The sequence below is a fragment of the Weizmannia sp. FSL W8-0401 genome (genome assembly GCF_038009125.1).
Classification (GTDB): Bacteria; Bacillota; Bacilli; order Bacillales; family Bacillaceae_C; genus Weizmannia; species Weizmannia coagulans.
In genome coordinates, this window is the sequence record NZ_JBBPAG010000001.1 from 1,211,098 (window position 1) to 1,326,440 (window position 115,343).

Here is a 115,343-nt window from a genome sequence, read left to right on the forward strand (position 1 = left end):
ATAAAAAAGAAATGGCGAGTTTTGATTTCAATGGATTAATTCGCTTATTACCAACATCTAAATTTTTTAATTTCGGTCAGTTTTAGACTAGTTTTAATAGATTAGGCTACTCATTCCCATGGTAAATATTGTAAAACGGAAAAGAATGATTTTTTTTTGAAAAAAAAAGAGCCATGAAAGCCACTCCTTTGCTAAGATATAAGTACTACCAAATATCCAAGTATCCTAGGAGTGATTTCATGACTATTTCTAGTCTAACACAAACCAGAGATTTATCAATACAAAAAAATTTGATTCCCCACAATTGGCAAGACTACGCTGATATACCCTTTGTCATTCCAGCCGTGTGTTTTCCATGGGAGATTTTTAAACCGGTTGAACGAGATTACTATACCCTTTTATACTTGCACTTAAAAAATGAAAGAGCACATGATCATTCCGATGAAATCCAGCCAGCACTATTTTCAATACCCGAGGAAGAAGATAAGTCTGCGTCTCTATTATTTCATCCCTCTCCCGCAGGGAGAAAACCGCATCCTTTCATGCCCTTTTTTCGTGCTTTTGAACTGGCCCCTTTACAATATATTGAAGTGATGGTTGAGAGTGTCTATTTACAAGTGAAATCAAACCCGCTATTTGCCGCCATGTGTGGATTTACGGAGAAAATTCCGAGTTACCGTTCCTTTGCTCGCTTTGATCAAATCATGACAACAAATGATCTTTGGGAAAAAGCTCGACTATTGGTGGTTGAATATAATAAAGGGGAAGGCGTGGTTGAAACGGTTGAGGAAGCAGCCGCCGTGGATACATCACATATAGAGGCAGAAGCAACGTTGAATAAAACAATGAAAACGTGTTCTTGCGAAGGAGATTGTGATTGCCCTAGAATCCTTACGGATGATAACGCAGGGGTGATGCGTAAAAGTACTGCAGTCTCCTATATTGCGCATAAATTATCAATGGTATGCGGAGTGAAATCCGGCTTGCCTTTGACACGGGAAGTATTCAAAGGAAATACACCTGATGGGAAAACATTAGAAACGACATTGGAGACGTTTAAGGCGGAGAACCCCGAAATGGTTGAGCAGTTAGACTTTATCTTGGCAGATGGAATCTACCAAACGCCGGAAAATCAAAAAGTGACAAAGGACGTATTACAGGCGAAATTGGTGTCACCCATCAACCCACGGAGTCGTAAAGATAAACCAACTGCCGCCCGGGGAATTGAAAAAATCAATCGGTACGGCATCCCCGTCTGTATCAGTGAACATAAAATGGAACTTAGAGGATCTGATTTGGAAAAGGGGCAATATATTTACACTTGTCCTGTATTTCATCCAAATGCCAAGCAAAAAGGACTCACCTGCCCTCTGGCGAATCACGTGGAATGTTGTAATGGAGCAGCACAAGGAAGAGTATTTCGGATGGACTTTGATCAAACGCCTCAAGTAGACGTCGAGTTGCCCCAACATGGGCGGAAATTTAAAGTGTTATATAGTGCCAGAACGATCATCGAACGAATCTTTGGCATTCTAAAAGACGGATACAGTCTCCGTCGTGTTCACAAGCGTGGAAAACAGGCAGTTGAAGCGCATGTAGATCGATGTATGATATCTATGCATATCATGGCAAATATGGCGTACCATCAAACAGGAAAGGCCAATTGTGGATGGACACGCCATCGACTACAAAGAGCAAATTAAGTTATTCACAGGTGGATATGTGAATAAGTCCAATGAAGCGTCTCCTTTCCACAAAGGGCATTGAAAAACCCATTTTGTGAAGGCAGGATACGTATGCCCTTTTTTGGAGAAAAAAATGCCCATTTTATTTCTGCTGAATTTGAAAACCTGGAAGAAAAGAAAAAAACAGGATCATTAATTCTCTAGAGCCTCGTTCAAGGGTAATTTTTTATTTTGGCAGAGGCTCATAGGGTAAATTTATTTATTATAAGTGTCTAAATTTTTCCATTTTGGGCGGGTTTCAATAGATTAAGCTACTCATTCCTGTGGTAAATATTGTAAAACGGAAAAGGATGATTTTTTTGAAAAAAAAAAGAGCCATGAAAGCCACTCCTTTGTTAAGATATAAGTACGACCAAATATCCAGGGAGTGATTTCATGACTATTTCTATTCTAACACAAACCAGAGACTTTTCAATACAACAAAATTTGATTCCCCACAATTGGCAAGACTATGCCGATATACCATTTGTCATTCCAGCCATGTGTTTCCCATGGGAGATTTTTAAGCCGATTGAACGAGAATACTACACCCTTTTATATTTGCACCTAAAAAATGAAAGAGCACATGATCCTTCTAATGAAATACAACCGGCACTATTTTCAATAACGGAGGAAGAAGACAAGTCTGCGTCTTCATTATTTCATCTCCCTTCCACTGGGAGAAAACCGCATCCTTTCATGCCCTTTTTTCGTGCTTTTGAACTGGCCTCTTTACAGTATATTGAAGTGATGGTGGAGAGTGTCTATTTGCAAGTGAAATCAAACCCGCTATTTGCCACCATGTGTGGATTTACGGAGAAAATTCCGAGCTACCGTTCCTTTGCTCGTTTTGATCAAATCATGACAACAAATGGTCTTTGGGAAAAAGCCCGGCTATTGGTTGTTGAATATAATAAAGGGGAAGGCGTGGTTGAAACGAATGAGGAAGCAGCCGCCGTGGATACATCGCATATAGAGGCAGAAGCAACCTTGAATAAAACAAGGAAGACGTGTTCTTGTGAGGGTAATTGCGATTGCCCCAGAGTCCTTACGGACGACAATGTAGGGGTAATGCGTAAAAGTAATGCAGTCTCCTATATTGCGCATAAATTATCAATGGTATGCGGGGTGAGATCCGGTTTGCCTTTGACGCGGGAAGTATTTAAAGGAAATACACCCGATGGGAAAACATTAGAACCGACATTGGAAACGTTTAAGGCAGAGCACCCCGAGATGGCTGAGCAGTTGAGCTTTATCCTGGCAGATGGAATCTACCAAACGCCGGAAAATCAAAAAGTGACAAAGGATGTATTACAGGCGAAATTGGTGGCACCGATCAATCCACGGAACCGTAAAGATAAACCAACTACCGCCCGAGGGATTGAAAAAATCAACCGGTACGGCACTCCCATCTGTATCAGTGGACATAAAATGGAACTTAGAGGATCTGATCGGGAAAAGGGGCAATATATTTACACTTGTCCTGTATTTCATCCAAATGCCAAGCAAGAAGGTCTCACCTGCCCGCTAGCGAATCACGCGGAATGTTGTAATGGGGCAGCACAAGGAAGAGTATTTAGGATAGACTTTGATCAAACGCCTCAAGTAGATGTCGAGTTGCCGCAACATGGTCGCACATTTGAAGTGTTATATAGTGCCAGGACGATCATCGAAAGAATCTTTGGCATTCTAAAAGACGGATACAGTCTCCGTCGTGTTCACAAGCGTGGGAAGCAGGCAGTTGAAGCTCATGTAGATCGATGCATGATATCTATGCATATCATGGCAAATATGGCGTACCATCAGACAGGAAAGGCCAATTGTGGATGGACACGCAATCGGCTGCAAAGAGCAAATTAAGTTATTCACAGGTGGATATGTGAATAACTCAAATGAACGTTTTCTTTCCACAAAGGGTAGTGAAAAAAACCATTTTGTGAAGGCGGGATACGTATGCCCTTTTTTTGAAGAAAAATGACCGTTTTACTTCTATTGAATTAAAAATCTGGATGTAAATTGAAAATCTGGATGAAAAGGCAAAAAAAATCGGGATAATTAATTTTCCAGAGCCTCGCTCAAGGGTATATTTTTATTTTGGCAGAGGCTCTAAGGAGCCCGTAGTTATTGGTTGCCCGGGCTTTTTGCATTTCTTTTTCTGCTCTATTTAAACCATCCACATAGCTTTGATGATGTTTATCATGATGCAGCCTCATTATTTCACGCGCGACATAGGGTTCCAATGCATCATAAGTGTACGGAAGCGGCGGAAGGGTGTGCCCGCCAATTGGTACCACATCCTGCAGGGCCGCTGCACCGCCATTTCCATCCGACTTAGCAGCACTGCTTTTTCCCCAAAAAGAATTGAATTGCGTATACAATTTGTTCGCCCGGTTGTAAATATCTGCATCCTGCAAAGGTTCTTTGGTTGAAAGAAATTTTTGGAATTCACGGAGATTTTCCTGCCATTCATCCAACCTTTCTTTCTGGACGTTTTCCCGCAATACATCTTCGGATTTATGAAAAGTCTTTTCGATCTCTTCACTCCACTGTTTTAATGACGCTCGATAATCTGACAATGAAGGCCCTCCCCAATATTAGTCGTTCATAATATATGCCGGATAACGGAAAGGTTGAATGCCTTTCAAACATTCAATCGTGCAAGAACAGGATGCTGATTGCACAAGGGCCAGCTCTGAGGAGTAAAAATTTTTCGTGATAATTTAACTATTCCCCTCCAAAAATGCGGCTAAATATGTAATAATTTAAATAATTAGAGCTTGCTGGACGAATATTTTCAGCTCTGAGGAGTAAAAATTTTTCGTGATAATTTAACTATTCCCCCCCAAAAATGCGGCTAAATATGTAATAATTTAAATAATTAGAGCTTGCTGGACGAATATTTTGGCATGGCTTAGTGACAAGTCGAATACAAGCTAAAATTTGATTCGTTCAGCAAGCCCTAATTAAACTTGGCTGTTTTGAGGGGGTTTTTATTTTGGTTACTAGAAAAGAAAAAAGAAATCGTGAAAAAGAAGCAAATTATTTTTTCGAGTTCCTTAAAATTCAGAAGCATTTTTTCAAAGACCTGATGAATAACCTAAAAAAGGTAGCAGACCACCGACATCAAAGCTATATCACTTATGGTCCAGAGGTCCTTTTATTTACGATGATGTTGAAAAATATGACCGGCCTAAAATCCATGAGAAACATGAGTGAGAGTTTTAATAAAGAAGAATGTATTAAAAATGTAGGGAAGGTGTTAGGCTTAGATTCTCTTGAAGAACTTCCACATTATGATACAATTAACGACTTTTTATCTGGCTTAGATGTAAATGAATTAGAAAAAATTAGAACGTATATGATTAAAGAATTATTGAAAAAAAGGTCTCTCGAGTCTTATCGAATTGAAGGAAAGTACTGGGGTGTCATCATTGATGGAACTGGATTACACACCTTTCATGAGAAACATTGTAAACACTGCCTGAGACGGGCATATACAAATAAAGAAACAGGAGAAACGAACGTACTTTATATGCACCATGTACTTGAAGCCAAGCTTGTCGTGGGGGATATGGTCTTCAGTATTGCCTCCGAATTTATCGAAAATGAATCAGAAAATGTTTCTAAGCAAGATTGTGAATTAAAAGCCTTCGACAGGCTGGCAAAGAAAATAAAAAAAATATTTAAAAGACTACCGATTTGTATCTTGGGAGATAGTCTCTATGCATGTGAAACGGTATTTAATCTGTGCAGGGCGCACAAATGGAAATATATATGCAGATTTAAGGAAGGGAGAATTAAAAGTATCTCGACGGAGTTTAAGGCAATAAAAGAGCTGGAACAAAGTAAGGATCAGAATTCATTAGTTTGGGTGAATGATATTGCCTACAAAGACAGAACGGTCAATCTGATGGAGGCCACAATGAAAACAGAGGATGGGAAATCGAAAGAGTATGTATTTATAACGGATATTAAAATCACGAAAAAGAACGTGGAACGACTCATCGCTGCAGGAAGAAGCCGCTGGAAGATTGAAAATCAAGGATTTAACGAACAAAAAAATAATCGTTACAATATAGAACATGCCAATAGCCAAAACTACACAGCCATGAAAAATCATTATTTATTAGTTCAAATAACAGATATTATTAGACAGCTGTTTGAAAAAGGTTCGTCAATCTTAAAAGCACTCAAAAAAACGGCAAAAGAAAAATCCTCAAATCTGTTGGAATCGTTTCGGACACGCATTTTAACAGACGAGGATTTCACCCATTTAAGTAAGCCAATACAAGTAAGGTTTACTTAATGGTTATATTATAGCAAAGGATGTGATGTAAAAAAAGGTTTTTTTGAAGTTATCCACAATTTTAAAAAAGAAATTTGCAAATTCGGCTCTTTTTGACTTTGAAAGCAGAAAAAATAGATGGAAAAATTTTCTAAATGTGGATAAGTCATTTTATCATAAAACATCTAAAAATTGATGAATTTACTCTTCAGAACTGCACAAGGGCGGAACCGCTTGATCTTTTCATCGAGATCGTTTTGATAAATGGAGCTTGTTTTTTTCATTAAATTGTAGAAAAGGAGAGCAGAAAGGATATTGCTATTTTTTTTTAAAAAATACCATTAGCCTTGGTATATGTTGGTAAGCGGGGAGTATTCATATAGAAAGAAGGTTCATCACATTTTGGACACACATTATGTTCCATCAAGATTTAACGTATTATCTTGTACGGATGATCATGGCATGATTTTATACAATAGTTATACAGGAGCTATTGTCAGTTTTTCAGAAGACGAAAAGCCCGAAGTCATGGCTTGTCTGAAAAGGGCCGGGATTACGGAATTGGATTCGGATGTTAAAAAGTCTTTATATGATCATGGTTTTATCGTTCCCGGCCATGTGGATCAAAAACGGAGGGCATTGTTCCTGCATGAATCCATGCACCGAACAGATATGATGCACCTGATTCTGTTGGTAACGGAAGCCTGCAATTTCCGCTGTACATACTGTTATGAAAAATTTGAGCGCGGGAAAATGAAACCCGGGATTGTTAATGGTGTAAAAGCACTCGTAAAAGACAGGGCCGGCACATTGTCAAACTTACATATCAGCTGGTTCGGCGGTGAACCGCTGTTGCAAATGCCTTTAATTGAGGACTTGTCCCATACGTTTTTATCCATTGCGCAGGAAAACCAGATTCAGTATTCTGCCGATGTTGTCACGAATGGCTATTTTTTAACAAAAGAAGCATTTGAAAAATTGCTTTCCTGGAATGTCCGGCAGTTCATGGTGACCATTGACGGTGTTGGTGAAATGCATGACCGGACCCGGCATCTGGCTGGCGGCGGCGGTACTTTTGATCAAATTATCGAAAACCTGAGGGCGGTAAAAGAATGTAGTGCGGATTTTGATTTCACGATCCGCGTGAATTTCGACCAGGAAAATATAAAGGAAGTCAGCAATCTGATTGCCTGCTTAAAAGCCTACTTTGCACATGATAAGCGCTTTGGCCTCTTTTTCCATCTGGATTTAAGTCAATATTTTGGACACCAATAAGTGAAATTTAATTTTGATCTCATGCCATATTTTTCATGACTGCTGGTCGCTTGACATGGAGCCTCTGCGGGCGTGGTGTTATGCGAAGGGCGAAAGGGGCAATGATTTCTTTCGCATGGCAAACAAGCCTACCACGCCCCGCCACTCCATGTAAAGCGGATGCTTGTAAAATTGTGAAGAGCACTACGCTGCCCCTTTGATACTGTCTTCTGTTTCTTGTGGCGTCATATAGCCCAGGCAGCTATGAATCCGTTTCCGATTGTACCAGCCTTCTATAAATTCGAATAAGGCTCTTCTGGCAGCTTGAAAGTTCAAATAGTTGATTCTATAGATCTCTTCCTTTTTCAGAATTGCATGGAAAGACTCAATGCAGGCGTTATCGTATGGGCAACCTTTTTTACTGAAGGAGTGTTTGAACTGCTTCTTTTCCATGTATTCTGCAAATTTCTCGCTTGTATACTGGGATCCCAAATCAGAATGCAAGATCAATCCCGGACCTGGACGTTGTGCCTGATAAGCGTTTTCTACTGCCTTTAAAGCCAGTTCAGTCGTCATGTGGCGGTCAAAAGCGTAACCGACAATCTTTCTGGAATGTAAATCCATTACGGAAGCCAGGTAGCACCAACCGTCTCTCAAAGTATGAATGTACGTAATATCCGTAACCCATTTCTCGTTGATGGTTGTCGTTGAGAAGTCCTGGTTCAGCAGGTTATCGTGTTCTTCCATCTTGCCCTTATTGGAATGGGGACGGTACTTTTTTCTGATAATGGAATAAATGCCTGCAGCCTTCATCAAACGCTGAACCCGTTTCAGGCTGACTTTGAGCCCTTCTTTTTCAAGCATATGGCGGATCTTCGGCGCTCCGTACCTCTGCTTGCTTTCCGTATGGATTTTTCGTATTCTGTCTGTCAACTCCCGGTTTTCCCGTTTTGTTTTTGACTCTTTTTTTTGTTTGGATTGATAGTAGGTACTTCTCGGCACGCCAAGGACCGTACACATGGTTTTAAGGTCATAATGGTGTTTGGCTCTTATCTCGTCAATCATGGATATAACAGTGGTTTGATCTACTTCTTTGCGAATATGGCCATAGCTTTTTTTAAGATTTCGTTTTCCTCTTTCAGCCGGTGCAATTCTTTTTGCAGGTTCAGAAATTCTTCCGGGGTAAAAGAGCTCCCGTCATCCAGCTTAACCGGTTTTTGTTTTCTGATCCATTTGTAGATTGTCGTTTCAGACAGGCCATATTCGCTGCAGATCTGTTTTACTGGTGTTCCAGTTTGATAAAGCTCAACCACCATTTCCTTAAATTCAGCATGATAACTTTTACGTTTTTCGCTTGTGTTACCCATATCAGGACACATCCCTTCGTTAATATTATATTTCACTAAAGGGTGTCCATGAAACTATACTAGCATCAATCCGGTGGGCAGATGGGGAGGGGAGCATGATGATGAACTTCCGATTTGCAACCACATTATTTCCAATCAAAAGATTTGGGAATTTACCGAAGAAGCTGTCGATGGAGGGCTTGGCATGAGTTCCCTTATATCAGGATCCATGATGCCAACTGCTTCCGTCTGCTATGCAGCCAAACCAAATTCATTTGTGATCGGTGCTGACGGACAATTATATAAATGTACGACCTGCCTTGATGAGGAGATCAATAAAGTGGGCAAACTCCATGAAGATGGCAGCTTAGCAATTGATTTTGACAAACTTGCCACGTGGGTAACATCAGGAGAAGAAACCGACTCCGGCTGTCAGTCATGCTTTTTCCGGCCGGCATGCCAGGGAAACCACTGCCCGTACTACCGGATGTTAACCGGAGAAAAACCTTGTCCATACGAAAAGAAAAATATTAGAAAAGTATTATCTCTGATTTGGAAGGATAGTTTACAAGAAACATCATACAGTGTTCCGGCAAGTTCCGTCTCATCTGAAGCGGTGAAAGGTGGTGAGAAAGAATGAAAGTGATTCGTCCTGCAAAATCTCCTGTTGAAAATGCTGCATCCGGCAGAATTATGAAATCCATACCGGGAAACTTAAAATAAGTTGGTTCCCGACCTCAATGGGTGCATTATCTGTATCATATTAATGCAGTAAATGTGTCCAATGTAAAAAAGAAACCTGTTACAGCAGAATCTATGTCTGACAGGTTTCTTTTTTATAGTTTCAACAGGAAGAAAATGAGTTTAAACACATAAGAGCGGATAGTGGGGTTTTGAGAGGGGGTATGCATGAAAGCCTACAGCGCGAATGATTTAATAATTTTTGTCCCACTCACCGATGTAAGGCATTTTTCAATAATTCTTGTTTTTCTGTCAGGTCAAAATTCATGGGCTCAGCCTCCTAAATCATTAGTTTTATGATCACTCGAATCAGCTAATCTATCCCCAGTGATGATCATCAGCCCGTACATCGCTTGGATGATAAAGTCATAGCCAGGCAAATCTTTGTACGGACCCGTTTCCCCAAACCCTGTGATTGAACAGTAAATGATTCCGGTTTACAGCCAAAGGCCCAGGAGAATGGGGAAAGATGCTCGGCGATCGCACTCACGACAGCAATATTGGGCCGTCTCCTGCATTGACGTGAGATTTTTCCCTTCAGCCTTTATTGCCAGCACTTAAAAAATCTCCGTTAGTTTCAAGTTCGGATAGCACAATATGCGTAACTGTTCCAGCATAAGTTGTTACTGCATTAATAAACTCCTCTGCATCAGACAAATGTTTTAATCGCAGTTTTACTATGTAACAAGCACTTCCTGCAATTCGATAGCAGAATTCTGCCGTAGGATAATCAGAGATGAACTCTTTAAATTTTTTGTAATCCCCATACCTTAAAGTTACTTCTACAAAACATTCAATTTCATATCCTAATTTCTTATAATCTAATTCAATAGTATAATTTTTAATAATACCGAAAGATTCTAATTTCTTTACTCGCTCAGCTACAGAAGGTGCAGAAAGGTGAATACGTTTTGAGATTTCTCGCATAGATAGTCTAGAATCGTTCTTTAGTACATTTAATATTTCTTTGTCAATTTCATCAATTTTCAAATGAAAAGAGCCTCCTATCTATTTTATGCTAAATGTTAAATATCATATGTAAATAGTTTAGTACACTTAATATTTATTTGTCAATTCCATCAATTTTCAAACGAAAAGCATTTCTTATTGACTTTATTTTAAATGTTAACTATCCTATGTAAATGGCTTACATATGAAATACCAAAGTTTAGATGTTTTATTTATAATTATATGTAAAGAATTTAATTAACATAGTATTTTGTTGTGTGCCAAGCTCCGGCACATTCATTAAGAAAAAGTCGCCATAGTGGTACTTTTATAATTCCTTTTCAACCAAGATAGGTTTTTGACAAGATGGGTTTACTCACTTCAAAAGGAGGAATTGAAGCATGAACGGACGAAAAATAGGGTTGATGATGCGTAAGGGATATAAGATCCAAGAAGATCACATTGAAACATTAGGACGTTTGGTAGAAGAAATTCACATATGGACTTCTATTCACAATGCTTTAGATGACCCCAGATTTCAATATGTGCATCTCATCGAAGAAGAGGATCAAGAAGTTTTATTAGAAGAAATATATAAAGTTGCAAAACAATATGGTGTAAGCAAATTTGTCACATTTCAAGAAACGGATATTGTTCTTACTGCACAACTCAATGAACGTTTTGGAAATCAATTTATCCCTGCTGATGCCGCTAAAATCTGCAGAGACAAATCAAAGCAAAGGGCATTCATGTCAAAGTACAATCTACCCACACCGTATTATTATAAAGTGGATACCTTAGAGGATGCTATATTAGTATCAAAAAAAATTAAATTTCCATTTATATTAAAGCCTACTTTGGCAGCATCTAGTTCAAACGTTTCTTTAATAAAAAGTGAACAACAATTAAAAGAGGCTTTTAAAGATCTAGAAAATCTTAGGCAAACTAAAAGAGGCTTTTATTATAACAAAAATTCAGAGTCACTCGCTTTAATTGAGGAATTTTTATCGGGAGATGAAGTCACAGTTGACGGAGTCGTGATAAATGGAGAATTCCATTTGGGAGGTATACACAATAAAAAGAGAATGGAAGGTCCATATTTCGAAGAAGACGAATATACACTTCCTTTTGCGGGGACCGCTGAAAGCGAAAAGGAAATTGTTACTATTCTAAAAAGGATAACAAAATTTCTGAACCTAAGGGAAACTTTATTAAATGTAGAATTGAGAAAAGACAATGAGGGTCGTTTTAAAATAGTAGAATTTAGCGTAAGAATTAGTGGGGGCCATGTATATCGGAATATCAGAGATGTATACAACATTGATTTAGTTGGATCACATATTTCAAGTATATTCGATGATAATCAAGGTATTCATCTATTCAGTAGACGCTTAAACTCTCCGAAAGCTAGTACCTGTATTAAATTTATTTATAAAAATGGGCTTGTTAAAAAGAACAATGTTGGGAAAGCTGGAGACTCTCCCTATTTTCGGGCTTATTATCCAACAGCCTCAGTCGGTCAAACCATTTCTTGTGCTCCGAATGGATTTGATATTACAGGTTTACTCTCAGTGAGATATAAGTACAGCTCTCCAGAGGATAGATTGAAAGTGATTGAAATAGCCAAAAATATGGAAAAAGAACTTGATTTAGAGGTGGTAGCTGAAAAGGAGGAAGGTGAGACATTTGTATATTAAAAATATTCCGTTTATCATTGTTTTAGCCCTTACTTTAAGTGGAGAAGGAATGCTGACCGTTACTCTTACTTGGACAATATTAGACAGAGGAGGATCTGTAACCCAACTTGGTATTATTTTAGCTCTAATGAGTATATTACCGTTTATTCTACAAAAATATTTCTCGAAATTGAGAAAGTTAATAGAGAACTCTCCACTTCTAATTTTTAGCATATGTAGGGGGATCGGTATTATTGTAGCTTTGTATAGTCTGTTTAACGCTAAACATATTGGCGTTAACAGTCTATATATATTTGCTGGCATTTTTTCCGTCATACTATTTTTATCTACTCAGAGCCTAGAAACATTCATGTCTCAATTAGTTTTAAAAGGAAAAATAACATCTAAAAAAGCATCCAATTTACTTCAAACTTCAATCCAATTTGGTGCTTTTGGAGGGAACGCTATTGCAGGGTTTTTGCTAAATATGGGTGGATTTACTTATATTCTTTGTGCATTAATTTTTTCTCTTGGCATCGGTATATTTGTTTCTTTCTTTACAAAGAGATTAGAGAACAATCAGAATGACAATGGTGAAAAACAACAATTACATATTGAGAGAACGCCAATAACTAATTTAAAAAGTAATACTCTAGTATTAACATTGACGATCGTTGCGATAGGGATACTCACTGTCCAGTTAGCCTCATTTAACTTTCTTATTCCAATTATTTATCACGATGTTCATAAGTGGGATCCCTCGGAATATGGTATGGTAAGTTCGGCAGCGGGGGTAGGAGCGTTGCTTGCCACTTTAATTGGAAAATACGAAAAGTATATTCCTACTTATATATTCTTATTACTTGCTCTTATTGACTTGTCTCTTGGTTTTGTTAACTCATGGTTTATATCTATCCTGTGTGCATTATGTCTTGGGTTTGTATTTAATCGTTCTCGAATATTTCAAAGACAAATTATGTTTGATCACATTTTTATAAAAGAAGAAACCGTCGTTTGGACTGGTCGGTCAACTCTTGTATTACAAATTACTAAAGCGGCCACTCCTTTAATTCTTGCTATTCCCCTTGAATGGATAGGAAATAATCATTCCGGCGCTTTGTTTGGGATTATGGGAATAAGCGTTGTCCTACTTTTAACAGTTGTATACTATTTTGAAAGTAAAAATGTGGAAAAAGTAAAATTAGATATAGAGTCTTTAAAAACGACGGTTTAAGGCTTACGCTAAAGAAACTGCGAAGGAAACAAACAGTCCAAAATGAGCAAGGTGGGTCTGCTTGGCACAAAGTATCCCATGGACGAAATTTTTTACACATCGAGAATAGAAGCGAATGACATTCAAATCTTGTTGCCGGATAAACTGGACCGTGCGGAAGTCAACCGAATCATTTATGAAGCGCTCTGTGTTGGTGAATTGCAGAAGACGAAAAAAGTGATTTAAAGCCCGCAAAATTAGGGGTGGAATGCATTATTTTGGGCTGTACGGAAATTGGGCTATTAGTCAAACAAGAGGACGCAGAGATTACGTTTCTTGATACAACTGTGATCCATGCATCAAGACCACAGTTGCTGCTACAATTAAGGCAACCTTTTTATTTAATTTCTGCAAAAGTTTGGTAACCGATGCAGTTGCGTGCTGCGATGGCTGTGTTTGCCCGGGCTCCACCGGTTTACCGCAACTCGGACAAAACTTGTCTACTTGCGTGCCCCAATAAAAGACCAACAAGATGAAGAATATACCGTTGTAATGAAACTGGAAGGAAGTTTTCCTATGTAGATGAAGATGGTGAACGCGCATATGACGTCATACATCTTGTAAAGACGGACAAGTAAACTGAACAGTTGCACAGAGGACTAAAACAATGCTCAAGAGGTTGCAAAAGCTTCTTGTGCATTGTTTTTTTAAGAAAGATTTTTTTCGCTTTCCGCTTTACCGCAGCCCAGGTTCCTACCGCCATAACAGCTACACCATTGGATGGTTGTTTGCCTGCATATATTAACTATTAACTTTCTCCGCAGCCAGTCTTTGTTCGTGCTTAAAAGGATTTCTCGTTGTATGGCATCTAATAAAATTCCTATTTTTGATTGTCTTCATTTAGATCCCTCTTATTTATTATGATGGTTAAAGTGGGCTTTTTCTTTGAAGCAACGAATGTAATGCTTTTTTCTATTTGAGCATTGTTACTTGATTTTCCAGCCAGCTTATCTTTATTCTGCAAATTCTTTCTATAATCCTTACGAGTCATATTGTCCGCAGCCACCTTCAATGTCGGTTGTATGGCCAGTGGCAGTGACGGGGCAACTGTCTATCGGCCACCCACAATGCCACTGGCATTTGGAAAAGACAAATGAATGTCGGAGATCTAAAACGGATGATCCCCGAGTAATTCCCTCAATTCCTTTTTAAGCAAGGCATTCAATTGATTTAAAGCATTTTTCATCTCTAATAATTCGCTTATTTCCTTTCTTAACCCTTCAATCGTAGCTTCCATCTCATCAATACCATTTCCCCACTGTTCATAATACTGGGTACACTCTTTACAGCTCATTGATCACCCGGTGAATATGAGATTCACCCACGACCTTATTTCCCTGTATAAAGGCATCCAGCAAGCTTTGGCTACAAAGTGTGTTTACCTTTCTCGGAACTCCCTGGCTGAAGTTATAGATTGCCTGAATCGCCTCTTCCGAAAAGACCTCATGCGGTGTTTCCACCACCCTCAATTGATGCCCGATATAATCGGCTGTTTCTCTTTCTGTCAGGCTACTCATTTGGCAGCGCATCTGGATCCGTTGGTCAATCGCTTCCAGATGCTTTACTTTCAATAGATTCCGCAGGCTGGGCTGTCCTGCCACAATCAGGGATAATGGAGACATGGAGTCTTCCCTAAAATTGAGGATGAAGCGCAATTCCTGCAACATAGAGTCAGAGAAGTGGTGAGCCTCATCCAAAACAATGACAATTTGCTTTTTTTCATTTTCATATATATCCAGCATCAAGGACTGATACTGCCGTTTCACATCATTTGACCGAAAAGCAGGCTGTATTCCGAAGTTCTGCAGCACTTCACGGTAAAAAAGCTTTGGTGTCAAAGAAGAGTCACATATATAAAGATAATGATAATGAATAGGGTCCAGGTGATGAACCAATGAGCGAATGGCCGTAGATTTCCCCATGCCAGCTTCCCCTGTCAGTAGGCAAAACTGGCGATTCTGGACAGCATATTCCAACCGTGCGGCAGCTTCCTTATGGCTGGAGGAAGCAAACAGGACATCAGGCGCAATTTCACGGGTGAAAGGAACTCCTTTCATTTCAAAAAAATCCAGCATCCGTTATTCTCCTCCTGTCTGTTTCTCTTTTAATCTCGCAAAACTGGTCGTGCCCACTTGTTTTCGTTTTTCTTCCTCCTGCTGTTTCTTTAACTGTTCCAAGAAACTGGAAACTCCCGCGGGAGTACGGTCATGGTCCGCATCGTCCGGCAATTTGGAATGGCTTTGATTGTGGAGTACCGCAGGCTTCGCATCATCAAAGCGCTCGTCGTCCTTCCATATTTGAATTGTGGATAAATCAAAAGGATTATAGCGTATCTGAATTCGTTTCCCTCGCAAGGAGGAGTCCACATCATATTGATTTCCTTCCAGTTCAATAATGGCCGTTTTTCGAACCGTTCTTTCTTCTTCCCAAAGGAAAATATTCTTTAACAATTCGGCGGGCAGGTGACGGGTATGATCTTCCTTCGCTTCATATCGCTTTTTAGGCGTTTGTTTCGTACTGCGATGGATGCGGTTATCATATGCCTCCAGCCAAGACCTTAAGTACTCATTTAACTGTTTCAATGTCGTGAGCTTCTCCTGGTTAATTAACAGGTTGGCCTCCTCGGTAAAGCTACTGTCTACAAATTGGAAAAACTTCTCAATTTTTCCTTTTGATTCTGGAGAGTAAGGTTTTGCATGAATGAGCTTCGTTCCCATTCTTGCGCACATAATCTGAAACTGCTTGGCACTATAAACGGATCCATTGTCACAGAAGAACAGATTCGGAACGCCAAACTTCAACACAGCTTTTTGAACACAGCGTTCCAGGCGCGGATATCTTTCCTCCAAGAAAAACTCGGCATGCATGATTCTCCGGCTATGGTCATCGATGATCGCGATAAGATAGACCTTTTTTCGCTTTTCCGGATTTTTAGGGTCGGGCAGATAGAGAGTGTGCTGTGTATCTGCCTGCCAGCAGTCATTGGGCAGATCATGTTCAAATTGTCGGAATTCCTTTCTAACTTTGGAGTAGATATCCCTTTTACTCCACCCCATCTCCTGAAAGTAACGCGACAGGGTCCTTGGTTTGATGGCCCCAATCGGGGCTCTCTTCTCCAGCTCAAGAATTCGGATCACCTGTTCCACACTTCGGCTGGGCAATTCCTTCCGCAGGTCAATCGCCCGCTTGAGCACTTCCGGATCCTGATTCCGAAGACTGCCCTGACTTTTCCGCTCCTGTGGCTTCAAGCCTTCAAATCCATTTTCTTCATAAGCTTGGAGATACCTCTCAAGGGATCGGATACTCACCGTTGTCCTTTCACTGCCCGGAATCGTGTACCGTTGGCCAGCAATTTCCCTCAAAAGGGCATACCTCTCCCCGGGCTTCAGCTGCCGTTGAACGATTGGGGCAATTAACCCAAATCGAAAGGCAGCCACTTCATTTCGCAGCGTCTCATTCATCTCATTTTCTCCTCTCATTCCATAAAATAGAAAACAACCTCCATTTTCCCCGACTTTTAACCTCGGGGATAGAGACAGATTTTGTGGAGCAAGAAAATGGAAAATAAGGAACTAATATGTAAATGGTCCGACATGGCCTTTGACCTTAATTGTGGTAGAAGGGCTGGCGGAGATTGATCGTAGAAAATAGCCTCCCCTTAGAGGGGACAGATCCAATTTCCGCAAAAAAGAAGGAAAGAAGAAGCTGAATTTCCTCATCAGAACGGATTCCTTCTCGGTAAAGGGATAGAAAACTTTCCCCTTCTTGAAATTCGGATGCCCATTTCTTCCGTTGATCAATCCACCATTTCCCCCAAAATTCCAGAAATCGGTGTTTCCAACGGTATAATGTTTTTAAAGAGACCTCTGAAACAGAAGGAGTCGTCAGCCTTTGGGCCAACTGGCCAATAGGCACACCTTCCATCAGCCACCTCCCCAAAAATTCATAAATATGATTCGCGAACCGTGCCCATGGGGAAGTAAAGCAAGGCATTAATGAAAAGGTTTTTCTACAATCCGGGCACCTTCTGCGCATGATGGGTATACGAAAGGACCGGTGTTTGAAGTGAATGGTCTTGTTATACTTACCGTGCTTTCTGAGTTTTCTTCCACAACACGGACAAAAGACCTCATCATTGAAGGTTTCAACAAATTTTATATATCTCTTGATAGAAAGGGGACATTCTAGTAAAATAGGCATTGTATTGGGAGGGTTATTTGTTCTCCGGCCGCCAAGCACAGGAGGAGCAAGTAACCTTTTCCTTTTCTAGTTTAAGAGCCGTCAGCTCTATTGACCATTATACCATGGCCAATAGAGCTGACGGCTCTTTTTTAAAATATCTCCCGCCAAAATAAATGTCAAAACCCCTTGCGATAGCGACATTAGGCATGGCTGCGAACATCATATTTGTAGGCCAAACGCTTAATGTATATTTGATACCATCTTTGACCCGGATATTAAACTTATCGTCTACAATTTGGGTGGATGCTGATGGAAAGACAGCGATTTTAGAGTTTTCAAATCCATATCTATCTATACCTAACAAAAACCTATTTTGATCTGTTGCATGATTAATGATTTTTACTTTTAAAGTGAATTCAGGAAAAGAACCTTCAGTTTTTGATTGACCACTGCCAATACTACCCGTCTTTAGTTTAGAGGTAGTACATCCATTTGTCATTAGCATTATTAATGATATAGAGGTTAAAAATATCAAAAATGCTTTAATTGTAAATCCTCCTTCTTCGATATAAATGGTTTTACTGTGCATTAATACTATACGAAATTGAATGAATTTTATAGTTTAAAGTCCCTACGCTCCAAGGGTTTCAGAACACAAAAAAGGAAGTACCTCCCCAAGTCTTGTTTAATGGTAATTGTCGAGAAAACCAAAAAGACAGGAGGGACTTCCCTTTGACCATTATACGACAAATAAGTTTTTTTGGCATCCAGGAATTATATGAAATGGAGCCTACCCATCGTTACGATGCCATTTTTTCAGATATAAATTTGGATAAAATCTGCCATGCCATCTCTAAGAAATCCAATCTTGGCGCCCCTGAAGAATTAAACTATGCAGCCGTGGTGATCTCTGTTTTTATTCGGAGTGTTGAACGAATCCCAACGATCAAAGACCTTGTGAAACAGCTAATGAAGATATTGCTTTTAAACTAAACTGTGGCTTTCTTCTATCAGACCATATAAAGGTTTACTTGTATGGGAACCAATTCGTAATTGCGTACAAAGCCGGAATCAGAGGGCTTTGATAAAAATATTCTTATCGTTATGACACTACGACGCCAAGTATGAAACACTGAAGTACACCCGGCAAAAAAATGCGCAGACTAGTCTATGGTTTCCGAGCTTAGAAAAAGACAAAGGTGAATTCCAAAATCTTTCTGGTTTTCCAGAATACCATTATAATAGAGAAATAAGCAATGATCAGGAGAGGATGTTAACGTTGAGTGAATATCACATTCCGGAGAAGGTCCAGATATTTGGAAAAGATATTCGGAAAGAGCAATTGAAGTATCATCATAAGAGAACAGCTGTAACAAAGGAATTTACTTTCGATGCTGCCCATCATTTACATTTGTATGAAGGAAAATGCAAAAGCCTGCACGGCCATACATACAAAGTAAAAATAACATGCAGTGCGTACTTAAATGAAATTGGCATCAGCATAGACTTTGGCGATCTGAAAAAGATATTTCAGGAAGCGGTTGAGGAAAAACTGGATCACCAATATTTGAACAACGTCCTTCCGCCCATGAACACCACTGCGGAAAATATGGTAGTCTGGATGTGGGAAGAGATTGAAAACCGGCTTAACCGGCAAAAAGATTACAAAGACCGGGGAGCGAGATTGGAAGAACTGGTACTCTATGAAACACCAAAAAGTTATGCAACGATGAAACGGGAATGGATGGAGGAAGAAACAGATGGTAAGTAAAATTCCGGTGATCGAAATATTTGGTCCAACGATACAAGGGGAAGGAATGGTCATCGGAAAGAAAACCATGTTTGTCCGCACGGCCGGGTGTGACTATGCCTGTAGCTGGTGCGATTCTGCTTTTACCTGGAACGGGGAGGAAAAAGGCCGGATTGCGCTGATGACGGCAGAGGAGATCTTCCAGAAGCTGAAAGAAACAGGAGGAGAAAACTTTAGCCATGTCACAATTTCGGGAGGCAATCCACTTTTGTTGAAAGGCCTTGGTGAACTGGTTCATTTGCTTAAAACCCATCAAATCCGTACAGCAGTTGAGACACAGGGATCACGCTGGCAAAATTGGCTTTCGGACGTTGATGATGTGACCATTTCGCCAAAGCCGCCGAGTTCCGGCATGCATACAGATTTTGAGACTTTGGATAGGATGATTGAACAGTTAACACTGGCGGGAAGCCATTTTTGCTTAAAAGTTGTCGTTTTCGACGAGAAGGATTTTGATTACGCCAAAAAGATCCATAAACGCTATCCTGCTGTTCCCTTCTATTTACAAGTCGGCAATCCGGATATTGCTTTGCCCGACCGGGATGCGTTAGCGAAAATGCTGATCGGAAGATACGAATGGCTGGTGAATCTAACCTTGCAGGCAGAAGAAATGAATGATGCTTATGTCCTTCCGCAGCTGCATGCATTGGTGTGGGGGAACAAGCGGGGCGTATAAAAAAGATGTTATTTTTATTATAGGATGCAAAAAAACGGTGAGACACGATTAATGGCGGTGTCTCGCCGTTTTTTTGTCAGCGGCTTCATTCAAATGTTAAGGAGTCGCGGAAAAAGAAAGTCCTTCCTTAACCTAGAGCCTGTCTACGTTAAGAAAGCAAGCAAAAACGAAGGCCTTCCTTAACATAGAATGCATCTATATTAAGTAAGCGTGAAAAAACGAAGTCCTTTCTTCACCTAGAGGACGTCTACGTTAAGGAAGTGCGGAAAAAAGACGGCCTTTTTTCACCTAGAGGACGTCTACGTTAAGGAAGCAAGCAAAAACAAAGTCCTTCCTTCACCTAGAGCCCGTCTACGTTAAGGAAGCGTGAAAAAACAAAGTCCTTCCTTCACCTAGAGCCTGTCTACGTTAAGGAAGCAAGCAAAAACGAAGTCCTTCCTTTACATAGCCCCCGCCTATGTTAAGAAACCGCAGAAAAACAAAGTCCCTTCTTAACATAGAATGCGTCATCCTCTTCTTGTTGCTTTCGCTTTTCATCATGTGTCCTTGTCATCGGTACCACTTTACCTGTTCGCTGGCCGTTCCCTCTTTTTCTCACACATGCTGGCTTGCGGCCGGGTTCGCGTCGGGTTTTACTGCCTTTTTATCTTTCATCCGGCTGTAGATGTTTGCGAGCAACGAACCGGACAAATTGTGCCAGACGCTGAAAATCGCGCTCGGGACGGCGGCAAGCGGGGAAAAATGCGCGGTAGCAAGCGCTACCCCGAGCCCGGAATTTTGCATGCCGACTTCCATCGAAACCGCTTTTTGCTTGGCAAGGTCCATCCCGCACAAACGGGCGAAGAAAAAGCCGATGATAAAGCCAAGCAAGTTATGCAAAATAACGACAGCAAAAACGAGTAAAGCCGTTTGTGCGATTTTTTCGGCGCTTCCGGCGACCACTCCCGCTACAATCAGCACAATTGCCACAACCGAGACAAGCGGCATCGCTTTTGCGCCGGCGCGCGCCTGTTTGCCGAAAAACCTTTTCGCGATAAATCCGAGCAAAAGCGGCACAATGATCACTTGCACAACCGAAAGGAATAAAGACCATACACTGACATGCACCCATTTGCTGGCAAACAGCAGGATTAACAGCGGTGTGACAATCGGCGCAAGAATCGTGGACACGGAGGCGATCGCAACAGCAAGCGCCACATTTCCGCGCGCGAGAAACACCATCACGTTCGAAGCCGTTCCGCTCGGGCAGCAGCCGACAAGAATGACGCCGATAGCAATATCTTTCGGCAAGTTGAGCCCGACTGCAAGCAGAAAAGCAATAAGCGGCATGATGACAAAATGGCCGATGACGCCGAGCGCCACCTCAAGCGGCTTTTTGAAAACTTCTTTGAAATCTGATAATTCAAGCGTCAGCCCCATCCCAAACATGACAATGCCCAATAACGGTACGATATAATTCCCGATCCACGCAAAATGCTGGGGCAAAAAATAAGCGATGACTGCAAAAATCAGCACCCATACGGTGAACGTTTTCCCTGCAAACGCGCTGATTTTTTCTAAAGTTGCCATGTGAAGACCTCCAAATATAAATTGTTTTCTAAAATGATAGAATATCTGACAAAATAAATCAAGGCAGCCATTTCAATATTTTGGGATTTATTTAGATCATTCGTTTCCGAAAACATTTTTTTACCAAAAAAAACAGCGCAATGCCTGGGCCTGCGCTGTTTACAACATATTCCGTGTTTTTCATGCATCCTTCGTTTTTTTCATGGCCAGCACTTTGTCGGTATCCGGTGTGACATAAACGGTTTGCTGGTTCTCGTAAATGACAAATCCGGGTTTTGCGCCGTTCGGTTTTTTCACGTAGCGCACTTTCGTATAATCGACCGGGACGGAAGCGGACTGGCGCGCTTTGCTAAAATAGGCGGCGAGTGATGCGGCTTCCAAAATCGTTTCCGGCGCCGGGTTTTTGCTGCGGATGACAACATGCGACCCGGGAATGTCTTTTGTGTGCAGCCAGATTTCATCGCGGGCGGCTACCCGGTTTGTCAAATAATCGTTTTGCTTGTTGTTCTTTCCGACAAGAATTTCCGTGCCGTCCGAAGCCTCGTATTTTTCGAGAGCGATTTTGTTTGCATTTTTCCGCCGGGCGCGGCTGTGCCGTTTTTTCAAATAGCCTTCTTCTTCCAGCTCTTCGCGGATTTCCCCGATATCTTTCGGTGAGGCTGTTTCAAGCTGCTGGAGGAGGTTTTCAAAATACAGCACTTCATCCCGGGCTTTTTTGATCTGTTCACGCACTGCGACTTGCGCATGCTTCGCTTTCTGGTAGCGGGAAAAATAGCTTTGCGCATTTTCCGCAGGGGTTTTCAGTGGATCAAGCGGAATCTCAACCATTGCCCCGTTCTCATCGTAATAGTTTTGCACTTTCACTTTGTCCATTCCTTTTTTCACGGCATACAAATTTGCTGTCAAAAGTTCGCCGTACAGCTGGAACTGTTCGGCATTTTGCGCCTCCTCAAGCGTGGCTTCCAGCTTTTTGATTTTGCTTTCGTTTTTCTCCAGTTCATTTTTCACAAACCGCTCAAGATCATGGCCTTTTTGCTTGACGCGGTCACGTTCGGCTTTCCCGGCATAAAAACGGTCAAGCAGCGCGCTTAAAGTCGGGAAAGTTTTGGTTTCGCCCTCAAGGGACGCAAGCGGGATCATGTAAAATGATTCTTTTTGTGCGCCCATGATCATCACCGGCTGGAGGTCAAACTTTTTAATCGGCTCCATAACGGACAAGAACGCGTCCGTCACCGTTTCCGGATTCGAAAATTTCGCCCGGTGCATGATCTCTTTTGCCAAAAGAGGGGAGACCCCGGCGAATTGCGCGACAATCTGCTTGTCCATTTTCCCGCTGTTCCAGTCGAGCGCTGCGATGACATCCTCTTTTGTTGCTTCAAGCGGATTCCGTTTGTGCTGCTCAGGGGGCATAACATATTCATGCCCGGGGAGAATCGTCCGGTACGTATTAACAGCCGGCGGGACATGTTTGATGCTGTCCATGATCAGGTTCCGCTCTTTGTCGACCAAGATGATATTGCTGTGGCGGCCCATGATTTCCACGTACAGCTGTTTAAAGGAAATATCCCCGATTTCGTTCCGGCTTTTGATGTCAAAGACAACAACACGGTCAAGGCCGGCCTGGTGAATATCCTCGATCACGGCACCTTCCAGATGTTTTCTTAAAAGCATGCAAAACATCGGCGGGTCCTGCGGGTTGTCAAACGGTTCATCCGTCAGCTGAATGCGCGCATAGGCCGGGTGTGCTGACAAAAGCAGCCGCCTGTTTTTTCCGTTTGCACGCACCACAAGGACCAGTTCATTCTGGTACGGCTGGTGGATTCTGTTCATCCGCCCACCTTTTATCGTATCAACAAGTTCTTTTACCATCGCTCTTGTAAATAATCCGTCAAATGACATATCGCATTCCTCAATTCTTTCGCGCAATGTTTTAAGCATTGCGCCGGTCGTTGGCATGTTAAATTATATCATTTTTTTGGACAGGGCTGAATATGTTGCTATTAAGACAATAATGGGCAGAAGCAGGGGAGAGTGTATTTTCATGATGTTTCACGAAATGAGTGAAAAAGAAGTAGAACAGGAATTCGGAACTGATCTGGAAAAAGGGCTCACCGAAAAAGAAGCGGAAAAAAGAGTCAGGCAGTACGGCTTTAATGAACTGGAAGAGGCGGAAAAAGAATCTGCCCTTATGCTCTTTCTCAGCCAGTTTAAAGATTTTATGACGCTCGTCCTGCTTGCCGCAACCGTGATTTCCGGATTTTTAGGCGAATATGTCGACGCGGTCGCGATCATCGCCATTGTATTGATTAACGGGTTTCTCGGCTTTTTTCAGGAGCGGCGGGCCGAGAAATCGCTTGAAGCATTAAAAGAACTTTCCGCACCGCAAGTCAATGTGCAAAGAAACGGGCGATGGGTAAAAATCCCTTCGAAAGAAGTGGCGCTTGGCGATATTTTAAAATTTGAAAGCGGGGACCGGGTTGGCGCCGATGTCCGGATTGTAAAGGCTAATAATCTTGAAATTGAAGAGTCGGCGCTGACGGGAGAATCCATCCCTTCCCCGAAATCAACGGAACCGATTCCTGTGGAAAATGCGGGCCTCGGCGATTTGCATAATATGGCGTTTATGGGGACGATGGTAACGCGCGGCAACGGCATCGGCATCGTCACCGCGATCGGGATGCAGACGGCAATGGGGGAAATTGCCGATATGATTCAAAACGCCGAATCGATGGCGACCCCTTTGCAAAGAAGGCTCGAGCAGCTGGGAAAAATTTTAATCGTGGTGGCGCTGCTTTTAACCCTCCTTGTCGTCCTTGTCGGCGTCTGGCACGGGCATGACTTGTATTCCATGTTTCTGGCGGGAGTTTCGCTCGCGGTTGCGGCGATTCCGGAAGGCCTGCCGGCGATTGTGACAATTGCGTTATCGCTCGGCGTCCAGCGCATGATCCGGAAAAACGCGATCGTCCGGAAACTGCCGGCGGTGGAAACGCTCGGCTGTGCGTCAGTCATCTGCTCGGATAAAACCGGCACCATGACGCAAAACAAAATGACAGTCACCCATTTATGGAGCGGCGGAAAGACGTGGAAAGTGTCCGGGACGGGCTATGAGCCGAAAGGGATTTTTACGGACAATGGAACGGAAATCCACCCTTTAAAGGAAAAAAGCGTCTACCAGCTTTTGACGTTCGGGCTATTATGCAACCATGCCGAATTGAAAGTGAAAAACAAAGAATATGTGATAGACGGTGACCCGACGGAAGGCGCGCTCCTCGTTTCCGCCCTGAAGGCCGGTTTAACGAGGGAATTACTGCTGAAAGATTTTACAATTGAACAGGAATTTCCGTTTGATTCAACGCGGAAAATGATGAGCATGGTAATCCGTGACAAACACGGCAAACGGTTTGTGATCACAAAAGGCGCGCCGGATGTGCTGCTCGGGGTAAGCCGGTCGGTGCTCTGGAACGGAAGGGAACAATCGTTTGATCTGGAAACACGAAGGAAAGTAGAGAAAGCGGTCGAATCTTTGGCTGCCCAGGCACTCCGGACGATCGCCATCGCGTTCAAGCCGCTTGCAGCAGGAGAAACGGCAAAAAGTGAACAAGAGGCGGAGACAAATTTGATATTTATCGGCGTCCAGGGGATGATCGATCCGCCGCGGCCAGAAGTCAGACAGGCCATTAAAGAATGTAAGGAAGCGGGCATCCGGACGGTGATGATTACAGGCGACCATGCTGTGACCGCAAAAGCAATTGCGAGGCAGCTCGGGATTTTGCGCACAAGCCGTGAAAAAGTGGTGGACGGCACGATGCTGAACGAACTGACGGTGGATGAGCTGGAAGACGTGATTGACGAAGTTTCCGTGTTTGCGCGCGTATCGCCGGACCATAAACTGAAAATCGTTAAAGCTTTCCAAAACCGCGGGGCAGTCGTTGCCATGACAGGGGACGGCATCAATGACGCACCGGCCATTAAAACAGCCGATATCGGCATCTCGATGGGCATTACCGGAACCGATGTCGCAAAAGAAGCCTCCTCGCTCATTTTGCTCGATGATAATTTCGCGACGATTAAAGCGGCGATCCAGGAAGGCCGCAATATTTATGAAAATATCCGGAAATTTATCCGTTATCTGCTCGCCTCCAATGTCGGTGAAATCCTTGTGATGCTGTTTGCAATGCTTTTGTCCCTGCCGCTTCCGGTCGTTCCCATCCAAATTCTTTGGGTCAATCTCGTGACGGATGGGCTGCCGGCGATGGCGCTCGGCCTCGACCAGCCGGAAGAAGATGTGATGAAGCGGAATCCGCGCCATCCGCGTGAAGGGGTGTTTGCGCGCGGGCTCGGCTGGAAAGTGATTTCGCGCGGTTTTCTGATCGGGTCCGCGACACTTGCCGCTTTTGTAACCGTATATTACCAGCACCCCGACCGGCTTGCTTATGCACAAACGATTGCATTTGCAACACTTGTCCTTGCCCAGCTGATCCATGTGTTTGACTGCCGCAGCGAACGCTCGGTGCTCGCGCGCAACCCGTTTGGAAATGTCTATCTTGTGCTTGCTGTTTTGTCATCGGTTTTGCTTATGCTTGCCGTGATTTATGTTCCGGCCCTCCAGCCGGTTTTCCATACGCTACCGATATTGCCGAAAGACTGGCTGCTCGTCCTCTGCATGAGTGCAATTCCGACATTTTTGCTTGCGGGGACATATTATTTAAGAAAAAAACCTTGAATTATGCTATAATCTTAAAAGTAATAGGGGATCCTCTATTACTTTTTCTTTTGGCGAAATTTCCCCAGGCGCTCCGGTTAAGATTTCCTTTCCTAAATGGGCGGGGCGCGGTATAATCTCCGTAAAAGCTATTATCACCGGGCCGGGGACAGGCGCGATGAAAGTCGTGAAGGTTAAAACCGGCGTGATGGTAGATGTAAGAAGAGATTGGGCGTGAGAAGATGGTCTTAAGCATGACGGGCTATGGCAGAGGCCGCCGGGAGACGCGGCAGTTCAGTGTGACGGTGGAGATCAAGTCTGTCAACCATCGCTTTTGCGAATATCAGATCAGGATGCCGAAGCAGCTTGTCAAAGTGGAAGAAGAGTTGAAAAAAATCATCGGGAACTATGTGCAGCGCGGCCGTATTGACGTGTTTGTCACCATTGCCGGTGAAGGGCTTGTCAAACGCCGGCTGCGGGTCGACTGGGATTTGCTGGACGAATACCACCGGTTTTTAAGCCGGATCCGTGAGCAATACGGAATTGAATCAGGTTTTGGCATTCGCGAGTTATTAAACCGCGAAGATTTAGTTACAATAGAAGAAATAGAGGAAGATAATGAAGAAATCCTCACCCTTGTCCTGGAAGCCTGCAAAGAGGCGGCCGGGCAGTTGCGGCTTATGCGCGAAAAAGAAGGTTCCCTGCTCAAAACTGATTTGGAAAAACACCTCCAAACGATTTCAAAGCAGGTGGATCATATCAAAACAGAAGCGCAGTCGCTCGTTTCTACATACCGATTCAAACTTGAAAAGCGGATGCAGGAGCTATCAGGCGGCCGGCTGGATGAAGCGAGGCTCGTCCAGGAAGCGGCGCTGTTTGCCGACAAATCCGATATTCATGAAGAAGTGACAAGGCTTGAAAGCCACTTGATTCAATTTGGCGAAACGTTGGCGCTTGATGAGCCAATCGGCAGAAAACTGGATTTCATGATCCAGGAGATGAACAGGGAAGTGAACACGATTGGATCGAAAGCAAATGCTTCCGGTATTTCAACAGCCGTTGTTGAGCTCAAAACGGTCCTTGAGAAGATGCGCGAGCAAGTGCAGAATATAGAATGATTCGCGCAAAGTCAATTGTATGCGAGCGGGAGAGGATGCAGGTGGTGAAACTCATTAATATCGGCTTTGGAAATATCATTTCGGCAAACCGCATCATTTCCATTGTAAGCCCGGAATCAGCGCCGATTAAGCGGCTCATCCAGGATGCACGCGAGCGCGGCACTTTAATTGATGCGACTTACGGCAGAAAAACCCGGGCAGTGATAATGATGGACAGCGGCCATGTGATTCTCTCCGCAGTTCAGCCGGAAACAGTGGCGCACCGTGTCACGGACGGGGAAACAGATGGCGAGGAGGTATAGCGTTGAAGAAAAAAGGATTACTCATTGTGTTATCCGGTCCGTCCGGTGTCGGGAAAGGGACCGTACGGAAAGCCATTTTTTCGCAGCCGGATACGAAATTTGAATATTCCATCTCGATGACGACGAGAAAACCGCGGGAAGGCGAAATCGACGGGGTGGATTATTTTTTCAAAGAACGCGAAGAATTTGAAGAACTGATCAGGCAGGGAAAACTGCTGGAGTACGCGGAATATGTCGGCAATTATTACGGGACGCCGGTCGATTATGTGAAGGAAACATTGGAAGCGGGAAAAGATGTTTTTCTCGAAATAGAAGTGCAGGGCGCGCGGCAGGTCCGCGAAAAATTTCCGGACGGCTTATTTATTTTTCTTGCGCCGCCGAGTTTGTCCGAACTGGAATCGAGGATCACGCAGCGCGGGACGGAATCTGCCGAAAGGATCCGCGACCGGATGGAAAAAGCCCGCAAAGAAATTGAAATGATGAATTTATATGATTACGTTGTGGAAAATGATACAATAGAAAACGCCTGCGAAAAAATCAAAGCCATTGTCGTCGCGGAACATTGCCGGACGGCACGCGTTGCGAAGCTGTATAAAAAAATTCTGGAGGTTGAATAAGATGCTTTATCCTTCCATTGATGAACTGTTGAAAATTATCGATTCGAAATATTCCCTTGTCACGATCGCGGCAAAACGTGCCCGCCAGCTGCAGGACCAGCATAACGAAGTGCTTGAAAAATATGTTTCCGATAAAAATGTCGGCAAGGCGCTTGAAGAAATTTATGCCGGCGTCCTCCGGATCAAACACGATGGAACGGCTTCTTAAGTTATCTTGGTACGGTTATACGGAAAATCACAGAGCAGGGACTGGCGGATATGGCGTCAGCCCTTTTTCTTATATTTGCTTTTTTGTTAGAATGGTCGTAAGGATATTGACTGAGACTTTACAGGGGGCATACGGATGCTTGGGAAAAATATATTATTGTGCGTAACCGGAGGGATTGCCGTTTTTAAAGCGGCTGCGCTCACAAGCAAGCTGGCGCAGTCCGGCGCACATGTGAAAGTCATCATGACGGAATCCGCCTGCAAGTTTGTGGCGCCGTTAACGTTTCAGGCGCTTTCCCGGAATGAAGTGTACACCGATACATTTGATGAGAAACACCCGGAGAAAATCGCCCATATTGATCTTGCAGACTGGGCGGATCTTGTCCTCATTGCGCCGGCCACCGCGAATATGATTGGAAAATTGGCGAACGGAATAGCGGATGATATGGTCTCGACTACGATCCTCGCCACGACTGCGCCGGTATGGGTGGCGCCGGCAATGAATGTCCATATGTACGGCCACCCGGCTGTCCGGCGGAACCTGGAAACGCTCAAAGGCTTCGGCTACCGGCTGATCGAGCCTGCGGACGGGCATCTCGCATGCGGCTATACCGGAAAAGGAAGATTGGAAGAACCGGAGAACATCGTGGCGCTTTTGAAAGATTTTTTCAGCGGCGGGCCGAAACCGCTGTCCGGGAAAACGGTTTTAGTGACAGCCGGCCCGACGATTGAAAAAATTGATCCCGTCCGCTTTCTTTCAAACCGTTCGTCCGGAAAAATGGGATTTGCGCTTGCCGAAGAAGCGGCCAATATGGGGGCAAACGTTTTGCTTGTCACAAGCGTGGACACGCTGGCACCGCCCGCCGGAACGGAAATCATCAAAGTGGAGAGCGCAGAGGAGATGTATCATGCGGTCATGGGCCGCTACAAGGAAGCGGATATCATCATTAAAAGCGCGGCCGTGGCAGACTACACGCCGGTCCGTGTCTTCGATAAAAAAATGAAAAAGCAGCCGGGCAACCTGACGCTAGAACTGAAACGGACAAAAGATATTTTAAAAGAACTTGGCGAAAGGCTGGACAAGCCTTTTCTCGTCGGCTTTGCCGCGGAAACTGATCATCTCGAAAACTATGCGCGCGGCAAAATGGAACGGAAGCGTGCGGATATGATTGTCGCCAATGATGTGAGCCGGGAAGGCGCCGGATTTGCCGGCGATACGAATATCGTGACCATTTTTAAACGCGACGGCTCGAAACGGGAACTCCCGCTGCTTTCCAAGCATGAGGCGGCAAGGGAAATTTTGCGCGAAATCTGCCGCGAGATCGAAAAGGACGAAAAGAAATGAAGATTGCAAGTGTGATTGTCGATATACCGGCAATGCAGACGGATAAATATTTTGATTACCGGATCCCAGAAAAATGGGGAACGGCCATCCAACCGGGAATGCGCGTCATTGTCCCGTTCGGCCCGCGCACGATCCAGGGATTTGTTGCGGGCATAAAAGACCGTTCGGAAGTGAAGAACTTGCGTGAAATCATTGCGCCGCAGGATTTGGCCCCGGTTTTGAATGCGGAGCTGCTTGCGCTCGGGGACTGGCTTGCGAAGGAAACGCTTTGCCTGAAAATCTCTGCTTACCAGGCGATGCTGCCGGCCGCGATGAAGGCAAAATACGAAAAACGCATCAAAAGGCAGGACGGGGGCGCCAACCCTTTTCTTGACGAAGTGTTCGGGGATAGCGGCGAAATCGGCTGGAAAGAAGCGCAGCAAAAGGGCTTTCTGCCGTTTCTGCAAAAAGAAGCGAAAAACGGATCGGTGGAAGTCGTATATGAAGTCAAAAGCAAAGCCAACAAGAAAACGGTCCGGCTCATTTTCTGCCCGAGTTCCAAAGGCGAGCTCGAAAAACGGATGGAAAAAGTGCCGAAAAATGCCCCGAAACAAAAGCAGGTGCTGCAATTTTTCCTGGAAAATCCGGATGCAAAGATGCCTTCTCCCGAACTGGCGGAAACAGCCGGCGTATCGCGGGCGGTTATCAAAACATTGCTTGAAAAAGGATGGCTGGCAGAAACACAGGAAGAATCGTACCGCGACCCGTATGCCGGCCGCCAATTTCAAAAGAGCGTGCCGCATGCTTTGACTGCGGAACAGAAACAGGCAATCGGCCCGGTCCTTTCCGCGGTCCGCGAAAACAGAAACGAAACGTTTTTGCTTTTTGGCGTAACCGGCAGCGGAAAAACGGAAATTTATCTCCAGTCGATACAGGAAGTGCTGAACCAGGGGAAAGAGGCGATTGTCCTTGTCCCGGAAATTTCTCTAACGCCGCAAATGGTGAACCGTTTTAAAAGCCGTTTCGGCAAAGATGTGGCGGTTTTGCACAGTGGCTTATCGGTCGGTGAAAAATACGATGAATGGCGGAAAATTACTCGCAAAGAAGCGAAAGTGGTGGTCGGGGCGCGGTCGGCGATTTTTGCCCCGTTTGAAAATCTTGGCATCATTATTATTGATGAAGAGCATGAAAATAGCTACAAGCAGGAAGACAACCCGCGCTACCACGCGAGGGACGTCGCCCTTTTCCGGAGCAAAAACCACCATTGCCCGGTTATCCTCGGCAGCGCCACCCCGTCGCTTGAATCATTTGCCCGCGCGCAAAAAGGGGTCTATACGTTGCTGAAAATGGAAAAACGGATGAACAACCACCCGCTTCCCGAAGTTTCGATTGTCGACATGCGCGAAGAATTGCGCGCAGGCAACCGTTCCATGTTCTCAAGAGAGCTTTTTGAAAAACTGAAAGACCGCCTGGAGAAAAAACAGCAAACCGTGCTGCTGCTAAATAAAAGGGGATATTCCTCCTTTGTCATGTGCCGGGACTGCGGGTATGTGCAGCAATGCCCGAACTGCGATATTTCGCTTACCTATCACCGCTCCACAAACGAAATGAAATGCCATTACTGCGGTTACGAGACGTTTGTGCCCGCAACATGCCCGGAATGCGGGAGTTCCCATATCCGCTATTTCGGGACAGGGACGCAGAAAGTGGAAGAGGAGCTCGGGCGGCTGCTGCCTGAAGCGCGCGTGATCCGGATGGATGTCGATACAACCGGCCGGAAAGGGGCGCATGAACGGATGCTTCAAAGCTTTGCAAACGGGGAGGCCGATATTTTGCTCGGCACGCAGATGATTGCAAAAGGGCTCGATTTTCCGAATATTACGCTTGTCGGCGTGCTGAATGCGGACACGATGCTCCATTTGCCCGATTTCAGGGCGTCCGAAAAAACGTTTCAGCTTTTAACACAAGTAAGCGGGCGCGCGGGGCGGCACCAGCTGGAAGGCGAGGTTGTTGTCCAGACATATACCCCCGAACATTACAGCATCCAATTTGCAGGGGAGCAGGACTATGAACGCTTTTACCGCCAGGAAATGAGAATGCGGAAAGTGGGCGCCTACCCTCCTTTTTACTATCTCACCCTGATTACGGTCAGCCATGAAAATGTGATGGAAGCCATGTCCGCATCCGAAAAAATCGCAGGCTTTATGCGGAATCGGGTGTCGGGCGGAAGTGTGATTTTAGGCCCTTCGGCATGCCCGGTCCCCCGTGTGAAAAATAGATATCGTTACCAATGTCTGATAAAATACAAACGGGAACCGCGGCTCAATGAAACATTATCTGTTTTGCTGGAACATTTCCAGCACCAGATTGCCTCGGAAGGATTAAGCATCGCGGTCGATGTCAATCCTAATATGATGATGTAACAGGAACGAGTGATTCGAAATGATGGAGATTGTAAAATATCCTGCCGCTGTTTTGGAGGAAAAATGCAAACGGGTCACGGCATTCGGCCCGTCTTTAAAAGCGGTACTGGATGAAATGTATGAAACGATGCTTGAAGCGGACGGGGTCGGACTTGCCGCTCCGCAAGTCGGCATCAGCCAGCAAATCGCCGTTGTCGATACCGGCGATGGGGCAGGCCGGATTGACCTCATCAATCCAAAAATCGTAACAAGGCGCGGGGAACAGACCGATGTCGAAGGCTGCCTGAGCTTTCCCGGCGTTTACGGCACGGTTCAACGCGCCCGTTATGTGAAAGTAAAAGCACAGGACGCAAACGGAAAGGCGTTCACGATTGAAGCGGAAGATTTCCTTGCCCGCGCTTTGCAGCATGAAATCGACCATCTGCACGGCGTTTTGTTTACGTCCAAAATCATCGATTATGTGGATGAGGAAGACTTGGTTTTTGAGGAGGATGATACCGAATGACGAAAGTGGTGTTTATAGGGACGCCGGAATTTGCCGTGCCGGTTTTACAGACGCTGATCCGCGACGGGTACGAGGTCATTGGGGTTGTGACACAGCCGGACAGGCCGGTTGGCAGAAAACAGATCTTAACGCCCCCGCCTGTAAAACGGGAGGCGGAAAAGCACGGCATTCCGGTTTTTCAGCCGGAAAAATTGCGCCAGCCGGAAAGCCTCGCCCGCATTTTGGCACTCAAGCCGGATGTTGTGGTTACATGCGCGTACGGGCAGATTTTGCCGAAAGCATTGCTTGATGCGCCCCCGTTCGGCTGCATTAATGTCCATGCGTCACTGCTTCCGGAACTGCGCGGCGGGGCGCCGATCCATACAGCCATTTTACAAGGGAAGAAAAAGACCGGCGTAACCATTATGTATATGGCGGAAAAACTCGATGCCGGCGACATCTTCAGCCAGCGGGAAGTCGAAATTGAAGAAACCGATGATGCCGGCACCCTCCATGACAAGCTGAGCAAAGCGGGTGCTATGCTTTTATCCGAAACGCTTCCGAAAATCCTGGCAAAAGAAATTGTGCCGGTGCCGCAGGATGAACAGAAGGCGACGTTTGCCCATAATATTACGCGCAGCCAGGAAAAAATCGATTGGAAAAAACCGGGGGAATCCATTTACAACCAAATCAGGGGCCTGTGCCCGTGGCCGGGTGCCTATACCGTACATGGCGGAAAAACGTTTAAAATATGGAAGAGCGAAAAAGTGCCGCTTTCCGTTCATGCGGAACCGGGCACCATCGTCACGATAAAAAAAGACGGGATCGTGGTCGCAACGGGCAGCACAACTGGCATTAAAATTACGGAACTGCAGCCTGCCGGGAAGAAACGGATGGCGGTTGCGGAATTTTTAAACGGTTCAGCGGGCGGCCTTGCACCCGGGATGAAATTTGGAGATGAAGATGAGTAAAGACCGGAAAAATGTTCGCGAAGCAGCGCTTGAACTTTTGGAGGCAGTGGAGAAAAACGAGTCGTACAGCAATTTGCTGCTTGACCGCTATATTGAAAAATACCGGTTCCACGGCCCTGACCGGGCGTTGCTTACGGAAATCACTTATGGCACGTTGCAGAGAAAGCAGACACTGGACTATTTTCTCGCCCCGTTTTTGCGCAAAAAAATTGAAAATTGGGTGCGGATTTTGTTGCGCTTGTCTATATATCAAATGGTATACTTAGATAAAATCCCTGACCGCGCGATTATTTTTGAAGCGGTGGAAATCGCCAAAAAACGCGGCCACCGCGGGATTTCCGGAATGGTCAACGGCGTTTTGCGCGCCATCCAGCGCGGGGGGCTCAGAAGTTTAGAGGAAATAGAAGACCCGCTTGAAAGATTATCGGTGGCAACGAGCCATCCGCACTGGCTTGTGGCAAGATGGGCGGAAGCTTACGGCTATAAAACAACGAAAGAAATGTGTGAAGCAAACCTGATTCCGCCGTTACAGACAGCAAGGGTGAACCTGAACCGGGCATCCGTGGAAGAAGTCATCGAAAAACTGGTACGGGAAGGGTTTACCGTTGAGCGGAGCCCGGTTATTCCGGAAGCTGTCCGGTCGCGAAAAGGTAATCTTGCCCGTTCGGCATGCTTTAAAGAAGGGCTCTTCACCATCCAGGATGAAAGTTCGATGGCGGTTGCCTATGCGCTTTGCATCCAGGAAGGCCAGCGGATTTTGGACGCTTGTGCGGCACCGGGCGGCAAAACCACCCATATTGCGGAAAAGTTGGAAGGAACGGGGGAAGTAATCGCGCTCGATCTCCATCCCCATAAGGCCAAACTGGTCCGGGAAAACGCAGAGAGGCTCGGTACCGGACAGGTCGAAGCGGTTGCGATGGACAGTCGGGATGCAGGCGCCCATTTTGAAAAAAACACTTTTGACCGCATTCTTGTCGATGCGCCGTGCACAGGTTTTGGGGTTCTGCGGCGGAAACCGGATATCAAATATGCGAAAACCGTTGACGATATCCATGCGCTAAAGCAGGTCCAGCTTTCAATTTTATCGGGCGTGTCGGGACTGTTAAAACCGGACGGCATCTTAGTTTTCAGCACCTGCACCGTCGACCGGGAAGAAAATGAAGGGACGATTGAAACATTTTTGCAGGAACATCCGGAATTTGAACCGTATCCGCTGCACGTCCCTGAAGCAATGGAATCTTTAGTTGACGGATACCGGATGCAGATTTTTCCGCAGGACTTCGGCGGGGACGGTTTTTTCATCGCTAGTATCCGCAAAAAGGCCGGTAAAGCATAGGCTTGCCCGATGATAAACACGTCAAAGAGTATGAAGGTGGGGGTATAATGGAATCTGTCTATAAAACGGATAAGGGCAGAGTAAGGCAGCATAACGAAGACAATGGGGGAGTCTTTGAAAATGCCGGCGGCGATCTCCTTGCGATTGTTGCAGATGGCATGGGCGGCCATCGTGCGGGTGACATTGCGAGCGGCATGACGGTGCAATGTTTTAAAGAAGCGTTTGAAAAATTCGGCCCGGTTGCCGATGCGGAATCCGCAGAGGCGTGGCTTTCTGAGACGATCCGCGAGGTGAATGCCCGTTTATTTGATCATGCCGCCCATCACCCTGAATGCGAAGGAATGGGCACCACACTGGTTGCAGCGGTCTGCACCGAGCGCTTTATTTCCATCGCCAATATCGGAGACAGCCGCGGCTATATTTTTAATGAAAACGGCTTCCAACAGCTGACGGAAGATCATTCGCTGGTCAATGAACTCGTCAAAACCGGCCAGATTTCAAAAGAAGATGCCGAAAATCACCCGCATAAAAATGTGATTCTGAAGGCGCTTGGGACGGAAGATTCGATCTCGCCCGACTTAAAAACGATTGTATTTGAAGAAAATGATACTTTGCTGCTTTGTTCAGACGGCCTGTCGAATAAAGTGCCGACGGAAGTGATGAAAGAAGTGCTTGAAAAAGATCTGCCGCTCGGGAAGAAAGCGGAAATGCTTGTGGATTATGCCAATGAAAACGGCGGGGAAGACAATATTACGATTGTGCTTCTGGCGTCCGGCCGCAATAAAGGCGGGTGCCATTCATGCTAATCGGAAGACGGATCAGCGGCCGCTACAAAGTCAAAAGCCTGATCGGCGGCGGCGGCACGGCAAACGTCTATCTGGCCCGCGATATGATTTTGGACCGTGATGTGGCCGTCAAGGTGCTGCGCCCGGATTTTGCAGATGAGCCGGAGTTTATCCAGCGTTTTCACAGGGAGGCCCAATCGGCAACGAGCCTGGTCCATCCGAATATTGTCAGTATTTATGATATCGGCGAAGAGGATGATTTAAATTATATCGTCATGGAAAATGTCGAGGGCATGACGCTAAAACAATACATACAGCAAAACGGCCCGGTTTCCGTTGAGAAAACGCTGGACATTATGGGGCAGCTTGCGGCGGCGATCGCACATGCCCATGACAACCATATTATCCACCGTGACATTAAGCCTCAAAATATTTTAATCAGCCATGACGGTGTTGTGAAAATTACGGACTTCGGGATTGCCATGGCTCTATCCGCTACTTCGATCACCCGGACAAATGCCGTGCTCGGTTCGGTCCATTATCTTTCCCCCGAGCAGGCAAGGGGCGGTGTTGCCACATATAAATCGGATATATACGCACTCGGCATCGTGATGTTCGAGCTTTTAACGGGAAGGCTTCCTTTTTCGGGGGAATCTGCCGTTTCCATTGCTTTAAAACATTTGCAAAGCGAGACGCCGTCGCCGAAAAGGTGGAATCCCGATATTCCCCAAAGTGTTGAAAATATTGTTTTAAAAGCAACGGCGAAAGATCCGTTTTACCGTTATAACAGCACCGAAGAAATGGGGGAGGATATCCGGACCGCACTCCTGCCGGAAAGGCTCAATGAACCGAAATTTGTGATTCCGGAAGACGAAGATCAGACGAAAATTATGCCGGTGATTTCCGAAGTGGCTGCCGGCCCCGACCGGAATGAAGAAACCATTATCGCAAATCCGGCCGGAGAAAATGAAAAAGAAAAGAAACCGGACACAAAGCGGGACAAAAAAGAGAAAAAATGGCGAAAAAAATGGCCGTTCGTTGCCGGCGCTCTCGCCTTTCTGCTCGTGCTTGCCGGCCTTGCCGCCTTGCTGCTGCCGTCCCTGCTCGGCCCGAAAACCGTCAGCGTCCCGGCAGTATCAGGCAAAACGGCTGATGCTGCCGCCGCCGTGCTTACGGCGCACGGCCTGAAAACCGGGGAGAAGATTAAAACAACAAGCGAAACGGTACCAAAGGGGCAGGTCATCAAAACGGATCCCGAAGCCGGGGAAAAAATCAAAGAGGGGACAAAAGTTTCCCTTTACATTAGCACGGGAAAAGAAACATTTGCCCTGTCCGATTATACCGGCAGGCAGTTTGACGACGTCGTGAATTTATTGAGCGGGGAACATTTTAAAGACATCGATAAAGAAGAAGTGTACGATGACAGTGCACAAGGGACCATTTTGTCGCAGGATCCCGCGCCCAATAAAAAAGTGGTGCCGGAAAGCACGGTGCTTACCTTTACTGTGAGCAAAGGCCCGGAAACTTATGCAATTGGGGATTTAACCGGGTTTTCAAAAAAACAGTTGGACGCATATGAAAAAACATCCGGTTTTTCCATTGAATATGCCGGAAAAGATTATTCGGATACCGTGAAAAAGGACCATGTCATTTCGCAATCCCCGCAGCCGGGAACCGAGCTGAAGAAGGGCTCGGTAGTAAAAGTGACCATCAGCAAAGGACAGAAAGAAATGCCGCCAAAGACGGTTACAAAAGAAGTAACGATCCCGTATGAGCCGGATACGGATTCCGCCGGGAGCACAAATGAAAACCACAGCGAAAGTTCCGGTTCGGACGGAAACAGCCAGCCCGGTGACAGCAACGGGCAATCAAGCGGAAATGATGCCGGCAGCAAAACAGATGCAACTGCACAAGAAGACCCGAAACAGGAAGTGCAAATTTATATTGAAGACATGAACCATTCGATGTCCGCACCTGTTCAAACGTTTGAGATTACGAAAACGGTGAAAAAGCAGCTGGAGTTTACCATTGAGTACGGGAAAGAGGCAACATATAAAATCATGAGGGACGGCAAAGTCATCGCCGAAGAGACCGTTCCGTATCCAAACTGAGAAAGCGCCGGGCCTTACCCCGGCGCCTCCCCGATTTGAAAGTGCCGGAGAGATGGAGGTGGATGTATGGCAGAAGGAAAAATCATCAAGGCTTTAAGCGGATTTTACTATGTGAAAAATCGTGAAGACGGCGAAATTTACCAATGCAGGGGCAGAGGCGTCTTCCGGAAAAAGAAAATCACCCCGCTCGTCGGGGACCATGTCGAATTCCAAAAAGAAAACGGCCGGGAAGGTTATATTTTGGACATCGGCGAAAGAAAGAATGAACTCGTGCGCCCGCCGATTGCCAATGTGGATCAGGCTGTTTTGGTTTTTTCCGCAAAAGAACCGGACTTTCATACGCTGCTTTTGGACCGTTTTTTAGTCCCAATTGAAAAGAACCTGATCCGCCCGCTTATTCTGATCACAAAATGCGATCTCCTGGGCGCGGAGGAAAGAGAAAGGCTGCACGGTACGCTTGAAGTATACCGGCAAATCGGTTACCCGGTTATTTTCTCATCGGCGAAAACAGGCGAAGGGATAGATGCTTTGCTTTCGGCATTGAAAGGAAACATCACCGTCTTTTGCGGTCAGTCTGGAGTGGGGAAAACGTCCATTCTCAACCGTCTGGACCCTGCTTTGGATTTAAAAACAAATGAAATCTCCACGCATCTGGGCAGGGGGAAGCACACCACCCGCCATGTTGAACTGCTGCCGGTCGGAGGCGGGCTCGTGGCGGATACGCCGGGTTTCAGCTCACTGGACTTCACTGGTGTGGAATTGTCCGAGCTCGGGGACTATTTTCCTGAAATCAGTGAAAAATCGGCCGGCTGCAAGTTCCGCGGCTGCCTGCATGAAAACGAGCCGCATTGTGCGGTAAAAGCTGCTTTGGCCGAAGGGGAGATCGCTTCATTCCGGTACAGCCATTACATCAAGTTTCTTCAGGAAATTAAAAACAGAAAGCCGAGGTATTGACGATGGTAAAAATCGCACCCTCTATTTTGTCTGCAAATTTTGCGAAATTGGGAGAGGAAATTAAAGATGTGGAGGAAGGCGGAGCGGACTGGATCCATATTGATGTGATGGACGGCCATTTTGTGCCGAACATTACGATGGGGCCGCTTGTTGTCGGGGCGGTGCGGCCGGTCACAAAGCTTCCGCTCGACGTCCATTTGATGATTGAAAATCCGGACCAGTATTTGGAAGCTTTTGCGAAAGCAGGGGCAGACACGATTTCTGTCCATGTGGAAGCGTGCAGGCATCTCCACCGGACGATCCAGGAAATCCGGTCTCTTGGGGTAAATCCGGGCGTTGTCTTAAATCCCGCAACACCCATCGAATGGATTGCGCCAATCCTGGGGGATGTCAGCCTTGTATTGCTGATGACGGTCAATCCCGGGTTTGGCGGACAGGCTTTTATTGAATCCGTTGTCCCGAAAATTGAGAAACTGTACCGTTTAAAAGAAGAACAGGGGCTTGCATTTGACATTGAAGTTGACGGCGGCATCGATCCGGAAACAGCGCAAAAATGCAAACAGGCCGGTGCAACGGTGCTGGTTGCGGGCTCCAATATTTTTAAAAGCAAGAACCGGAAACAAGCGATCCGGGCATTAAAATACGGGCAGTAAAACAACAGCCGGGGTTCATCCGGCTTTTTCCGCATGAAAAGCCTGCGGGGAGCGGACAAAGATTGTCTTAAATCCATCGTATAAAAGGGGAATGAGGCATGGAAAAGAAAATCTATATTTTAGCAGGCGGCCCGCCCGAAAATGTGCCGGATCTTGCGCCATATGCGGAGGACAAACGGGCGGCATGGGCAGGTGTGGACAGGGGCGTGCTGCATTTGCTTAAACAAGGGATCATCCCGGAAATGGCCTTTGGCGACTTTGATTCCGTCAATCAGGAAGAATGGGGCTGGATCAACCGGAAACTTCAGCATATCCGGAAATTCCAGCCCGAAAAAGATGAGACCGATATGGAGCTGGCCTTGATGTGGGCCATCAGCCGGAACCCGGAAGTGATCCGCATTTTCGGCGCTACCGGCGGGCGGCTCGACCATGCTTTTACCAATGTCCTTTTACTTGTGCATGAAAAAGTTTTGCAATTTAAAGGGAAAATAGAGATGATCGACAGGCAGAACCGCGTGGAAATGTTTTTGCCCGGAACTTATACGATTGAAAAAATCGAGGCGTATCCGTATGTTTCCTTTCTCCCGTTGACGGAAGAAGTAGAAGGGATCTCATTAACCGGATTTAAGTATCCGCTTGAAAATCGGCATATTGTAAGGGGCACCACCCTTTGTGTCAGCAATGAACTAATCCGGGATTTTGGTACTTTTTCTTTTTCAAGCGGCATATTAATGATGGTAAGAAGCCATGATTAATGATATTTCATGAACAAGCAGGCTGTATCCTTTTCGCTTACGCATGAATATAATGTGCGGGAGACCCGGATTGTATTTGAATGGGGAGGGACATACATGAAATTTTATACGATTAAACTGCCTAAATTTTTGGGCGGTATTGTAAGGGCCATGCTGGGGACTTTTAAAAAAGGGTAAGAGATAAAATCGACGCATGGCGGTTAGAAGGGGCAGTTCATTTTATACAGCGGGAAAATCGGCGGCGCGCCGGTTTTTTTTGCCGCAAATTACAAAAAAACAGGAAACCGGATACCCGGTTTCCTGTTTTTGCATTATACACGTTCGACTTTTCCGGATTTCAAAGCGCGGGCGGAAACCCAGACGCGTTGCGGTTTGCCGTCCACCAGAATGCGCACTTTTTGCAAGTTCGCTTTCCAGGTGCGTTTGTTTGCGTTCATGGCGTGAGAACGTTTATTGCCGGATACCGTTTTACGTCCTGTAATTGCACATTTTTTCGGCATTGTATTCCCTCCTCCTGTTGCGAAGCAGAAATAGAACATATTTATGCTTTCATCTCTTCATTTTTCGTTAAAAATTCACTATAATAATTTATCATATTGGAAGGCACAATGCAAGTCCTGCCAGAGTGCATACATGCAGGGCACCCTGTTTTGTGGTAAACTATAACAATGCAGGCCTGCTCTGCTTTCCATGTACCCTGTCTTATAGTACAATGGCGGTAGCAGGTAAAATCCGGTTTGGAAACAGTGAAGATAAGGGGGAGCGATTTATGCCGATTGAAATAAATACGCATTACGGACAAATTGATATATCGAATGAAGTCGTCGCCACAATTGCGGGAGGTGCCGCCATTGACTGCTTCGGCATTGTCGGAATGGCCTCGAAAAATCAAATTAAAGACGGCATTACAGAAATCCTGCGCAAAGAAAACTTCTCGAGGGGCGTCATTGTGCGTCAACAGGATGAAAGAGTGGAAATTGACATGTATATTATTGTGGGCTACGGGACAAAAATTTCCGAAATCGCCCGCAACGTCCAGCAAAAAGTAAAATATACGCTGAATCAAACAGTCGGCTTATCAGTTGACGCCATTAATATTTACGTTCAGGGCGTGCGTGTCGCGAACCCGTAACGAGGAGGAAATTTTGTGGTTACATCACTGGATGGAAAGCGTTTTGCAGAAATGGTCATACAAGGGGCGAACCATCTTGCGGCAAACGCCAAGACGGTTGACGCCCTGAATGTATTCCCTGTCCCTGATGGCGATACGGGAACAAATATGAATTTAACGATGACTTCCGGTGCAAAGGAAGTGCAAAAAAATGTCCAGGCGCATATCGGTGCGGTTGCCGCAAGCTTTGCAAAAGGGCTGCTGATGGGCGCGCGGGGAAATTCGGGCGTGATTCTGTCCCAGCTGTTCCGCGGCTTCTCCAAATCGATTGAAACAAAAGCGCATATCTCCGCAAAAGAGTTTGCAGCGGCTTTTCAGGCCGGGGTCGAGAGCGCTTTTAAGGCAATCATGAAGCCGGTTGAAGGAACGATTCTCACGGTTGCAAGGGAAGCGGCCAAAAAAGGTGTGCAAACGGCGAAAACCGAAAAAGATCTGACGGTAGTCATGGAAGCGATCCTCGGGGAAGCGAAAACGACGCTGAGCCGGACGCCGGACATGTTGCCGGTGTTAAAAGAAGTCGGCGTGGTCGACAGCGGCGGCCAGGGGCTTGTTTTTATTTATGAAGGTTTTCTTGCCGAGTTAAAAGGGGAAGAGCTGCCGGATACACCGTCCGTCATCCCGTCAATGGACGAGCTCGTAAACGCCGAACACCATAAGCATGTGCAGGACTTTATGCGTACGGAGGATATCAAATATGGGTACTGCACGGAAATCATGGTCAGGCTCGACCGCTCGAAACCGTCCGCCAAGGCATTCTCAGAGGAGCGGTTCCGCAGTGATATGAGCCGCTTCGGGGATTCCCTCCTTGTCATTTCGGATGATGATATCGTTAAAGTCCATGTCCACACTGAGCGCCCGGGGGATGTTTTGAACTATGGACAGCAATACGGCAGCCTCATTAAATTAAAAGTGGACAATATGCGTGAGCAGCACAGCGCGATCGTCGGCGAAACGCATCATGCGCTTGTTGGCGAAAACGGAGCGGAACGGGAGAAAAAAGAAAAGAAAGACTACGGTGTGATTACGGTTGCCATGGGGGACGGAATCGCTGCGCTGTTTAAAAGCATCGGCGCCGATGTTGTCATTGAAGGCGGCCAGACGATGAACCCGAGCACCGAGGACATATTGAAAGCCATTGAAGAGGCGAACGCAAAACAAATCATCATTTTGCCGAACAATAAAAATATCATCATGGCAAGCGAGCAGGCAGCTGAACTGGCGGAAGAAAAAGTAGCCATTGTCCCGTCTAAAACCGTGCCGCAGGGAATGGCGGCGCTGCTCGCATTTAACCCCGGGCAGCCGCTTGACAAAAACGTCCAAGCAATGGAAGAAGCGCTCGGCCGCGTGAAATCCGGCCAGGTCACCAATGCGGTCAGGGATACGAATATTGACGGCATCTCCATCAAAAAAGGGGATTATATGGGCATTTATGAAGGGAAAATCGTCAAAACGAGCCCTGCCCTGTTGGAAGCATCCGGGCAGCTGCTTTCGCACATGATCGGCGCAGAAGATGAAATTGCCACCGTCATATACGGAAAAGATGTCAGCAAGGAGCAGGTTGGCGAACTCGTTTCCTATATCGAAACCAACTGGCCGGAGATGGAAATTGAAGTCCATGAAGGCAGGCAGCCGTTATATTCCTTTATTTTTGCAGTGGAATAGGGGTGCTTGCCTGCATACTATAAAGAGAGCTTGCTGAATACGAAAAAGTGCACCATTTGCTGCCGTTTGTTTTCATCTGTTGCAGCGCTTTTAAAAGTGCAAAGCTTTCACCCATCTTTTGCTCCATTGTTGTAAAAAGGCTTAGGATGCCTGGCGAACCGGCCAAACCAACATCCGGTTTTGCCCGGCAAGCTTTAAAATCAGCACAACGGCGGGTGCGGCCTGAAAAACGGCGCGCGCCCGCCGGCAATTGAAATTACGGAAAAAGCACAATAATGTGGGTGTGATGCGCAATGAAATATAAAAGTGTTTTTGATATTATCGGCCCGGTTATGATCGGGCCCTCAAGCTCCCATACGGCAGGTGCCGCGCGCATCGGCCGGGTGGCGAGAAGCTTATTCGGCAGGCAGCCAAAATGGGCAGACATCCATTTTTACGGATCGTTCGCGACCACCTATAAAGGGCACGGTACAGACGTTGCCATTGTCGGCGGCCTGCTCGATTTTGACACGGATGATGAACGGATCAAATCTTCTCTTCAGATTGCGGAACAGTTCGGGCTTACGGTGAAGTTTCTCGTGGAAAGTGCCGTCCCGGACCACCCGAACACGGTAAAGATCCGGATGGGCGACGCATCGGGAGATATGGAACTGACCGGTATCTCAATCGGCGGCGGAAAAATTGAAGTAACAGAACTGAACGGCTTTGAGCTACACTTATCCGGCCACCATCCGGCCGTGCTCGTCGTCCACCAGGATCGCTACGGGGCGATTGCGGCCGTATCCAATATTTTATCGGCACATGAAATCAATATCGGCCATATGGAAGTGTCGCGCAAAGAAGCCGGAAAGATGGCATTGATGGCCATCGAAGTGGACCAGAATCTCGATGATGCCGTCATTGAAGAAATCAAGCGGCTCCCGAACATTACCCAGGTTGCAAGAGTTGTAGATTAGATGTGAGAAAAAGGCGCAGCTGCTAAGCAGGCGGCGCTTTCTTTTGGCTGTCTTTTGAAATGTGCGTGCATCCTTGCCTGTGCCAGGAGAAGCAGCATGGATATTGAAGGAGGGTAATGATGTTTCGGAATGTTGCTGAGCTTGTAGAACTGGCCGAACAGAAAAATAAAAAAATTTCGGAAATTATGATAGAGCAGGAAATGGAAGTAACCGGAAAATCCAGGGAAGCCATCATAAAAAAGATGGATGAAAATCTGGCTGTTATGGAAAAAGCAGTTGAAAAAGGAATTGCCGGTGTCCGCTCCCACTCGGGGCTTACGGGCGGCGATGCCGTGCTGCTGCAAAAATATATTGAAAAAGGCAATTTCTTATCTGGCGCAACCATTTTGGATGCCGTCAGCAAAGCCGTTGCGACAAATGAAGTGAACGCGGCAATGGGAACGATTTGCGCAACGCCGACGGCCGGTTCTGCCGGCGTTGTGCCGGGAACGCTCTTTGCGGTCAAAAACAAGTTGCACCCGACGCGTGAAGAAATGGTCCGTTTCTTATTTACATCCGGCGCATTCGGATTTGTGGTGGCCAATAATGCGTTTATTTCCGGCGCAGCAGGCGGCTGCCAGGCAGAAGTCGGATCAGCTGCCGGGATGGCTGCCGCGGCCATTGTCGAGATGGCGGGCGGCACACCGGAACAATGCGCCCATGCAATGGCCATTACTTTGAAAAATATGATCGGCCTGGTGTGCGATCCTGTGGCCGGCCTTGTGGAAGTGCCATGCGTGAAACGGAATGCAATGGGAGCAGCCAATGCGATGGTTGCGGCAGATATGGCGCTTGCCGGCATTAAAAGCCGGATCCCTTGCGATGAAGTGATTGATGCGATGTACCGCGTCGGGCAGCAGATGCCGACTGCGCTCAAAGAAACGGCGCGTGGAGGCCTGGCGGATACGCCGACCGCCCGGAAACTGGAAGCAAAAATTTTCGGTATGCCGCTTGATCTGCATGAATAGCCCGCTTGATCAGTCGGTAACCGTCTTAAAAGGGATCGGCGAAGAAACGGAAGCAAGTCTCGGGCAGATGGGGATTTTCACCATTTATGACCTGCTTACTTATTTCCCTTTCCGGTATGAAGATGACCGGCTCAAAGATTTGCGTGAAGTCCGGCATGATGAACGGGTGACGGTGACGGGGAGGGTGCATAGCGAACCCTCCCTCATCTATTATTCAAAAAAACGGTCACGCCTGTCGATGAAAGTGTTCGCAGGCGATTTTCTCATTACGGTTGTCTGTTTTAACCGGCCGTATCTGAAAAAGAAAATCCATATTCATGATGAAATTACGGTTACCGGAAAATGGGACATGCACCGGCAGACGATTACGGCCCAATCCTTAAAAACAGGCACGGCCGATCAAACGTCCGGATTCGGGCCGATCTATGCTGTGAAAGGAAAAATGACGGTAAAAACGTTACGAAAATACATCGAGTCTGCTTTTCGCGCGTTTGGCGGCGAAATCGAAGAAGTTCTGCCGGCAGAAATGCTTGCAAAATATAAATTAATGCCGAAAAAGCAGGCCATGTATGCGATGCACTTCCCAAAATCGGAACAGGAAGTGAAAATGGCAAGAAGGACCATTGTATACGAAGAGTTTTTGGCTTTTCAGCTGAAGATGCAGGCGTTAAGGAAATTCGAGCGCGAACATTCAAACGGCCGGGCCATCCGCTATGATGTGCGGAAATTAAGAAATTTTATCGGCTCCTTGCCGTTTCCATTGACGGACGCCCAGAAAAGAGTGGTAAACGAAATTTGCGCGGACATGAAGTCGCCGTTCCGTATGAACCGTCTGCTCCAGGGGGATGTCGGCTCCGGGAAAACGGTCGTCGCTGCGATAGCACTATACGCTGCGGTGACGGCGGGATTTCAGGGGGCGTTGATGGTACCGACGGAAATTCTTGCCGAGCAGCATGCCGAATCGCTTTGCCAGCTGCTCGAACCGCACGGCGTCCGGGTCGCTTTACTGACGAGCACTGTAAAAGGGAAACGGAGAAAAGCGCTTTTGGAACAGCTCGGTACAGGCGGCGTCGATATTTTAATCGGCACGCATGCTTTAATCCAGGAAGATGTGGCATTTTCCCGGCTCGGCCTTGTGATCACGGATGAACAGCACCGGTTCGGGGTTGAGCAAAGACGGATCCTCCGCGAAAAAGGGATGAATCCGGATGTGCTTTTTATGACGGCAACGCCCATTCCGCGGACGCTTGCCATCACCGTGTTTGGCGAAATGGATGTTTCTGTTATTGACCAGATGCCGGCCGGCCGCAAAAAGATTGAAACGTACTGGGTGAAGAACAATCAGTTCGAAAGGGTGCTCAGCTTTATCGAAAAAGAGCTCAAAAAAGGTAGACAGGCGTATGTCATCTGTCCGCTCATCGAGGAATCCGATAAGCTTGACGTCCAGAACGCGATTGATGTGTATGCCATTTTAAACCAATATTTTAATGGCCGGTATATAGCCGGGCTGATGCATGGCAGGCTGCCGGGCGATGAAAAGGAAGCGGTCATGAAAGCGTTCAGCCGCAACGAAATCCAGGTGCTTGTGTCAACAACGGTTGTCGAAGTCGGCGTCAATGTGCCGAATGCGACCATTATGGTCATTTATGATGCCGAACGGTTCGGCCTTGCCCAGCTTCACCAGTTGCGCGGCCGCGTCGGCAGGGGCGATGCGCAATCGTATTGTATTTTGCTCGCTGACCCGAAAACGGAAATCGGCAAAGAGCGGATGAAAATTATGACGGAAACGGACAACGGCTTTGTTTTGAGCGAAAAAGACCTCGAGCTTCGCGGGCCCGGCGATTTTTTCGGAAAAAAACAAAGCGGGCTGCCGGAGTTTAAAGTGGCCGATATGGTCCATGATTTCCGGGCGCTTGAAACAGCCAGGCAGGATGCACAGCAATTGATCAGTTCCGATGCATTCTGGCATGGCCCGGCCTTTTCGCATTTGCGGAACCAGCTTGAAGCATCAGGTGTGCTGGAAGGGGAAAAACTGGACTAAAGGAAGTTTGCGTTTTGCCAGGGCAGCTATTGGCAATTCTTGCAAACTTCCTATTCTTTCTATATACTACGATTAGTACCAAGTCCTAAAATTTCGGATGGTGTCACCCATGAAAATGAAAAAAAAGGACCGGCAGCAAAGTTTGCAGGAAACCATTAGGCGGAATCCTTTTATTACAGATGAAGAACTGGCGGATAAATATCATGTCAGCGTGCAGACGATCCGCCTTGACCGGCTGGAACTTTCCATTCCGGAACTGCGGGAAAGGATCAAAAACGTTGCTGAAAAGCGGTTCGCAAATGAAGTAAGAGCGCTGCCGATTGAAGAAGTCATCGGGGAAGTGATCGATATCGAACTGGATCACAGCGCCATCTCTATTTTTGATGTCAAAAAAGAACACGTTTTTAAGCGAAACGCCATCGCCCGCGGGCATCATCTGTTTGCACAGGCCAACTCGCTTGCCGTTGCCGTCATTGATGATGAACTTGCCCTCACGGCGAAAGCCACCATCCGGTTTTTGCGGTCCGTGAAAATCGGCGACCGCGTCATTGCCAAGGCAAAAGTGGCGAACGTCAATCAGGAAAACGGCAGAACGACGGTGTTTGTTGAAAGTTATGTCGGCCGTGACCTCGTCTTTAAAGGCGAATTTGAAATGTACCGGGATCATGCCGGAAAAGAAGAGAATGCTTAATGCCGCTTCACGCGGACAGGTGAACCATTTTCCCAGGGACCGGCAACCCCGGTTGCCGCACGGCCGGGAAAACTTTCACACGGGAAAAGCTTGATTTAGAAACGGGGCTGAATAGAATGAAATTAGCAATTGACGCAATGGGCGGGGATTATGCCCCAAAAGAAATTGTACTGGGCATTAACAAGGCTGTAAACGCATTTCCGGACACAGAGTTTATCCTGTTCGGGGATGAAACGCAAGTCAGGAAGGAACTGGAAACGTCCAGCCGCGTTGTCGTTGTCCATACCGATGAGGTAATATCCGGGACAGACGAGCCGGTGCGGGCCGTCCGCCGCAAAAAAAATTCTTCCATGGTGCGCATGGCCCAGGCCGTGAAAGACGGGGAAGCGGATGCGTGCATCTCGGCCGGAAATACGGGCGCTTTAATGGCATCCGGCCTCTTTGTGGTCGGCAGGATTGAAGGGATTGAAAGGCCGGCCCTTGCCCCGGTGCTCCCGACAACGGACGGGCGCGGTTTTATCATGCTCGATCTTGGTGCAAACGCGGAAGCCAAGCCGGAACATTTGCTGCAGTTTGCCATCATGGGCTCGCTGTATGCCGAAAAGGTAAGAGGCTTAAAAAATCCGCGCGTCGGCCTCTTAAATATCGGGACGGAAGAAAAGAAAGGCAATGAATTAACAAAAAAAGCATTTCAACTTTTAAAAGAAACCGATTTGAATTTTACCGGCAATGTCGAAGCCCGCGATCTGCTCGAGGGGGTGGCGGATGTCGTCGTCACAGACGGGTTTACCGGCAATATGGTGTTAAAAACGATTGAAGGCACGGCCGGATCCTTGTTTTCCATGATCAAAAAAGTGTTCATGCACAATTTGAAGACAAAATTGGCCGCTGCAATGATCAAATCAGAACTGTCGGGCCTGAAAAATATCATGGATTACTCGGAATACGGGGGATCGGGCTTAATGGGGCTGAATGCGCCGGTCATCAAAGCGCACGGTTCCTCAAACGCCAATGCAATTTACAATGCAGTGCGGCAGGCGCGTGAAATGGTGCAGTCTGACGTCATCGGCAAAATCAAACACGCAATTCAACAACTTGAACAAAAGTAAGGATGGAGGAAAAAAGATGGGGAAAATAGCGTTTGTCTTCCCGGGGCAGGGATCCCAGACGGTTGGCATGGGGCAGTCGGTCGCCGGTGCAAATGAAAAAGCGGCGGCTGTTTTTCAAAAAGCAGACGAAAAGCTCGGGATGGACTTATCCGGGCTCATTCAAAACGGCCCGCTGGACAAACTGACCCGTACCGAAAATGCCCAGCCGGCGCTTTTATCGGTAAGCACTGCCATTTTACAGGTGCTTCAGGAAGCGGGCATCCATGCAGATTTCACAGCCGGGCACAGCCTTGGCGAGTATTCGGCGCTTGTGGCAGCCGGCGCTTTGTCCTTCGAAGATGCCGTATATGCGGTGCGCAAACGCGGGGAATACATGGATGAAGCATTCCCGAACGGTGCCGGGGCAATGTCCGCCGTGCTCGGGCTCGGCCGCGGCGTGCTGCAGGAAGTCGCAGAAGAAGTGAGCAGTGAAGGGGAAACGGTCCAGCTCGCGAATTTGAACTGTCCCGGACAGATTGTTATTTCCGGGACAGCGGCCGGAATTGAAAAAGCGGGCGCCCTTGCAAAGGAAAGAGGGGCGAAACGCGTCCTCCCGCTTCAGGTAAGCGGGCCATTCCACTCCAAATTGATGGAGCCGGCAGCGGAAAAGTTTAAGGCGGTTCTTGACGGAATTGCAATCCGGGATGCGGCGGTTCCTGTGATCGCCAATGTCGATGCCGAAGTGGAAACGGGCGCTGTGGACATCAAAGCAAAATTAATCCGCCAGCTCTATTCCCCTGTTTTATGGGAAGATTCCGTTAAAAAAATGATCAGCCTCGGCGTTGATACCTTTATTGAAGTCGGGCCGGGCAAAGTGCTATCCGGATTAATCCGGAAAATTGACCGCAGCGTAAAAACATATGCCGTCCAGGATATGGAAACCCTGGAAGCTGCGGTTGGCGCGCTGCAAAAATAATGGAGGAGGAGACCGAATGCTTTTAAAAGACAAAGTTGCGCTTGTGACCGGCGCGTCACGTGGCATCGGCCGTGAAATCGCGCTTGCGTTTGCCGCTTCCGGCGCGCATATTGCGGTCAATTATGCAGGAAATGCTGAAAAAGCGGAAGAAGTGGCAAACGCCGTCCGTTCTTTCGGTGTGGAAGCTTTTGCCATCCGGGCAGATGTTTCGAATGAAACGGAAGTACAGGAAATGTTCAGGCAGGTGCTGGAAAAATTCGGCAAACTTGATATATTGGTGAATAACGCCGGCATCACCAGGGATAACCTTTTGATGAGGATGAAAGAAGCAGAATGGGATGCCGTCATCGATACCAATTTGAAAGGGGTCTTCCTGTGCACAAAAGCGGCGGCGCGGCCGATGATGAAGCAGCGGAGCGGCAAGATCATTAATATTGCCTCGGTTGTCGGCATCAGCGGCAACCCCGGCCAGGCCAATTATACCGCTGCCAAAGCCGGTGCCATCGGGCTAACGAAAACGGCGGCGCGTGAACTGGCAAGCCGCGGCATTACCGTAAATGCCATTGCCCCGGGCATGATTGAGACGGATATGACGGATAAACTGCCGGAAGACATCAAAGAAGGCATGCTGGGCCAAATCCCGCTTTCCCGTTTCGGCAAGCCAGAAGATGTGGCAAAGACTGCCCTGTTTTTGGCAAGCAGCAGTTCCGACTACATTACTGGGCAAACGATCCACGTTGACGGCGGAATGGTGATGTAACGTTTGCAGCAAAGCTTGATTTTAACTTTCGCTTTATTAATTATAAAAAATCCTCTATAATACCTTGAGGGGAGGTGAACCGCATGGCAGACGTATTAGAGCGTGTGACAAAGATCATCGTTGACCGCCTTGGTGTCGAAGAATCCAAAGTTACACTGGAAGCGAAATTCAAAGAAGATCTTGGCGCTGATTCCCTTGATGTAGTGGAATTGGTGATGGAATTGGAAGATGAATTCGGAATGGAAATTTCCGACGAGGATGCTGAGAAGATTGTAACAGTGGGTGACGCTGTAAATTACATACAAAATCAGCAGTAATCGTCTTCATGTAAAATGTCCCGCCCCATAAGCGGGACATTTTTCTCTAATCCGGCCTGAGGATGGTAAATGGGCAAAAAATGCAACCCCTTTTTGCCTATTTACGACCGCCCGGGTCCCGAAGATGCCTTTGCGTTCAGCAGTATTTTTCTATATATTTAAGTTAAGTGAAACTACATCAAGATATCGGGTGGATGAACGATGGTAAAAAAAATAAAATCAGATGAAGAGCATATAGTAAACAAATTTGGCAAGCTGCAGGAACAGCTTGGGATTCATTTTCAAGACGGAAACCTGCTGAAACAGGCCTTTACGCATTCCTCCTATGTGAACGAGCATCCGGAAAAGCGCAGGCACGACAATGAAAGGCTTGAATTTTTAGGCGATGCCGTCCTGGAATTGACCGTTTCCCATTATTTATTTAAGCGGTTCCCGTCGATGAACGAAGGGGAAATGACGAAATTGCGGGCGTCCGTCGTCTGTGAGCCGTCTCTTGTCATTTTTGCCAATGAGCTGCACTTTGGCGAGTATATCCTGCTCGGCAAAGGCGAGGAAATGACCGGCGGCAGAACGCGCCCGGCCCTTTTAGCCGATGTGTTTGAAGCGTTTATCGGCGCGCTTTATTTGGACAAGGGGTTAAAGGCTGTTGTTTCCCTCCTTGAAAAAGTCGTATTCCCGAAAATAGACGAAGGGCTCTTCAGCAGCACGGCGGATTATAAAAGCAAGTTGCAGGAGTACGTCCAAAAAAGAACATCCGGTGTGTTGGAATACACGATTCTCGATGAACGCGGCCCTGCGCATGACAAGGAGTTCGTCTCCAGAGTGTCGCTGAACAGCAAGGCGCTCGGGACAGGAAAAGGCCGCTCCAAAAAAGAAGCGGAACAGCAGGCTGCGCAAACGGCTTTATCCAATTTGCAGAAAGAAGAAAAAAAGAAGCCGTGAGGAATGGAGGGGGAATGGATTGTTTCTGAAACGTCTCGACGTGATCGGATTTAAGTCATTTGCGGACCGGATTTCCATAGAATTTGTCCCAGGCGTGACAGCGGTTGTCGGCCCGAACGGCAGCGGCAAAAGCAATGTGATCGACGCCGTCCGCTGGGTGCTCGGTGAACAATCAGCGAAAAGCCTGCGCGGCGGAAAGATGGAAGATGTCATCTTTGCCGGCAGCGATACAAGAAAACCGTTGAATTTTGCAGAAGTGACGTTAACGCTTGAAAACGAAGGCCGCGCCCTTCCGATCGATTACCAGGAAGTGAGCGTGACAAGGCGGGTATACCGTTCAGGGGAAAGCGAGTTTTACATCAATAAACAGCAGTGCCGGTTGAAGGATATCGTGGAATTGTTTATGGATTCCGGCCTTGGCAAAGAAGCTTTTTCCATCATCAGCCAGGGAAAAGTGGAAGAAATTTTAAACAGCAAAGCGGAAGAACGCCGCAGCATTTTTGAAGAGGCAGCCGGCGTTTTAAAATATAAGACGCGCAAGAAAAAGGCGGAAGTGAAGCTTGCCGAAACGCAGGATAACTTAAACCGTGTCAGCGACATTCTCTATGAACTGGAAAGCCAGCTTGAGCCGCTGAAAATGCAGGCATCGGTCGCAAAAGATTATCTGGAACAAAAGGAAACATTGAAAAATTATGAAATTGCCGTTTTGGCGTATGAGATAGAATCGCTGCATGGCGAGTGGGAATCGCTTAAGTCGCAGCTTGAAGCGCACCGGGACAAAGAAGCGGGGCTCTCTTCCGAAATCCGCAAACAGGAAGCGCAGCTGGAAGAAAAGCGCAATCAGCTGGATGCGCTCGATGAATCGATTCAAGATTTGCAGAATGTGCTGCTTGCAGCGACAGAAGAGCTGGAAAAACTCGAAGGGCAAAAAGAAGTGCTGAAAGAACGCAAAAAAAATGTCAGCGAGAACAAAGCCCAGCTTGAAAAAAATATAAAAGAAGCGGAGAACACCTTAAAAGAACTGGAAGCCCAAAAGGAAAAGATTTTGCAAACGGCGGCGGAAAATGAACAAGCCTTATCGGCCCTGAAAGAAAGCGTGAAAGAGAAGGAAGCGGGCCTTTTCCGCCTCAGCACGAATCTGGAGGAAAAAATTGAGTCTTTAAAAAGCGACTATATTGAACTGCTGAACGAGCAGGCAAGCGGAAAAAATGAAAAGCGCATGCTCGTGCAGCAGATGCAAACGTCGTTAAACCGCCTCAGCCGGCTTGAAGCCGACAACCGGAAATATGTCGAAGAACGGGAAAAGGTGCGGGAAAAGAAAAAAATGGCGGCCGGCCGCCTTGCAGAAATCAAACAGGAGCTGGAAGCGGCTGCCGGTGCCTATATGGAAAAACAAAGGCAGCTGGAGTCCGTCAACAGCCGGTATCAAAAACAGGAGTCCAATCTGTATCAGGCATACCAATATTTGCAAAAAGCGAAATCACGCAAAGAAACGCTTGAAGAGATGGAAGAGGATTATACCGGCTTTTACCAGGGCGTGCGCGAAATTTTGAAAGCCCGTGGCAAACAGCTGGAAGGCATTGAAGGCGCTGTGGCCGAGCTGGTCCGGGTGCCCGCGCCTTACGAAAAAGCGGTTGAAACTGCACTGGGTGCTTCGATGCAGCATATTGTGACAAAAACGGAACGGCATGCACGCTGTGCCATTGCATTTTTAAAAGAGCGGAAGGCCGGGCGGGCGACTTTTTTGCCGCTCGATATTATCAAGCCCCGGGCCATTCCGGAAGCAAGCCTCAAACCGCTCCGCAATGAAGAGGCATACGTCGGCGTGTGCGCGGAGCTTGTCCGCTTTGAAAGCCGCTACCAATCCATTGTGTCCAATCTGCTCGGCCATGTCCTTGTTGTCCGTGATTTAAAAAGTGCAAACAAAATCGCCAAAATGCTCGGGTACCGCTACCGCATCGTGACGCTTGACGGGGATGTCGTCAATCCGGGCGGCTCGATGACAGGCGGGGCTTCGAAACAAAACAGCGTGTCGCTCCTTTCGAGAAAAAGCGAACTGGAAGCACTAAAAGAAAAGCTTGCCGGGATGGAAAAAACAACGATGGCGCTTGAAACGGAAGTCAAAGCATTAAAAGCCGAAGTTTCCCGCGTGCAACAGGAGCTGGATGAAGCGAGGAAAAACGGCGAAGCGCTGAGGCTTGGGGAACAGCAGGCGAAAGCGGAACTGGAACGGCTTGCGGTTGAAGAAAAAAATCTGGATGAGCACCTGCTCGTCTACGATATGGAAAAACAAGAGGCGGAAAAACAGCAGGATGAAGCCCGCAAACGGGTCGGCGAACTGGAAAACATGCTGGCGCGTACTGGCGAAAAAGCGCAGGAATTGGAAGCGCAAATTGAAGCCCTGACCGTAAAGAAAAACGATGATTCGACGGCAAAAAGCCGGCTCCAGGGCGAACTCAGCGATTTAAAATCAACGCTTGCCGTAAAGATGGAGCAGGCGGCGCGCGACCGAGAAGAACTTGCGCGGCTGGACCGCGAAATCAAGGAGTGGGCGGCACGTAAAGCGCGTTATGAGGAGCAGTACCACTTTCTTACGGACGAATCGGAGAAGCACCACATGTCGGAAAGCGAACTGGCGGAAGCGGCTGAACAAAAAGCGCGCGACAAAAATGATACGCTCGCCTTTATCGCCGTGCGCAGGGAAGAACGGGCCCGGCTGACAGCAGAGATGGAAGACCTGGAACGCGGCCTGAAAGAATGGAAACGGCAGCAAAAAGGGCTCCAGCAGGCCATTCAGGATGAAGAAGTCAAAGCAAACCGGCTGGATGTGGAACTTGAGAACCGGCTTCAAAGGCTCCGCGAAGAATACACGCTCACCTTTGAAGCCGCGAAAGAAGCCCGCCCGCTCAATGTTTCCCTGGAGGAAGCGCGCAAAAAAGTGAAGTTGATCAAACTGTCGATTGATGAGCTTGGCGCCGTCAATCTCGGCGCGATCGAAGAATATGAGCGCGTATCGGAACGCTACCGGTTTTTAAAAGAACAGGAGACCGACCTGCTTGAAGCAAAAGACACCCTTGACCAGGTAATTACGGAAATGGACGGCGAAATGGTCCGCCGTTTCGATGAGACGTTTAATGCCATCCGGAACGAATTCGAACCGGTTTTCCGGGAGCTTTTCGGCGGCGGGAGAGCGGACTTGAGGCTGACGGACCCGAAAGATTTGCTTACGACAGGCGTGGAAATTTTCGCGCAGCCGCCGGGGAAAAAACTGCAAAATCTCGGGCTGCTTTCAGGCGGCGAAAGAGCGCTGACCGCGATCGCGCTTTTGTTTGCGATTTTGCGTGTGCGCCCTGTGCCGTTTTGCATTCTCGATGAAGTGGAAGCCGCGCTGGATGAAGCCAATGTATACCGGTTCAGCAAATATTTGAAACAATTCAGTGCGGAAACCCAGTTTATTGTCATCACCCACCGGAAAGGAACAATGGAAGAAGCGGACGTCCTTTACGGGGTGACGATGCAGGAATCCGGGGTATCGAAACTTGTGTCGGTCAAACTGGAAGAGTCAACCGATCTCGCTTTTCAAACGTCTTAAACAGGGCGAATCAGCGCCGGGTTTAAAAAGTAGCGCCCGTGCCAGAGCGGGCCGGCGGGATAAAAATCAGGGCGGCGTTCATTTCCAGGACCGCCCGGGCAGCTTTTATCCCGCACAAACTGACACGCAAATTCAGGAGAGCCAAAGGAAGTGGACAAATGAGTTTTTTTAAATCATTAAAAGACAAATTCACCCGGCAGGCCGATACGGTAACCGATAAATTTAAAACCGGCCTTGCAAAAACGCGCGATAATTTCTCGAGCAAAGTCAACAATCTTGTCGCGCGTTACCGGAAAATCGACGAAGACTTTTTCGAAGAACTGGAAGAAATTTTAATTCAGGCGGATGTCGGCTTCCAGACGGTGATGGAACTGATCGATGAGTTGAAAATGGAAGTGAAACGGAAAAACATCAAAGCCCCTTCTGAAGTCCAGTCCGTGATTTCCGAAAAACTGGTTGACATTTATTCAGGCGGAGAAGAAGCCCCGAACCGGCTTAACATCCAGGACGGCGCCCTGACTGTTATTTTGTTTGTCGGCGTAAACGGCGTCGGTAAAACGACAACGATCGGCAAGCTCGCCCATATGCTGAAACAGCAGGGAAAAAAAGTGATGATGGCAGCCGGCGATACATTCCGCGCCGGCGCCATTGAACAGCTTGAAGTCTGGGGAGAAAGGGTCGGTGTGGAAGTGATCAAACATTCGGAAGGATCCGATCCGGCCGCTGTTATGTTTGACGCCGTCCAGGCAGCGAAAGCAAGAAATGCGGATGTCCTGCTTTGTGATACGGCGGGCCGCCTGCAAAACAAAGTCAATTTGATGAAGGAACTGGAAAAAGTAAAACGCGTCATCGAACGGGAAATCCCGGGGGCGCCGCATGAAGTCTTGCTCGTTCTGGATGCCACCACCGGGCAAAATGCGATGGTGCAGGCAAAGACGTTTAAAGAAGCTACGGACGTAACCGGGATCGTGCTGACAAAATTGGATGGCACGGCAAAAGGCGGGATTGTGCTCGCGATCCGGAACGAACTCCATATTCCCGTCAAATTCGTCGGCCTCGGCGAGAAAATGGATGACCTCCAGCCGTTCGATGCAGAAAAATACGTGTACGGGTTGTTTTCCGATCTGATCGATGAAGTGCCGGAAGAACAAGCCTGACTGCGTGCGGGCCGCACTGCGAATCATAATAAAGCGCGCAAGCCCGCGGTATTACGTATGGCAGGGAGCCCTTCAAAGCGCGGGGCGATTGCGGGTAAACGGACTTGTTTTCATTGACAAAAAACAAGAATCTTTGTATTCTGAGTTTATGTAAAGCATTTTCACTTAACAGGGGGAAGAAGCCATGCTGGAGAAAACAACGCGAATGAATGATTTGTACGATTTTTACCAATCGTTGTTGACTCCAAAGCAGCGCAGCTATATGTCCCTCTATTATCTCGACGACTTGTCGCTTGGTGAAATCGCCGAACAATATGGTGTGAGCCGCCAGGCGGTTTACGATAATATCAAACGCACCGAACAAATGCTCGAAGACTATGAAAAAAAGCTTGGTTTATTGGAAAAGTTTCAAGCGCGCACACGAATCTTCCGGTCGATGCGCAATCTTTTGGCGCATAATGCCAATCCGGAACTGGCGCGGCTTGTCGATGCGCTTGAAAAATTGGAATAGGGGGCGGAAAAATGGCATTTGAAGGACTCGCAGAACGCCTGCAGGGCACGATGCAGAAAATCCGCGGAAAAGGCAAGGTCACGGAAAGCGACGTCAAAGAAATGATGCGGGAAGTCCGCCTTGCCCTTCTGGAAGCTGACGTCAACTTCAAAGTGGTAAAAGATTTTGTAAAAAAAGTGAGCGAACGCGCGGTCGGCCAGGAGGTGCTGAAAAGCCTGACACCCGGGCAGCAGGTCATTAAAATTGTCCAGGAAGAGCTGACCAATCTTATGGGCGGATCCCAGAGCAAGATTGCCGTTGCAAAGCGCCCGCCGACCGTCATCATGATGGTCGGCCTGCAGGGTGCCGGGAAAACGACGACATCGGGGAAACTGGCCAACCTGCTGCGAAAAAAATACAACCGGACCCCGCTGCTCGTTGCGGCCGATATTTACCGCCCCGCTGCAATCAAGCAGCTGGAAACGCTCGGAAAACAACTCGGCATGCCGGTATTTTCGCTTGGCGACAAAATCAGCCCGGTGGAAATTGCCAGGCAAGCGATTGAAAAAGCAAAAGAAGAACATCACGATACCGTCATCATCGATACGGCCGGCCGCCTCCATATTGACAGCGAGCTGATGAATGAATTGAAGGAAATCAAGGAACTTGCGCATCCGGATGAAATTTTTCTTGTCGTCGATGCGATGACAGGCCAGGATGCCGTAAATGTCGCGCAAAGTTTTAATGACCAGCTCGGCATCACCGGCGTCATCCTGACGAAGCTTGACGGCGACACGCGCGGCGGGGCGGCTTTATCCATCCGGGCCGTAACCGAAAAGCCGATTAAATTTGCCGGGATGGGCGAGAAAATGGATGCACTCGAACCGTTTCACCCGGAAAGGATGGCTTCCCGCATTCTCGGCATGGGCGATATCCTGTCGCTGATTGAGAAAGCGCAGGAAACCGTTGATGAAGAAAAAGCGCGCGCGCTCGAAAAGAAAATGCGGGATCAGTCGTTTACGTTTGAAGATTTCCTTGAGCAGCTCGGCCAGGTCCGGAAAATGGGGCCGCTCGGTGACATTTTGAAAATGATCCCGGGGGCCAACCGGATGAAAGGGATGGATAATCTGCAAATTGATGAGAAGCAAATTGCGCATGTCGAAGCGATTATCCAGTCGATGACAAAGCAGGAAAAAATCCGCCCGGACATTATCAATGCAAGCCGGAAAAAACGGATTGCGAAAGGTTCCGGCCGCCCGGTGCAGGAAGTCAACCGGCTTTTGAAACAATTTGAAGAAATGAAGAAAATGATGAAACAACTGCAAGGCATGAATCAAAAAGGCCGAAAAAAAGGCTTTAAATTCCCTTTTATGTAAAAAAGCAAGGGTGTTAAGAGAAAAGACTTTACACCATCATGATTTTCTGATATGATACAGTCTTGTGAGAAACTTTTTTGGAGGTGTATGATTAAAATGGCAGTAAAAATCCGCTTGAAACGCATGGGCACAAAAAAATCCCCGTTTTACCGCATTGTTGTGGCAGATTCCCGTTCACCGCGTGATGGACGTTTTATTGAAACAGTAGGAACTTACAATCCTGTTGTAGATCCTGCAGAAGTCAAAATCAACGAGGAAGCCGCGCTCCAATGGCTGAAAAACGGCGCCCAACCGTCTGACACGGTACGCAACTTGTTTTCAAAACAAGGCATTATGGAAAAATACCATAACGAAAAACACGGCAAATAATCATGGACCAACAGATGGATGATTTAATCCTTTCGATCGTCAAGCCGATTGTCGGCCATCCGGATGAGGTGCGAGTAGAGCGGGATGAACAAGAATCCGGAACGCTCTACCGCCTGATTGTCCATCCGGATGATGCCGGCATGGTTATTGGCAAAAAAGGGCGTACCGCAAAGGCCATCCGTACGGTCGTTTATGCTGCGGCCGGCGTGCACGGGCATAAAAAAATCCGTCTTGAAATTGCCGAATAACGGACAACGATGGATAGAACACCAGAGAAAGGGAGGCGCACACCTCCCTTTTTACATACATCTTTCGGGCTTTCCCCTCATCTTAACCGACATCCGCTTTTTCCGGCTGCTTTTATTTGGGTTGCTAATAAATGGCGAAAAGGAGGGCAGGGCATCTTGAAAATCCTTCAAAAAGTGATGGTCAAGCAAATCCTGACCGAAAAGAGCAAAGAAATGCTTTTGGATACATACCGGCAAAAGAAACAACAACTTCAAAAAGAATGTGAGCAGCTCCGGTTTGAAACGAAAAAACTGGAAAAACAAAAAAAGTTTTCGGGAACCAATTTAAAAATGCATTTTGAAAAAGAAATTGAAAGCCGGCAGGAGAAAATCAAACTGGTGGAGTTTCAAATTGAACAACTGCTTTTGCTTCCGATCGGGACGGAATTAAAAGAAAAAGAAATGCACGCTATTGTTGACGTCCGGGAAGGCGACGACTGGAGTGCGGTGACAAAAGAGAAATCGATTATTATAAAAGACGGCATCATCCATGAAATTCGCGAGAGGTGAGAATATGACACAATGGTTTAATGTCGGCAAAATCGTCAATACACACGGCATCCGCGGAGAAGTGCGGGTCATTTCCAAAACGGATTTCAAAGCGGAACGGTATAAACCGGGCAATACGCTTTACTTGTTTCTTCCCGGCTGCAATGAACCGGTTGCGCTTACGATTGAATCTCACCGGGTGCATAAGCAGTTTGATTTGCTGAAGTTTGAGGGCTTTGATTCGATTGGGGAAGCCGAGAAATGGAAAGGCGGCATGCTGAAAGTTTCCGAAGAACAGCTGGATGAGCTTGGCGAAAATGAGTTTTATTTTCATGAAATCATCGGCTGCGAAGTCGTGACAACCGCAGGCGAGAAAGTCGGGACGGTAAAAGAGATTTTAACGCCCGGGGCAAATGACGTCTGGGTGGTGAAAACAGCGCAGCAGAAAGAGGCGCTAATTCCGTATATTGAAGACGTCGTCAAAAAAGTCGACAAAAAAGAAAAAAGAATTGTAATTGAACCGATGGAAGGGCTTTTGCCATGAAAATGGATATATTGACTTTGTTCCCGGAAATGTTTGAAGGCGTTCTCGGATCTTCTATTTTAAAAAAAGCAGAAGAAAAAGGGATCGTCCATTACCATCTGGTCAATTTCCGCAAATACAGCGACAACAAGCATAAAACCGTCGATGACTACCCGTACGGCGGCGGGGCGGGCATGGTGTTAAAGCCCCAGCCGGTGTTCGATGCAGTAGAAGACCTGCTTGAGGGGAGCAAAAAAAAGCCGCGCATCATTTTGCTCTGCCCCCAGGGAGAAACGTATACGCAGCAAAAAGCGGAAGCGTTTGCGAAAGAAGAACATCTGATCTTTATTTGCGGCCACTACGAAGGGTATGATGAACGGATCCGTACACTTGTAAGCGATGAAATTTCAATCGGGGACTATGTGTTAACGGGCGGCGAGCTGGGCGCAATGGTCATGATCGACAGCATCGTCCGCCTGCTTCCCGGTGTTTTGGGCAATGAAACTTCGCCTGTTACCGATTCTTTTTCAACCGGGCTGCTGGAACATCCGCATTATACGCGTCCGGCGGATTTCCGCGGGATGAAGGTGCCGGACGTGTTATTATCCGGAAATCACCGGCTGATTGAAGAATGGCGCGAAAAAGAGTCGCTGTACCGCACCTATACGAGGAGGCCGGACCTTTTGCACGGCGTGACGCTCTCCGAAAAGCAAAAAGCGTGGCTGAAAGAATGGGAAGAAATGCACGGATAGCTGTTGCAATCGGCATGCGTTTATGCTAAGATTGCATTTGTGGTTTGCTTGAAAACAAGGCAGGCCACCGTAAAACGATGTTCCGCTGCAAATAAGATGGAAGATTTGCAAGAGCATTTGTTGGAAGGAGTTGAATACGATGCACAATATTATTGACGAAATTACAAAAGATCAACTTCGCACTGATCTGCCTGCTTTCCGCCCGGGGGATACGGTCCGCGTCCATGTAAAAGTTGTCGAAGGTTCACGCGAACGTATCCAGGTTTTTGAAGGTGTGGTCATTAAACGCCGCGGCGGCGGGATCAGCGAAACGTTTACAGTCCGGAAAGTTTCTTACGGCGTCGGCGTTGAGCGTACATTTCCGCTCCATACACCGAAAATTGCGAAGCTTGAAGTCGTGCGTCGCGGTAAAGTTCGCCGTGCGAAACTTTACTACCTGCGTAATCTGCGCGGTAAAGCCGCCCGTATTAAAGAAATCCGCTAATTTGCTGCAACGGCTGTTCGAAAAGGGGCTATCATGGCCCCTTTTCTTCATACTTATACATAAATAACCCGGGTGCCGTCTGAGGTTTTCAATCGGCAACCAATCCTGTTATAATGCAAAATATCAGGGAATATACACTTAATGGATACATGGAATGAGGCGGTGTAAATAAATGGAAAAACAGAAAAAACCAAAAAATGAACTGTTCGAATGGGTGAAAGCGCTGCTGATCGCTGTGGCACTGGCCGGCATTTTGCGCTATTTTTTCTTCGCCCCGATCGTGGTCGACGGTTCTTCCATGATGCCGACTTTGAAAAACGGCGACCGGATGATTGTAAATAAAATCGGGACCCCGAAACGGTTCGACATCGTCGTTTTCCACGCCCCGGAAGGCAAAGATTATATCAAAAGGGTCATCGGGCTGCCGGGCGACCGGATCGAGTATAAAAATGACGTCCTGTATATTAACGGGAAAGCGTATAAAGAGCCTTATCTCGATAAATATAAAAAAGCCGTTGCCGACGGACCGCTTACGGAAGATTTTACCTTAAAAGATTATATCGGGCGCGACACGGTGCCAAAAGGGCAGATTTTTGTGATGGGCGATAACCGCCGGTACAGCAAAGACAGCCGCCAGATCGGGACCATTCCGCTTAGCAAGGTGGTCGGGGAGACAAACTTTGTATACTGGCCGGTGAAAGATGCCCATATGATCAATAAATAAGCGCCCGGCAGCTGCACATTTTACGGAAAAAAGTAACCGTGATGGAGTTGACGCATGATGGCAATACAATGGTTTCCGGGCCATATGGCGAAGGCAAGGAGAGAAGTGACCGAAAAATTAAAACTGGTCGATATCGTTTTTGAACTGCTGGATGCAAGGATCCCGGTTTCCTCCGCCAATCCGATGCTGGATGAACTGATTCAGCAAAAGCCGCGGATCAAATTGTTGAACAAGGCGGATATGGCGGATCCGGCTGCTACAGCCCGCTGGCTTGAAATATTATCCGGCGGCAATACGCATGTCCTTGCCATTGACGCGCAAAGCGGAAAAGGGCTCGACAAAATGGTGAAACTGGCTGAACAGATTTTGCAGCCAAAATGGGAGAGACTGCGGGCAAAAGGCATCCGTCCGCGTGCGATACGGGCGATGATTGTCGGGATACCGAACGTCGGCAAATCGACGCTCATTAACCGGCTTGCCGGGAAAAATATCGCCAAAACCGGCAATACGCCGGGCGTGACAAAAGCGCAGGCATGGATAAAAGTCGGGAAAACGATGGAACTCCTCGATACGCCCGGAATCCTCTGGCCGAAATTCGAAGACAAGGAAACCGGCTATAAGCTCGCCTTAACCGGCGCAATTAAAGACACGATCCTCAACCTGCAGGACGTTTCCGTATTTGGCCTGCGTTTTCTTGAAAAACATTATCCCGACGCATTAAAAGCCCGGTATAAGCTCGGGGATATCCCGGACATCGTACCCCTTTTTGACCATATTGGGCGCTTGCGCGGCTGTTTGCGGGCGGGAGGGGAAATCGATTACGACAAAACGGCTGAGGTGATTATCCGTGATATCCGCGGCATGAAACTGGGGCCTCTGACATTTGATTTGGGATAAGCGCCTCCGTAAAAGGGGCGCTTATTTTTCATAGGAGGGGAAACATTGAAAATCAGTGATATTGAAGCGCGGCTTTCAGAAATGACAAATCCGTCCGATCCGTTCGTCCAGAAGTTGCGCCGGGATGAACGGAAAGGGGCACAAAAAGCGCTGGAAAAATGGATGAGAAAATTAGAAAAAGAGCGTGAACAGCTTGAAAAATTCCGGGAGATGTCCCGGTTTGAAGACGCCCTGCGCCGCCACGGCTGCCGCCTGATCGCCGGAATTGACGAGGCAGGCAGGGGGCCGCTTGCCGGTCCGGTTGTAGCCGCTTGCGTCATTCTTCCGGAAGATTTTTGCCTGCCCGGACTGAACGATTCCAAACAGCTTTCCGAAAAACAGCGGGAGGCCTTTTTTGCGCACATTCAGGAGGAAGCCCTTGTCGGCGTCGGCTTTGCCAGTGCAGAAGAAATTGACCGGATGAATGTTTACGAGGCGGCCAAAAAGGCGATGCTTGCGGCTTTGGGCCATTTGCCCGCTTCTCCGGACCATTTGCTGATCGATGCGATGGAAATTCCGGCCCCGTACCCGCAAACTTCGATTGTAAAAGGGGATGCGAAAAGTATTTCAATTGCCGCGGCTTCCGTGATTGCAAAAGTAACGAGAGACCGGTATATGCGGGAAATGGATGAAAAATATCCCGGGTACGGTTTCGCCATACATAAGGGCTACGGGACGAAAAAACATCTGGAAGCGATCATGAAGCTTGGCCCATGCCCGATCCATAGAAAATCGTTTGCGCCGATTAAAGACAGGCCGGCAATCCGCCGATAAATAAGCAAGAAGGAAGAAACAGGGCGGGGGGGTAAGCATGCAAATTTCTTTTGGCAAACAACCATTTATTAAAGCCGGCTCAAATATCCGCACGTTTTCTTTTCAAACGGGGCAGATTTTTTCCGGCGCCATCCAAAAACTGTTTCCAAATGACACCGCACTTATCCGGGCAGGCGGGCGTGCGTTTGCCGCGAAACTCGAAGTGCCGCTTGAAGCCGGAAAAAACTACTGGTTTCAAACGGTTTTGGTCGATGGTGAAGTCCGGCTGAAAATGCTCTCGGAAGCCGATGCAAACGGCAATGCCGGCAAAGCTTTGCTCCCGCAAATGCAGCTGCCGCCGGGGAAAACGTTCCAGTCCCTTGTCTCGTACTTGGCTGAACGGGGGATTCCGTTTACAAAAAATGACATTGCCGCAATCGGCGCATGGCTGAAGCATGTGCCGGATCTTGCAAACGGGCTGGAAACGGCTGCCCTCATGCTGCAAGAAGGCTTTCCTGTGACGGAGGGCGTGTTCACTTCTCTCCGTACCTTCGTGCAAAACACACCGGTAGATCAGCTTTTAAACCGGCTGCAGCAGGCGCTTCAGCAGGGGGAACAGACGCCGGAAACCAGGCAATTGCTTGCGCTTATCAGGGAACTTGGGGCGGGCAACGGGCAGGTGACAGGAGAGGCGCTGCGCCTGCAAATCAAAGAGAAGATTCAAAAAATGGGGCTTTTTTATGAGGCGGGGCTTTTGCATGGGGATAAAACCGCGGACAAGGGCGGGCTGCCTTTAAAAGCGTTGCTTGTTGAGTTGCTGCAAAAAGGCGGGGGAACAAAAGCAGCCCGGGATGCAGCAGACGAAATCGTGCAGAAACTGAACGGCCAGCAACTGCTTTCGCTTCCCGGCGGGGCGGTGCAGCACATTTGGATGGAAATTCCGCTTTCTTTCGCGCGCTTTCAAACGAATGCCGTTGTGCAATGGTCAGGCAGGCGGAAAAAAGACGGAAAAATAGACAGTAACTATTGTAAAATCATTTTTTACTTAAATCTTCAGTTTATGAAAGAAACATTGGTCGAGATGAATGTGCAAAACCGGATCGTTTCCATCCGCATTTCCAGTTTGAAAAAGGGCCTCCAGGAAGCCGTAAAGCCTTTTTTGCCGGCCTTAAAGGAAGGCCTTTCCAAAACCGGTTACACATTGTCTGATGTCCGGTTCGGGGAATTCCAGCCGGGTGCTGTGCGTGCCGCGCTCAGCCGGCCGGACGTTTCCGGGAAAGGGGTTGACCTTAGGATATGAAGGATCCACAAAAAGACATAAAAGAAGCGGTCGCGCTCCAGTACAGCCCGGATGCGCATTCCGCCCCTGTCGTGAAGGCAAAAGGCAAAGGGGACACGGCCAGGCGGATTATCGAAGAGGCAAAAAAAGCGAATGTCCCGATCCAGCAGGACCCGGATCTTGCCGCGCTGCTCGGCCGGCTCGATATCAACGAAGCGATCCCGGAAGAACTGTATGCGGCTGTGGCCGAGGTGTTTGCCATGATTTACCGCCTCGACCAGTCGCTAAAAAACAAGGATATCAAATGAACGAAAGTTTTACATCAGGCCTAGGCGCCCATTTGAATAAAGATTGCGATTCACAGCAGGCAAACGAACGGTGAAATTCCGTCCATTTTATACTGCAAAAAATATTTTTGAATAATAATAGCCATTTTAGTTCATTATGGTAGACATCTTTTCCGATGTTTATTAAAATGAAAGCGCAGTTAATTTTTTGAACAGTTTGATAGGAGGATGGAACATGAATATTCACGAGTATCAGGGCAAAGAGATCCTGAGAAAATACGGGGTCGCTGTGCCGAACGGGAAAGTGGCCTTCACCGTGGATGAAGCGGTGGAAGCGGCGAAATCGCTCGGAACAGATGTATGTGTGGTAAAAGCGCAAATTCATGCCGGCGGCCGCGGAAAAGCAGGCGGCGTCAAAGTGGCAAAAAATTTGGATGAGGTTCGTACATACGCGCAGGAACTGCTTGGCAAAACGCTTGTGACGCATCAGACAGGCCCTGAAGGCAAAGAAGTGAAGCGCCTCTTGATTGAAGAAGGGTGTGACATTCAAAAAGAATACTATGTCGGCCTTGTTTTGGACCGTGCGACAAGCCGGGTTGTGCTGATGGCTTCTGAAGAAGGCGGCACGGAAATTGAAGAAGTGGCGGCCAAAACACCGGAAAAGATTTTCAAAGAAAGCATTGACCCGGCAGTCGGCCTGTTGCCGTTCCAGGCGCGCCGCATTGCATTCAACATCAATATTCCTGCTAAACTTGTAAATCAGGCTGTTAAATTTATGACAGGCCTTTATCAAGTATTTGTGGAAAAAGACTGCTCGATCGCGGAAATCAATCCGCTTGTTGTAACCGGCGACGGAAAAGTGATGGCGCTCGATGCCAAATTGAATTTTGATTCGAACGGCTTGTTCCGCCAGCAGGATATTCTGGCATACCGCGATCTCGAAGAAGAAGACCCGAAAGAAATTGAAGCGTCGAAATACGATTTGAGCTATGTCGCCCTTGACGGCAATATCGGCTGCATGGTAAACGGCGCCGGCCTTGCGATGGCGACAATGGACATTATTAAATATTACGGCGGCGATCCGGCCAACTTCCTTGATGTCGGGGGCGGCGCAACGGAAGAAAAAGTAACGGAAGCGTTTAAAATTATTTTATCGGACGAAAAAGTCAAAGGCATTTTTGTCAACATTTTCGGCGGCATTATGAAATGCGATGTCATTGCTTCCGGCGTGGTTGCAGCCACAAAACAGGTCGGGCTCGACATTCCGCTCGTTGTCCGTCTTGAAGGGACCAATGTGGAACTCGGGAAGAAAATTTTAAACGAATCCGGGTTGAAAATTGTGGCAGCTGAATCGATGGCAGACGGCGCACAAAAAATTGTCGAACTGGTCAGCTAACAGCAGCTGTTCATTCGGGCCAAATGCGAACAAATATTCTTGAATGAAGAAGGCAGGGGAAAAAAGTGAGCATTTATGTAAATAAAGACACGAAAGTCATTGTCCAGGGGATTACCGGGAAAACGGCGCTTTTCCATACAAAACAATGCTTGGAATACGGAACGAAAATTGTCGGCGGCACAAGCCCTGGCAAAGGCGGGACTGAAGTAGAAGGCGTGCCGGTCTTTAATACGGTGGAAGAAGCCGTTAAAACAACGGGCGCAACCGTTTCGGTTATCTTCGTGCCAGCTCCGTTTGCGGCAGATGCGATTATGGAAGCGGTCGATGCAGAACTCGATCTTGTTATCTGCATTACTGAGCATATCCCGGTGTTGGATATGGTCAAAGTGAAACGTTATATGGAAGGGAAAAAAACGCGCCTGATCGGGCCGAATTGCCCGGGCATCATCACGCCAGATGAATGCAAAATCGGCATTATGCCGGGTTATATCCATAAAAAAGGCCATGTCGGGGTCGTTTCCCGTTCCGGCACGCTGACTTATGAAGCCGTCCATCAGCTGACGCGCGCCGGCATCGGCCAGACAGGAGCGATCGGCATTGGCGGTGACCCTGTGAACGGCACCAACTTTATTGATGTATTAAAAGAATTTAACAATGATCCGGAAACAGAAGCGGTCATTATGATCGGTGAAATCGGCGGGACGGCGGAAGAAGAAGCTGCCAAATGGGTTCAGGCAAACATGAAGAAACCGGTTGTCGGATTTATCGGCGGTGTCACAGCGCCTCCTGGAAAACGGATGGGCCACGCCGGCGCTATCATTTCAGGCGGCAAAGGAACTGCAGCCGAAAAAATCCGCACGATGAACGAATGCGGCATCCAGGTGGCTGAAACGCCGGCGGTCATTGGGGAAACGCTGATCCGTGTCCTGAAGGAAAAAGGCCTTTACGAGAAATGTAAAAACCTTTAAGTTGCGGCACCGGCCGTCCCGGAACCCGCATTTTCCGGGGCAGCTTGGTGAAACTGCCCGGATCCGGCTGCCATTTTAAGCGTGCAGCCGGGTCCTAAATATTTTGTTTTTTTCAATGAAATACGGTCTGAAAGCGAGGAAAACAATGGAACCGTTAAAAATCAAATACATTCATTTGGACCATTGCAGGGGGATTTCCCGTGGGCAAAAAATGAAAATCCTCGAATTTGATCCGCTGCTTGAAAAAATCTGTCGGATTCCCCCTGAAACACTGCGCGCCATGCTTCAGATGCAAAAGGAAACGTTTGAACGATTTTATGAAGACCTCCTTCATCTTGACATCAACCCCTATTTAACCCTCTACCGGGAAAAACAGATCCGGATGACAGCCCGTTTTGAACCGGAATATCCGCCGCTTCTGAAAGAAACGTACCAGCCTCCTGCCATACTCTATTCAATCGGAAATATATCATTGCTGAAAAAACGTGCGCTGGCCGTTGTCGGATCAAGAAAGGCCGGTTCCTATGCGGAAAAAGCCGCCGATCATTTGCTGCCGCCCCTGATCGAAAAACAGTTTACCATTGTCAGCGGGCTGGCGAGAGGGGCGGATGCGATTGCCCACCGTGCTGCCATGAAATTTGGGGGAAAGACGATTGCGGTGCTCGGAAGCGGATTTTTTCATATTTATCCGCGGGAAAATACAGGGATGGCGGAGAAAATAAAACAGGGCCATTTACTCCTGTCGGAATATCCGCCGTTTACGCGCCCTGAAAAATGGCGTTTTCCGGAACGCAACCGGATCATCAGCGGCATTTCGGAAGGTGTGCTCGTGCTTCAGGCGGAAAAACGGAGCGGCTCTTTGATCACGGCAGATTACGCCCTCCAGGAAGGGCGGGAAGTTTTCAGCGTGCCGGGAAACGTTCTGGACAGCCTGTCGGCAGGAACGAACCATCTCATCCAGCAGGGCGCAAAACTGGTGACGTGCAGCGCGGACATTTTGGAAGAACTGCTTCCGGCAAGGTAAAATTGTCAGGGAAAATTCATAAATGGGGAGCGATTTTCCGATTTTGTGAAAAAACGCATGATTTTTGGATAAAATGTATATAAAATAGAGAAAGAATAGATAAAATTTTCAAAATGAAATCGTTTGCTGTGTTGATTTTTCATCATCCGTGCTGTTACAATTGACAAATGCGGGTATCCATGCCCATAATTACAGATGATTTTGTTTGGAAAATGAAAGCAAAGTTGCTGCAAAGAGAGGGTATAAGCTCTCCAGGGAGGATTTTTGAATGTCAGACTACTTAGTGATTGTAGAATCACCTGCAAAAGCGAAAACGATTGAAAAATATTTGGGAAAAAAATATAGAGTGAAAGCTTCCATGGGGCATGTGCGCGACTTGCCGAAAAGCCAAATGGGGGTGGATGTGGACGACCATTTTACACCGAAGTACATTACAATCAGGGGCAAGGGGCCAGTCTTAAAAGATTTGAAAAACGCGGCCAAAAAAGCTAAAAAAGTCTATCTTGCCGCCGACCCTGACCGCGAAGGGGAAGCGATTGCCTGGCATCTCGCCAACAGTCTGAATCTGGATGTGCATTCGGACTGCCGCGTCGTATTTAATGAAATTACAAAGGACGCGATCAAAGAATCATTTAAACATCCGCGCCCGATCAATATGGACCTTGTCGACGCCCAGCAGGCAAGGCGGATTTTGGACCGCCTCGTCGGTTATAACATCAGCCCGCTTTTATGGAAGAAAGTGAAAAAAGGTTTGAGTGCGGGCAGGGTACAGTCCGTTGCCGTCCGCCTCATCATTGACCGGGAAAATGAAATCAAATCGTTTGTGCCGGAAGAGTACTGGACAATTGCGGGATCCTTTAAAAAAGGGAAAGACACGTTCCAGGCATCTTTTTACGGTGTGGACGGAAAAAAAATGCAGCTGAAGTCAGAAGCGGATGTGAAAAAAATTACCGGCCTGCTGAAAAGCGACAAGTTCCAGGTTTCTTCCGTCACGCACAAAGAGAAGAAACGGAATCCGGCACCGCCGTTTACGACTTCTTCCCTGCAACAGGAAGCCGCCCGGAAACTGAACTTCAGGGCGAAAAAAACAATGATGGTGGCCCAGCAGCTGTATGAAGGCATCGACCTTGGAAAAGAAGGCACTGTCGGGCTGATCACGTATATGAGAACAGACTCGACCCGGATTTCGGATGTCGCAAAAACAGAAGCCAATCAATATATTCAGGAAAAATTCGGGGAAAACTATTTGCGCCAGGAAGAAAGAAAAGAGAAAAAGCAGGCAAATGCCCAGGATGCGCACGAAGGGATCCGGCCAACAAGCATTTTCCGGGACCCGGGTTCGCTCAAGTCCTTTTTAAGTAGAGACCAGTATAAGCTGTACAAATTGATTTGGGAACGCTTTATGGCCAGCCAGATGGCCCCTGCGATACTGGATACGATGAGTGCCACGCTGGCAAACGGCACAGTCTTGTTCCGGGCTTCCGGTTCAAAAATCCAGTTTCCGGGCTTTATGAAAGTGTATGTGGAAGGTTCCGACGACCAGCAGGAAGAAGGCGAACGTTATTTGCCGCATCTCGAAGAAGGGGATGTTGTCCACTCCGAGTCGATCGAACCGAAACAGCATTTCACCCAGCCGCCGCCACGCTATACCGAAGCCCGGCTTGTCAAAACACTGGAAGAACTTGGAATCGGGAGGCCGTCCACCTATGCGCCGACATTGGATACAATCCAAAAGCGCGGCTATGTGGCACTTGAAAATAAGCGGTTTGTCCCGACAGAGCTCGGCGAAATCGTGCTCGAACTGATCCGGGAATTTTTCCCCGAAATCATAGATGTCGAATTCACCGCTGATATGGAAAAAGACCTGGATGAAATTGAAGAAGGAAAAGTGCCATGGGTCCAAGTCATTGATGCGTTTTATCAAAATTTCGAAGCCCGCCTGAAAAAAGCGGAAAACGAAATGGAGAAAATCGAGATCAAAGATGAAGAAACGGGGGAAATGTGCGAGCTGTGCGGAAGCCCGATGGTGTATAAAATGGGGCGTTACGGCAAGTTTATGGCTTGCAGCAATTTTCCTGACTGCCGCAATACGAAACCAATCGTTAAAAAAATCGGCGTCACTTGCCCGAAATGCGGCAAAGGCGAAATCATTGAGCGGAAAACAAAGAAAAACCGCATTTTCTACGGGTGCGACCGTTATCCGGAATGCGATTTTGTCTCATGGGATAAGCCGGTTGGCAGGAAGTGCCCGAAGTGCGGCGACATGCTTGTTGAGAAAAAACTGAAAAAAGGGACGCAAATCCAGTGCGTGCATTGTGATTATAAAGAGCAGTCGGTGGAATAATGATTGGGCCATGCCGGAACTTTACAGCCTTGCGCGGAGCGGGCGGCAAAGTTCGGGCTGATGAAAATGAATATTTACATTTTTACGAGAAAATACAACTTATTCTTTTACTTCTTGCAGCAGCTGGTGTAAAATGCTTAAAGGGCAGTTGCGACAAAAAACGACAGATTTCCCGAATCGTTGGCGGCACCGTCCAAAAGCTTTTCAGTAAACGGCATTCCCGGCTTTTCACGGGTAGGAAGCGCCAGTCAAGAGGACAATTCAAAAATTTATGAAAAATATGTAACATTCGTTGCAATCCGATCCGGAAATGTGTTATGATTTAACCGGATTTCCGAATGCCGTCTCTTGGCTTCGAAGCATATGAGCCGGCGGGAGACGGCATTCGGTTGGCACAAGCCGGGGATGACGGACACCCGGCCCGGCGCAAAAATGCCGGCTGGCGGGTTTGTCCGGGCCGCTTTGCCGGGCCGGAAAAAATGGCAATAACCCGGAAAGCCCCTGTGATCCATCAACGTGAAGGGTGGAGTAAAGCAGGCCCGTTTCCCCGCACATGTGAGGTGTTAAACAGATGAACGGCGAACTGTCCGGCTATTTGCTTTCTTTTATGGAATACATGCAAGTGGAAAAAAACTATTCCGCATATACAATCAAATTTTACCGTCTGGATCTGGAGGATTTTTTTGTGTTTTTAACCGCACAGGGGATCGCCTCGCTAGACGAGGTGGGGTATCCGGCAGGGAGGCTGTATTTGACAACGTTGCATGAACATGGGTACAGCCGCGCCACGGTAGCACGGAAAATATCCAGCATTCGCAGTTTTTTCAAATTCCTGATGCGGGAGCAGATTGTCAAGGAAAATCCCTTCGCACTTTTATCACAGCCGAAACAACATAAGCGTCTGCCCAAATTTTTTTATGAGGAAGAAATGGAGCAACTATTTGCGGCATGTGAAGGGGATGATGCATTGTCCCGGCGCAACCGCGCTTTGCTCGAAATCCTGTATGCGACCGGCATCCGCGTGAGCGAGTGCGTCAATATCCGGTTGCAGGATATTGATTTTGAATTCGAGACGATCCATGTAAAAGGGAAAGGAAAAAAAGAACGGATCGTGCTGTTCGGCCATTTTGCAGGGGAAGCCGTTTCGGATTATATGGCGCATGCACGGAAAACGTTGATGCGCGGCAAAGAAGACCATTCCTATTTATTTGTAAATGCACGCGGCGGCGCATTGACCGATAAAGGTGTCCGCTATATTTTAAATGAAATGATCAAAAAAGCGGCACTGACCGGAAAAATTCATCCCCATATGTTGCGGCACACATTTGCAACCCATTTGCTGAACCACGGGGCTGATTTGCGCACAGTACAAGACCTTCTTGGGCATGAAAGCTTGTCTTCCACGCAAGTCTACACACATGTAACCAAGGAGCATTTGCGGAAAACCTATATGGCTTACCACCCGAGAGCATAGCAATGCAAGGCGGTTCGCTTTGATTACATAGGAGGTGCTGATATGGGTGATTTTCACGCAACCACAATATTTGCCATCCGCCATAACGGGAAAAGCGCAATGGCAGGGGACGGGCAGGTGACGCTCGGAAACGCCGTCGTGATGAAAAACACGGCCAAAAAAGTCCGCCGGCTGTTTAACGGAAAAGTGCTGGCCGGTTTTGCGGGCTCAGTTGCGGATGCTTTTACGCTTTCCGAGATGTTTGAAGGAAAACTGCAGGAATATAATGGCAACCTGACGCGTGCAGCAGTGGAACTGGCCAAAATGTGGAGAAGCGATAAAGTGCTCCGAAAGCTCGAAGCGATGCTGATTGTCATGGATGAAAACAATTTACTGCTTGTCTCGGGAACGGGGGAAGTCATTGAACCGGATGACGGCATCCTCGCCATCGGCTCGGGCGGCAATTACGCGCTCGCTGCCGGCCGCGCACTGAAACGGCATGCGGCAGAAAACTTTACCGCAAAAGAAATTGCGCGGGCTTCCCTTGAAATCGCATCTGAAATTTGTGTATTTACAAATTCAAACATTATCGTGGAAGAGTTATAAGCGGAATGGGCAGCCGATACCGGTATATTTCCATAAAGGAGTGAGCGGATTGGCCAACACGTTTAGAAAAACAAACAGTTTGACACCAAGGCAGATTGTTGAGCGCCTGGACCAGTATATTGTCGGCCAGAAAGAAGCGAAGCGGGCAGTTGCCGTGGCGCTCAGGAACCGTTACAGAAGAAGTCTGTTGTCTGAAAAAATGCGGGAAGAAATTATTCCTAAAAACATTTTGATGATCGGGCCGACCGGTGTCGGAAAGACGGAAATCGCAAGAAGAATGGCGCGGCTTGTCGGTGCCCCGTTCGTCAAAGTGGAAGCCACGAAGTTTACGGAAGTCGGATATGTCGGCCGGGATGTGGAGTCGATGGTACGCGACCTTGTCGAGACGGCTGTCCGGCTTGTAAAAGAAGAAAAAATGAACGGCGTGCGCGATCAGGCGGAGAAAAATGCAAATGAGCGCCTCGTCGATTTGCTTGTCCCGTCGCGGAAGAAGCAGGGGAATTTCAAAAACCCGTTTGAAATGATTTTTGGCGGCGGCGGGCAGCAGGACACGGCACCGGATGAAGAGGAGGAGGAGTACTCCAAAAGGGAGCAGAAACAGCGTATACGGGAAAAACTCTTAAACGGTGAACTGGAAGGTGAGCCGGTTACCGTGGAAGTGGAAGAGCAGGCCCCGTCCATGTTTGATTTGTTCCAGGGTTCCGGCATGGAACAAATGGGCATGAGTGTGCAGGACGCGCTTGGCAATCTGCTGCCGAAAAAAACGAAACGGCGGAAATTGCCGGTCAGGGAAGCAAGAAAAGTGCTTGCGCAGGATGAGGCACAGAAACTGATCGACATGGACGAAGTGACCCAGGAAGCCATTTTCCGGGCGGAACAAACCGGCATTATCTTCATTGATGAAATCGACAAAATCGCCTCCAAAAATGGGAGCGGATCCCAGGCGGATGTATCGAGGGAAGGCGTCCAGCGGGATATTCTGCCGATTGTCGAAGGTTCGACGGTTGTCACAAAATACGGCTCCATTAAAACGGATTATATTTTGTTTATTGCTGCCGGCGCTTTCCATATGGCAAAACCGTCCGATCTGATCCCCGAACTGCAAGGGCGTTTTCCGATCAGAGTGGAGCTTGAAAAACTGACTGTTGAGGACTTTGTCAAAATTCTTGTCGAACCGGATAATGCCCTGGTGAAACAATATATTGCATTATTGGAAACAGAAGGTATACAAATAGAATTTTCTGACGAAGCTATTACCAGAATTGCTGAAATTGCTTTTGAAGTGAACCAAAATACCGATAATATCGGGGCGAGAAGACTTCATACCATCATGGAAAAACTGCTCGAAGATCTTTCTTTCGAAGCACCGGACATTCATTTGGAAAAGGTGTCCATCACCCCGCAGTATGTGGACGAAAAGCTCGGCGCGATCTCACAGAACAAAGATTTAAGCCAGTATATTTTATAACCGTTTTGAAAAATCGGATAAGGGTAGACGTGTGATGAAGGCTTTTTGCTCATTTTGCGGCAGGTCCCGGCAATTCAATGCAGTTCAAATACCGAATCAATCTAGGAGGAATGGAAATGAGTTTGTTAGATAAAACAAGGAAAATTAATTCGATGTTGCAAAAAGCAGCCGGACGTCCGGTGAATTTTAAAGAAATGGCGGAAACGCTGAGCGATGTGATTGAAGCCAATATTTACATCGTCAGCCGCCGCGGGAAATTACTCGGCCTGGCCATCAATCAGAAAATTGAAAACGAGCGGATGAAACAAATGTTTGAAGACCGCCAGTTTCCGGAAGAATACACGAACAGCCTGTTTAACATTACGGAAACCTCATCCAATTTGACAATTGAAAGTGAGTACACGGCATTTCCGATTGAAAACAAAGACCTGTTTGAAAAAGGCCTGACAACGATTGTTCCAATCGTCGGCGGCGGGGAAAGAATCGGTACGTTAATTCTGGCCCGTCTTGAGCGGGAATTCGACGAAGAAGATCTTGTCCTGGCAGAATACAGCGCGACGGTTGTCGGCATGGAAATCCTCCGTGAAAAAACAGAAGAAATTGAAGAAGAAGCGCGCAGCAAAGCAGTCGTGCAAATGGCCATCAGTTCTTTGTCCTACAGCGAGCTGGAAGCCATTGAACATATCTTTGAAGAATTAAACGGGAAGGAAGGCTTGCTTGTCGCGTCCAAAATTGCGGACCGCGTTGGCATTACCCGCTCTGTCATCGTGAACGCGCTACGTAAACTGGAGAGCGCAGGCGTCATTGAATCCCGTTCCCTTGGCATGAAAGGGACCTATATCAAAGTATTGAATAACAAATTCCTCGTTGAACTTGAAAAAGTCCGTTCCAACTGACGGATAAGCTTTCCGGAATTTGCGTCAAAAAAGGATACGATTCGTATCCTTTTTTTATTGCTGTTTAATTTACCAGAAAAACGAACAAATACTAATATCTGGATATTTATAAAGTTTAAGGAAATCCGGCCTGCCAATAGTGTTTCCCAGTAATTGTAAATTTTTGCAACCCCGGGCGCATCAAGGCACTTGAAAAATTTTTTTGCGCCTTTTTCACAAGGTGGGAAGAATGGATTAATGCGAAAGTCCCACTTTCAAAAAAATTTTTTGTGATTTAAAAATATGTTCATTTACAGCCCGTTATGAAACAATTAAAATGAAAAATAGCAAACAATTTGTCGTATAAAAGAAAAAATGTCAAGTTTATGTAATGAGGTGTCCATTGATGAGTCTCTCTTCCACTGCGTTACGGTCGCTTGAGCATGCATTGCAGTATGCTTCGCTCCGGCAGAAAGTGATTTCAAACAATATTGCCAATGCGGACACACCGAATTATAAGGCGCAGGATGTCAGTTTCAAAAATGTGCTGGAGGATTCGGTCAATGCCCTATCAGCAAACCGGACAGACCCCCGGCACTTCCGCTTTTCCGCCGGGGATTCAAGCCCGGAAATCGTGACGGAATCCGGCACCACTTACAACAGCAACGGCAACAGTGTTGACATCGATACCGAAATGGCGAACCTTGCCAGCAACCAGATTTATTACGAGGCTCTGATTGAGCTGGAAAAAGGAAAGCTTTCATCCTTATTAAATGTCGTGAGAGGAGGTCAGTAAGATGTCCATGTTCACCGGAATGAACATTTCTTCTGAAGCCTTATCGGCACAGCGTTTACGGATGGATGTCATCTCTTCCAATATTGCGAACGCCGATACAACAAGAGATACATATGTAAACGGGAAATGGCAGCCATACCGCCGGAAAGAAGTGGTGCTTGCTGCAGGAGGCGGTTCTTTTGCCTCCATATTTCGTTCGAAACTCGGAATGCAGGGTGCCGGTTCCGGCGTCCAGGTGGCCGGCATTGTCGAAGATAACAGCGATTTTAAAAAAGAATACAATCCGGATGATCCGGATGCAGATGCGAACGGATATGTGACAAAACCAAATGTGGATCTCGTAACGGAAATGACTGATATGATCAGCGCCACCCGTTCGTATGAAGCCAATGTCACAGCGCTGAATGCTTCCAAAGCGATGCTGATGAAGACGCTCGAACTCGGGCAGTAACAGGGAAAATTCCGCGCGTGAAAGGAGGCGAATGATGTGGCTATCCAACAAATCAGCCAGGCGCCGTCCGCAAGTTTTAGCGGGCTGTCGCCAAAACCGGCGGGCACCGCTCCGTCCGCGAACGGCTCCGTTTCATTTTCGGACTTGCTGAAGCAGTCTGTCAATGAACTGAACAAACAGCAGAACAATTCCGACAATATGATCACAAAACTATCGAACGGCGAAAATGTGGACCTGTACCAGGTGATGGTCGCCGTGCAAAAAGCAAACCTTTCGATGCAGGCGGCACTGGAAGTCAGAAACAAAGCAGTCGAAGGCTATAAAGAAATGATGCAGATGCAAGTATAACGTTCTGATCCGGTACACATAAAGCCGTTTCCCGGTCATAGCGCCCGGATCCTTTCCACCTGCCATCAGGCGGAAAGGATGCCGGAACGTTCGTTGTTTGCTGTCCAATTATTCTATTTATGAAACACCGTGAATTTTTTATCCCGGGGGATAATGATGAATGAAAAGTTAAAACAATCTTTTCAAAACCTGAAAGGGTTTTGGAAAAGCAGGAGCAAGAAGCAGAAAACAATCGGCATATCCGCCGTTGCCCTTATGCTGGTACTTGCTGCCGGAATCACTTATTTTATGACGAAAACAAAATACGCGCCGCTCTACAGCGGGCTGGATGTCTCCGAAACAGGATCCATCAAGGATGAACTAGACCAGGAAGGCGTTCCGTCCAAAATTACGGACGGCGGCAAAACGATCGAAGTGCCTGAAGACCGGGTGGACGATTTGAAAGTCACATTGGCTGCAAAAGGGCTGCCAAAGACTGGCAGCATCGACTATTCCTTTTTCGGCCAGAATGCAAAATTCGGGATGACAGACAATGAATTTAACGTCGTAAAGCTCGATGCGATGCAGACGGAACTGGAAAATCTGATTGAGCAGATGGACGGCGTCGAAAAAGCAAAGGTGATGATCAATCTTCCGAACCAAAGCGTCTTCGTAGCCGACAGCCAGGCAAAAGCTTCCGCATCGGTTGTCCTGACGTTAAAACCCGGTTATGAATTGGACCAAAACCAGATAAAAGCCGTTTACAATCTTGTTTCAAAAAGCGTTCCGAATCTTCCTACCGATAATATCGTCATTATGAACCAGAATTTTGAGTACTATGACTTAAATTCTTCAAATTCTTCCGGAAATGCTTATACACAGCAGCAGGCGATCAAAAAACAAATTGAACGGGATATTCAGCAGCAGGTGCAAACGATGCTTTCCACACTGATGGGTGCAGGAAAAGCGGTTGTCACCGTTACAGCGGATATCGATTTTACGCAGGAAAAACGCGAGGAAGATCTCGTTGAACCGGTTGATAAGACGAATATGAAAGGCATTGAAATCAGCGCCAAAAAAATCCAGGAAACATACCAGGGTACAGGCGCAGCAGCCGGAACGCCATCTGGCAGCACGGATTCTGTCGGCTCTTCGTATGTATCCGGGTCGAACGGGAACGGGACGTATTCCAAAACAAGTGACACGATCAACTACGAAGTAAACCGGATTAAACGGAAAATTACAGAGAGCCCGTACAAAATCCGCGATCTCGGCATAGAAGTCATGGTCGAGCCGCCGGTCAGAACAAAACGGTCTTCCTTGCCCGCTTCCCGGTTAAAAGATATTAAATCGATGCTTTCTACGATTGTCAGAACGTCGATTGACAAGTCAAGCGGCACAAGGCTGACCAATCAAACGGTTGCCGATAAAATCGCAGTTTCCGTCCAGCCATTTGCAGCCAATGCGCCGGAGAAGGCGAAAAAAGCTTCGATTCCGTGGTGGGTATACGCGATTGGCGGAGGTTTGCTTCTCGTGATTGCCGTGCTCATCTTCCTCATGATCCGGAACAGACGGCGGGCCGCTTCGGAGGCTGAAGAAGAGATGGCGGAAGAAACGCCGGAAAAACCGGCACCGCCCCGCATTCCGGACGTAAATGAGGAACAGGAAACCGACGCTTCAGCAAGGCGGAAACAGCTTGAAAAAATGGCAAAGGAAAAACCGGATGAGTTTGCGAAACTATTGCGGTCATGGCTTTCCGAAGAATAGGAGGGAGACAAGATGGCAAGTAAAGAAAAAACATTATCCGGCAAAGAAAAAGCAGCCGTTCTCCTAATTTCTCTCGGCCCGGACGTATCGGCATCCGTCTACAAACACTTAACGGAAGAAGAAATCGAAAAACTGACGCTGGAAATCTCAGGCGTCAGAAAAGTCGACAATGAAACGAAGGAAAGAGTGCTGACCGAATTTCACCATATTGCTTTGGCACAGGACTATATTACCCAGGGCGGGATCGGTTACGCCAAAATGGTTCTCGAAAAAGCGCTTGGCCCGGAACAGGCGACATCCATCATCAACCGGCTGACTTCATCGCTGCAGGTGCGCCCTTTTGATTTTGCCAGAAAAGCAGATGCGGCCCAGATTCTGAATTTTATCCAGGATGAACACCCGCAGACGATCGCCTTGATTTTGTCCTACCTGGATCCGGAAAAAGCCGGGCAGATCCTTTCAGAGCTTCCGCCTGAAATGCAGGGGGACATTGCCAGAAGAATTGCCTTAATGGAAGGCACATCCCCTGAAATTATCAACGAAGTGGAAGCGATTTTGGAAAGGAAGCTGTCCGCGACGGTGACGCAGGATTATACGAAGACAGGCGGGGTGGAATCCGTTGTCGAAGTGCTGAACGGGGTCGACCGTACGACGGAGAAAACGATCCTTGACTCGCTGGAACAGAAAGATCCCGAACTTGCCGAAGAGATCAAGAAACGGATGTTTGTATTCGAAGATATCGTCACCTTGGACAACCGTTCCATTCAGCGCGTCATCCGCGAATGTGAAAATGAAGATCTGCTTCTTGCGCTGAAAGTCTCAAGCGACGAAGTGAAAGAAATTATTTTCCGCAATATGTCGCAACGGATGGCCGATTCCATGAAAGAAGAAATGGAGTATATGGGCCCGGTACGGCTGCGTGAAGTCGAAGAAGCCCAGTCGAGAATTGTGTCCATTATCCGCAGGCTGGAAGACAGCGGTGAAATCATCATCGCGAGGAACGGAGGCGACGACATCATTGTCTAATATTATTAAAACAAAGCACAATGCAGGTGTTGTTTCCAAAATGCGCGTGATCAGCGTGCGCCGGCTCCCTGCTTTGCCCGAAAAAACGGGAGATGCAACCGCTGTGAAAGAGGATATTTTCGCAAAATACCAAACCGAGGCAGAGCGCCTGCTTTTGGACAGCCAAAAAGAAGCAGAAGCAGTACGCCGGCAAGTTGTCGAAGAAAAAAAACAGTGGGAGCAGGAAAAAGCAAAGCTCACCGAAGAAGCACAGCGCCAAGGGTTTGAAGCCGGTTATGCCGATGGCCGCAAGGAAGGGTTTGAAAGCATCCGCAACCATTTAAACGAGTCAATTGACATCGTCAACCGTTCCAAAGAGGCGTTTAAAAAACATTTGGCAGCATCGGAAAAAGATATTTTGGAACTCGCGATGAAAGCAGCAGGAAAAATTTTGCATGACACGCTTGAAACATCCCCCGAAAAAATGCTTTCCATCGTAAAAAACGTGTTAAAAGAAGCGGCCGGGTATAAAGAAGTCGATCTCCATATCCATCCGGGGCAATACGCCTTTGTGATGGATAACAAGGAAGAACTTGATGCCCTCTTCCCGAACGATACAAAATGCTATGTCTACCCGGATGATTCGCTTAAACCGTACCAGGTCTATATCGAAAGCGGCAGCGGTAGGATTGACGCAAGCATTGACATCCAGCTGTCGGAACTTAAGGCAAAGCTTTTGGAACTGATCGGGGAGGATGCGGAATGAAGGCAGCCGGTCTCATAGATTATATACCCGCAATCGGGACATTTAAACATTACGGAAAAGTAAAAAGAGTGATCGGGTTAATGATCGAATCACTCGGACCGGAAAGTTCCATCGGCGATATCTGTTATATTCATGTGGACAACAAAAAAAATGCGAAAAAAATCATTGCCGAAGTTGTCGGATTCCGTGACGGGAATGTCATTTTAATGCCTTATACGAACATCCAGGAAATCTCTCCCGGCAGCCTTGTGGAAGCAACGGGGAAACCCATGCAGGTAAAAGCAGGCCCGCGGCTGTTGGGAAAAGTCATTGACCCTCTGGGCATGCCGCTCGACCATTCCCCGCTTCCCGCCGGCCTAAAACCGATTCCGATCGACCGGACGCCGCCCAACCCGCTCAAGCGCCCACCGATCAGGGAACCGATTGAGCTCGGCGTCCGCGCGATCGACAGTTTGCTGACGGTTGGAAAAGGCCAGCGGATCGGCATTTTTGCCGGAAGCGGCGTCGGCAAAAGCACCCTGCTCGGCATGATTGCACGCAACACAAATGCCGACCTGAATGTGATCGCCCTGATCGGGGAGCGGGGCAGGGAAGTAAGGGAATTTATTGAGCACGACCTCGGCCCGGAAGGTTTAAAAAAGTCCATTGTTGTCGTGGCAACAAGCGACCAGCCGGCATTGATGCGGATTAAAGGCGCCTATACGGCAACAGCGATTGCGGAATATTTCAGAGACCGGGGCCTTAATGTCATGTTTATGATGGACTCGGTTACCCGGGTCGCGATGGCCCAGCGAGAAGTCGGGCTGGCAACGGGGGAACCGCCGGCTACAAAAGGATATACCCCTTCCGTTTTCGCGATTTTGCCGAAGCTTTTGGAAAGGACCGGTACAAATGAATCCGGCACGATTACCGGCATTTACACCGTGCTTGTCGACGGGGATGATATGAATGAACCGATTGCCGATACAGTGCGCGGCATTTTAGACGGGCATTTTGTCCTGGACAGGGATTTGGCAAATAAAGGGCAGTACCCGGCAATCAATATTTTAAAAAGCGTCAGCCGGCTGATGAGCCAGCTTGCAAGCCCCGCGCACAAAAAAGCCGCGGAAAAGATCCGCGAACAGTTAAGCACTTATTTGAATTCGGAAGACCTGATCAATATCGGCGCTTATAAACCGGGTGCATCAAAAGAAATTGATGAAGCGATCGAACGCTATCCGAAAATTGTTTCTTTTATCAAGCAAAGCACCGACGAAACCTGCAGCATGGAAAGCAGCATCAGGGCTTTAATCGGGCTTGCGGAAACGGGTGAGTGGGCATGAATTATCATTATAAATTCGAGAAAATCCTTGATGTCAGAGAAAAGGAAAAAGACGAGGCGCTCAGTGCATACAAAAATGCGGTACAGGCATTTGAAAATGTGGCCCGGGAGCTGTACGCGCTTTTGAAAAAGAAAGAAGACCTGGAAGCCCACCAGGCTGAAAAAATGAAAGCGGGCCTTTCCGTCCAGGAAATCCGGCATTACCGGCGGTTTATTGATGATATTGAAAAATCAATCCATTATTATCAGAGCCTCGTCATGAATGCACGAAACCGGATGAACTGGCATCAGCAGAAACTGCAGGAGAAAAATATAGAAGTCAAAAAATACGAAAAACTGAAAGACAAAGATTATGGCCGTTTTCTGATGAAACTGAAAATACAGGAAGAAAAGCAGGCAGATGAAATTTCAACCCAGACTTTTTATCACTAAAGCCTGAAAACCGGGTGATGTTATGCGCAAACAAATGGAAGAAATCGAGACAGCAGCAGAAGAAAAAAAAGGCGGTAAACTGCAGTGGTTTTTTTACGTGATCCTGATTCCGCTACTGTTTGCCACCGCGATGGCGATCATTATCGCTACTATCTCGGGTGTCAATGTGATCAGTAAAGCATCGGGCCTCGCCCATCAGGTGACCGGGATGTTTGGCACAGGCGGGAACGAAAAAGGGGAGAAGCAAAGCGGCACGTTCAGTGAAACACAGTATAAAAGCCAGATCCGTTCTTTACAAAAACAGGCGTCAGAAAAAGACAAAGAAATCAGCAAGCTGCAATCCGAACTGGACAAAAGCCAACAGAACAATTTGAAAATGAAACAAACCGTCTCTGATCTGAAGCAGCAATTGAAGAAAGCCCAGCAACAACAGGCAGCCAATCAGAAAAAATTAAAAGAAATCGCAAGCACCTATGAAAATATGAATCCGGAAAATGCGGCTGCCATTATTCAAAAAATGAGCGATCAGGAAGCAACGGGAATCCTTTCCCAGCTCAGTTCGGAAACACTGGCGAACGTCCTTGAAAAAATGAGTGCCGATAAAGCAGCAAAATACACCCAAATGCTCGGGCGTACAGGATCATAAGCCGTCCGGCAAACTTGAAAGGAGGTGAAAACATGAATGTAAATTCGGCTCTTCCAGCTGTACCATTTTCTCCGCCGGGTACGCAAACGTCTGGCGCGCAACTGCAGACGCAGCCATCCGGGTTTTTTCAGCAATTGAGCCTTGCCGGCCAGGACAGCGGCCGGATGCCGGAGAACGAGGAGGCAGTGCATGTTTGCCAAAAGCTTCAACAAAGGATTGTCGCGGTTTTAACGGAAAAGGCTGGGGCAACGGAACAGGCTGCAGAAGATGGAAGCCAGGAAGAAAGGGCTGATATGCAGGCCGTTTCCGCCCTTTTCAACCGGATTGTGCGGTTTGCCGGCGCTGAAGACGAAAACAGCAAAAAAAAGATACAAGAAACAAAAACGGCCATCGAAACGGGCGATGCCGCGGCGGCTATCATGAATATGGCGCAAATGCTCGCCTCCTTGCCGGTCCCGTCTTTAATAAAGCTCGGCCTTGAAGATGCGAAAACATTGCTTGGACAGGCAGGTGCTGTTCTAAAAACGTATCCCAGGAATACAGCGGTAGGAATCAAAATGATGCAGACAACGGAACAATTATCCCGGTTGTCCGAAAAAATCGGCCGCTTTCTAAAGGCGGTTTCAGCAGATGATGCAAACGGGGGGCAGACGGTTTCAAGCGGGCCGCAACAGCCGGGCGTTGCCGTAAAAGAAGAAATATTAAAAACGGCTTATTTGCATTTAACCGACGAAAAAGCGGATTCGTCCCTGCTAAAAAAGGCGCCTGCTCTTCCTTTATCCCCAAATGCCGCTGCGCAGGAAATGGCTTCCGGACCGGATAGTACCAAGCCAGCGCAAAATGGGCAGGAAAGCAACCGGGCGCTGCTTCAAACCGGGCTGTTTTCTGCAAACAGGGCGGTTCCGGAGATGACGGAAGCGGCATCGCCGGCAAATGAAGAAAGCGACCCGGCTGCTCCAGGTACGGGCACCGCCGGAACAGCGCCGCTGCAAACGGATAAAAATGGACTGGCGGAAGCCTTATCAAAGGATGGCCGCTTGTCCCGCCGGCAGGAAGGGTCGCCGTTCAGCATGGCAGAGGAAGCCGTGGCCGTGAATGAAAACACCGGGTATCCGGCCGCAAAACCGGTGCAGGCGGGTGCTTCAGGAGCGGATGCCCAAAATGGCAAAGCAGTTACCCAGGGCAATACGCCAAATGAAAACGGGACAGGCGGGCCATTACAAAATAATGGGCCTGTTGTGCAAACGAGCGCCGCCCATCTGCAGGCAAATACCGGGCAGCCTGGCAGTGACAGTGGGCCCAAGACGCTACTAAAAACACCGGTTGATGAGGTGCAGGCTGCTGTGCCGGGCCAGCATACGGATCTCCAGCAGGAAAACGGAAAACCGGGAGACAGCAGCCGGCATGTCGTGCCGAATTTTTCCCGGGAAATCCAGCAAACAGGGCAATCCGGAAACGATAGTACCGGAGATGGGATGGCAAACGGATGGGAAACCGGTAAACGAAGCCCCGTTGCGCATAACAGCACCCATCTTCAACCAGCAGAAGAAATAAACGGGAACGGCAATACGGCCCCGGCATTTTCACTCTCTGGCAAAGTGGAACAGTTCGTCCTTTACACCGGCGAAAAACACAACCCGGTTTCGTACCGGCAGTTCGTCCAGGAATTTGCCAATATCATCCAAAAGGCAGCCTATTCCAGCCATAAAGGCGCAAGCAGGCTGTTGATCCGCCTTGAACCTGAAAACCTCGGTTCTTTGCGCGTTGAATTGCTTGAGCAGGATGGAAAACTGGCAGCAAAAATCCTGACAGACACCGGTGCGGCAAAAGATTTGCTTGATTCCCAGCTGCAGCAGCTTAAACATGCTTTGGCAGGCCAGCAGGTCCAATTAACAAAAATGGATGTTGAATACCGCGATACAGCGGCGCAAACAGCCCACGGCCAGCCCGGGGACAGCGGGGGCCGCGAACAACGGCAACAGCAGCAAAAGCGGCGGGAAAACCTGGAAGCGGGACATTTTTCAGCCATGTTGGAAAACAATATGATTGATGCGGAAGCGTAGGTGAATGACATGACTTCTATTGACCCGAGCCTGCTGTTGAGCAATCAAAATACAGCTTCCGGCACGCGTACGGGAAGCAAGACGCTGGATAAAAATGCTTTTTTGAAAATATTGATTGCCCAGCTTCAAAACCAGGACCCGACCAACCCGATGGACGACACGCAATTTGTATCGCAAATGGCGCAGTTCTCCTCATTGGAGCAAATGACGAATTTGAAAGACGATATCGACAACCTGATCAAACTTTCGCAGCAATCGCAGCAAATTGCGTATACACAATATATCGGGAGAACGGTTTCCTGGAAAAAAACCGAAACAGCTGATGACGGGACGGCATCCGTTAAGTCGGGAACCGGGACGATTACCGGCATTTCATTCGGTGATGACAATGCGGCCACCTTCACCCTGGATGACGGGACGAAAATCAGTTTTTCCGATATGACAGGGATAGACAGCAGCACTTCAAATGAAGCAGCACTGATTCAGGCAAGCTATTTAATTGGGAAAAAAGTGACCTATACAAATGATGCAGGAGAAGAAGAAACAGCTTCGGTCAGTACCGTTGCCATCCAAAACGGCAGCCTGGTTTTTACACTTGACAACGGGAAAAAAGCCGCAAGCGGGCAGCTTACGAAAATTGCAAACTAGGAAGTGATTGAATGGATAAATGGCATCCATCCATTCCACTGCAGCAATCCGAGCCTTTTCGTTCTTTTAGTCGAACAAGCCGAACCGCGCAGAATCAGAATCAGGCAAGCGGCTTTTCAGGGTATTTGCAGCAGGCGCTGATGGAACCATCCAATCCTGTTTCTTTGAAAATTAGTAAACATGCAAGCGAAAGGCTGCAAGAGCGCGGAATTAAATTGGATGCTTCAACATGGAAGCAAATCGGCAGTAAAGTAGCGGAAGCAAAACAAAAAGGATTGAATGAAACGCTTGTTCTTGTAAATGATGCAGCATTGATTGTCAGCGCGAAAAATTCGACCGTCATTACTGCAATGGGCCGAAATGAAGCAGGTTCCCAAATATTCAGCAATATTAACGGGGCGATTATTTTAGAATCATAGGCTGGACCGTAATGGAAGCCGCAGCTGCCGAATGACGGAAGCAGCTAAATCAAAAAATGAGAGGGGTTATCTTATGTTACGTTCATTATACTCAGGCGTTAGCGGAATGAAAAATTTCCAAACGAAATTGGATACGATCGGCAATAACATCGCTAATGTAAACACGTACGGCTACAAAAAAAGCCGCGTCACGTTTAAAGATGCGATCAGCCAGACGCTGCAAGGTGCAACGGCCCGAACAAGCGCCCAGCAGGTAGGGCTTGGTTCCCAAATCGGTTCCATAGATACAATCGATACGGAAACAAGCTTTGAATCGACCGGCCGTACGCTCGACTTGGCAATCAGCGGGGACGGGTATTTTAGAGTCAGAGGCAACGATGGGCAGATTTATTACACACGTGCCGGAAATTTCTATTTGGATAGCAATGGTAATATTGTTAATTCCGATGGTTACAGCGTGTTAGGGACAAATGGGAATCCAATACAAATCAATTCGTCAACAGTTTCAAATTTTTCGATCGCATCTGACGGAACAATCACAGATCAAAACGGTGCTACAATTGGGACCATTAGCATTGCAACTTTTCCGAACCCGGCCGGTTTGACAAGGGTAGGCGGAAACTTATTTAGGCAAAGTATAAACTCAGGTAATCCAAATACGAATATTACTCCAGGTTCCGGCAGCAATGGCACAATCAAATCCGGCTATCTTGAAATGTCCAATGTCGACCTGTCGGAAGAGTTGACGAATATGATCGTAGCAGAACGCGGGTTTCAGGCGAATACAAGAATTATCACGACATCCGATGAAATTCTGCAGGAACTTGTCAATCTGAAACGATAGGGGGAAGGGGGCCAGGGCTTTTCGCCCGGCCCGCACAATGTGATTGAAGTGACAAAATTAAACGGCAGGGCATTCTGGATTAACGCCATTCATATTGAAACGGTGGAAAGCATGCCGGATACAAGAATCATCCTGACAAACGGCCACGCCTATATTGTCAGGGAGTCGAGCAAAGAAATCGAGCAAAAAGTGACCGCCTTTTTCCGGGCTGTTTCTTTGCTTGGAAGAAATGCCGGGGAGGAGGGGCCGGAATGAATAAAATGGTGCGGATCATGCTTGTGATGATTTCCGTCATTTTACTGGCCGGCATCATCACCATTGGCGTCATTTATAAGTCGAACGAAGCAACAAACGCAACAGGGCCAAATATAGATGAAGTTGTCGACTCTTCCGTTGACATTGACACGATGACAACCAATCTGAAAGACAACCACATTGTCCAGATTGCCATCAAAATTGAAGGAAACGATAAGAAAGCAAAAGAAGAACTGACAAAAAGAGATTTCCAAATCAAAGACATCATGATTGACGAGCTGTCAAATATGAACATGCGGGATTTGCAATCTGAGCAGGGGAAGCAAAAGTTTAAAACAGACATAAAAAACCGATTAAATAAAATGATGCAGGACGGCGAAGTTGTAAATGTATATATTACTTCCTTTGTTATCCAATAAAAGTATGCCGCCTGCCGGATCAAGGGCAGATTGCAGCAAAAAGGCAGTGCCGCAGCAGGCAGTCCGGCCCCTGTGCCTGTATGTATACAAAGGGGGTGGATAAAGTTGCCGGAAGATATTTTATCGCAGTCTGAAATTGATGCGCTGCTATCCGCCCTGTCAACGGGGGAAATGAATGCGGAGGAAATAAAAAAAGAGGAAACCCGGAAAGTCAAAGTATATGATTTCAAGCGGGCGCTCCGGTTTTCAAAAGACCAGATCAGAAGCCTGACAAGAATTCATGAAAACTTCTCAAGGATTCTCACAACCTTTTTATCTGCCCAGCTCCGGACTTACGTGCAGATTTCGGTTGCATCGGCTGACCAGATTCCGTATGAGGAATTTATCCGTTCGATACCGAAAATGACCCTTCTGACGGTTTATGAAGTTCCCCCGCTTGACGGGAATATTATTATGGAAATTAACCCGAACATTGCCTACACGATGATGGATCGAGTGCTGGGAGGGTACGGGGAAAGCATCAATAAAATTGACAAACTCACTGAGATTGAAAAGAAAATCATGACGAGAATTTTTGACCAGACCATCGACCAGTTAAAGGAAGCGTGGAGTGAGATCATCGAGATCAATCCCTTTCTGACTGAACTGGAAGTCAATCCGCAGTTTCTGCAGATGATTTCTCCGAATGAAACCGTAGTCGTTATTTCTCTCAACACGACCATCGGCGATACAAGCGGCATGATCAATTTATGCCTGCCGCAAGTGGTGCTTGACCCGATGATGCCGAAATTGTCCGGGCATTATTGGATGCAGCACGCCGGAAAGGAACCGGATCCGGACAATATCCGCCTGCTCGAAGAAGGCATCAAGGAGGCAAAAGTGCCGCTCACCGCCGAACTGGGGACGGCAACGATAAAAATTGAAGACTTTCTGAATTTAGAAATTGGCGACTGTATACGGCTGAACCAAACCATTGAAGAGCCGTTGGTTGTCAAGGTGGATAAAATTCCGAAATTCATCGGGCAGCCAGGCAAGCAAGGCACTAAAATGGCTGTCCAAATCCTGGATATCATAGAGGAAGGGGAAGAAGAAAAGTATGAGCGATGATATGCTGTCGCAAGAAGAAATTGATGCCCTTCTTAACGGCACTGCAAATCTGGAAGACGCAAGCGCCAAAGATGCCCTCCATGTGGAAGATTATCTCGATTCCATGGAAAGGGATGCGCTTGGGGAAATTGGAAATATTTCGTTCGGGAGCTCTGCGACGGCATTGTCCACCCTGCTTTCACAAAAAGTTGAAATTACAACGCCTGAGGTCAGCATTGTCCGGCACGACAAACTGGCGGATGAATTTCCACATCCCTACGTGGCCATTCAGGTGAAATACACAGAGGGCTTTTCCGGCGTGAATGTGCTCGTCATCAAACAATCTGATGCCGCCATTATTGCCGACTTGATGCTGGGTGGAACCGGCGAAAATCCGAGCAGCGAACTGGATGAGATCCATTTGAGCGCGGTACAGGAAGCGATGAATCAGATGATGGGGTCTGCCGCCACCTCGATGTCTACGATTTTTAATAAAAGAATCGATATTTCTCCGCCGGCCGTTTCACTTTTAAATATTTTGGAAGGAGAAGGCACGGATAAGCTCCCGGACCAGGATTTGCTTGTAAAAGTCTCGTTCCGGATTATGATCGGGTCATTAATCGATTCGCAGATCATGCAGCTGTTGCCGCTTTCGTTTGCAAAAAAACTGGTTAGTGATCTCATCCATCCGGAACAACCCGCGGAAGCCGGGAAAAAAGAGGGGGAAAAGCAGCCGGATCAAAATGTACGAGGCCATGCTGCGGAAAAACCGGCTGAGCCTGCTCAAAATGCTGCAAAACAAGAGACGCACCAAAATGTGCAGCCGGCTGTTTTTACGAGTTTTGAAGAAACAGCGCCGCGCGTGGAAACGAAAAATCTGGACATGCTCCTTGACATTCCGCTTGAAGTGACCGTTGAATTGGGCAGGACATCGAAAACAGTAAGGGAAATTCTTGAAATGGGCGCAGGCTCCATTGTAGAACTGGACAAGCTTGCCGGAGAACCCGTGGATATTCTCATCAACCATCAGTTAATCGCCATCGGGGAAGTGGTTGTGATTGATGAGAACTTCGGTGTGCGTGTGACAGATATTGTGAGCCAGAAAGACCGGCTGAAAAAACTGAGATAATGGGGGAAGATCCAAATGGCAAAGAAAATTTTGATTGTAGATGACGCTGCGTTTATGCGCATGATGATTAAAGACATTCTGACAAAAAACGGATATGACGTTGTCGCTGAAGCGGCAGACGGCGCACAAGCAATCGAAAAATATAAGGAACACCGGCCGGATCTTGTGACAATGGATATTACAATGCCGGAAGTGGACGGGATCAGCGCACTGAAGGAGATTAAAAAAATCGACCCGGATGCAAAAGTCATCATGTGCTCGGCAATGGGCCAGCAGGCGATGGTTATTGATGCCATCCAGGCCGGCGCAAAAGATTTTATCGTCAAACCGTTCCAGGCTGACCGTGTGATCGAGGCCATCCAAAAAACGCTCGGCTGACGATGCCAGGAAGGTGACAGTGATTTGCAAAGCCAAGTGACGAAGGGGCTGGTGCTGCTTGGAATTCTGCTTTACCTGTTGTACGGGTTTCCGGCACCCGGCAATGCCCTTGCGGCTTCTTTTAACGGGAATGTGAAAGAATGCATCGACCATCCGAAACAGTGCCAAAAACAATCGGACGGAAAATCCGAAAGTGGGGCTAAACAATCGGAAACGGCAAATCCGGCGGTAACCTTCGGGGATATTGCGCGGATGATCCTCGCACTTATTTTCGTGATTTGTTTACTATACTTTGTTTTAAAATTTGTCAACAAAAGAAGCCGTGCCTATCAAAGCAGTAAAATGATACAGAATTTCGGCGGCACGCCTTTGGGCGGGAACAAGTCGCTGCAAATTGTAAAAGCGGGGGACAGGATTCTTATTTTAGGTGTCGGGGACGATGTGCAGCTTGTCAAAGAAATTGATGACGAGGAAGAGGTCAGGCAGTTCGTTGACCAGTACAATAAAAAGCTCGAGCAGCAACTGGAACCGCGCGATATTGCGACAAGGCTCATAAAAGCTGTGAAAAACAGGGAAACCGGGGCAAAAACAGAAGCAACCCCGTTCGGGCATTTGCTGAAATCGCAAATCAGCGCGATCAGGGAGGAGCGGGCGCAGGCGATGAAAGAACTGGAACAAAGGGAGAAGGAGAAACAGAACGATGAATGAGTTGTTGAATACATTAAGCAGCACATCCGGCGATACGGTTTCCCTTTCGGTCAAAATCCTTTTGCTTATGACCGTTCTTTCATTGGCCCCGAGTATTTTAATCCTGCTGACTTCTTTTACGCGGATTGTCATTGTCCTGTCTTTTGTCCGGACTTCGCTCGGCACGCAGACAGCCCCGCCGAATCAGGTGATCGTAGGGCTTGCGCTGTTTCTGACGTTTTTTATCATGGCCCCGACGTTTCAACAGGTAAACAAACAGGCGCTCACGCCGTTGTTCCATGATAAAGTGACGCTGGAAGAGGCTTATGACAAAGCCCAGAAGCCGTTTAAGGAATTTATGGCGAAACAGACCCGGCAGAAAGACTTGCAGCTGTTTTTAGATTATGCCCATAAAAAGCAGCCAAAGTCAGTGCAGGATATTCCAATGACAACGCTTGTTCCGGCATTTACGATCAGCGAATTAAAGACGGCTTTTCAAATGGGCTTTATGATTTTCATTCCTTTTCTTGTCATCGATATGGTCGTGGCAAGCGTCCTGATGTCCATGGGGATGATGATGCTGCCGCCTGTGATGATCTCGCTGCCTTTTAAAATCTTATTGTTTGTGCTCGTGGACGGATGGTATCTTGTTGTGAAGTCGCTGCTTGAAAGTTTTTAAAGAAGGTGAATGGATTGAGTGAGGAAATGGTCATTTCACTGGCCGAAAAAGGCATCATGGTGACCTTTATGGTCTGCGGCCCGCTTTTGTTGATTGCGCTTGTCGTCGGCATGATTGTTAGCATCTTCCAGGCTGCAACGCAAATCCAGGAACAGACGCTGGCATTTGTCCCGAAAATTGTTGCGGTGCTGCTCGGCCTCGTACTGCTTGGCCCGTGGATGCTGAGCCACATGCTTACATACACAAAAGAAATTTTATCCAATTTAACACAATATATAGGTTAACACATGGATGAACTGATTCCGTCATTCAGCATATTTTTACTCGTTTTCATCAGGGTCACAACTTTTTTTATCATGATGCCGTTGTTTTCCCACAGGAGCGTACCGGCCCGGTTCCGGATCGGCCTTGGTTTCTTTTTGTCCGTCCTTGTGACGTACACAATCCATGCCAAACCGTTCACCATGGACGGTGCCTATTTTTTGCTGATGATCAAGGAAGCACTTGTCGGCCTGCTGCTTGGCTTTACAGCCTATTTCATTTTGTCGGCCGTGCAATTGGCCGGCACGTTTATCGACTTTCAGGCAGGGTTTTCCATGGCCAATGTGATTGATCCGCAATCAGGGGCGCAAACGCCGCTTACCGGGGAATATTTGTACAGTTTTGCGCTGCTTTTATTGCTTTCCCTGAACGGGCACCACCTGCTTTTGGACGGGATTTATTACAGCTATTCGTTTATCCCGCTCGATCAGGCGTGGATCCATCTCGGGTCTTTCAATCTTGCAAAATATTTGGCAACACTTTTGGCCCGTGTGTTTCTCGTCGCTTTTCAAATGTCGGCACCCGTTGTCGCCGTCCTGTTTTTAACGGACATTGCGCTCGGCATCATCGCCCGGACCGTGCCACAGCTTAATATTTTTGTAGTCGGCTTTCCGGTCAAAATTGCCGTTAGTTTGATCGCGCTGGCGGTGGCAATGGGCACGCTTTATATTGCAGTTGAACATCTGTTTGAATGGATGTTTGTTGCGATGCGGAATTGTATGGCACTGTTGGGGGGATCCGTTTGAAGCACCTCTCACTCGATTTGCAGTTTTTCGCAGGGGAGAAAACAGAAAAGGCAACGCCGAAAAAACGGCGTGATGCCCGCAAAAAGGGGCAGACGGCCAAAAGCCAGGATATCGTAACGGCCGTCATGCTTCTGGCGGTGTTTCTGTTCTTGTATTTCGGGGCCTCCTCGATCGGAAGCCCGATGATGGCGCTCTTCCGCCAGGCCTTTTCAAAATACATGCTGCAGGATGTCACGGAGCAAAGCGTTGGCAAATTGATGACCGGCGTCATGAAACAGCTGGCTTCGATGCTTTTGCCAGTCATGGCCGTTGCCCTTTTGGCCGGCGTGATCGGCAATGTGGCCCAAACCGGCCTCCTTTTTACCGGCGAAGGGCTGAAACCGAATATAAACAAAATCAATCCCGTCGCCGGATTAAAACGGATTTTTTCGATCCGGGCGCTTGTGGAATTGTTAAAATCCGTTTTAAAAATGGCAGTGGTCGGTGCCGTCGCTTTTTACGTTATTTGGACCAACATCCAGGATATTTCAGGCCTGCCGTTTAAAAGCGCGGGCGATACGCTGGGTGCAGTCGGGCATCTCGCTGTCATAACCGGCATCAGCGCCTCCGTTGCGCTGTTTGTGCTCGCCGTTCTTGATTATTTGTACCAGCGTTTTGACTTTGAAAAAAATATCCGGATGTCCAAACAGGAAATCAAGGAAGAATTTAAAAACATGGAGGGCGACCCGCTGATTAAATCAAAAATCAGGCAAAAACAACGGGAAATGGCCATGCAGAGAATGATGCAGGAAGTGCCGAATGCCGATGTCGTCATTACCAACCCGACGCATTTTGCCGTCTGCCTCCGGTATGATGAAGCAAAGAGTGATGCGCCCATTGTTGTGGCAAAAGGGGCGGATTTCCTTGCTCAAAAAATTAAGTCGGTCGCAAAAGAGCATGACATTGTGATGCTGGAAAACCGGCCGCTGGCGAGGGCACTTTATGAGCAGGTGGAAGTTGGCGGACGCATTCCGGAACAGTTTTTCAAAGCAGTAGCGGAAATTTTGGCGTACGTATACAAAATCAAGCATAAAATTTAAGCTTTTTCATGCAAGTTAGGAGAGAAACCGTATGAGTGCAAGAGATTTGAGAGATATTCCCGTGATCGCAGGTGTCATTTTAATCGTCACCATGCTGATTATCCCGTTTCCGACATGGGCATTGAGCTTTTTAATTATATGTAATATTTCTCTTGCATTAATGGTGCTTTTAATCTCAATGAATATGAAAGAGCCGCTCCAGTTTTCCGTCTTTCCGTCGTTGCTGCTCATTTTAACCTTATTCCGGCTCGGACTGAATATCTCAACCACCCGCTCGATCCTTTCCACCGGCAATGCCGGCGGGGTCATTGAGACGTTCGGATCGTTCGTTGTCGGCGGCAACATCGTCGTTGGGCTTGTCGTCTTTACGATTTTGATTATTATCCAATTTATTGTGATTACAAAAGGCGCTGAACGGGTGGCTGAAGTGGCAGCCCGGTTCACGCTCGATGCGATGCCGGGCAAGCAAATGAGCATTGATGCGGACTTGAATGCCGGCATGATATCCGACCAGGAAGCGCGCGCCCGCCGGGAAAAAGTCAGCCGGGAAGCGGATTTTTACGGCGCGATGGACGGTGCCAGCAAATTTGTCAAAGGCGATGCGATTGCCAGCATCATTATCGTTCTCATTAATCTTATTTTCGGGATCATTATCGGCATGACCCAGCTCGGCCTCTCCATCAGTGATGCCGCGAGCCAGTTTTCGCTGATGACCGTCGGGGACGGCATTGTCAGCCAGGTGCCGGCGCTGCTCATTTCCACAGCAACCGGGATCGTGGTCACGAGGGCGGCATCAGACGGCAATCTTGGCCAGGACGTAATGGCGCAGATGTTGTCTTATCCAAAAATGCTGTATATCGCGGGAGGCACGATTTTTTTGCTTGGCCTGTTTACGCCGATTAATGATTTTTTAACTATGACGGTGGCAGCGGCTCTTTTCATCGGTGGTTTCCGGCTTCAGCAAGTCCCGAAAAAAACGGAACAGGAAAGCGCGGAGAAAGCGGAAGAACTCCAGCCTGAAGAATTGAAAAGCCCGGAAAGCGTCATGAGCCTGCTCGATATTGACCCGATCGAATTCGAATTCGGCTACGGCCTGATCCCGCTTGTTGATGCCAACCAGGGAGGCGATTTGCTTGACAGGATTGTCATGATCCGCAGGCAGCTCGCCATCGAACTCGGCGTTGTCATTCCGGTTGTCCGGATCCGCGATAATATCCAGCTTGAGCCGAATGAGTACCGGTTGAAAATAAACGGGAATGAACTTGCCAAAGGCGAGCTTCTTCTCGACCACTATTTGGCGATGGCACCCGGCGAAGATGACGGCTCCGTTGAAGGCATTGAGACGGTCGAGCCGGCTTTTGGAATGCCGGCAAAATGGGTCACGGAAGAACAAAAAGAACAGGCGGAAATGATGGGCTATACGGTCGTGGATCCTCCGACGGTTGTCTCGACCCATATTACGGAAATGATCCGTCAAAACGCGTATATGCTGCTCGGAAGGCAGGAAACAAAAGCATTGATTGACCATTTGAAAGAGTCGTACCCGGTGCTTGTGGAAGAGGTGACACCGAACCCGTTGTCCGTCGGCGATATCCAGAAAGTGCTGGCGAATCTTTTGAAAGAAAATGTTTCCATCCGAAAACTGCCGATTATCTTTGAAACGTTAGCCGACTATGGTAAATTAACAACAGATACTGATTTGCTGACGGAATACGCCCGCCAAAGCCTTGCGCGGCAAATTACAGCGCAATATGCGCAAGACGGGCAATTAAAAGTCATCACCGTTTCGGGAAAAGTGGAAAAATTGATTGCGGACGGCATCCAGCGCACGGAGCACGGCAACTATCTTTCTCTGGATCCGTCCGTGTCGCAAAAAATTGTGGAATCCGTTTCACAGCAGGTTGAGAGGGTATCGCTGACCGGCAGTTCCGCGGTCATCCTTTGTTCGCCTGCCATCCGCATGTATTTGCGGCAAATGATTGAACGGTTCTTTCCCCAGGTGCCGGTTCTTTCCTATAATGAACTGGAAGCAAACGTTGAGGTACAAAGCACAGGGCTGGTGAACATAGAATGAAAATCAAAAAGTTTATGGCGCCCAATATGTCTGAAGCAATGAAACAGATCCGCCTTGAGCTCGGGGACCAGGCCGTCATTTTAAATTCAAAAGTGGTCCAGCGCAAAGGCTTTCTCGGATTTATGAAAAAGCGCAACATCGAAGTGATTGCAGCTGTTGATCCGGATGCCGGAAAAAATGGCACGGTACAAACGGCCCCCGCCTATAGCCTGAAAACCGAACGGGGTGAAAAACCCGCGCGCGCGCCGGATGCTTCCGCCCGTTCCGAAAAAGAAAGCCTGCAAAAAGAAATCGCAGAGCTGAAAAAAGTGGTCCGTGAAGTGTCGAAATTTGCCAATCCCGCTTACCAAAAGTATCCGCTGCCGGTTCAAAAACGATTAAACTCAGGTTCGCAGCAAGGGCTGGATGAATCGTTGCTGCTTGAGATCGGGGATGCCCTGTATGAAGAATGGGAGAAAGCAAACGGCAATCTGGCGGAAGAAGAAATTTTAAAACAAGCGAAGGCACTGCTTCAAAAAAAGCTGTCCCGTTTTACTTACGGGGGAAGCCGGAGAAAGTACGTGAACCTGATCGGGCCAACCGGTGTCGGAAAAACGACGACACTCGCCAAAATGGCTGCCCGGGCCGTGCTCGAAAGAAAAGAAAAAATTGCTTTCATTACAACGGATACGTACCGGATTGCAGCGATTGAACAATTAAAAACGTATGCAAACCTGCTGAATGTTCCGCTTGAAGTAATCTATAAATTGTCCGATTTCAAAAAAGCGATCGATAAATTTTCCGATTTTGACCGCATTTTTATCGATACCGCCGGCCGGAATTACAGGGAGCGGCAATATGTCCGTGAACTTTCTGGGCTTATCGATTTTCAAGCGGAAATGGACACCTTTCTGACGCTGTCTTTAACGATGAAAGAGAAAGATATGAAAGAAGTTGTTGACAGTTTTCAAAGCATCAGGATTGACCGGTTTATCTTCACCAAGCTGGATGAGACATCCACTTACGGCGCTGCGGTCAATTTAATGGAGCAGTATGGAAAAGGCTGTGCGTATGTGACAAACGGCCAGGATGTCCCGGATGATATGCTCGAGGCAACCCCCGGTATTTTTGCCGAATACGTATTTGGGGAGAACGGCAAATGAGAGACCAGGCAGAACAGCTGCGCGCAAAGTTAAAAATGCAACACGGGGTCCCGGCAAAAACGCTCGCCGTCGCAAGCGGAAAGGGCGGGGTCGGGAAGTCCAATATTTCGGTTAATTTGGCAATGGCACTTGCGGGAAAGGGGAAAAAAGTCCTTTTATTTGACCTGGATGTCGGCATGGGCAATATCCATGTTCTGCTCGGGCTTGATGCGTCGTATACGATCTCGGACTTTATCAACCGGAATATCCCGCTTGCCCAAATTATATGCGGCGGGCCGGCCGGCATTTCCTATATTTCAGCCGGCAACGGGTTTGCTCAAATTGTCGAGATGGAAGAAGCTGCTGTAAGCAGGCTTGTCACAGAGCTCGAACTGCTCCAGTATGATTTTGATTACATCATTTTCGATATGGGTGCCGGCGCCGCGCCTTCAAGCCTTAAAGTATTGCTTTCGGCTGATGATATTTTTATTGTCACAACTCCTGAGCCGACTGCGATTACCGATGCTTATTCGATGATGAAATATATTTACATGCAGCAATTCAGCACCTCCCTATATTTAATTTGCAACCGGGCGGAAAAAGAAAAAGACGGGATGTTGACGTTAAACAGGCTTCAATTTACAGTCAGGAAATTTTTAGGAAAAGAAGTAAACATTCTCGGCGTTGTGCCGGAAGATCCGCATGTAAAAAAAGCCGTATCAAGGCAGCTGCCGTTTTACAGTGCATTTCCGCATTCAGCGGCTGCAAGAAGAATCGATGAATTGCTTAACCGTTATGTATCTGGCAATCCGGACGGGCTCGGCCCGCGCGCCCCGGTATTTATGCGGAAACTGAAGGGGCTTTTGCTGAAACATTAAACATGCATGGCAATAACAGGGCAATGAATGACAGTTTTGAAAAACAGGGGGCAGATTTGTGAAATGGGAAAAACGTAAAGGAAGCGAACCGGAAAAAAACACGCAACCTTTGTCCGATCCTGTTCAAAGCGGACGGATAGCACGGAAAAAATTGGTTTGCATCGGAACATCGACCGGAGGACCGCGCGCCCTGCAAACCGTCCTTTCTTCCCTGCCCGGGAATTTGGAAGCGCCTGTTCTGGTTGTCCAGCATATGCCAAGCGGATTTACAAAGTCGCTTGCCAGCCGGCTGAATGCCATTTCAAACATCAGGGTGAAAGAAGCCGAGGATGGCGAAATGCTCAAGCCGGGGGCGGTTTATATGGCGCCCGGGGACTTCCATATGGGCGTGGAGGCGCGCGGCGCACATCTCTTTATCCGGCTTGAGCAATCCGCGCCGGTTAACGGGCACAGGCCGGCTGTGGATAAAACATTTGAATCGGTGAGCATGCTGAAAAACTATGAAACACTTGCCGTCATCATGACCGGGATGGGTTCAGACGGAACAAAAGGTTTGATCGCGTTAAAGAATCGCGGGCATGTAAGAGCGATTGTCGAAGCGGAAGAAAGCTGCATCGTTTACGGCATGCCGAGAAGTGCCATTGCCGCGAAAGTGGTGGATGAAGTTTTGCCGCTGGAAAAAATTGCGGAGGCAATCATGAAATTTATTAGTGATTAGGGTGTGGTATAGATGGAAATGAGCCAGTACTTGGAAGTGTTTATTGAAGAAAGCAGGGAACATATCCAGTCGTTAAACGAAAATGTGCTGCTGCTTGAAAAAAGCCCGGATGACTTGCAAATTGTCAATGAAATTTTCCGTTCCGCCCACACATTGAAAGGGATGTCGGCAACAATGGGGTATGAAGACCTCGCCAACCTGACTCATAAGATGGAAAATGTGCTTGATGCCATTCGGAACGGGAAGCTGTCTGTAACACCGGACATTATCGATGTGATTTTTACTGCGGTGGACCATCTGGAAGCGATGATGGAATCGGTTGCAAACGGCGGGGACGGCAAAATGGATGTGAGCGGGACAATCGCCCGCCTGGAAGCGGCAGAACAGGGTTCGGCCGGAGAGAAGAAGGCGGAGAAAGAAGCTTCGGCCGCCACAGCGGAAAAGGCGGAAACAGAGGAAGACGAATTTGACCAGTATGAACAGGCCGTGATTGTTCAATCAGAAGAACAAGGGTACAGCTGTTACCAGTTCACGGTAACATTGCGCAGCGATTGCCTTTTAAAAGCGGCGCGGGTATTCATGGTATTTGATATCCTTGAAAAATGCGGCGAGATTATCCATTCCGATCCGCCGGCCGACCAGCTGGAAGAAGAGCAGTTCGACAATGAATTTAAGGTGACGCTGATCTCAAAAGAGGACAGGGAAGAGATCCGCCAAAAAATCTGTAAAGTATCAGAGATTGAAGATGTCAAAGCAAGCACCGTGACCCTCTCAAAACCGGAGAGCGGACAACACCTGGAAACGACAGAACCCGAGAAACCGGCAGCAGAAGAGAAAAAACAGGCTGCACCGGACATAGCGGAAAAGCAGCCGCAAAAACCGGCGAAAAAGCATCCGCAAAAACAGAAACATACAACGAAGACGATCCGTGTGAACATCGAGCGGCTGGATAATCTGCTGAATCTATTTGAAGAGCTGGTCATTGACCGCGGGCGCCTCGAACAAATTGCAAAAGAAGTGAACCATCCGGAGCTCAATGAAACCGTTGAAAGGATGTCCAGAATTTCCGGCGACTTGCAAACGATCATTTTGAACATGCGGATGGTGCCGGTCGAAACGGTGTTTAACCGTTTTCCGCGGCTTGTCCGCCAGCTGGCAAGAGAATTGCACAAAAAAATGGATCTCGACATTATCGGTGCCGAAACAGAACTGGACCGCACCGTCATTGATGAAATCGGCGACCCGCTTGTCCATCTGATCCGGAATTCGTGCGACCACGGCATTGAACAACCGGAAGAAAGAAAGCGGGCAGGAAAGCCGGAAACAGGGACCATTACGTTAAAAGCTTACCACAGCGGCAACCATGTGTTTATTGAAATCGAAGACGACGGCGCCGGCATTAACCGTGAAAAAGTGCTGGAAAAAGCCATTGAAAAAGGCATTGTCAAAAAGGAGGAAGCCGGCAGTTTAACAGACAGCCAGATTTATAACCTGATTTTTGAATCCGGTTTTTCAACCGCTGACCATGTATCTGATATTTCCGGCCGTGGTGTCGGGCTGGATGTGGTGAAATCAACTATTCAATCATTGGGCGGCTCGATTTCTGTCCATTCCGCAGAAGGGCGCGGATCCGTCTTTACGATTCAGCTGCCGCTTACCCTGTCGATCATTTCCGTCATGCTCGTGGAAATCGGGACGGAAAAATATGCTGTCCCGTTATCCTCTATTGTAGAGACGGCCATTATTAAGAAGGGCGAAATATTAAAAGCGCATCACCAAAAAGTGATCGATTTCCGGGGCAAAGTGGTGCCGCTTGTCTTTTTAAATGAAATATTTGAAGTTCCGGACGCAAAGCAAAATGATGAATATGTCTCCGTACTGATTGTGCGGAAAGGGGAAAAACTGGCTGCGTTTGTGGTGGACGCCTTTATCGGCCAGCAGGAAATCGTATTAAAATCTTTAGGGAATTATTTAACGAATGTATTTGCCATTTCCGGGGCCACCATTCTTGGAAACGGCCAGGTTGCCCTTATCATCGACAGCAATGCGCTGATTAAATAGAAAACAGGGTGCTTGCCGCCCACTTCATTGCCCAGGAAAGAGGTTGAGATCGTTGGAGAAAGTGATCGTATTTCAGTTAAATGATAAAGAGTATGCCCTGCCGGTTACGCAGGTTTTGGCCATTGAAAAGCTGCAGCATATTACAAGAGTGCCGCTTACCGCTCCTTTTATACTTGGCGTGATGAATTTGCGCGGTGTCATTATCCCGGTCATTGATCTGAAAAAACGGTTTGGCATGGAGGATGACACGGGCGCTGATACGGAGGAACGCAAGCTGATCATCGTCCGGTTTGGAGAGATTGAAACGGGCCTGCTTGTGGACGAGGCGACGGATGTCCTGGATATCGACGAAAAAAAAGTGGAACCCGAGCCGGAAGTGGTAAACGCGGGCAAAGAGGACTTTATTTCCGGTGTGGCGAATATAAACCAGAGGCTTTTGCTGCTGCTTGATTTAGAAAAAACTTTAACGCCATTACAATAGGGGTATTTTAAATGGATATTAAAAATAAAATCACAAATCTTCACCTTGATGTCTTAAAAGAAATCGGGAATATCGGAGCGGGGCATGCCGCAACGGCACTTTCCAAATTGCTGCATAAAAAAATCAAAATGACGGTTCCGGATGTCCATATTGCTTCTTTTGAAGAAATCATGGATCTGATCGGCGGTGCTGAGCTCGTTGTGGTGAGCGTGTTTTTACGGATTCAAGGCGATGCACCCGGCAATATTTTTTTCATCGTGCCGGTTGCCCAGGGCGAACGATTCATTAAAGAAATGATCGGAGATCCGTCGTTTTCTTTTGAAAAACCGCCTTATCCGGAGCTCGGGCTGTCGGCGATGCTGGAGCTGGGCAATATTTTGTCGGGGTCTTATTTAACGGCGCTTTCCAATTTTACGAAGCTGGATATGCTGCCTTCCGTCCCGGCGCTCAGCATTGATATGTTCGGATCCATTATCAGCTACGGTTTGATTGAACTGTCCCAGGTCAGCGATTATGCCATCGTGATTGATACGGTGCTGAGCGATGAGCAGGCGGAAAATTCCGATATGAAGGGGCATTTTTTCCTCTTTCCGGATCCGGATTCTTATGAAATCCTGTTCCGTGCGCTAAGGGTTGAATTAAATGGATAGCGAAATGAACATCGTCAAAGTGGGCATTGCGGAAATGAAGATTGTCACTTCTCCCGGCCTGATCAGGACCACCGGGCTTGGATCATGCGTTGGCGTCGTCCTGTACGATTTGCCGGCCAAAACAGCCGGGCTTGCCCATGTGATGCTGCCTTCATCCTTCATTGCGAAGAACGGGGAGCATATGAATAAAGCAAAATTTGCGGATACCGCCATTTTTGAGCTGATCGGCATCCTGAAAAGCGTAGGCTGCCACCAGAGCAGGCTGTTGGCAAAAATCGCCGGCGGAGCCGAAATGTTTTCTTTTTCTTCCATGAATGAAGCAATGCGGATTGGGCCGCGCAATGTCGAGGCTGTAAAACACGAACTGAAAAAGTACCGCATTCAATTGGTGGCCGAAGATACCGGGGGGAAAAGCGGCCGCACGATTGAATTTAACCCGGAAAATGCCGTGCTGACCGTGAGAACGGTCAACCAGGGATCTGTCGAAATATAATAGGGGCCGCCCCTTTGTTTTCGGGAAAAGGCAATGGCAACAAGGAGGGATGCGATATGGCGGAGGAGCCAATACAGGGTGAAGAGCAGAAAGACTGGGATTTGTGGCTTAAATCCCGTGATCCGGAAGCCGGGAATGCCCTTGTGAAAAGATATATGCCGCTTGTTTCTTTCCATGTCCAAAGAATTGCCGCCGGGCTTCCCCGCAACGTATCGAAAGAGGATTTAAAAAGCCTCGGCATGTTCGGGCTTTTGGATTCATTAAACAAATTTGATCCGTCCCGCGAACTGAGATTTGATACATATGCTTCTTTTCGGATCCGCGGCGCGATTTTGGACGGCCTGCGGAAAGAAGACTGGCTGTCAAGGGGCACGAGAGAAAAAGCGAAAAAAATTGAAAGTGCCATTGAAAAGCTGGAGCAGAAATACTTGCGCGCCGTTTCTCCGAAAGAAGTCGCTTTGGAGCTTGGCATGGAAGAAACGGAAGTCTGCACAACGATGAATGAACAGTTTTTTGCCAATGTCCTGTCAATAGAAGAAACGGGCACCGACAATGATGAACCGGAAGCGGCATCCCGGCTCGTGTCCGGGGAACGGAATAATGGCCAGCCAGAATCCGAACTGGAAAAGAAGGAAACCGTAAAGGAACTGGCAGAGGCCATCCGTGCCCTGTCGGAAAAAGAGCAGCTTGTGCTGGGCCTCTTTTATCAGGAAGAATGCACGCTGACAGAAATCGGCGAAGTGATGGGGCTTTCCACTTCCCGCATTTCCCAGATCCATTCGAAGGCCATTTATAAACTGCGGAATATTTTGGAAAAACGGTTGCTGTAATCAGAGGGGGTGAATCAAACGGTTATTTTTTTCCTCATTCTTTCTTTCCTATTTAATGCGCTCTCCATTTTTGCCATCATCCTGCTCTATTTACGGCAAAACCGCTTTGCTCGGGCAGAACAGAACGTCAATAAAATGGTAAAGGAAATCGAAGACATCTTTTCCGTATACCTGATGGAGCTAAAAGAAGAAAACGATGCTTTTATCAAAAAAATGAAAGCAGGCAGGATGAAGGAGACCGGGCCGGCGGAAAAAGCAGGGCCGGAAACGGAACAGCCGGCTCCAGAAACAAAAAAGCCGCCTGAAACAGGAGAAACAGCGGGACCGAAGCCGGACGCGCTCATCCGGACGTCCGCAAACCGGGCGTACCGGAATGCGGCCCGGCAAATTTCAGGGGAACAAAGCGAAGGGCAGCTTCAGGAAGAAAAAAGCCTTTTGCAAAAAGTGAATGATTTGCAACAAAACGGGTATACTGTTGATGAAATTGCCCAAAAATTAAATAAAGGCCGCACGGAAATCGAGCTGCTTCTAAAATTTCAGACAGGACGCGGATAATGCTTGATTCGCATTTTTTTTTATGTTATAGTAATCGTTGGTGTTATCACACACGCTTCATGATTTAAAGGACGGTGCTGCTTTTAAGCGGTCTCCTTTTGAAAAGGATTGGGGCGGAGGAAAAAAACCATAGGAGGAAATAAAATGTCAGTGATCTCAATGAAACAGCTGCTCGAAGCCGGTGTCCATTTCGGCCACCAGACGCGCCGCTGGAATCCGAAAATGAAAAAATACATTTTCACGGAGCGGAACGGCATCTATATTATTGACCTGCAAAAAACGGTCAAAAAAGTGGAAGAAGCTTACAACTTTGTAAAAGAACTTGCAGGAAACGGTGGAAATATTCTGTTCGTCGGCACGAAAAAACAGGCCCAGGAATCCGTTAAAGATGAAGCAGAACGTTCCGGCATGTTTTACGTGAACCACCGCTGGCTTGGCGGAACTTTAACCAACTTTGAAACGATCCAAAAACGGATTGACCGTTTGAAACAAATCGAAAAAATGGAAGAAGACGGCACGTTCGATGTCCTTCCGAAAAAAGAAGTCGTCCAGTTGAAAAAAGAACACGACCGTTTGGTGAAATTCCTTGGCGGCATTAAAGATATGCGGAACCTGCCGGATGCTTTGTTTGTGATCGACCCGCGCAAAGAACGCATCGCGGTGGCGGAAGCAAGAAAATTAAACATTCCGATTATCGGGATTGTGGATACAAACTGCGATCCGGATGAAATTGACTATGTCATTCCGGCAAACGATGATGCGATCCGTGCAGTCAAACTTTTGACCAGCAAAATGGCGGATGCCATTGTGGAAGCAAAACAGGGTGAAGAAGGCGCTGCTGAAGTTTCGGCTGAATCCGGCGAAGCAGCGGGCACGGAAGAAACGACTGTCGAAGCCTGATCCGTTTTCCGGCCGGGGTTTGACAGCACCGCACCTTACCAAAAATATCCCAATGAAAAAAGGTGATAAGAAGGTTTGTGCTTATCACCTTTTTTAGGGAGACGTACATAACCTGAAGGAGGAAATCCGATGGCAATTACAGCTCAAATGGTGAAAGAACTGCGTGAAAAAACCGGCGCAGGTATGATGGACTGCAAAAAAGCACTGACAGAAACGAACGGCGATATGGAAAAAGCAGTGGACTATCTTCGTGAAAAAGGGATTGCAAAAGCGGCGAAAAAGGCAGACCGCGTTGCTGCAGAAGGAACCACTTACGTATTAAGCGAAGGCAACCACGCCGTTATTCTCGAAGTCAATGCTGAAACAGACTTTGTTGCAAAAAATGCAGAATTCCAAAACCTTGTAAAAGAAATCGCTGAACATTTGCTCAAAAGCAAACCGGCCGATCTGGATACCGCTTTACAATCAACAATGGCAAACGGATCGACTGTCAATGATTTTATTACACAGGCGATTTCCAAAATCGGTGAAAAAATTTCGCTCCGCCGTTTTGCCCTGAAAACGAAAACAGATAACGGCGCATTCGGCGAATACCTTCACATGGGCGGCCGCATCGGCGTGCTCACCGTTCTTGAAGGCACAACCGATGCTTCTGTTGCAAAAGACGTAGCCCTTCACGTGGCAGCGATGAATCCGAAATACATCTCCCGCGACCAGGTTTCGGAAGCAGAAGTGTCCCATGAACGCGAAGTATTAAAACAACAGGCGCTGAACGAAGGCAAACCGGAAAAGATTGTGGAAAAAATGGTGGAAGGGCGCTTGAAGAAATACTTCGAGGAAATTTGTGTGGCAGACCAGGCGTTTGTCAAAAACCCGGATCAAACGGTTGGGCAGTTTGTCGCTTCCCATAACGCAAAAGTGGCAGATTTTGTCCGTTATGAAGTCGGCGAAGGCATTGAAAAACGCCAGGAAAACTTTGCTGAAGAAGTCATGAATCAAGTGAAGAAAAACTAGTTTTAAAAAGGGGAACACAGTGTGTTCCTCTTTTTAAAAGAAGGCAGGAGCAGGATTTTAACCTTGCAAAAAAATGCCCCGTTTACTGGCAAAGATGGACCGGGGAAATTTTACATAACCATATTGGAGGTTCAAAATGGACACCCCTAAATATAAACGTGTCGTATTGAAACTAAGTGGCGAGGCATTGGCCGGAGAGCAGGGCTTTGGGATCCATCCGACGGTCATCCAGTCCGTCGCACGGCAAGTAAAAGAAATTGTCGAGCTTGGCGTTGAAGTGGCGATTGTCGTCGGCGGCGGCAATATTTGGCGTGGCAAGATCGGCAGCCAGATGGGAATGGACAGGGCAACAGCCGATTATATGGGCATGCTCGCCACTGTCATGAATGCAATGGCCCTTCAGGACAGCCTGGAACAGAGCGGCGTGGAAACACGCGTGCAGACTTCCATTGATATGCGCCAGGTGGCAGAGCCTTATATCAGAAGGCGGGCCATCCGCCATCTGGAAAAAGGGCGTGTCGTTATTTTTGCCGCCGGCACCGGCAATCCGTTTTTCTCCACCGATACGACCGCCGCGCTGCGTGCAGCAGAAATTGAAGCCGATGTCATTTTGATGGCAAAAAATAATGTGGATGGTGTTTATTCTGCTGATCCGAAACTGGACAAAGACGCTGTTAAATATGAAGAGCTTTCATATCTGGATGTCATCAAAGATGGCCTCGCTGTCATGGACTCCACTGCGTCCTCTTTATGTATGGACAATGACATCCCGCTTATAGTATTCTCAATTATGGAGGAAGGAAACATCAAACGCGCCGTCTTGGGCGAAACCATTGGGACAATCGTTAGGGGGAAAATATGATGGCAAATCAGGTCATTGACACTGCAAAAGATAAAATGGCAAAAGCAATCCAAGCTTTTCAGCGCGAACTCGGCTCCATCCGGGCGGGGCGTGCAAACGCGGCCCTGCTCGATAAAATCACGATAGATTACTACGGCGCCAGGACACCTGTAAACCAGCTTGCGTCCATTTCCGTGCCGGAAGCGCGCCTTATGGTGATCCAGCCGTATGATAAAACGGTGCTGGGTGAAATTGAAAAGGCCATTTTAAAATCGGATCTCGGCCTTACGCCGAATAATGACGGATCCGTGATCCGCCTTTCCATCCCGCCTTTAACGGAAGAACGGAGAAAAGAACTGGTGAAGCTCATCAAAAAAGAAGCAGAAGAAGCAAAAGTTGCGATCCGCAATGTGCGCCGCGATGCCAATGATGAGCTGAAAAAGCAGGAAAAAAACGGCGAGATTACTGAAGACGAGCACCGCGGCTTTGCGGAAGACGTCCAGAAAATCACCGACCAGCACATCCAAAAAATCGATAAAATGACAAAAACAAAAGAGCAGGAAATCATGGAAGTCTGACTGCCGGACAAAAAACTTCCGTTGGCAAGCGGCCAATGGAAGTTTTTTTATGTTAACAGGAATGCGCGTTTTCACGGGAGCATGGAAAGTTCCGGCTCCAAAAGACCTTTGCCATACTGCCGGGAAAACGGGCTTCACACGCGCTTTAAAATGGGATACAAAGCCGGTTTTCCATACGCCACAAAACCAAATGGCCGGACCATTTAAAAACAGAACTACACAAACGCATCCATTTTCTCTATAATAGAGGTTGGCAAATGGAATATAAAGGCCATACCACTTTTGCCGGAAACGACTGAACACCGTATGGCCGCGGTACCGTGCATGGAGATGCAGGCGGATACCATTTGGAGGGCAAATGTGCATATGAATTTAAAAAGATGGAAATCTTTCGATAAAGAAGGCCGCGGCACGATCGCCCGCGGCGAAAAAGTGAAAGCTGCCGCCATCCCGGAACACGTCGCCATCATCATGGACGGCAACGGAAGATGGGCGAAAAAACGCCATTTGCCGCGGGTGGCCGGCCATCACGAAGGCATGAAAACCGTCCGGAAAATTACCCGTACCGCCAACCGGCTCGGGATCAAAGTATTGACGCTTTATGCTTTTTCAACAGAAAACTGGAAAAGGCCAAAATTGGAAGTGGAATACTTAATGAAGCTGCCGGAAGAATTTTTATCCACTTATCTTCCCGAGCTGAAAGCGGAAAATGTGAAAGTGCAGATGATGGGGTGCAAAGAAAAAATTCCGCCCCATACCCAAAGGGCCATCAATAAAGCGATCAGTGAAACGGCGCAAAACGACGGGCTGATTCTCAATTTTGCGTTGAATTACGGGAGCAGGGATGAAATTATGCGCGCCGTGAAAAATATTTTAATGGATGTAAAAAATGGTATAATGAATGAAAACGAGCTGACAGAGGAAGTGTTCCACCAGTACTTAATGACGCACGGCCTGCAGGACCCCGACCTTTTAATCCGGACGAGCGGGGAAATCCGGCTCAGCAATTTTATGTTATGGCAGCTGGCATATACGGAGTTTGTATTTACAGATGTGTTATGGCCGGATTTTGATGAGGAACATTTTTTAAGTGCAATTGAAGAGTATCAAAAACGTTCCCGAAGATACGGCGGTTTAAAAAGTGAGGAGAAGTCTGAATGAAACAAAGAATCATCACAGCCATCGTGGCAGCAGCTTTTTTTATTCCTTTTGTGATATACGGGAAATGGCCGTTTGTCCTGCTCGTGTATGCCATGGCGACCGTCGCGCTGTACGAGCTGTTGCGGATGGGAAAACAGCCATTGTTTTCCTTTGGCGGCATCCTTTCCGTCCTGCTGCTCTGGCTGATTTTATTTCCATCAAAGTATATGCATGTCATCGCACAAACAGGCTTTTCCAAGCTTGAATTGGTGTATATGATCGTGCTGCTTTTTCTCGCCTATATGGTGGTGACGAAAAACCGGTTTACATTTGAACAGGCGAGTTTCCACATTTTGTCCGCCATCTATGTTGGCATCGGTTTTTATTATTTTATTGAAACGAGAAATGCGCCGGATGTGGGCATTACCTATATTCTTTACGCCCTGTTTCTCATTTGGGCTACGGATTCCGGCGCTTATTTCATCGGGCGGGCTTTTGGAAAGCATAAGCTGTGGCCGGAGATCAGCCCGAATAAAACGGTTGAAGGCGCGCTTGGCGGCGTGCTGTGTGCTGCCGTTGTTGCTGTGCTGTTTTTTTTCTTCTCCAATATCGGCCTCGGGCTCTGGCGGCTCATGATGTCCACGGTCGTCCTCTCCGTTTTCGGCCAGATCGGGGATTTGGTGGAATCCGCCTATAAACGGCATTACGGGGTAAAAGATGCAGGAAAGATCCTGCCCGGTCACGGCGGCATCTTGGACCGCTTCGACAGTTTATTGTTTGTCCTCCCGCTTATCCATTTTTTAAAAATGATGGCGGGATAGAAAAAGAGGTGGAAAACATTGAAGCGAATCAGCCTGTTAGGGGCGACGGGCTCCATCGGCACGCAAACGCTGGATGTGATCCGGAACCATCCGGAAGTATTCCGGCTCGCTGCTTTTTCAGCAGGGAGAAATCTTAACTTAACGAGGAAAATCATTTCGGAGTTTCATCCGGCGCTTGTCTCTGTCGCTGACAAAGAGGACTGTGCCCGGCTGAAAACTGAATTCGGGGACAGCCCGGTTGTACTCTGCGGGGAAAAAGGGATGGTCGAAACGGCAGTATATGCCGAATCGGATATTTTGGTCAATGCGGTGCTTGGCAGTGTCGGGCTGTTGCCGACTTTGGAGGCGATCCGGGCGGGGAAAACCGTGGCAATCGCCAATAAAGAAACGCTCGTCACAGCTGGACATCTCGTTATGGATGCAGCAAAGCGCGCCGGCACTGCCATTCTTCCAATTGACAGTGAACATTCCGCCATTTTTCAATGTTTGCAAGGGGAAAACCGGAATGAAATCGAACGGCTCATCATTACCGCATCCGGCGGCAGCTTCCGTGATTATACAAGGGAGCAGCTTGAAACTGTCACTGTAAAAGATGCGCTGAACCATCCGAACTGGTCGATGGGTGCCAAGATCACGGTTGATTCGGCAACGATGATGAATAAAGGGCTCGAGGTCATTGAAGCACATTGGCTGTTCGGCCTTCCCTTTGAAAAAATTGATACGATCCTGCACCGCGAAAGCATCATCCACTCTCTCGTGGAATTCCGTGACGGCAGTGTGAAGGCGCAGCTTGGAATGCCCGATATGCGCATCCCGATCCAATATGCGCTCGGGTTTCCAAAAAGGCTGCCGCTTCCGGATGCAAAGCGGCTCCATTTGGCGGAAATCGGCCGGCTTCATTTTGAAAAAATGGATGAAGAACGATTTTACTGCCTGAAACTTGCCTATGAAGCCGGAAAAGCCGGCGGATCGATGCCGGCCGTGCTGAATGCGGCCAATGAAGCGGCGGTCCATGCCTTTTTGCAGGAAAAAATCGCGTTTTTGCAAATTGATCAGTTGATTGAAAAGGCGCTTGCAAGGCATAATGTAATTATACACCCTGATTTGGAAACGATCCGGGCCGTTGACCGTGAGACGCGGGACTATGTGGCCTCGCTCATGTAAGCGGGGGGCTTCCCCGGAGTTCCTGAAAAAGGCGGAGACTATTTTAAAGTAAGGTGGTATTCATTTGACGACAGTTATAGCCTTTATTTTGATTTTTGGTTCGCTAGTCATTTTCCATGAAGCCGGGCATTTCTTTGTTGCAAAAAAAGCCGGGATTTTATGCCGCGAATTTGCGATCGGATTCGGCCCGAAGATTCTTTCGTTTAAGAAAAACGAAACGCAGTATACCATCCGCCTGCTTCCGATCGGCGGATACGTGCGGATGGCGGGGGAAGACCCGGATATGCCGGAGTTGAAGCCAGGCCAGCGGGTTGGGCTGCTTTTCGATGAAAACGAAGCCGTTGAAAAAATCGTGGTGAACGGAAAAGACCGGTATACTGGATTGCGCATGATTGAAACGGAATCTGCAGATCTGGAACGTGCGCTTGTAATCAAAGGCTATGAAGAAGGCGATGATGAACACCTCCGGACGTTTAAAGTGAAAAGGGATGCCGTGCTTGTCGAAGACCGGATGGAAATGCAAATCGCGCCGTGGGACCGCCAGTTTGCCTCCAAATCGCTCGGGAAGCGGGCGCTCACGATTTTTGCCGGGCCACTCATGAATTTCGTCCTGGCAGCCCTTGTCTTTACCCTTATGGCGGTGGTGCAGGGGGTGCCGATGACCGATCCAGTGCTCGGAACCGTTGTAAAGGACAGTGCTGCGGCAAAGGCCGGGCTCCATAAAGGGGATACGGTGATCAGCATTGACGGTGCGGAAATCTCGACGTGGAATGACATTGTCGACGTCATCCAAAAACACCCTGATGAAAAAATCACGTTTACAGTGGAACGGAACGGCAAAACAATGGACATTCCGGTGACGCCAAAAAGCATTTCAGAGGACGGGAAAACATTCGGGAGAATCGGCGTGAACAGCCCGGTTGACCATTCCCCGCTGAAAGTTGCCACGTACGGCATTACACAGACATACGTCTGGACGGTGGAAATTTTTAAACTGCTTGGCCACCTGATCAGCGGCGGCTTTTCCATTGATATGCTGTCAGGCCCTGTCGGCATTTATAAATCAACAGAGACCGTCGCCAAGTCGGGCATCATCTATTTGTTTAAATGGGCAGGATTGTTGAGCATCAACATCGGGATTATGAACCTGCTCCCGCTGCCGGCTTTAGACGGAGGCAGGCTGCTGTTTTTCGGAATCGAAGCATTGCGGGGCAAACCGATTGACCGGCAAAAAGAAGGCATCGTCCATTTTATCGGTTTTGCGCTCCTGATGCTGTTGATGATCATTGTCACCTGGAATGATATCCAAAGATTTTTCTTGTAAAGCTTCCGGTTTGCAGGGGGTTCCGGCGGGCCCTGTTGCAAAAGGGCCTGCTTCCTCCGTAAATTTGTTTGCTTTACGGATGTGGTTATAAAATGGACTTGAATTGCTGGTCCACCATCAGCCCGGTTTGGCCCGCCCGTTTTCACAAGCAGCGCCAAATCTTCGTTCAATTTGTAGCGGCTGGATTACTTTTAAAATCTGCATTTTTACGCACCCTGGCCTGGCTTTTCATTTACAATCTCTCATCATCCAACCCCGGGCCTGGTTTGCTGAATCGGGGAATAGAAACAAATAAACGTTACAAACTCAACTGATCTATAATAAAAGAATACGGGAGTGCGATGTATGAAACAGAGCAAATTGTTTATTCCGACATTGCGGGACGTACCGGCCGAAGCCGAGGTGAAAAGCCATCAGCTGCTGCTCCGTGCCGGGTACATACGGCAAATTGCAAGCGGCGTTTATACGTATTTGCCGCTCGCGAAAAAAGTCTTACATAAAATTGAAGCGATTATCCGTGAAGAATTGGAAGCCATCGGTTCCATGGAATTGCTGATGCCGTCCCTCCAGCCGGCGGAATTGTGGCAGGAATCGGGGCGCTGGTATTCTTACGGACCGGATCTGATGCGCCTTAGGGACCGGCATGAACGAGACTTTGCGCTCGGGCCGACGCATGAAGAAGTGATCACAAGTTTAATCCGGAACGAAGTAAAATCGTATAAACGCCTGCCGCTTTCTTTATACCAAATCCAAACGAAATTCCGGGATGAAAAGCGCCCGCGTTTCGGCTTGCTGCGCGGGCGGGAATTCATCATGAAAGACGCGTATTCTTTCCACGCCAATCAAGAGAGCCTCGATGAGACGTATAAGGATATGTACCGGGCCTATACCAATATTTTCTCGCGGTGCAAACTGGATTTTCGTGCCGTATTGGCGGACTCGGGCGCGATCGGCGGGAAAGATACGCAGGAGTTCATGGTGCTGTCTGAAATCGGGGAAGACACCATTGCGTATTCCGATTCATCCGATTATGCGGCGAATATTGAAATGGCGGAAGTGAAGACCGTTTACACAAAGCCGGATGAAGCGGAAAAACCGCTCGAAAAAATTCCGACCCCTGGGCAAAGAACGATCGCGCAAATTGCGGACTTCCTGCAGGCAGATCCTGAAAAATGCCTGAAAACCCTCGTGCTGAAAGCGGACGACGAATATGTAATCGTGCTGGTCAGGGGCGATCATGACGTAAATGAAGTCAAGGTCAAACACCTTCTCGGTTCTGAAACGATTGAAATGGCAGATCCGGAAGCCATCAAGTCGATCATGGGGGCGGATCCCGGTTCGCTCGGCCCTGTCGGCGCGCCGGAGAAGATCCGGATTTTGGCCGATAACGCCGTCCGTTATGTGGTAAACGGCATTTGCGGCGCCAATGAGAATGACTTCCACTATGTGAATGCGAATCCGGGGAGGGATTACCGCGTCGATTTATACGGGGATCTCCGCAATATTCAGGAAGGCGACCCGTCCCCAGACGGAAAGGGAACGATCCGGTTTGCGCGCGGCATAGAAGTCGGGCATATTTTCAAACTCGGCACAAAATACAGCGAGGCAATGCACGCCGCCTTTTTAGACGAAAACGGCAGGGAACAGGTCATGCTGATGGGCTGTTACGGGATCGGCGTCTCCCGCACTTTAACGGCAGTGTGCGAACAGCATAACGATGATAAAGGGCTCGTTTGGCCTGTCAATCTGGCGCCGTTTGACGTGCATCTCGTGCCGGTAAATATGAAGGATGCCCAACAAGCTGCCCTTGCAGAAACGCTCCATGCGGAACTTGAAAAACGGTTTACCGTCTTGATGGATGACAGAAACGAGCGCCCGGGTGTGAAATTTGCAGATTCCGACCTGATTGGCCTGCCTGTCCGGGTAACCGTCGGGAAAAAAGCGGCTGAGGCAATCGTCGAAGTGAAAATCAGAAAAACCGGGGAAGTGCTCGAAGTGAAAAAAGAGGATTTGGCTGAAACACTTTCCAATATTTTAGCAGAACTTGCTTCATGACAGGGGCATCGGCTGACCGGCCGGTGCTTCTCTTCTTTTCCTGCAAAAAAGAGGCAGAAAATGTTTTATTTGGAAAATCCCGGCACTCGAACCTTTCAACACTACCAGGAAAAATCCCGGAAAGATTGCATTCAGGACGCTTGTTTTTTAAGATAAAGATAGATTGAATGAAAAAGGATGGGAGAGGACAAGATGATTGAAAATCCCGCCGGAAAGAAAGAAAGGTTCCAGATTTTGCTCCGGCAGCTGGAACTGCTGGATGACAGGTTTTACGAGCATTTTAAATATGGGGAAATTGAAAAACTTGTTGTGGAACGCCAGTCAAGGCGATGGCATTTTTATTTTTTGCTCGAAAAAATTCTTCCTTTTGAGGTATATCTGACATTTACAACCCGTTTGCGCCAGGCTTTTCAGCATATTGCCGACGTCCGTTTTTCAATCCGGGCGAAAGACCCTTCTTTTGGGCCGGCACTGATTGCCGATTACTGGAAAACTTGCCTTGGAGAACTGGAAGGCATGTCGCCGATGCTTTTGTCCCTGCTTGCGGATCAGGTTCCGTCACTTTCCGGCAATAAGCTGGTGGTAACCGGCCGCAATGAACCGGAAGCAGCAGCATTAAAACAAAAATACGGGGAATGGATTATCCGTTTTTACGAACGGGCCGGTTTTCCGAAATTGATGTTTGACACGGAAATTTCGACGGCGCCTGAAGCAAGCGAAGCATACGCCAAATTTATGGAAGAAAAGAAAAAAGAAGATGAAGAACGGGCAAAACAGGCCGTTCTCGAAATGCAGAAGCACGTGAATGAGCAACAGGGCGGGGAAGAAACGCACGATGCAGGACCGCTTATGATCGGGCTGAGAATTCCGCCCGATGATGATATCCGCCGCCTTTCCGAGATTGTCGATGAAGAACGGCGGATTACGGTGGAAGGCTATGTGTTTGATGTCGAAACGAAAGAACTGCGCAGCGGGCGGACGCTTTTGACGTTAAAAATCACCGATTATACAAGCTCCATTCTCGTGAAGATGTTTTCGCGGGATAAGGAAGATGCCGCACAATTTGCCCGCGTGAAAAAAGGGATGTGGCTCCGTGCGCGCGGCAGCATCCAGAATGATACGTTTGTCCGTGATCTGGTCATGATCGCTAACGATCTTTCTGAAGTGGCTCCGCGCGTCCGGAAAGACCATGCGCCGGAAAATGAGAAGCGGGTCGAACTCCATCTCCATACGCCGATGAGCCAGATGGATGCGGTCACTTCTGCGTCTGCCCTTGTCGCCCAGGCGAAAAAATGGGGCCATCCGGCGATTGCGATTACAGACCACGCCGTTGCGCAAAGTTTTCCGGAAGCATACAGCGCCGGCAAAAAGAATGGCATAAAAGTTATCTTCGGTGTTGAAGCCAATCTTGTCGACGACGGGGTGCCGATTGCCTATAATGATGCGCACGTCCATCTTGATGAAGCGACTTATGTCGTCTTTGACGTCGAAACAACGGGATTATCTGCTGTTTATGATACGATCATCGAAATCGCCGCGGTTAAAATCCGGGACGGCGAAGTGGTCGATACGTTTGAACGGTTTGCCAATCCCGGGCACCCGCTGTCCAATACGATTATTGAGCTGACCCATATTACCGACGATATGTTGAAAGATGCGCCGGACATTTCCGAAGTGTTGAAAGAATACATTGAATGGATTGGCGACGCGGTGCTTGTTGCCCACAATGCTTCGTTCGACACCGGGTTTTTAAATGTCGGCCTGAAAAAAGCCGGGCTGCCGAAATCCAATAATCCCGTCATTGATACGCTTGAACTCGGGCGGTTTTTATATCCGGATTTCAAAAACTACCGGCTGAACACGCTCGCGAAAAAGTTCAATGTGGAACTGACCCAGCACCACCGCGCGATCT

Annotated in this window: 114 protein-coding genes and 5 pseudogenes (1 of these 119 running past the window's edge); 105 read left to right on the forward strand and 14 right to left on the reverse strand. The window is 47.6% G+C overall.

Going from position 1 to position 115,343, the window contains the following annotated elements; genetic code table 11:
* The first annotated feature begins 239 nt into the window (after window positions 1-239).
* Window positions 240-1,703 carry a transposase gene (locus NSU00_RS05695; RefSeq protein ID WP_013860842.1) on the forward strand — a complete coding sequence of 488 codons (1,464 nt, stop codon included), beginning with the start codon at window positions 240-242 and terminating at the stop codon, window positions 1,701-1,703.
* A gap of 417 nt (window positions 1,704-2,120) precedes the next feature.
* Window positions 2,121-3,584 carry a transposase gene (locus tag NSU00_RS05700; RefSeq protein ID WP_328192315.1) on the forward strand — a complete coding sequence of 488 codons (1,464 nt, stop codon included), beginning with the start codon at window positions 2,121-2,123 and terminating at the stop codon, window positions 3,582-3,584.
* 245 nt (window positions 3,585-3,829) lie between these two features.
* Here the strand turns inward: NSU00_RS05700 and NSU00_RS05705 are convergent.
* A pseudogene (locus tag NSU00_RS05705) lies at window positions 3,830-4,300 on the reverse strand (superoxide dismutase); the annotation flags it as partial.
* Window positions 4,301-4,719: 419 nt separating this feature from the next.
* Between NSU00_RS05705 and NSU00_RS05710 the strand changes: the two are divergent.
* Together NSU00_RS05710 and NSU00_RS05715 are read left to right on the forward strand one after the other, a co-directional pair.
* Window positions 4,720-6,030 (forward strand): transposase family protein, encoded by a 1,311-nt coding sequence (locus NSU00_RS05710; RefSeq protein WP_013858128.1) that lies wholly within the window; start codon window positions 4,720-4,722, stop codon window positions 6,028-6,030.
* 441 nt (window positions 6,031-6,471) lie between these two features.
* Window positions 6,472-7,284 carry a radical SAM protein gene (locus NSU00_RS05715; protein WP_340703533.1) on the forward strand — a complete coding sequence of 271 codons (813 nt, stop codon included), beginning with the start codon at window positions 6,472-6,474 and terminating at the stop codon, window positions 7,282-7,284.
* A 183-nt stretch (window positions 7,285-7,467) separates the two neighbouring features.
* Here the strand turns inward: NSU00_RS05715 and NSU00_RS05720 are convergent.
* A protein-coding gene (locus NSU00_RS05720; protein WP_445684486.1) for an IS3 family transposase occupies window positions 7,468-8,630 on the reverse strand; the annotation gives its coding sequence in 2 pieces (ribosomal slippage) (window positions 7,468-8,387 and window positions 8,387-8,630; 1,164 coding nt in all).
* Window positions 8,631-8,700: 70 nt separating this feature from the next.
* Here NSU00_RS05720 and NSU00_RS05725 point away from each other — a divergent pair.
* Window positions 8,701-9,249, forward strand: a pseudogene (locus tag NSU00_RS05725) (SPASM domain-containing protein); the annotation flags it as partial.
* A 421-nt stretch (window positions 9,250-9,670) separates the two neighbouring features.
* Here NSU00_RS05725 and NSU00_RS05730 read toward each other — a convergent pair.
* Window positions 9,671-9,781: pseudogene (locus tag NSU00_RS05730) on the reverse strand (CoA transferase); the annotation flags it as partial.
* A gap of 106 nt (window positions 9,782-9,887) precedes the next feature.
* Window positions 9,888-10,340, reverse strand: a complete 453-nt coding sequence (locus NSU00_RS05735) for an Lrp/AsnC family transcriptional regulator (protein ID WP_340703534.1) — start codon at window positions 10,338-10,340, stop codon at window positions 9,888-9,890.
* Between the two features lie 234 nt (window positions 10,341-10,574).
* Here NSU00_RS05735 and NSU00_RS05740 point away from each other — a divergent pair, with 234 nt between their 5' ends.
* Genes NSU00_RS05740 through NSU00_RS05755 form a run of 4 tightly spaced genes read left to right on the forward strand, consistent with a single transcriptional unit; the run spans window position 10,575 to window position 13,433 of the window.
* Window positions 10,575-10,652 carry a YqcI/YcgG family protein gene (locus NSU00_RS05740; protein WP_110134295.1) on the forward strand — a complete coding sequence of 26 codons (78 nt, stop codon included), beginning with the start codon at window positions 10,575-10,577 and terminating at the stop codon, window positions 10,650-10,652.
* Between the two features lie 47 nt (window positions 10,653-10,699).
* Window positions 10,700-11,995, forward strand: coding sequence for an ATP-grasp domain-containing protein (locus tag NSU00_RS05745; RefSeq protein WP_340703535.1), 1,296 nt, complete (start codon window positions 10,700-10,702; stop codon window positions 11,993-11,995).
* Complete coding sequence (locus NSU00_RS05750) at window positions 11,985-13,208, forward strand: MFS transporter (RefSeq protein WP_237342293.1); 1,224 nt, start codon at window positions 11,985-11,987, stop codon at window positions 13,206-13,208. The genes NSU00_RS05745 and NSU00_RS05750 overlap by 11 nt, the downstream gene beginning before the upstream one ends.
* Window positions 13,209-13,250: 42 nt before the next feature.
* Window positions 13,251-13,433, forward strand: coding sequence for an aspartate/glutamate racemase family protein (locus tag NSU00_RS05755; RefSeq protein WP_207368482.1), 183 nt, complete (start codon window positions 13,251-13,253; stop codon window positions 13,431-13,433).
* A 634-nt stretch (window positions 13,434-14,067) separates the two neighbouring features.
* Here the strand turns inward: NSU00_RS05755 and NSU00_RS05760 are convergent.
* The 7 genes and pseudogenes from NSU00_RS05760 to NSU00_RS05785 form a co-directional block, all read right to left on the reverse strand.
* Window positions 14,068-14,238 (reverse strand): hypothetical protein, encoded by a 171-nt coding sequence (locus NSU00_RS05760; RefSeq protein WP_340703536.1) that lies wholly within the window; start codon window positions 14,236-14,238, stop codon window positions 14,068-14,070.
* A gap of 117 nt (window positions 14,239-14,355) precedes the next feature.
* On the reverse strand, window positions 14,356-14,541 hold the full coding sequence (locus tag NSU00_RS05765) for a hypothetical protein (RefSeq protein WP_035180871.1): 186 nt from the start codon (window positions 14,539-14,541) through the stop codon (window positions 14,356-14,358).
* On the reverse strand, window positions 14,531-15,322 hold the full coding sequence (locus NSU00_RS05770; protein WP_035180873.1) for an ExeA family protein: 792 nt from the start codon (window positions 15,320-15,322) through the stop codon (window positions 14,531-14,533). The genes NSU00_RS05765 and NSU00_RS05770 overlap by 11 nt, the downstream gene beginning before the upstream one ends.
* 3 nt (window positions 15,323-15,325) lie before the next feature.
* Window positions 15,326-16,708: a DDE-type integrase/transposase/recombinase gene (locus tag NSU00_RS05775; protein WP_042512385.1), complete on the reverse strand. Its 1,383-nt coding sequence runs from the start codon at window positions 16,706-16,708 to the stop codon at window positions 15,326-15,328.
* A gap of 145 nt (window positions 16,709-16,853) precedes the next feature.
* Entirely contained in the window at window positions 16,854-17,171 is a 318-nt protein-coding gene (locus NSU00_RS16055; RefSeq protein WP_035180395.1) for a hypothetical protein, read from the reverse strand.
* Between the two features lie 36 nt (window positions 17,172-17,207).
* A pseudogene (locus NSU00_RS16060) lies at window positions 17,208-17,447 on the reverse strand (DUF6431 domain-containing protein); the annotation flags it as partial.
* A gap of 97 nt (window positions 17,448-17,544) precedes the next feature.
* Complete coding sequence (locus NSU00_RS05785) at window positions 17,545-18,018, reverse strand: hypothetical protein (protein WP_340703537.1); 474 nt, start codon at window positions 18,016-18,018, stop codon at window positions 17,545-17,547.
* Between the two features lie 143 nt (window positions 18,019-18,161).
* On the opposite strand from NSU00_RS05785, the pseudogene NSU00_RS05790 reads away from it, so the two are divergent.
* From NSU00_RS05790 to queE, 3 genes and pseudogenes are all read left to right on the forward strand, one after another.
* A pseudogene (locus NSU00_RS05790) lies at window positions 18,162-18,451 on the forward strand (IS5/IS1182 family transposase); the annotation flags it as partial.
* A gap of 257 nt (window positions 18,452-18,708) precedes the next feature.
* Window positions 18,709-19,200 (forward strand): 6-carboxytetrahydropterin synthase QueD, encoded by a 492-nt coding sequence (gene queD / locus NSU00_RS05795; RefSeq protein WP_340703538.1) that lies wholly within the window; start codon window positions 18,709-18,711, stop codon window positions 19,198-19,200.
* Window positions 19,190-19,915 carry a 7-carboxy-7-deazaguanine synthase QueE gene (gene queE, locus NSU00_RS05800; RefSeq protein WP_207368480.1) on the forward strand — a complete coding sequence of 242 codons (726 nt, stop codon included), beginning with the start codon at window positions 19,190-19,192 and terminating at the stop codon, window positions 19,913-19,915. The genes queD and queE overlap by 11 nt, the downstream gene beginning before the upstream one ends.
* Before the next feature lie 594 nt (window positions 19,916-20,509).
* Here queE and NSU00_RS05805 read toward each other — a convergent pair.
* Both NSU00_RS05805 and NSU00_RS05810 read right to left on the reverse strand, forming a co-directional pair.
* On the reverse strand, window positions 20,510-21,484 hold the full coding sequence (locus NSU00_RS05805; protein WP_013859026.1) for a bile acid:sodium symporter family protein: 975 nt from the start codon (window positions 21,482-21,484) through the stop codon (window positions 20,510-20,512).
* Between the two features lie 180 nt (window positions 21,485-21,664).
* The gene (locus NSU00_RS05810) at window positions 21,665-23,383 is read right to left on the reverse strand and encodes an Rqc2 family fibronectin-binding protein (protein WP_340703171.1); all 1,719 of its coding nucleotides are present in this window, start codon (window positions 23,381-23,383) and stop codon (window positions 21,665-21,667) included.
* A gap of 142 nt (window positions 23,384-23,525) precedes the next feature.
* On the opposite strand from NSU00_RS05810, the gene NSU00_RS05815 reads away from it, so the two are divergent.
* From NSU00_RS05815 to spoVM, 16 genes are all read left to right on the forward strand, one after another.
* Window positions 23,526-26,207 carry a cation-translocating P-type ATPase gene (locus NSU00_RS05815; RefSeq protein ID WP_340702529.1) on the forward strand — a complete coding sequence of 894 codons (2,682 nt, stop codon included), beginning with the start codon at window positions 23,526-23,528 and terminating at the stop codon, window positions 26,205-26,207.
* Window positions 26,208-26,428: 221 nt separating this feature from the next.
* Complete coding sequence (locus tag NSU00_RS05820) at window positions 26,429-27,304, forward strand: YicC/YloC family endoribonuclease (protein ID WP_061566977.1); 876 nt, start codon at window positions 26,429-26,431, stop codon at window positions 27,302-27,304.
* A complete protein-coding gene (gene remA / locus NSU00_RS05825) occupies window positions 27,301-27,606 on the forward strand; it encodes an extracellular matrix/biofilm regulator RemA (protein WP_041818937.1) in 306 nt (101 codons plus the stop codon). Before NSU00_RS05820 ends, remA begins: the two co-directional genes overlap by 4 nt.
* A gap of 2 nt (window positions 27,607-27,608) precedes the next feature.
* Window positions 27,609-28,223 (forward strand): guanylate kinase, encoded by a 615-nt coding sequence (gene gmk / locus NSU00_RS05830; RefSeq protein WP_013859032.1) that lies wholly within the window; start codon window positions 27,609-27,611, stop codon window positions 28,221-28,223.
* 1 nt (window position 28,224) lies between these two features.
* Window positions 28,225-28,431, forward strand: coding sequence for a DNA-directed RNA polymerase subunit omega (gene rpoZ / locus NSU00_RS05835; protein ID WP_013859033.1), 207 nt, complete (start codon window positions 28,225-28,227; stop codon window positions 28,429-28,431).
* A gap of 135 nt (window positions 28,432-28,566) precedes the next feature.
* Window positions 28,567-29,775, forward strand: a complete 1,209-nt coding sequence (gene coaBC, locus NSU00_RS05840) for a bifunctional phosphopantothenoylcysteine decarboxylase/phosphopantothenate--cysteine ligase CoaBC (RefSeq protein ID WP_340702530.1) — start codon at window positions 28,567-28,569, stop codon at window positions 29,773-29,775.
* Entirely contained in the window at window positions 29,772-32,177 is a 2,406-nt protein-coding gene (gene priA, locus NSU00_RS05845) for a primosomal protein N' (protein WP_061566976.1), read from the forward strand. The genes coaBC and priA overlap by 4 nt, the downstream gene beginning before the upstream one ends.
* Before the next feature lie 19 nt (window positions 32,178-32,196).
* The gene (gene def / locus NSU00_RS05850; protein ID WP_061566975.1) at window positions 32,197-32,682 is read left to right on the forward strand and encodes a peptide deformylase; all 486 of its coding nucleotides are present in this window, start codon (window positions 32,197-32,199) and stop codon (window positions 32,680-32,682) included.
* Window positions 32,679-33,632, forward strand: coding sequence for a methionyl-tRNA formyltransferase (gene fmt / locus NSU00_RS05855; RefSeq protein WP_237349175.1), 954 nt, complete (start codon window positions 32,679-32,681; stop codon window positions 33,630-33,632). The genes def and fmt overlap by 4 nt, the downstream gene beginning before the upstream one ends.
* Window positions 33,625-34,968 carry a 16S rRNA (cytosine(967)-C(5))-methyltransferase RsmB gene (rsmB, locus tag NSU00_RS05860; protein ID WP_118499383.1) on the forward strand — a complete coding sequence of 448 codons (1,344 nt, stop codon included), beginning with the start codon at window positions 33,625-33,627 and terminating at the stop codon, window positions 34,966-34,968. The genes fmt and rsmB overlap by 8 nt, the downstream gene beginning before the upstream one ends.
* A 47-nt stretch (window positions 34,969-35,015) precedes the next feature.
* Window positions 35,016-35,774 carry a Stp1/IreP family PP2C-type Ser/Thr phosphatase gene (locus NSU00_RS05865; RefSeq protein WP_041818939.1) on the forward strand — a complete coding sequence of 253 codons (759 nt, stop codon included), beginning with the start codon at window positions 35,016-35,018 and terminating at the stop codon, window positions 35,772-35,774.
* Window positions 35,768-37,864 (forward strand): Stk1 family PASTA domain-containing Ser/Thr kinase, encoded by a 2,097-nt coding sequence (gene pknB, locus NSU00_RS05870; protein ID WP_340703539.1) that lies wholly within the window; start codon window positions 35,768-35,770, stop codon window positions 37,862-37,864. Before NSU00_RS05865 ends, pknB begins: the two co-directional genes overlap by 7 nt.
* A gap of 66 nt (window positions 37,865-37,930) precedes the next feature.
* Complete coding sequence (gene rsgA, locus NSU00_RS05875; protein ID WP_133535928.1) at window positions 37,931-38,818, forward strand: ribosome small subunit-dependent GTPase A; 888 nt, start codon at window positions 37,931-37,933, stop codon at window positions 38,816-38,818.
* A 2-nt stretch (window positions 38,819-38,820) separates the two neighbouring features.
* On the forward strand, window positions 38,821-39,471 hold the full coding sequence (rpe, locus tag NSU00_RS05880; protein WP_327076312.1) for a ribulose-phosphate 3-epimerase: 651 nt from the start codon (window positions 38,821-38,823) through the stop codon (window positions 39,469-39,471).
* A gap of 98 nt (window positions 39,472-39,569) precedes the next feature.
* Window positions 39,570-40,226 carry a thiamine diphosphokinase gene (locus NSU00_RS05885; RefSeq protein ID WP_340703540.1) on the forward strand — a complete coding sequence of 219 codons (657 nt, stop codon included), beginning with the start codon at window positions 39,570-39,572 and terminating at the stop codon, window positions 40,224-40,226.
* Between the two features lie 96 nt (window positions 40,227-40,322).
* Window positions 40,323-40,403: a stage V sporulation protein SpoVM gene (spoVM, locus tag NSU00_RS05890; RefSeq protein WP_017551496.1), complete on the forward strand. Its 81-nt coding sequence runs from the start codon at window positions 40,323-40,325 to the stop codon at window positions 40,401-40,403.
* Between the two features lie 134 nt (window positions 40,404-40,537).
* On the opposite strand, the gene rpmB is transcribed toward spoVM, so the two are convergent.
* Window positions 40,538-40,726, reverse strand: a complete 189-nt coding sequence (gene rpmB, locus NSU00_RS05895; protein WP_013859045.1) for a 50S ribosomal protein L28 — start codon at window positions 40,724-40,726, stop codon at window positions 40,538-40,540.
* Window positions 40,727-40,995: 269 nt separating this feature from the next.
* Here rpmB and NSU00_RS05900 point away from each other — a divergent pair, with 269 nt between their 5' ends.
* The 77 genes from NSU00_RS05900 to NSU00_RS06280 all read left to right on the forward strand — a co-directional run.
* Entirely contained in the window at window positions 40,996-41,358 is a 363-nt protein-coding gene (locus tag NSU00_RS05900) for an Asp23/Gls24 family envelope stress response protein (RefSeq protein WP_013859046.1), read from the forward strand.
* 15 nt (window positions 41,359-41,373) lie between these two features.
* Window positions 41,374-43,059 carry a DAK2 domain-containing protein gene (locus NSU00_RS05905; protein ID WP_118497927.1) on the forward strand — a complete coding sequence of 562 codons (1,686 nt, stop codon included), beginning with the start codon at window positions 41,374-41,376 and terminating at the stop codon, window positions 43,057-43,059.
* A gap of 293 nt (window positions 43,060-43,352) precedes the next feature.
* Window positions 43,353-44,015, forward strand: a complete 663-nt coding sequence (sdaAB, locus tag NSU00_RS05910; protein ID WP_340702534.1) for an L-serine ammonia-lyase, iron-sulfur-dependent subunit beta — start codon at window positions 43,353-43,355, stop codon at window positions 44,013-44,015.
* Window positions 44,016-44,134: 119 nt separating this feature from the next.
* Entirely contained in the window at window positions 44,135-45,022 is an 888-nt protein-coding gene (gene sdaAA, locus NSU00_RS05915) for an L-serine ammonia-lyase, iron-sulfur-dependent, subunit alpha (RefSeq protein ID WP_133535935.1), read from the forward strand.
* Entirely contained in the window at window positions 45,015-47,063 is a 2,049-nt protein-coding gene (recG, locus tag NSU00_RS05920; RefSeq protein WP_161655066.1) for an ATP-dependent DNA helicase RecG, read from the forward strand. Before sdaAA ends, recG begins: the two co-directional genes overlap by 8 nt.
* A gap of 109 nt (window positions 47,064-47,172) precedes the next feature.
* A complete protein-coding gene (fapR, locus tag NSU00_RS05925) occupies window positions 47,173-47,754 on the forward strand; it encodes a transcription factor FapR (protein WP_013859051.1) in 582 nt (193 codons plus the stop codon).
* Between the two features lie 116 nt (window positions 47,755-47,870).
* On the forward strand, window positions 47,871-48,863 hold the full coding sequence (gene plsX / locus NSU00_RS05930; RefSeq protein WP_013859052.1) for a phosphate acyltransferase PlsX: 993 nt from the start codon (window positions 47,871-47,873) through the stop codon (window positions 48,861-48,863).
* Window positions 48,864-48,879: 16 nt separating this feature from the next.
* Entirely contained in the window at window positions 48,880-49,818 is a 939-nt protein-coding gene (gene fabD, locus NSU00_RS05935) for an ACP S-malonyltransferase (RefSeq protein ID WP_029142347.1), read from the forward strand.
* 16 nt (window positions 49,819-49,834) lie between these two features.
* Entirely contained in the window at window positions 49,835-50,578 is a 744-nt protein-coding gene (fabG, locus tag NSU00_RS05940; RefSeq protein WP_013859054.1) for a 3-oxoacyl-[acyl-carrier-protein] reductase, read from the forward strand.
* Between the two features lie 83 nt (window positions 50,579-50,661).
* Complete coding sequence (gene acpP, locus NSU00_RS05945; protein WP_014095485.1) at window positions 50,662-50,895, forward strand: acyl carrier protein; 234 nt, start codon at window positions 50,662-50,664, stop codon at window positions 50,893-50,895.
* Window positions 50,896-51,096: 201 nt separating this feature from the next.
* Window positions 51,097-51,837: a ribonuclease III gene (gene rnc / locus NSU00_RS05950; protein ID WP_013859056.1), complete on the forward strand. Its 741-nt coding sequence runs from the start codon at window positions 51,097-51,099 to the stop codon at window positions 51,835-51,837.
* A gap of 19 nt (window positions 51,838-51,856) precedes the next feature.
* Window positions 51,857-55,429 carry a chromosome segregation protein SMC gene (gene smc, locus NSU00_RS05955; RefSeq protein ID WP_340703541.1) on the forward strand — a complete coding sequence of 1,191 codons (3,573 nt, stop codon included), beginning with the start codon at window positions 51,857-51,859 and terminating at the stop codon, window positions 55,427-55,429.
* Between the two features lie 158 nt (window positions 55,430-55,587).
* Window positions 55,588-56,586, forward strand: coding sequence for a signal recognition particle-docking protein FtsY (gene ftsY, locus NSU00_RS05960; protein ID WP_029142349.1), 999 nt, complete (start codon window positions 55,588-55,590; stop codon window positions 56,584-56,586).
* A 184-nt stretch (window positions 56,587-56,770) separates the two neighbouring features.
* Complete coding sequence (locus NSU00_RS05965) at window positions 56,771-57,097, forward strand: putative DNA-binding protein (protein WP_017553259.1); 327 nt, start codon at window positions 56,771-56,773, stop codon at window positions 57,095-57,097.
* A gap of 11 nt (window positions 57,098-57,108) precedes the next feature.
* Entirely contained in the window at window positions 57,109-58,452 is a 1,344-nt protein-coding gene (gene ffh, locus NSU00_RS05970; RefSeq protein ID WP_013859061.1) for a signal recognition particle protein, read from the forward strand.
* A gap of 96 nt (window positions 58,453-58,548) precedes the next feature.
* A complete protein-coding gene (rpsP, locus tag NSU00_RS05975) occupies window positions 58,549-58,821 on the forward strand; it encodes a 30S ribosomal protein S16 (RefSeq protein ID WP_026104868.1) in 273 nt (90 codons plus the stop codon).
* Complete coding sequence (locus tag NSU00_RS05980; RefSeq protein WP_280136683.1) at window positions 58,821-59,069, forward strand: KH domain-containing protein; 249 nt, start codon at window positions 58,821-58,823, stop codon at window positions 59,067-59,069. Before rpsP ends, NSU00_RS05980 begins: the two co-directional genes overlap by 1 nt.
* A gap of 156 nt (window positions 59,070-59,225) precedes the next feature.
* On the forward strand, window positions 59,226-59,618 hold the full coding sequence (locus tag NSU00_RS05985; protein WP_195850440.1) for a YlqD family protein: 393 nt from the start codon (window positions 59,226-59,228) through the stop codon (window positions 59,616-59,618).
* 4 nt (window positions 59,619-59,622) lie between these two features.
* Window positions 59,623-60,141: a ribosome maturation factor RimM gene (gene rimM / locus NSU00_RS05990; RefSeq protein WP_019722017.1), complete on the forward strand. Its 519-nt coding sequence runs from the start codon at window positions 59,623-59,625 to the stop codon at window positions 60,139-60,141.
* Entirely contained in the window at window positions 60,138-60,872 is a 735-nt protein-coding gene (trmD, locus tag NSU00_RS05995; protein ID WP_029142351.1) for a tRNA (guanosine(37)-N1)-methyltransferase TrmD, read from the forward strand. The genes rimM and trmD overlap by 4 nt, the downstream gene beginning before the upstream one ends.
* A 139-nt stretch (window positions 60,873-61,011) precedes the next feature.
* Window positions 61,012-61,356, forward strand: a complete 345-nt coding sequence (gene rplS, locus NSU00_RS06000) for a 50S ribosomal protein L19 (protein WP_013859067.1) — start codon at window positions 61,012-61,014, stop codon at window positions 61,354-61,356.
* Window positions 61,357-61,528: 172 nt separating this feature from the next.
* Window positions 61,529-62,080, forward strand: a complete 552-nt coding sequence (gene lepB, locus NSU00_RS06005) for a signal peptidase I (protein WP_013859068.1) — start codon at window positions 61,529-61,531, stop codon at window positions 62,078-62,080.
* A 54-nt stretch (window positions 62,081-62,134) separates the two neighbouring features.
* Complete coding sequence (gene ylqF / locus NSU00_RS06010; protein ID WP_019722018.1) at window positions 62,135-62,977, forward strand: ribosome biogenesis GTPase YlqF; 843 nt, start codon at window positions 62,135-62,137, stop codon at window positions 62,975-62,977.
* A 45-nt stretch (window positions 62,978-63,022) separates the two neighbouring features.
* Window positions 63,023-63,790: a ribonuclease HII gene (locus NSU00_RS06015; RefSeq protein ID WP_412101701.1), complete on the forward strand. Its 768-nt coding sequence runs from the start codon at window positions 63,023-63,025 to the stop codon at window positions 63,788-63,790.
* 37 nt (window positions 63,791-63,827) lie between these two features.
* Complete coding sequence (locus tag NSU00_RS06020; RefSeq protein ID WP_328197408.1) at window positions 63,828-65,069, forward strand: hypothetical protein; 1,242 nt, start codon at window positions 63,828-63,830, stop codon at window positions 65,067-65,069.
* Entirely contained in the window at window positions 65,066-65,356 is a 291-nt protein-coding gene (locus NSU00_RS06025) for an EscU/YscU/HrcU family type III secretion system export apparatus switch protein (RefSeq protein WP_013859072.1), read from the forward strand. The genes NSU00_RS06020 and NSU00_RS06025 overlap by 4 nt, the downstream gene beginning before the upstream one ends.
* Before the next feature lie 214 nt (window positions 65,357-65,570).
* Window positions 65,571-66,731: an ADP-forming succinate--CoA ligase subunit beta gene (sucC, locus tag NSU00_RS06030; RefSeq protein WP_061566966.1), complete on the forward strand. Its 1,161-nt coding sequence runs from the start codon at window positions 65,571-65,573 to the stop codon at window positions 66,729-66,731.
* Window positions 66,732-66,796: 65 nt separating this feature from the next.
* Window positions 66,797-67,699: a succinate--CoA ligase subunit alpha gene (sucD, locus tag NSU00_RS06035; RefSeq protein ID WP_019722024.1), complete on the forward strand. Its 903-nt coding sequence runs from the start codon at window positions 66,797-66,799 to the stop codon at window positions 67,697-67,699.
* A 145-nt stretch (window positions 67,700-67,844) separates the two neighbouring features.
* Window positions 67,845-68,723 carry a DNA-processing protein DprA gene (dprA, locus tag NSU00_RS06040; protein WP_118497932.1) on the forward strand — a complete coding sequence of 293 codons (879 nt, stop codon included), beginning with the start codon at window positions 67,845-67,847 and terminating at the stop codon, window positions 68,721-68,723.
* Window positions 68,724-68,991: 268 nt separating this feature from the next.
* Window positions 68,992-71,067: a type I DNA topoisomerase gene (gene topA, locus NSU00_RS06045; RefSeq protein ID WP_029141585.1), complete on the forward strand. Its 2,076-nt coding sequence runs from the start codon at window positions 68,992-68,994 to the stop codon at window positions 71,065-71,067.
* A 571-nt stretch (window positions 71,068-71,638) separates the two neighbouring features.
* Window positions 71,639-72,541, forward strand: a complete 903-nt coding sequence (gene xerC, locus NSU00_RS06050) for a tyrosine recombinase XerC (RefSeq protein WP_017554460.1) — start codon at window positions 71,639-71,641, stop codon at window positions 72,539-72,541.
* Between the two features lie 42 nt (window positions 72,542-72,583).
* Window positions 72,584-73,126 carry an ATP-dependent protease subunit HslV gene (gene hslV, locus NSU00_RS06055; protein WP_019722029.1) on the forward strand — a complete coding sequence of 181 codons (543 nt, stop codon included), beginning with the start codon at window positions 72,584-72,586 and terminating at the stop codon, window positions 73,124-73,126.
* Window positions 73,127-73,175: 49 nt separating this feature from the next.
* Entirely contained in the window at window positions 73,176-74,594 is a 1,419-nt protein-coding gene (hslU, locus tag NSU00_RS06060; RefSeq protein WP_013859081.1) for an HslU--HslV peptidase ATPase subunit, read from the forward strand.
* A 116-nt stretch (window positions 74,595-74,710) separates the two neighbouring features.
* Window positions 74,711-75,490, forward strand: a complete 780-nt coding sequence (gene codY / locus NSU00_RS06065) for a GTP-sensing pleiotropic transcriptional regulator CodY (protein ID WP_029141584.1) — start codon at window positions 74,711-74,713, stop codon at window positions 75,488-75,490.
* Between the two features lie 385 nt (window positions 75,491-75,875).
* Window positions 75,876-76,265 carry a flagellar basal body rod protein FlgB gene (gene flgB / locus NSU00_RS06070; RefSeq protein ID WP_237349188.1) on the forward strand — a complete coding sequence of 130 codons (390 nt, stop codon included), beginning with the start codon at window positions 75,876-75,878 and terminating at the stop codon, window positions 76,263-76,265.
* 1 nt (window position 76,266) lies between these two features.
* Window positions 76,267-76,716 carry a flagellar basal body rod protein FlgC gene (gene flgC, locus NSU00_RS06075; RefSeq protein WP_258921677.1) on the forward strand — a complete coding sequence of 150 codons (450 nt, stop codon included), beginning with the start codon at window positions 76,267-76,269 and terminating at the stop codon, window positions 76,714-76,716.
* Window positions 76,717-76,752: 36 nt separating this feature from the next.
* Window positions 76,753-77,064 carry a flagellar hook-basal body complex protein FliE gene (gene fliE / locus NSU00_RS06080; RefSeq protein WP_017554466.1) on the forward strand — a complete coding sequence of 104 codons (312 nt, stop codon included), beginning with the start codon at window positions 76,753-76,755 and terminating at the stop codon, window positions 77,062-77,064.
* Between the two features lie 156 nt (window positions 77,065-77,220).
* Complete coding sequence (fliF, locus tag NSU00_RS06085; protein WP_340703542.1) at window positions 77,221-78,810, forward strand: flagellar basal-body MS-ring/collar protein FliF; 1,590 nt, start codon at window positions 77,221-77,223, stop codon at window positions 78,808-78,810.
* 12 nt (window positions 78,811-78,822) lie between these two features.
* Window positions 78,823-79,836: a flagellar motor switch protein FliG gene (fliG, locus tag NSU00_RS06090; protein WP_340702539.1), complete on the forward strand. Its 1,014-nt coding sequence runs from the start codon at window positions 78,823-78,825 to the stop codon at window positions 79,834-79,836.
* Complete coding sequence (gene fliH / locus NSU00_RS06095; protein WP_315958274.1) at window positions 79,829-80,581, forward strand: flagellar assembly protein FliH; 753 nt, start codon at window positions 79,829-79,831, stop codon at window positions 80,579-80,581. The genes fliG and fliH overlap by 8 nt, the downstream gene beginning before the upstream one ends.
* Window positions 80,578-81,903 (forward strand): flagellar protein export ATPase FliI, encoded by a 1,326-nt coding sequence (fliI, locus tag NSU00_RS06100; protein WP_326241650.1) that lies wholly within the window; start codon window positions 80,578-80,580, stop codon window positions 81,901-81,903. Before fliH ends, fliI begins: the two co-directional genes overlap by 4 nt.
* Window positions 81,900-82,334, forward strand: a complete 435-nt coding sequence (fliJ, locus tag NSU00_RS06105) for a flagellar export protein FliJ (protein WP_340702541.1) — start codon at window positions 81,900-81,902, stop codon at window positions 82,332-82,334. The genes fliI and fliJ overlap by 4 nt, the downstream gene beginning before the upstream one ends.
* Window positions 82,335-82,356: 22 nt before the next feature.
* Entirely contained in the window at window positions 82,357-82,980 is a 624-nt protein-coding gene (locus NSU00_RS06110) for a MotE family protein (RefSeq protein ID WP_017551518.1), read from the forward strand.
* A gap of 32 nt (window positions 82,981-83,012) precedes the next feature.
* A complete protein-coding gene (locus tag NSU00_RS06115) occupies window positions 83,013-85,043 on the forward strand; it encodes a flagellar hook-length control protein FliK (RefSeq protein WP_340703543.1) in 2,031 nt (676 codons plus the stop codon).
* Between the two features lie 9 nt (window positions 85,044-85,052).
* The gene (flgD, locus tag NSU00_RS06120) at window positions 85,053-85,691 is read left to right on the forward strand and encodes a flagellar hook assembly protein FlgD (RefSeq protein ID WP_013859094.1); all 639 of its coding nucleotides are present in this window, start codon (window positions 85,053-85,055) and stop codon (window positions 85,689-85,691) included.
* Between the two features lie 11 nt (window positions 85,692-85,702).
* Window positions 85,703-86,110: a TIGR02530 family flagellar biosynthesis protein gene (locus tag NSU00_RS06125; protein WP_041818962.1), complete on the forward strand. Its 408-nt coding sequence runs from the start codon at window positions 85,703-85,705 to the stop codon at window positions 86,108-86,110.
* Between the two features lie 73 nt (window positions 86,111-86,183).
* Window positions 86,184-86,954: a flagellar basal body rod protein FlgG gene (flgG, locus tag NSU00_RS06130; protein WP_013859096.1), complete on the forward strand. Its 771-nt coding sequence runs from the start codon at window positions 86,184-86,186 to the stop codon at window positions 86,952-86,954.
* Between the two features lie 39 nt (window positions 86,955-86,993).
* A complete protein-coding gene (locus NSU00_RS06135) occupies window positions 86,994-87,209 on the forward strand; it encodes a flagellar FlbD family protein (RefSeq protein ID WP_017554476.1) in 216 nt (71 codons plus the stop codon).
* Window positions 87,206-87,628, forward strand: a complete 423-nt coding sequence (fliL, locus tag NSU00_RS06140) for a flagellar basal body-associated protein FliL (protein ID WP_017554477.1) — start codon at window positions 87,206-87,208, stop codon at window positions 87,626-87,628. Before NSU00_RS06135 ends, fliL begins: the two co-directional genes overlap by 4 nt.
* 105 nt (window positions 87,629-87,733) lie before the next feature.
* Entirely contained in the window at window positions 87,734-88,735 is a 1,002-nt protein-coding gene (gene fliM, locus NSU00_RS06145; RefSeq protein WP_017554478.1) for a flagellar motor switch protein FliM, read from the forward strand.
* Window positions 88,725-89,843: a flagellar motor switch phosphatase FliY gene (fliY, locus tag NSU00_RS06150; RefSeq protein WP_061575341.1), complete on the forward strand. Its 1,119-nt coding sequence runs from the start codon at window positions 88,725-88,727 to the stop codon at window positions 89,841-89,843. Before fliM ends, fliY begins: the two co-directional genes overlap by 11 nt.
* A gap of 15 nt (window positions 89,844-89,858) precedes the next feature.
* On the forward strand, window positions 89,859-90,221 hold the full coding sequence (locus NSU00_RS06155) for a response regulator (protein WP_013859101.1): 363 nt from the start codon (window positions 89,859-89,861) through the stop codon (window positions 90,219-90,221).
* Window positions 90,222-90,245: 24 nt separating this feature from the next.
* A complete protein-coding gene (locus tag NSU00_RS06160; protein ID WP_013859102.1) occupies window positions 90,246-90,929 on the forward strand; it encodes a flagellar biosynthetic protein FliO in 684 nt (227 codons plus the stop codon).
* Window positions 90,922-91,587, forward strand: a complete 666-nt coding sequence (fliP, locus tag NSU00_RS06165; protein ID WP_013859103.1) for a flagellar type III secretion system pore protein FliP — start codon at window positions 90,922-90,924, stop codon at window positions 91,585-91,587. The genes NSU00_RS06160 and fliP overlap by 8 nt, the downstream gene beginning before the upstream one ends.
* Before the next feature lie 14 nt (window positions 91,588-91,601).
* Complete coding sequence (gene fliQ / locus NSU00_RS06170) at window positions 91,602-91,871, forward strand: flagellar biosynthesis protein FliQ (protein WP_014095440.1); 270 nt, start codon at window positions 91,602-91,604, stop codon at window positions 91,869-91,871.
* A 3-nt stretch (window positions 91,872-91,874) separates the two neighbouring features.
* The gene (gene fliR / locus NSU00_RS06175; protein WP_340702544.1) at window positions 91,875-92,654 is read left to right on the forward strand and encodes a flagellar biosynthetic protein FliR; all 780 of its coding nucleotides are present in this window, start codon (window positions 91,875-91,877) and stop codon (window positions 92,652-92,654) included.
* Window positions 92,651-93,733 (forward strand): flagellar biosynthesis protein FlhB, encoded by a 1,083-nt coding sequence (gene flhB, locus NSU00_RS06180; RefSeq protein WP_081110525.1) that lies wholly within the window; start codon window positions 92,651-92,653, stop codon window positions 93,731-93,733. The genes fliR and flhB overlap by 4 nt, the downstream gene beginning before the upstream one ends.
* Before the next feature lie 31 nt (window positions 93,734-93,764).
* Complete coding sequence (gene flhA, locus NSU00_RS06185) at window positions 93,765-95,807, forward strand: flagellar biosynthesis protein FlhA (protein ID WP_017554482.1); 2,043 nt, start codon at window positions 93,765-93,767, stop codon at window positions 95,805-95,807.
* The gene (gene flhF / locus NSU00_RS06190) at window positions 95,804-96,949 is read left to right on the forward strand and encodes a flagellar biosynthesis protein FlhF (RefSeq protein WP_017554483.1); all 1,146 of its coding nucleotides are present in this window, start codon (window positions 95,804-95,806) and stop codon (window positions 96,947-96,949) included. The genes flhA and flhF overlap by 4 nt, the downstream gene beginning before the upstream one ends.
* Window positions 96,946-97,806, forward strand: a complete 861-nt coding sequence (locus tag NSU00_RS06195; RefSeq protein WP_013859110.1) for a MinD/ParA family protein — start codon at window positions 96,946-96,948, stop codon at window positions 97,804-97,806. Before flhF ends, NSU00_RS06195 begins: the two co-directional genes overlap by 4 nt.
* Window positions 97,807-97,864: 58 nt before the next feature.
* Window positions 97,865-98,524 carry a CheB methylesterase domain-containing protein gene (locus NSU00_RS06200; protein ID WP_340702545.1) on the forward strand — a complete coding sequence of 220 codons (660 nt, stop codon included), beginning with the start codon at window positions 97,865-97,867 and terminating at the stop codon, window positions 98,522-98,524.
* A 12-nt stretch (window positions 98,525-98,536) separates the two neighbouring features.
* The gene (locus tag NSU00_RS06205; protein ID WP_340702546.1) at window positions 98,537-100,585 is read left to right on the forward strand and encodes a chemotaxis protein CheA; all 2,049 of its coding nucleotides are present in this window, start codon (window positions 98,537-98,539) and stop codon (window positions 100,583-100,585) included.
* A gap of 52 nt (window positions 100,586-100,637) precedes the next feature.
* Window positions 100,638-101,066: a chemotaxis protein CheW gene (locus NSU00_RS06210; RefSeq protein ID WP_019721099.1), complete on the forward strand. Its 429-nt coding sequence runs from the start codon at window positions 100,638-100,640 to the stop codon at window positions 101,064-101,066.
* Between the two features lie 11 nt (window positions 101,067-101,077).
* Window positions 101,078-101,716, forward strand: a complete 639-nt coding sequence (locus NSU00_RS06215; RefSeq protein WP_029141566.1) for a chemotaxis protein CheC — start codon at window positions 101,078-101,080, stop codon at window positions 101,714-101,716.
* On the forward strand, window positions 101,709-102,209 hold the full coding sequence (locus NSU00_RS06220) for a chemotaxis protein CheD (RefSeq protein ID WP_029141565.1): 501 nt from the start codon (window positions 101,709-101,711) through the stop codon (window positions 102,207-102,209). Before NSU00_RS06215 ends, NSU00_RS06220 begins: the two co-directional genes overlap by 8 nt.
* A gap of 56 nt (window positions 102,210-102,265) precedes the next feature.
* Window positions 102,266-103,039, forward strand: a complete 774-nt coding sequence (locus tag NSU00_RS06225; protein ID WP_013859116.1) for a FliA/WhiG family RNA polymerase sigma factor — start codon at window positions 102,266-102,268, stop codon at window positions 103,037-103,039.
* A gap of 9 nt (window positions 103,040-103,048) precedes the next feature.
* The gene (locus NSU00_RS06230) at window positions 103,049-103,594 is read left to right on the forward strand and encodes a hypothetical protein (RefSeq protein ID WP_029141564.1); all 546 of its coding nucleotides are present in this window, start codon (window positions 103,049-103,051) and stop codon (window positions 103,592-103,594) included.
* Window positions 103,595-103,738: 144 nt separating this feature from the next.
* Window positions 103,739-104,494, forward strand: coding sequence for a 30S ribosomal protein S2 (rpsB, locus tag NSU00_RS06235; protein ID WP_017554490.1), 756 nt, complete (start codon window positions 103,739-103,741; stop codon window positions 104,492-104,494).
* 129 nt (window positions 104,495-104,623) lie between these two features.
* Window positions 104,624-105,508, forward strand: a complete 885-nt coding sequence (gene tsf / locus NSU00_RS06240) for a translation elongation factor Ts (protein WP_029141562.1) — start codon at window positions 104,624-104,626, stop codon at window positions 105,506-105,508.
* A 136-nt stretch (window positions 105,509-105,644) separates the two neighbouring features.
* Window positions 105,645-106,370 carry a UMP kinase gene (gene pyrH / locus NSU00_RS06245; RefSeq protein ID WP_013859120.1) on the forward strand — a complete coding sequence of 242 codons (726 nt, stop codon included), beginning with the start codon at window positions 105,645-105,647 and terminating at the stop codon, window positions 106,368-106,370.
* Window positions 106,370-106,927 carry a ribosome recycling factor gene (gene frr / locus NSU00_RS06250; RefSeq protein ID WP_026104870.1) on the forward strand — a complete coding sequence of 186 codons (558 nt, stop codon included), beginning with the start codon at window positions 106,370-106,372 and terminating at the stop codon, window positions 106,925-106,927. Before pyrH ends, frr begins: the two co-directional genes overlap by 1 nt.
* A 366-nt stretch (window positions 106,928-107,293) precedes the next feature.
* Window positions 107,294-108,088 carry an isoprenyl transferase gene (locus tag NSU00_RS06255; RefSeq protein ID WP_029141560.1) on the forward strand — a complete coding sequence of 265 codons (795 nt, stop codon included), beginning with the start codon at window positions 107,294-107,296 and terminating at the stop codon, window positions 108,086-108,088.
* Complete coding sequence (locus tag NSU00_RS06260) at window positions 108,085-108,888, forward strand: phosphatidate cytidylyltransferase (protein ID WP_029141559.1); 804 nt, start codon at window positions 108,085-108,087, stop codon at window positions 108,886-108,888. The genes NSU00_RS06255 and NSU00_RS06260 overlap by 4 nt, the downstream gene beginning before the upstream one ends.
* 18 nt (window positions 108,889-108,906) lie before the next feature.
* Window positions 108,907-110,052 (forward strand): 1-deoxy-D-xylulose-5-phosphate reductoisomerase, encoded by a 1,146-nt coding sequence (locus tag NSU00_RS06265; protein ID WP_340702547.1) that lies wholly within the window; start codon window positions 108,907-108,909, stop codon window positions 110,050-110,052.
* Window positions 110,053-110,116: 64 nt separating this feature from the next.
* Window positions 110,117-111,376, forward strand: coding sequence for an RIP metalloprotease RseP (gene rseP / locus NSU00_RS06270; protein WP_019721104.1), 1,260 nt, complete (start codon window positions 110,117-110,119; stop codon window positions 111,374-111,376).
* A 345-nt stretch (window positions 111,377-111,721) separates the two neighbouring features.
* Window positions 111,722-113,431 (forward strand): proline--tRNA ligase, encoded by a 1,710-nt coding sequence (locus NSU00_RS06275; protein WP_019721105.1) that lies wholly within the window; start codon window positions 111,722-111,724, stop codon window positions 113,429-113,431.
* A 192-nt stretch (window positions 113,432-113,623) separates the two neighbouring features.
* Window positions 113,624-115,343 carry the 5' end (the start) of a PolC-type DNA polymerase III gene (locus NSU00_RS06280; RefSeq protein WP_340703544.1) on the forward strand. 2,609 nt of this gene lie beyond the right edge of the window, so only the first 1,720 of its 4,329 coding nucleotides appear in the window; the start codon lies at window positions 113,624-113,626; the stop codon falls past the right edge of the window.

Bases quoted from the DNA above. Each gene is read 5' to 3' on its own strand.
- NSU00_RS05695 (WP_013860842.1), top strand. From the start codon at position 240: ATGACTATTTCTAGTCTAACACAAACCAGAGATTTATCAATACAAAAA.
- NSU00_RS05700 (WP_328192315.1), top strand. From the start codon at position 2,121: ATGACTATTTCTATTCTAACACAAACCAGAGACTTTTCAATACAACAA.
- NSU00_RS05715 (WP_340703533.1), top strand. From the start codon at position 6,472: ATGATTTTATACAATAGTTATACAGGAGCTATTGTCAGTTTTTCAGAA.
- NSU00_RS05745 (WP_340703535.1), top strand. From the start codon at position 10,700: ATGAACGGACGAAAAATAGGGTTGATGATGCGTAAGGGATATAAGATC.
- NSU00_RS05755 (WP_207368482.1), top strand. From the start codon at position 13,251: ATGAGCAAGGTGGGTCTGCTTGGCACAAAGTATCCCATGGACGAAATT.
- NSU00_RS05760 (WP_340703536.1), bottom strand. From the start codon at position 14,238: ATGACTCGTAAGGATTATAGAAAGAATTTGCAGAATAAAGATAAGCTG.
- NSU00_RS05765 (WP_035180871.1), bottom strand. From the start codon at position 14,541: ATGAGCTGTAAAGAGTGTACCCAGTATTATGAACAGTGGGGAAATGGT.
- NSU00_RS05770 (WP_035180873.1), bottom strand. From the start codon at position 15,322: ATGCTGGATTTTTTTGAAATGAAAGGAGTTCCTTTCACCCGTGAAATT.
- NSU00_RS05775 (WP_042512385.1), bottom strand. From the start codon at position 16,708: ATGAATGAGACGCTGCGAAATGAAGTGGCTGCCTTTCGATTTGGGTTA.
- NSU00_RS16055 (WP_035180395.1), bottom strand. From the start codon at position 17,171: ATGGAAGGTGTGCCTATTGGCCAGTTGGCCCAAAGGCTGACGACTCCT.
- NSU00_RS05785 (WP_340703537.1), bottom strand. From the start codon at position 18,018: ATGCACAGTAAAACCATTTATATCGAAGAAGGAGGATTTACAATTAAA.
- queE (WP_207368480.1), top strand. From the start codon at position 19,190: ATGGTAAGTAAAATTCCGGTGATCGAAATATTTGGTCCAACGATACAA.
- NSU00_RS05805 (WP_013859026.1), bottom strand. From the start codon at position 21,484: ATGGCAACTTTAGAAAAAATCAGCGCGTTTGCAGGGAAAACGTTCACC.
- NSU00_RS05810 (WP_340703171.1), bottom strand. From the start codon at position 23,383: ATGTCATTTGACGGATTATTTACAAGAGCGATGGTAAAAGAACTTGTT.
- NSU00_RS05815 (WP_340702529.1), top strand. From the start codon at position 23,526: ATGATGTTTCACGAAATGAGTGAAAAAGAAGTAGAACAGGAATTCGGA.
- NSU00_RS05820 (WP_061566977.1), top strand. From the start codon at position 26,429: ATGGTCTTAAGCATGACGGGCTATGGCAGAGGCCGCCGGGAGACGCGG.
- remA (WP_041818937.1), top strand. From the start codon at position 27,301: ATGATTCGCGCAAAGTCAATTGTATGCGAGCGGGAGAGGATGCAGGTG.
- rpoZ (WP_013859033.1), top strand. From the start codon at position 28,225: ATGCTTTATCCTTCCATTGATGAACTGTTGAAAATTATCGATTCGAAA.
- coaBC (WP_340702530.1), top strand. From the start codon at position 28,567: ATGCTTGGGAAAAATATATTATTGTGCGTAACCGGAGGGATTGCCGTT.
- priA (WP_061566976.1), top strand. From the start codon at position 29,772: ATGAAGATTGCAAGTGTGATTGTCGATATACCGGCAATGCAGACGGAT.
- def (WP_061566975.1), top strand. From the start codon at position 32,197: ATGATGGAGATTGTAAAATATCCTGCCGCTGTTTTGGAGGAAAAATGC.
- fmt (WP_237349175.1), top strand. From the start codon at position 32,679: ATGACGAAAGTGGTGTTTATAGGGACGCCGGAATTTGCCGTGCCGGTT.
- rsmB (WP_118499383.1), top strand. From the start codon at position 33,625: ATGAGTAAAGACCGGAAAAATGTTCGCGAAGCAGCGCTTGAACTTTTG.
- NSU00_RS05865 (WP_041818939.1), top strand. From the start codon at position 35,016: ATGGAATCTGTCTATAAAACGGATAAGGGCAGAGTAAGGCAGCATAAC.
- pknB (WP_340703539.1), top strand. From the start codon at position 35,768: ATGCTAATCGGAAGACGGATCAGCGGCCGCTACAAAGTCAAAAGCCTG.
- rsgA (WP_133535928.1), top strand. From the start codon at position 37,931: ATGGCAGAAGGAAAAATCATCAAGGCTTTAAGCGGATTTTACTATGTG.
- rpe (WP_327076312.1), top strand. From the start codon at position 38,821: ATGGTAAAAATCGCACCCTCTATTTTGTCTGCAAATTTTGCGAAATTG.
- NSU00_RS05885 (WP_340703540.1), top strand. From the start codon at position 39,570: ATGGAAAAGAAAATCTATATTTTAGCAGGCGGCCCGCCCGAAAATGTG.
- spoVM (WP_017551496.1), top strand. From the start codon at position 40,323: ATGAAATTTTATACGATTAAACTGCCTAAATTTTTGGGCGGTATTGTA.
- rpmB (WP_013859045.1), bottom strand. From the start codon at position 40,726: ATGCCGAAAAAATGTGCAATTACAGGACGTAAAACGGTATCCGGCAAT.
- NSU00_RS05900 (WP_013859046.1), top strand. From the start codon at position 40,996: ATGCCGATTGAAATAAATACGCATTACGGACAAATTGATATATCGAAT.
- sdaAB (WP_340702534.1), top strand. From the start codon at position 43,353: ATGAAATATAAAAGTGTTTTTGATATTATCGGCCCGGTTATGATCGGG.
- sdaAA (WP_133535935.1), top strand. From the start codon at position 44,135: ATGTTTCGGAATGTTGCTGAGCTTGTAGAACTGGCCGAACAGAAAAAT.
- recG (WP_161655066.1), top strand. From the start codon at position 45,015: ATGAATAGCCCGCTTGATCAGTCGGTAACCGTCTTAAAAGGGATCGGC.
- fapR (WP_013859051.1), top strand. From the start codon at position 47,173: ATGAAAATGAAAAAAAAGGACCGGCAGCAAAGTTTGCAGGAAACCATT.
- plsX (WP_013859052.1), top strand. From the start codon at position 47,871: ATGAAATTAGCAATTGACGCAATGGGCGGGGATTATGCCCCAAAAGAA.
- fabD (WP_029142347.1), top strand. From the start codon at position 48,880: ATGGGGAAAATAGCGTTTGTCTTCCCGGGGCAGGGATCCCAGACGGTT.
- fabG (WP_013859054.1), top strand. From the start codon at position 49,835: ATGCTTTTAAAAGACAAAGTTGCGCTTGTGACCGGCGCGTCACGTGGC.
- acpP (WP_014095485.1), top strand. From the start codon at position 50,662: ATGGCAGACGTATTAGAGCGTGTGACAAAGATCATCGTTGACCGCCTT.
- rnc (WP_013859056.1), top strand. From the start codon at position 51,097: ATGGTAAAAAAAATAAAATCAGATGAAGAGCATATAGTAAACAAATTT.
- ftsY (WP_029142349.1), top strand. From the start codon at position 55,588: ATGAGTTTTTTTAAATCATTAAAAGACAAATTCACCCGGCAGGCCGAT.
- NSU00_RS05965 (WP_017553259.1), top strand. From the start codon at position 56,771: ATGCTGGAGAAAACAACGCGAATGAATGATTTGTACGATTTTTACCAA.
- ffh (WP_013859061.1), top strand. From the start codon at position 57,109: ATGGCATTTGAAGGACTCGCAGAACGCCTGCAGGGCACGATGCAGAAA.
- rpsP (WP_026104868.1), top strand. From the start codon at position 58,549: ATGGCAGTAAAAATCCGCTTGAAACGCATGGGCACAAAAAAATCCCCG.
- rimM (WP_019722017.1), top strand. From the start codon at position 59,623: ATGACACAATGGTTTAATGTCGGCAAAATCGTCAATACACACGGCATC.
- trmD (WP_029142351.1), top strand. From the start codon at position 60,138: ATGAAAATGGATATATTGACTTTGTTCCCGGAAATGTTTGAAGGCGTT.
- rplS (WP_013859067.1), top strand. From the start codon at position 61,012: ATGCACAATATTATTGACGAAATTACAAAAGATCAACTTCGCACTGAT.
- lepB (WP_013859068.1), top strand. From the start codon at position 61,529: ATGGAAAAACAGAAAAAACCAAAAAATGAACTGTTCGAATGGGTGAAA.
- ylqF (WP_019722018.1), top strand. From the start codon at position 62,135: ATGATGGCAATACAATGGTTTCCGGGCCATATGGCGAAGGCAAGGAGA.
- NSU00_RS06020 (WP_328197408.1), top strand. From the start codon at position 63,828: ATGCAAATTTCTTTTGGCAAACAACCATTTATTAAAGCCGGCTCAAAT.
- NSU00_RS06025 (WP_013859072.1), top strand. From the start codon at position 65,066: ATGAAGGATCCACAAAAAGACATAAAAGAAGCGGTCGCGCTCCAGTAC.
- sucC (WP_061566966.1), top strand. From the start codon at position 65,571: ATGAATATTCACGAGTATCAGGGCAAAGAGATCCTGAGAAAATACGGG.
- dprA (WP_118497932.1), top strand. From the start codon at position 67,845: ATGGAACCGTTAAAAATCAAATACATTCATTTGGACCATTGCAGGGGG.
- topA (WP_029141585.1), top strand. From the start codon at position 68,992: ATGTCAGACTACTTAGTGATTGTAGAATCACCTGCAAAAGCGAAAACG.
- xerC (WP_017554460.1), top strand. From the start codon at position 71,639: ATGAACGGCGAACTGTCCGGCTATTTGCTTTCTTTTATGGAATACATG.
- hslV (WP_019722029.1), top strand. From the start codon at position 72,584: ATGGGTGATTTTCACGCAACCACAATATTTGCCATCCGCCATAACGGG.
- codY (WP_029141584.1), top strand. From the start codon at position 74,711: ATGAGTTTGTTAGATAAAACAAGGAAAATTAATTCGATGTTGCAAAAA.
- flgB (WP_237349188.1), top strand. From the start codon at position 75,876: ATGAGTCTCTCTTCCACTGCGTTACGGTCGCTTGAGCATGCATTGCAG.
- flgC (WP_258921677.1), top strand. From the start codon at position 76,267: ATGTCCATGTTCACCGGAATGAACATTTCTTCTGAAGCCTTATCGGCA.
- fliF (WP_340703542.1), top strand. From the start codon at position 77,221: ATGAATGAAAAGTTAAAACAATCTTTTCAAAACCTGAAAGGGTTTTGG.
- fliG (WP_340702539.1), top strand. From the start codon at position 78,823: ATGGCAAGTAAAGAAAAAACATTATCCGGCAAAGAAAAAGCAGCCGTT.
- fliI (WP_326241650.1), top strand. From the start codon at position 80,578: ATGAAGGCAGCCGGTCTCATAGATTATATACCCGCAATCGGGACATTT.
- fliJ (WP_340702541.1), top strand. From the start codon at position 81,900: ATGAATTATCATTATAAATTCGAGAAAATCCTTGATGTCAGAGAAAAG.
- NSU00_RS06110 (WP_017551518.1), top strand. From the start codon at position 82,357: ATGCGCAAACAAATGGAAGAAATCGAGACAGCAGCAGAAGAAAAAAAA.
- NSU00_RS06115 (WP_340703543.1), top strand. From the start codon at position 83,013: ATGAATGTAAATTCGGCTCTTCCAGCTGTACCATTTTCTCCGCCGGGT.
- flgD (WP_013859094.1), top strand. From the start codon at position 85,053: ATGACTTCTATTGACCCGAGCCTGCTGTTGAGCAATCAAAATACAGCT.
- NSU00_RS06125 (WP_041818962.1), top strand. From the start codon at position 85,703: ATGGATAAATGGCATCCATCCATTCCACTGCAGCAATCCGAGCCTTTT.
- flgG (WP_013859096.1), top strand. From the start codon at position 86,184: ATGTTACGTTCATTATACTCAGGCGTTAGCGGAATGAAAAATTTCCAA.
- fliL (WP_017554477.1), top strand. From the start codon at position 87,206: ATGAATAAAATGGTGCGGATCATGCTTGTGATGATTTCCGTCATTTTA.
- fliY (WP_061575341.1), top strand. From the start codon at position 88,725: ATGAGCGATGATATGCTGTCGCAAGAAGAAATTGATGCCCTTCTTAAC.
- NSU00_RS06155 (WP_013859101.1), top strand. From the start codon at position 89,859: ATGGCAAAGAAAATTTTGATTGTAGATGACGCTGCGTTTATGCGCATG.
- fliP (WP_013859103.1), top strand. From the start codon at position 90,922: ATGAATGAGTTGTTGAATACATTAAGCAGCACATCCGGCGATACGGTT.
- fliR (WP_340702544.1), top strand. From the start codon at position 91,875: ATGGATGAACTGATTCCGTCATTCAGCATATTTTTACTCGTTTTCATC.
- flhA (WP_017554482.1), top strand. From the start codon at position 93,765: ATGAGTGCAAGAGATTTGAGAGATATTCCCGTGATCGCAGGTGTCATT.
- flhF (WP_017554483.1), top strand. From the start codon at position 95,804: ATGAAAATCAAAAAGTTTATGGCGCCCAATATGTCTGAAGCAATGAAA.
- NSU00_RS06195 (WP_013859110.1), top strand. From the start codon at position 96,946: ATGAGAGACCAGGCAGAACAGCTGCGCGCAAAGTTAAAAATGCAACAC.
- NSU00_RS06205 (WP_340702546.1), top strand. From the start codon at position 98,537: ATGGAAATGAGCCAGTACTTGGAAGTGTTTATTGAAGAAAGCAGGGAA.
- NSU00_RS06215 (WP_029141566.1), top strand. From the start codon at position 101,078: ATGGATATTAAAAATAAAATCACAAATCTTCACCTTGATGTCTTAAAA.
- NSU00_RS06220 (WP_029141565.1), top strand. From the start codon at position 101,709: ATGGATAGCGAAATGAACATCGTCAAAGTGGGCATTGCGGAAATGAAG.
- NSU00_RS06225 (WP_013859116.1), top strand. From the start codon at position 102,266: ATGGCGGAGGAGCCAATACAGGGTGAAGAGCAGAAAGACTGGGATTTG.
- rpsB (WP_017554490.1), top strand. From the start codon at position 103,739: ATGTCAGTGATCTCAATGAAACAGCTGCTCGAAGCCGGTGTCCATTTC.
- tsf (WP_029141562.1), top strand. From the start codon at position 104,624: ATGGCAATTACAGCTCAAATGGTGAAAGAACTGCGTGAAAAAACCGGC.
- pyrH (WP_013859120.1), top strand. From the start codon at position 105,645: ATGGACACCCCTAAATATAAACGTGTCGTATTGAAACTAAGTGGCGAG.
- frr (WP_026104870.1), top strand. From the start codon at position 106,370: ATGGCAAATCAGGTCATTGACACTGCAAAAGATAAAATGGCAAAAGCA.
- NSU00_RS06255 (WP_029141560.1), top strand. From the start codon at position 107,294: ATGAATTTAAAAAGATGGAAATCTTTCGATAAAGAAGGCCGCGGCACG.
- NSU00_RS06260 (WP_029141559.1), top strand. From the start codon at position 108,085: ATGAAACAAAGAATCATCACAGCCATCGTGGCAGCAGCTTTTTTTATT.
- NSU00_RS06275 (WP_019721105.1), top strand. From the start codon at position 111,722: ATGAAACAGAGCAAATTGTTTATTCCGACATTGCGGGACGTACCGGCC.